The 115,343-nt window shown below is 32.2% G+C and carries 108 protein-coding genes (2 of these 108 cut by a window edge); 53 read left to right on the top strand and 55 right to left on the bottom strand.

The genetic code is table 11. The features are described from left to right. The 4 genes from IEW40_RS12945 to IEW40_RS12930 all read left to right on the top strand — a co-directional run. Window positions 1-4,576 carry the 3' portion of an ATP-binding protein gene (locus IEW40_RS12945; protein WP_188618526.1) on the top strand. It extends 1,244 nt beyond the left edge of the window, so the window shows 4,576 of its 5,820 coding nt (coding positions 1,245-5,820); its start codon lies beyond the left edge, outside the window; it ends in the stop codon at window positions 4,574-4,576. 773 nt (window positions 4,577-5,349) lie between these two features. Continuing rightward, complete coding sequence (locus IEW40_RS12940) at window positions 5,350-6,525, top strand: thioredoxin family protein (RefSeq protein ID WP_262891261.1); 1,176 nt, start codon at window positions 5,350-5,352, stop codon at window positions 6,523-6,525. A 1-nt stretch (window position 6,526) separates the two neighbouring features. Next, window positions 6,527-7,090 (top strand): DUF3575 domain-containing protein, encoded by a 564-nt coding sequence (locus IEW40_RS12935; RefSeq protein ID WP_188618524.1) that lies wholly within the window; start codon window positions 6,527-6,529, stop codon window positions 7,088-7,090. A 1-nt stretch (window position 7,091) separates the two neighbouring features. Continuing rightward, window positions 7,092-7,298: a hypothetical protein gene (locus tag IEW40_RS12930; RefSeq protein WP_188618523.1), complete on the top strand. Its 207-nt coding sequence runs from the start codon at window positions 7,092-7,094 to the stop codon at window positions 7,296-7,298. Between the two features lie 50 nt (window positions 7,299-7,348). Here the strand turns inward: IEW40_RS12930 and IEW40_RS12925 are convergent, their stop codons facing one another. After that, window positions 7,349-8,563 carry an exo-beta-N-acetylmuramidase NamZ family protein gene (locus tag IEW40_RS12925; RefSeq protein ID WP_188618522.1) on the bottom strand — a complete coding sequence of 405 codons (1,215 nt, stop codon included), beginning with the start codon at window positions 8,561-8,563 and terminating at the stop codon, window positions 7,349-7,351. Between the two features lie 4 nt (window positions 8,564-8,567). Between IEW40_RS12925 and IEW40_RS12920 the strand changes: the two genes are divergently transcribed. After that, the gene (locus IEW40_RS12920; RefSeq protein WP_188618521.1) at window positions 8,568-9,797 is read left to right on the top strand and encodes an ABC transporter permease; all 1,230 of its coding nucleotides are present in this window, start codon (window positions 8,568-8,570) and stop codon (window positions 9,795-9,797) included. A gap of 35 nt (window positions 9,798-9,832) precedes the next feature. On the opposite strand, the gene IEW40_RS12915 is transcribed toward IEW40_RS12920, so the two are convergent. The 10 genes from IEW40_RS12915 to IEW40_RS12870 form a co-directional block, all read right to left on the bottom strand. Beyond that, entirely contained in the window at window positions 9,833-10,447 is a 615-nt protein-coding gene (locus IEW40_RS12915) for a DUF2202 domain-containing protein (protein ID WP_188618520.1), read from the bottom strand. A gap of 92 nt (window positions 10,448-10,539) precedes the next feature. Next, the gene (locus IEW40_RS12910; protein WP_188618519.1) at window positions 10,540-11,202 is read right to left on the bottom strand and encodes a DUF2202 domain-containing protein; all 663 of its coding nucleotides are present in this window, start codon (window positions 11,200-11,202) and stop codon (window positions 10,540-10,542) included. A gap of 137 nt (window positions 11,203-11,339) precedes the next feature. Continuing rightward, window positions 11,340-11,933: a DUF2202 domain-containing protein gene (locus IEW40_RS12905; RefSeq protein ID WP_188618518.1), complete on the bottom strand. Its 594-nt coding sequence runs from the start codon at window positions 11,931-11,933 to the stop codon at window positions 11,340-11,342. Between the two features lie 4 nt (window positions 11,934-11,937). Then, window positions 11,938-13,239, bottom strand: coding sequence for a glycosyltransferase family protein (locus IEW40_RS12900; RefSeq protein WP_188618517.1), 1,302 nt, complete (start codon window positions 13,237-13,239; stop codon window positions 11,938-11,940). 391 nt (window positions 13,240-13,630) lie between these two features. Continuing rightward, entirely contained in the window at window positions 13,631-14,308 is a 678-nt protein-coding gene (locus IEW40_RS12895; protein WP_188618516.1) for an acyl carrier protein, read from the bottom strand. A 17-nt stretch (window positions 14,309-14,325) separates the two neighbouring features. Then, window positions 14,326-16,902: a YfhO family protein gene (locus tag IEW40_RS12890; protein ID WP_188618515.1), complete on the bottom strand. Its 2,577-nt coding sequence runs from the start codon at window positions 16,900-16,902 to the stop codon at window positions 14,326-14,328. Window positions 16,903-16,978: 76 nt separating this feature from the next. Then, window positions 16,979-17,212, bottom strand: a complete 234-nt coding sequence (locus IEW40_RS12885; protein WP_229663454.1) for a hypothetical protein — start codon at window positions 17,210-17,212, stop codon at window positions 16,979-16,981. Window positions 17,213-17,216: 4 nt separating this feature from the next. After that, window positions 17,217-18,269, bottom strand: a complete 1,053-nt coding sequence (locus tag IEW40_RS12880; protein ID WP_229663453.1) for a DUF6263 family protein — start codon at window positions 18,267-18,269, stop codon at window positions 17,217-17,219. Between the two features lie 368 nt (window positions 18,270-18,637). Beyond that, the gene (rlmB, locus tag IEW40_RS12875; RefSeq protein ID WP_262891262.1) at window positions 18,638-19,366 is read right to left on the bottom strand and encodes a 23S rRNA (guanosine(2251)-2'-O)-methyltransferase RlmB; all 729 of its coding nucleotides are present in this window, start codon (window positions 19,364-19,366) and stop codon (window positions 18,638-18,640) included. Window positions 19,367-19,648: 282 nt separating this feature from the next. Next, window positions 19,649-20,119: a DinB family protein gene (locus IEW40_RS12870; RefSeq protein ID WP_188618514.1), complete on the bottom strand. Its 471-nt coding sequence runs from the start codon at window positions 20,117-20,119 to the stop codon at window positions 19,649-19,651. A 276-nt stretch (window positions 20,120-20,395) separates the two neighbouring features. On the opposite strand from IEW40_RS12870, the gene IEW40_RS12865 reads away from it, so the two are divergent. The 12 genes from IEW40_RS12865 (at window position 20,396) to IEW40_RS12810 (ending at window position 30,581) form a co-directional block, all read left to right on the top strand. Next, entirely contained in the window at window positions 20,396-21,400 is a 1,005-nt protein-coding gene (locus tag IEW40_RS12865) for an AAA family ATPase (protein WP_188618513.1), read from the top strand. Window positions 21,401-21,436: 36 nt separating this feature from the next. Further along, on the top strand, window positions 21,437-22,039 hold the full coding sequence (locus IEW40_RS12860) for a hypothetical protein (RefSeq protein ID WP_188618512.1): 603 nt from the start codon (window positions 21,437-21,439) through the stop codon (window positions 22,037-22,039). Between the two features lie 56 nt (window positions 22,040-22,095). After that, window positions 22,096-22,290, top strand: a complete 195-nt coding sequence (locus tag IEW40_RS12855) for a hypothetical protein (RefSeq protein WP_188618511.1) — start codon at window positions 22,096-22,098, stop codon at window positions 22,288-22,290. Beyond that, entirely contained in the window at window positions 22,281-23,144 is an 864-nt protein-coding gene (locus IEW40_RS12850; protein ID WP_188618510.1) for a DUF58 domain-containing protein, read from the top strand. The genes IEW40_RS12855 and IEW40_RS12850 overlap by 10 nt, the downstream gene beginning before the upstream one ends. A 25-nt stretch (window positions 23,145-23,169) precedes the next feature. Further along, window positions 23,170-24,156 (top strand): virulence RhuM family protein/type II toxin-antitoxin system death-on-curing family toxin, encoded by a 987-nt coding sequence (locus tag IEW40_RS12845; protein ID WP_188618509.1) that lies wholly within the window; start codon window positions 23,170-23,172, stop codon window positions 24,154-24,156. A 9-nt stretch (window positions 24,157-24,165) separates the two neighbouring features. Then, window positions 24,166-25,077, top strand: a complete 912-nt coding sequence (locus tag IEW40_RS12840) for a BatD family protein (RefSeq protein ID WP_188618508.1) — start codon at window positions 24,166-24,168, stop codon at window positions 25,075-25,077. Between the two features lies 1 nt (window position 25,078). Continuing rightward, complete coding sequence (locus IEW40_RS12835) at window positions 25,079-26,062, top strand: VWA domain-containing protein (protein WP_188618507.1); 984 nt, start codon at window positions 25,079-25,081, stop codon at window positions 26,060-26,062. A gap of 11 nt (window positions 26,063-26,073) precedes the next feature. Then, window positions 26,074-27,081, top strand: coding sequence for a vWA domain-containing protein (locus IEW40_RS12830; RefSeq protein ID WP_188618506.1), 1,008 nt, complete (start codon window positions 26,074-26,076; stop codon window positions 27,079-27,081). A gap of 124 nt (window positions 27,082-27,205) precedes the next feature. After that, complete coding sequence (locus tag IEW40_RS12825) at window positions 27,206-27,982, top strand: tetratricopeptide repeat protein (protein ID WP_188618505.1); 777 nt, start codon at window positions 27,206-27,208, stop codon at window positions 27,980-27,982. Window positions 27,983-27,985: 3 nt separating this feature from the next. Then, window positions 27,986-29,710, top strand: coding sequence for a BatD family protein (locus tag IEW40_RS12820; protein ID WP_188618504.1), 1,725 nt, complete (start codon window positions 27,986-27,988; stop codon window positions 29,708-29,710). A 43-nt stretch (window positions 29,711-29,753) separates the two neighbouring features. After that, window positions 29,754-30,350, top strand: coding sequence for a MarC family protein (locus IEW40_RS12815; protein WP_373283810.1), 597 nt, complete (start codon window positions 29,754-29,756; stop codon window positions 30,348-30,350). Between the two features lie 36 nt (window positions 30,351-30,386). Continuing rightward, the gene (locus IEW40_RS12810; RefSeq protein ID WP_188618503.1) at window positions 30,387-30,581 is read left to right on the top strand and encodes a hypothetical protein; all 195 of its coding nucleotides are present in this window, start codon (window positions 30,387-30,389) and stop codon (window positions 30,579-30,581) included. Window positions 30,582-30,586: 5 nt separating this feature from the next. Here the strand turns inward: IEW40_RS12810 and IEW40_RS12805 are convergent, their stop codons facing one another. The 6 genes from IEW40_RS12805 to IEW40_RS12780 all read right to left on the bottom strand — a co-directional run bounded on the left by IEW40_RS12805 (window position 30,587) and on the right by IEW40_RS12780 (window position 35,484). Then, window positions 30,587-31,561, bottom strand: coding sequence for a chorismate-binding protein (locus tag IEW40_RS12805; RefSeq protein ID WP_188618502.1), 975 nt, complete (start codon window positions 31,559-31,561; stop codon window positions 30,587-30,589). Beyond that, on the bottom strand, window positions 31,561-31,986 hold the full coding sequence (locus tag IEW40_RS12800) for a PaaI family thioesterase (RefSeq protein ID WP_188618501.1): 426 nt from the start codon (window positions 31,984-31,986) through the stop codon (window positions 31,561-31,563). Before IEW40_RS12800 ends, IEW40_RS12805 begins: the two co-directional genes overlap by 1 nt. Before the next feature lie 56 nt (window positions 31,987-32,042). Beyond that, complete coding sequence (locus IEW40_RS12795) at window positions 32,043-32,609, bottom strand: 1-acyl-sn-glycerol-3-phosphate acyltransferase (protein ID WP_188618569.1); 567 nt, start codon at window positions 32,607-32,609, stop codon at window positions 32,043-32,045. A gap of 422 nt (window positions 32,610-33,031) precedes the next feature. Beyond that, complete coding sequence (locus IEW40_RS12790) at window positions 33,032-34,705, bottom strand: PspC domain-containing protein (protein WP_188618500.1); 1,674 nt, start codon at window positions 34,703-34,705, stop codon at window positions 33,032-33,034. Between the two features lie 10 nt (window positions 34,706-34,715). Continuing rightward, window positions 34,716-35,045 (bottom strand): PadR family transcriptional regulator, encoded by a 330-nt coding sequence (locus IEW40_RS12785; RefSeq protein WP_188618499.1) that lies wholly within the window; start codon window positions 35,043-35,045, stop codon window positions 34,716-34,718. 157 nt (window positions 35,046-35,202) lie between these two features. Then, the gene (locus tag IEW40_RS12780) at window positions 35,203-35,484 is read right to left on the bottom strand and encodes a PspC domain-containing protein (RefSeq protein ID WP_188618498.1); all 282 of its coding nucleotides are present in this window, start codon (window positions 35,482-35,484) and stop codon (window positions 35,203-35,205) included. A 223-nt stretch (window positions 35,485-35,707) separates the two neighbouring features. Between IEW40_RS12780 and IEW40_RS12775 the strand changes: the two genes are divergently transcribed. From IEW40_RS12775 to nifJ, 3 genes are all read left to right on the top strand, one after another. Next, the gene (locus IEW40_RS12775; protein ID WP_188618497.1) at window positions 35,708-37,345 is read left to right on the top strand and encodes an FAD-dependent oxidoreductase; all 1,638 of its coding nucleotides are present in this window, start codon (window positions 35,708-35,710) and stop codon (window positions 37,343-37,345) included. Between the two features lie 162 nt (window positions 37,346-37,507). Next, window positions 37,508-39,142 (top strand): NAD(P)-binding protein, encoded by a 1,635-nt coding sequence (locus IEW40_RS12770; protein ID WP_188618496.1) that lies wholly within the window; start codon window positions 37,508-37,510, stop codon window positions 39,140-39,142. A 184-nt stretch (window positions 39,143-39,326) separates the two neighbouring features. Further along, complete coding sequence (nifJ, locus tag IEW40_RS12765; RefSeq protein WP_188618495.1) at window positions 39,327-42,899, top strand: pyruvate:ferredoxin (flavodoxin) oxidoreductase; 3,573 nt, start codon at window positions 39,327-39,329, stop codon at window positions 42,897-42,899. A gap of 44 nt (window positions 42,900-42,943) precedes the next feature. Here nifJ and IEW40_RS12760 read toward each other — a convergent pair whose 3' ends face one another. The 5 genes from IEW40_RS12760 to IEW40_RS12740 all read right to left on the bottom strand — a co-directional run bounded on the left by IEW40_RS12760 (window position 42,944) and on the right by IEW40_RS12740 (window position 47,507). Continuing rightward, the gene (locus IEW40_RS12760) at window positions 42,944-43,702 is read right to left on the bottom strand and encodes a DUF6882 domain-containing protein (protein WP_229663452.1); all 759 of its coding nucleotides are present in this window, start codon (window positions 43,700-43,702) and stop codon (window positions 42,944-42,946) included. Window positions 43,703-43,781: 79 nt separating this feature from the next. Next, on the bottom strand, window positions 43,782-44,300 hold the full coding sequence (locus IEW40_RS12755; RefSeq protein ID WP_188618494.1) for a DsrE/DsrF/DrsH-like family protein: 519 nt from the start codon (window positions 44,298-44,300) through the stop codon (window positions 43,782-43,784). 160 nt (window positions 44,301-44,460) lie between these two features. Further along, entirely contained in the window at window positions 44,461-44,769 is a 309-nt protein-coding gene (locus tag IEW40_RS12750) for a TusE/DsrC/DsvC family sulfur relay protein (protein WP_188618493.1), read from the bottom strand. Between the two features lie 22 nt (window positions 44,770-44,791). Beyond that, complete coding sequence (gene sqr, locus IEW40_RS12745; protein WP_188618492.1) at window positions 44,792-46,039, bottom strand: type III sulfide quinone reductase, selenoprotein subtype; 1,248 nt, start codon at window positions 46,037-46,039, stop codon at window positions 44,792-44,794. Between the two features lie 268 nt (window positions 46,040-46,307). Then, window positions 46,308-47,507 carry an NAD(P)/FAD-dependent oxidoreductase gene (locus IEW40_RS12740; RefSeq protein ID WP_188618491.1) on the bottom strand — a complete coding sequence of 400 codons (1,200 nt, stop codon included), beginning with the start codon at window positions 47,505-47,507 and terminating at the stop codon, window positions 46,308-46,310. A gap of 225 nt (window positions 47,508-47,732) precedes the next feature. Between IEW40_RS12740 and IEW40_RS12735 the strand changes: the two genes are divergently transcribed. Then, entirely contained in the window at window positions 47,733-48,320 is a 588-nt protein-coding gene (locus tag IEW40_RS12735) for an HD domain-containing protein (RefSeq protein ID WP_188618490.1), read from the top strand. Between the two features lie 45 nt (window positions 48,321-48,365). Here the strand turns inward: IEW40_RS12735 and IEW40_RS12730 are convergent, their stop codons facing one another. Further along, on the bottom strand, window positions 48,366-50,516 hold the full coding sequence (locus IEW40_RS12730) for an endonuclease MutS2 (protein WP_188618489.1): 2,151 nt from the start codon (window positions 50,514-50,516) through the stop codon (window positions 48,366-48,368). Window positions 50,517-50,787: 271 nt separating this feature from the next. On the opposite strand from IEW40_RS12730, the gene IEW40_RS12725 reads away from it, so the two are divergent. Next, window positions 50,788-51,462 carry a hypothetical protein gene (locus tag IEW40_RS12725; RefSeq protein ID WP_188618488.1) on the top strand — a complete coding sequence of 225 codons (675 nt, stop codon included), beginning with the start codon at window positions 50,788-50,790 and terminating at the stop codon, window positions 51,460-51,462. 14 nt (window positions 51,463-51,476) lie between these two features. Next, window positions 51,477-52,154: a uracil-DNA glycosylase gene (locus IEW40_RS12720; protein WP_262891259.1), complete on the top strand. Its 678-nt coding sequence runs from the start codon at window positions 51,477-51,479 to the stop codon at window positions 52,152-52,154. A gap of 1 nt (window position 52,155) precedes the next feature. On the opposite strand, the gene IEW40_RS12715 is transcribed toward IEW40_RS12720, so the two are convergent. Together IEW40_RS12715 and IEW40_RS12710 are read right to left on the bottom strand one after the other, a co-directional pair. Beyond that, complete coding sequence (locus tag IEW40_RS12715; protein WP_188618487.1) at window positions 52,156-52,620, bottom strand: hypothetical protein; 465 nt, start codon at window positions 52,618-52,620, stop codon at window positions 52,156-52,158. A gap of 6 nt (window positions 52,621-52,626) precedes the next feature. Then, window positions 52,627-53,112 carry a DUF456 domain-containing protein gene (locus IEW40_RS12710; RefSeq protein WP_188618486.1) on the bottom strand — a complete coding sequence of 162 codons (486 nt, stop codon included), beginning with the start codon at window positions 53,110-53,112 and terminating at the stop codon, window positions 52,627-52,629. Between the two features lie 90 nt (window positions 53,113-53,202). Here IEW40_RS12710 and IEW40_RS12705 point away from each other — a divergent pair, with 90 nt between their 5' ends. From IEW40_RS12705 to purE, 11 genes are all read left to right on the top strand, one after another. Next, the gene (locus IEW40_RS12705) at window positions 53,203-54,444 is read left to right on the top strand and encodes a mechanosensitive ion channel family protein (protein WP_188618485.1); all 1,242 of its coding nucleotides are present in this window, start codon (window positions 53,203-53,205) and stop codon (window positions 54,442-54,444) included. A 54-nt stretch (window positions 54,445-54,498) separates the two neighbouring features. Then, window positions 54,499-55,218, top strand: coding sequence for a pyridoxine 5'-phosphate synthase (locus IEW40_RS12700; protein WP_188618484.1), 720 nt, complete (start codon window positions 54,499-54,501; stop codon window positions 55,216-55,218). Between the two features lie 146 nt (window positions 55,219-55,364). After that, entirely contained in the window at window positions 55,365-56,138 is a 774-nt protein-coding gene (locus IEW40_RS12695) for an alpha/beta fold hydrolase (RefSeq protein WP_188618483.1), read from the top strand. 74 nt (window positions 56,139-56,212) lie between these two features. After that, entirely contained in the window at window positions 56,213-57,226 is a 1,014-nt protein-coding gene (locus IEW40_RS12690; RefSeq protein WP_188618482.1) for an NAD-dependent epimerase/dehydratase family protein, read from the top strand. A gap of 88 nt (window positions 57,227-57,314) precedes the next feature. Continuing rightward, window positions 57,315-58,373, top strand: a complete 1,059-nt coding sequence (locus IEW40_RS12685; RefSeq protein ID WP_188618481.1) for a diphosphomevalonate decarboxylase — start codon at window positions 57,315-57,317, stop codon at window positions 58,371-58,373. 145 nt (window positions 58,374-58,518) lie between these two features. Continuing rightward, window positions 58,519-58,761: a hypothetical protein gene (locus IEW40_RS12680; RefSeq protein ID WP_188618480.1), complete on the top strand. Its 243-nt coding sequence runs from the start codon at window positions 58,519-58,521 to the stop codon at window positions 58,759-58,761. A 78-nt stretch (window positions 58,762-58,839) separates the two neighbouring features. After that, window positions 58,840-59,868 (top strand): LLM class flavin-dependent oxidoreductase, encoded by a 1,029-nt coding sequence (locus IEW40_RS12675; RefSeq protein WP_188618479.1) that lies wholly within the window; start codon window positions 58,840-58,842, stop codon window positions 59,866-59,868. A 10-nt stretch (window positions 59,869-59,878) separates the two neighbouring features. Continuing rightward, a complete protein-coding gene (gene gloA2 / locus IEW40_RS12670) occupies window positions 59,879-60,256 on the top strand; it encodes an SMU1112c/YaeR family gloxylase I-like metalloprotein (protein ID WP_188618478.1) in 378 nt (125 codons plus the stop codon). 40 nt (window positions 60,257-60,296) lie between these two features. Then, the gene (locus IEW40_RS12665; RefSeq protein ID WP_188618477.1) at window positions 60,297-60,731 is read left to right on the top strand and encodes a nuclear transport factor 2 family protein; all 435 of its coding nucleotides are present in this window, start codon (window positions 60,297-60,299) and stop codon (window positions 60,729-60,731) included. Window positions 60,732-60,823: 92 nt separating this feature from the next. Then, window positions 60,824-61,933 (top strand): 5-(carboxyamino)imidazole ribonucleotide synthase, encoded by a 1,110-nt coding sequence (locus tag IEW40_RS12660; protein ID WP_188618476.1) that lies wholly within the window; start codon window positions 60,824-60,826, stop codon window positions 61,931-61,933. Between the two features lie 115 nt (window positions 61,934-62,048). Beyond that, on the top strand, window positions 62,049-62,549 hold the full coding sequence (purE, locus tag IEW40_RS12655) for a 5-(carboxyamino)imidazole ribonucleotide mutase (RefSeq protein WP_188618475.1): 501 nt from the start codon (window positions 62,049-62,051) through the stop codon (window positions 62,547-62,549). A gap of 279 nt (window positions 62,550-62,828) precedes the next feature. On the opposite strand, the gene IEW40_RS12650 is transcribed toward purE, so the two are convergent. Then, entirely contained in the window at window positions 62,829-63,653 is an 825-nt protein-coding gene (locus IEW40_RS12650; RefSeq protein WP_188618474.1) for an alpha/beta hydrolase, read from the bottom strand. Window positions 63,654-63,948: 295 nt separating this feature from the next. On the opposite strand from IEW40_RS12650, the gene IEW40_RS12645 reads away from it, so the two are divergent. Further along, window positions 63,949-65,247, top strand: a complete 1,299-nt coding sequence (locus IEW40_RS12645; RefSeq protein WP_188618473.1) for an aminopeptidase P family protein — start codon at window positions 63,949-63,951, stop codon at window positions 65,245-65,247. 221 nt (window positions 65,248-65,468) lie between these two features. On the opposite strand, the gene IEW40_RS12640 is transcribed toward IEW40_RS12645, so the two are convergent. From IEW40_RS12640 to IEW40_RS12620, 5 genes are all read right to left on the bottom strand, one after another. After that, window positions 65,469-66,215: a hypothetical protein gene (locus IEW40_RS12640; protein ID WP_188618472.1), complete on the bottom strand. Its 747-nt coding sequence runs from the start codon at window positions 66,213-66,215 to the stop codon at window positions 65,469-65,471. A 1-nt stretch (window position 66,216) separates the two neighbouring features. After that, on the bottom strand, window positions 66,217-66,966 hold the full coding sequence (locus IEW40_RS12635; RefSeq protein WP_188618471.1) for a hypothetical protein: 750 nt from the start codon (window positions 66,964-66,966) through the stop codon (window positions 66,217-66,219). A 4-nt stretch (window positions 66,967-66,970) separates the two neighbouring features. Continuing rightward, window positions 66,971-67,723 carry a hypothetical protein gene (locus tag IEW40_RS12630; protein WP_188618470.1) on the bottom strand — a complete coding sequence of 251 codons (753 nt, stop codon included), beginning with the start codon at window positions 67,721-67,723 and terminating at the stop codon, window positions 66,971-66,973. A 104-nt stretch (window positions 67,724-67,827) separates the two neighbouring features. After that, window positions 67,828-68,463 (bottom strand): alpha/beta hydrolase, encoded by a 636-nt coding sequence (locus tag IEW40_RS12625; protein WP_188618469.1) that lies wholly within the window; start codon window positions 68,461-68,463, stop codon window positions 67,828-67,830. Between the two features lie 303 nt (window positions 68,464-68,766). Then, window positions 68,767-69,972 carry an aminotransferase class I/II-fold pyridoxal phosphate-dependent enzyme gene (locus tag IEW40_RS12620; RefSeq protein ID WP_188618468.1) on the bottom strand — a complete coding sequence of 402 codons (1,206 nt, stop codon included), beginning with the start codon at window positions 69,970-69,972 and terminating at the stop codon, window positions 68,767-68,769. A gap of 237 nt (window positions 69,973-70,209) precedes the next feature. Here IEW40_RS12620 and IEW40_RS12615 point away from each other — a divergent pair, with 237 nt between their 5' ends. After that, window positions 70,210-70,668 carry an Lrp/AsnC family transcriptional regulator gene (locus tag IEW40_RS12615; protein WP_188618467.1) on the top strand — a complete coding sequence of 153 codons (459 nt, stop codon included), beginning with the start codon at window positions 70,210-70,212 and terminating at the stop codon, window positions 70,666-70,668. Window positions 70,669-70,896: 228 nt separating this feature from the next. Here the strand turns inward: IEW40_RS12615 and IEW40_RS12610 are convergent, their stop codons facing one another. The 3 genes from IEW40_RS12610 to IEW40_RS12600 form a co-directional block, all read right to left on the bottom strand. Then, the gene (locus IEW40_RS12610) at window positions 70,897-71,631 is read right to left on the bottom strand and encodes a CPBP family intramembrane glutamic endopeptidase (RefSeq protein ID WP_188618466.1); all 735 of its coding nucleotides are present in this window, start codon (window positions 71,629-71,631) and stop codon (window positions 70,897-70,899) included. A gap of 8 nt (window positions 71,632-71,639) precedes the next feature. Further along, window positions 71,640-72,938 (bottom strand): tyrosine--tRNA ligase, encoded by a 1,299-nt coding sequence (gene tyrS, locus IEW40_RS12605; RefSeq protein WP_188618465.1) that lies wholly within the window; start codon window positions 72,936-72,938, stop codon window positions 71,640-71,642. Window positions 72,939-73,301: 363 nt separating this feature from the next. Beyond that, window positions 73,302-73,748: a hypothetical protein gene (locus tag IEW40_RS12600; protein ID WP_188618464.1), complete on the bottom strand. Its 447-nt coding sequence runs from the start codon at window positions 73,746-73,748 to the stop codon at window positions 73,302-73,304. Between the two features lie 124 nt (window positions 73,749-73,872). Between IEW40_RS12600 and IEW40_RS12595 the strand changes: the two genes are divergently transcribed. The 8 genes from IEW40_RS12595 (at window position 73,873) to IEW40_RS12560 (ending at window position 83,532) form a co-directional block, all read left to right on the top strand. Beyond that, complete coding sequence (locus tag IEW40_RS12595; protein ID WP_188618463.1) at window positions 73,873-74,421, top strand: RNA polymerase sigma factor; 549 nt, start codon at window positions 73,873-73,875, stop codon at window positions 74,419-74,421. 70 nt (window positions 74,422-74,491) lie between these two features. After that, window positions 74,492-75,358, top strand: coding sequence for a lipoyl synthase (gene lipA / locus IEW40_RS12590; RefSeq protein ID WP_188618462.1), 867 nt, complete (start codon window positions 74,492-74,494; stop codon window positions 75,356-75,358). A gap of 60 nt (window positions 75,359-75,418) precedes the next feature. Further along, on the top strand, window positions 75,419-76,675 hold the full coding sequence (locus tag IEW40_RS12585; RefSeq protein WP_188618461.1) for a CinA family nicotinamide mononucleotide deamidase-related protein: 1,257 nt from the start codon (window positions 75,419-75,421) through the stop codon (window positions 76,673-76,675). 62 nt (window positions 76,676-76,737) lie between these two features. Further along, window positions 76,738-77,400 carry a head GIN domain-containing protein gene (locus IEW40_RS12580; protein ID WP_188618460.1) on the top strand — a complete coding sequence of 221 codons (663 nt, stop codon included), beginning with the start codon at window positions 76,738-76,740 and terminating at the stop codon, window positions 77,398-77,400. A 63-nt stretch (window positions 77,401-77,463) separates the two neighbouring features. After that, on the top strand, window positions 77,464-78,048 hold the full coding sequence (locus tag IEW40_RS12575; protein ID WP_188618459.1) for a DUF2238 domain-containing protein: 585 nt from the start codon (window positions 77,464-77,466) through the stop codon (window positions 78,046-78,048). Between the two features lie 48 nt (window positions 78,049-78,096). Continuing rightward, complete coding sequence (locus IEW40_RS12570; protein ID WP_188618458.1) at window positions 78,097-80,118, top strand: M13 family metallopeptidase; 2,022 nt, start codon at window positions 78,097-78,099, stop codon at window positions 80,116-80,118. Window positions 80,119-80,407: 289 nt separating this feature from the next. After that, window positions 80,408-82,444 (top strand): M13 family metallopeptidase, encoded by a 2,037-nt coding sequence (locus IEW40_RS12565; RefSeq protein ID WP_188618457.1) that lies wholly within the window; start codon window positions 80,408-80,410, stop codon window positions 82,442-82,444. A gap of 254 nt (window positions 82,445-82,698) precedes the next feature. Then, window positions 82,699-83,532 (top strand): alpha/beta hydrolase family protein, encoded by an 834-nt coding sequence (locus IEW40_RS12560; protein ID WP_188618456.1) that lies wholly within the window; start codon window positions 82,699-82,701, stop codon window positions 83,530-83,532. Between the two features lie 7 nt (window positions 83,533-83,539). Here IEW40_RS12560 and IEW40_RS12555 read toward each other — a convergent pair whose 3' ends face one another. From IEW40_RS12555 to IEW40_RS12530, 6 genes are all read right to left on the bottom strand, one after another. Then, complete coding sequence (locus IEW40_RS12555; RefSeq protein ID WP_188618455.1) at window positions 83,540-84,142, bottom strand: hypothetical protein; 603 nt, start codon at window positions 84,140-84,142, stop codon at window positions 83,540-83,542. Between the two features lie 33 nt (window positions 84,143-84,175). After that, window positions 84,176-84,634: a hypothetical protein gene (locus IEW40_RS12550; RefSeq protein ID WP_188618454.1), complete on the bottom strand. Its 459-nt coding sequence runs from the start codon at window positions 84,632-84,634 to the stop codon at window positions 84,176-84,178. A gap of 59 nt (window positions 84,635-84,693) precedes the next feature. Then, the gene (locus IEW40_RS12545; RefSeq protein ID WP_188618453.1) at window positions 84,694-85,293 is read right to left on the bottom strand and encodes a Crp/Fnr family transcriptional regulator; all 600 of its coding nucleotides are present in this window, start codon (window positions 85,291-85,293) and stop codon (window positions 84,694-84,696) included. 49 nt (window positions 85,294-85,342) lie between these two features. Beyond that, window positions 85,343-86,626 carry an acetyl-CoA hydrolase/transferase family protein gene (locus IEW40_RS12540; RefSeq protein WP_188618566.1) on the bottom strand — a complete coding sequence of 428 codons (1,284 nt, stop codon included), beginning with the start codon at window positions 86,624-86,626 and terminating at the stop codon, window positions 85,343-85,345. 246 nt (window positions 86,627-86,872) lie between these two features. After that, window positions 86,873-87,301 carry a CBS domain-containing protein gene (locus IEW40_RS12535; protein WP_188618452.1) on the bottom strand — a complete coding sequence of 143 codons (429 nt, stop codon included), beginning with the start codon at window positions 87,299-87,301 and terminating at the stop codon, window positions 86,873-86,875. A 143-nt stretch (window positions 87,302-87,444) separates the two neighbouring features. Continuing rightward, window positions 87,445-88,056, bottom strand: coding sequence for an NUDIX hydrolase (locus IEW40_RS12530; protein WP_188618451.1), 612 nt, complete (start codon window positions 88,054-88,056; stop codon window positions 87,445-87,447). A 35-nt stretch (window positions 88,057-88,091) separates the two neighbouring features. Between IEW40_RS12530 and IEW40_RS12525 the strand changes: the two genes are divergently transcribed. Continuing rightward, window positions 88,092-88,481 carry an SRPBCC domain-containing protein gene (locus IEW40_RS12525; RefSeq protein ID WP_188618450.1) on the top strand — a complete coding sequence of 130 codons (390 nt, stop codon included), beginning with the start codon at window positions 88,092-88,094 and terminating at the stop codon, window positions 88,479-88,481. A gap of 78 nt (window positions 88,482-88,559) precedes the next feature. On the opposite strand, the gene IEW40_RS12520 is transcribed toward IEW40_RS12525, so the two are convergent. From IEW40_RS12520 to bamG, 3 genes are read right to left on the bottom strand one after another with little or no spacing between them, the layout of a single operon-like run. Next, the gene (locus IEW40_RS12520) at window positions 88,560-89,612 is read right to left on the bottom strand and encodes an anhydro-N-acetylmuramic acid kinase (RefSeq protein WP_188618449.1); all 1,053 of its coding nucleotides are present in this window, start codon (window positions 89,610-89,612) and stop codon (window positions 88,560-88,562) included. After that, window positions 89,609-90,202, bottom strand: a complete 594-nt coding sequence (lptC, locus tag IEW40_RS12515; RefSeq protein ID WP_188618448.1) for an LPS export ABC transporter periplasmic protein LptC — start codon at window positions 90,200-90,202, stop codon at window positions 89,609-89,611. Before lptC ends, IEW40_RS12520 begins: the two co-directional genes overlap by 4 nt. Beyond that, the gene (gene bamG, locus IEW40_RS12510; protein WP_188618447.1) at window positions 90,202-91,476 is read right to left on the bottom strand and encodes a BamG family beta-barrel-assembly machinery protein; all 1,275 of its coding nucleotides are present in this window, start codon (window positions 91,474-91,476) and stop codon (window positions 90,202-90,204) included. The genes lptC and bamG overlap by 1 nt, the downstream gene beginning before the upstream one ends. 166 nt (window positions 91,477-91,642) lie before the next feature. On the opposite strand from bamG, the gene IEW40_RS12505 reads away from it, so the two are divergent. Further along, on the top strand, window positions 91,643-92,761 hold the full coding sequence (locus IEW40_RS12505) for a DNA polymerase III subunit (protein WP_188618446.1): 1,119 nt from the start codon (window positions 91,643-91,645) through the stop codon (window positions 92,759-92,761). 31 nt (window positions 92,762-92,792) lie between these two features. Here the strand turns inward: IEW40_RS12505 and IEW40_RS12500 are convergent, their stop codons facing one another. Then, window positions 92,793-93,017: a hypothetical protein gene (locus IEW40_RS12500; RefSeq protein WP_229663451.1), complete on the bottom strand. Its 225-nt coding sequence runs from the start codon at window positions 93,015-93,017 to the stop codon at window positions 92,793-92,795. Between the two features lie 140 nt (window positions 93,018-93,157). Here IEW40_RS12500 and IEW40_RS12495 point away from each other — a divergent pair, with 140 nt between their 5' ends. From IEW40_RS12495 to IEW40_RS12480, 4 genes are all read left to right on the top strand, one after another. Beyond that, window positions 93,158-93,787: a TetR/AcrR family transcriptional regulator gene (locus IEW40_RS12495; protein WP_188618444.1), complete on the top strand. Its 630-nt coding sequence runs from the start codon at window positions 93,158-93,160 to the stop codon at window positions 93,785-93,787. Beyond that, a complete protein-coding gene (locus IEW40_RS12490) occupies window positions 93,771-95,075 on the top strand; it encodes a TolC family protein (RefSeq protein ID WP_188618443.1) in 1,305 nt (434 codons plus the stop codon). The genes IEW40_RS12495 and IEW40_RS12490 overlap by 17 nt, the downstream gene beginning before the upstream one ends. Window positions 95,076-95,161: 86 nt before the next feature. Further along, on the top strand, window positions 95,162-96,259 hold the full coding sequence (locus IEW40_RS12485) for an HlyD family secretion protein (RefSeq protein ID WP_188618442.1): 1,098 nt from the start codon (window positions 95,162-95,164) through the stop codon (window positions 96,257-96,259). A gap of 119 nt (window positions 96,260-96,378) precedes the next feature. After that, window positions 96,379-97,956, top strand: a complete 1,578-nt coding sequence (locus tag IEW40_RS12480; protein WP_188618441.1) for a DHA2 family efflux MFS transporter permease subunit — start codon at window positions 96,379-96,381, stop codon at window positions 97,954-97,956. Window positions 97,957-97,998: 42 nt separating this feature from the next. Here IEW40_RS12480 and IEW40_RS12475 read toward each other — a convergent pair whose 3' ends face one another. Beyond that, window positions 97,999-98,901, bottom strand: coding sequence for a CorA family divalent cation transporter (locus IEW40_RS12475; protein ID WP_188618440.1), 903 nt, complete (start codon window positions 98,899-98,901; stop codon window positions 97,999-98,001). 199 nt (window positions 98,902-99,100) lie between these two features. Between IEW40_RS12475 and IEW40_RS12470 the strand changes: the two genes are divergently transcribed. Next, on the top strand, window positions 99,101-100,123 hold the full coding sequence (locus tag IEW40_RS12470; RefSeq protein WP_188618439.1) for a 3-oxoacyl-ACP synthase III family protein: 1,023 nt from the start codon (window positions 99,101-99,103) through the stop codon (window positions 100,121-100,123). Between the two features lie 33 nt (window positions 100,124-100,156). On the opposite strand, the gene IEW40_RS12465 is transcribed toward IEW40_RS12470, so the two are convergent. The 3 genes from IEW40_RS12465 to IEW40_RS12455 are packed head-to-tail and all read right to left on the bottom strand — an operon-like array spanning window position 100,157 to window position 103,303. Then, window positions 100,157-100,927, bottom strand: coding sequence for a hypothetical protein (locus IEW40_RS12465; RefSeq protein WP_188618438.1), 771 nt, complete (start codon window positions 100,925-100,927; stop codon window positions 100,157-100,159). Continuing rightward, the gene (locus IEW40_RS12460; RefSeq protein WP_188618437.1) at window positions 100,911-101,411 is read right to left on the bottom strand and encodes a hypothetical protein; all 501 of its coding nucleotides are present in this window, start codon (window positions 101,409-101,411) and stop codon (window positions 100,911-100,913) included. Before IEW40_RS12460 ends, IEW40_RS12465 begins: the two co-directional genes overlap by 17 nt. After that, window positions 101,387-103,303 (bottom strand): hypothetical protein, encoded by a 1,917-nt coding sequence (locus IEW40_RS12455; RefSeq protein ID WP_188618436.1) that lies wholly within the window; start codon window positions 103,301-103,303, stop codon window positions 101,387-101,389. The genes IEW40_RS12460 and IEW40_RS12455 overlap by 25 nt, the downstream gene beginning before the upstream one ends. Before the next feature lie 363 nt (window positions 103,304-103,666). Here IEW40_RS12455 and IEW40_RS12450 point away from each other — a divergent pair, with 363 nt between their 5' ends. Both IEW40_RS12450 and ppdK read left to right on the top strand, forming a co-directional pair. After that, on the top strand, window positions 103,667-104,149 hold the full coding sequence (locus IEW40_RS12450; RefSeq protein ID WP_188618435.1) for a hypothetical protein: 483 nt from the start codon (window positions 103,667-103,669) through the stop codon (window positions 104,147-104,149). A gap of 550 nt (window positions 104,150-104,699) precedes the next feature. Next, complete coding sequence (ppdK, locus tag IEW40_RS12445; protein ID WP_188618434.1) at window positions 104,700-107,465, top strand: pyruvate, phosphate dikinase; 2,766 nt, start codon at window positions 104,700-104,702, stop codon at window positions 107,463-107,465. Between the two features lie 198 nt (window positions 107,466-107,663). On the opposite strand, the gene IEW40_RS12440 is transcribed toward ppdK, so the two are convergent. From IEW40_RS12440 to IEW40_RS12410, 7 genes are all read right to left on the bottom strand, one after another. Next, entirely contained in the window at window positions 107,664-108,845 is a 1,182-nt protein-coding gene (locus IEW40_RS12440; RefSeq protein WP_188618433.1) for a hypothetical protein, read from the bottom strand. Between the two features lie 86 nt (window positions 108,846-108,931). Beyond that, the gene (locus IEW40_RS12435) at window positions 108,932-109,771 is read right to left on the bottom strand and encodes a type 1 glutamine amidotransferase (RefSeq protein WP_188618432.1); all 840 of its coding nucleotides are present in this window, start codon (window positions 109,769-109,771) and stop codon (window positions 108,932-108,934) included. 41 nt (window positions 109,772-109,812) lie between these two features. Next, entirely contained in the window at window positions 109,813-110,922 is a 1,110-nt protein-coding gene (locus tag IEW40_RS12430) for a carboxylate-amine ligase (protein WP_188618431.1), read from the bottom strand. A gap of 138 nt (window positions 110,923-111,060) precedes the next feature. Then, window positions 111,061-112,008, bottom strand: a complete 948-nt coding sequence (locus IEW40_RS12425) for an ATP-grasp domain-containing protein (protein WP_188618565.1) — start codon at window positions 112,006-112,008, stop codon at window positions 111,061-111,063. Between the two features lie 68 nt (window positions 112,009-112,076). After that, entirely contained in the window at window positions 112,077-112,790 is a 714-nt protein-coding gene (locus IEW40_RS12420) for an alpha/beta hydrolase-fold protein (protein ID WP_188618430.1), read from the bottom strand. 114 nt (window positions 112,791-112,904) lie between these two features. Further along, window positions 112,905-114,110, bottom strand: coding sequence for an ATP-grasp domain-containing protein (locus tag IEW40_RS12415; protein ID WP_188618429.1), 1,206 nt, complete (start codon window positions 114,108-114,110; stop codon window positions 112,905-112,907). A gap of 79 nt (window positions 114,111-114,189) precedes the next feature. Then, on the bottom strand, window positions 114,190-115,343 hold the 3' portion of the coding sequence (locus IEW40_RS12410; RefSeq protein ID WP_188618428.1) for a leucyl aminopeptidase family protein. 262 nt of this gene lie beyond the right edge of the window; 1,154 of the gene's 1,416 nt are visible here — the last part of the coding sequence; its start codon lies off the right edge, out of view; the stop codon is at window positions 114,190-114,192.

Below are 115,343 nucleotides of genomic sequence, written 5' to 3'. Positions count from 1 at the left end.
TCAAGAATATGCTCCAAAAAATGAATGGATTGAAATTAAAGGATTAAATCGCCAAAGCATTAAATCCATAGTAAACAAGTCATTTCCTAAACAAGAGGAATCCTATGGAATTTATTATGAGAATATTATTTCAAAAATTCAAAAATTAACAGCTGGAAATCCGCTGCATTTAAGATATGTTCTTACTGAAATTAAGAACCGAAAAATGCACTTATCTTCCTATGATTTAGATAATATTTCTCCTTATGATGGTGAAATTGAGAAATATTATGAAACACTTTGGAGAAGACTGCCTGAAATTTCTAAAACCATTTCTTTTGCTCTTACAACGCTTGATTTCAAGTTACAGGAAGAGCAGTTGTTCTCATTAGTTTCAAATCTGGGTATAAAACCTCATAAAATCGCTGAAAGTTTTACGCAAATTCGTCATCTATTTAGATTAGATTTAAGAGGAATATCAGTATTTCATAATAGTTTTTTAGTATTTATCTTCAAGCAACCCGAATTGAGAATGCAGCAAATTAGTTTATATCGGGAGCTTGAAAAGTGGTTGAAAGAAGATAATCAGAAAGATCTCTGTTGGTCTGAACTTCCTAAAATTCAGTATTATTTAGGAAAACCTGAACTTTTATTATCAATTAATAATGAATGGATTACCGATCACTATTTAAAAGGGAAAAGCGAAAATATCATTGAAAACACTCTTTATATTGCATCTAAAGCTTCATTTGAGCTTAAATCCTTAGAGAAAGTAATTTATTTCTCAACTGTTTTAAATATTTTTAGAAATAGAGAGTACAATTTAGGAGAGACATTGGCAACAATGTGGGTGACATCATTCCGAATGACAACCGACTCTCCACTTGTATTTCCTGATTTTTCCGAATTGACCGGCTATCAGGTTAAGGAAATATTAATCGAACTATTCAGAAAAGGTAAGATTTCAGAAATACCCGATGATGCTATCAATCGTATTAATGACTTATTTCAAACCAATCACGAAAATTCAAATGATCTGGCGAAGTATTGGGTAGAAGTCCTATGTTATGCCGAGCCTGATGTTAAAAGAATTTTTAATTTTATCAAACAATTCAGAAAAGAAAACAATTCCTCATTTTTATTTGGATATTATATCAAAGTACTTCTGGAGATAAATTCTTCAGAACAAAAAATAAATAAAATAACATCTCTAAAGATTAATATCCAAGAAAAGAAGGAAATAGCTAAGAGTCTAATTTTTGATGACCTATCAGCAAAAACACCTAAATACAAAGAATTAATTTTGACGCTTTTAAAAGGAAATGAGATATTAAGAAATTTATATTGTAAATTATTTAATTTGGATTATAATTCAAATTTAGAGATTTTGCCTTTTGAATCATTTCCAAAAGAGGTAATGTACTTTTCCTACGAAGTACATCCAATTTCTAAAAAATTTGAACAAAACCTTATTTCTTCATTTCTTAATGAGAAAGTAAATTATATTTCAAATATTCCTACTGATAAAAATGAAGAGTGGTTAATACAATTTTACAATGCTGTTCTAAAAATAGGAGAGATCATTAGAATAAATTATGATTCTAAAAATTATCTAAGTATCAAATCATCACTTTTGCCATTAATTGAACTTCCAGAATTGAGTTTTTCAGAAAATCGAGATATTTATGATTACGAAAGGGAAACAATACCTAAAATAATTAATATTACACTTTGGCTTACAACTACTGTTAATCGGTTTGGCGGAATGCAATATGAACTTAACTACGATGATTTAGAATTTTTAACTGATTGGAAGGTTTACAATCGTAAATCTTTAAACGAAGTAATTAATTCCAAAATGATTTTCATTGAAAAAAATGATTTTAATTTCTTCATTCAAAATGAATCAAAAGGTATTTTAGAAAAAATTGTTCCTTTCAATGAAAAAGCACAAAGGCTATGTGAATTGGCAATTTTTGCATTAAATAATAGTGATACTGTCAATGCAAATATTCTAATTAAAGAAGCTGCAAAAAATATATTGGCATATGGAAATCATAAGGATATGCTTTTGTATCAAATTTTAGAAAGTATTGAAATTTGTGTAAAGTCAGGCTCAAAATTAGGTTCAAATTTTATTAAACAAGTTTTTCCATATATTTTTAATATTGAAGAGCTTACGGATGGAGATGAAACTAGGCATTTTATGGGGAGGTTATGTGGATTATTAACAATAATTGATCCTCAATTATTATACAATCAATACTTCCATTATATTGAAAAGCGTGAATATTATGATATTGAGAATAGTTTTAATGATATATTACATACATTAGATTATAAAGATCCTGTAGCAAAAGCAATAGCAGGAACGGCCATTGACCCACATTATGAAACTCTTGTTAAAGTGTCGAAAGAAAAGACAGATGTTATTCCCGTTTTATCTGAATTACAAAGGAGGTTTAATTATGATTTATCAACGGAAGTAAAGAAAGATGCGAAAAAGCCGGAAAAAGCCACAAAAACTGGTGCAGTTCTCCCTAACAAGATTAAAGAATATATAGAAAATGAAATAGGCTACAAAATTAGATTCGTAGATTATAACATTTCAGGCCTTTTACAGGATTGGTTTCAGTCACGATTGAGCAAAAATTTAAGTACTGAAGATAGTTTAATAGAAATAAAAAAAATAATCAATGATGATTATTCAAAAGTTTCGTCAGAATTACTAGATGAAATTTATCCTTTTGCGTATGAATATGATAAAGAATTTGCCTATGAGTGTATTACTTGGGCACATTCTAATGGCGGAGGATGGTCTGTTTTTTCTGGAAAGTTAGAAAAATCGCAGAGTAGATGGGAAAAAGTTAAAACCGATTTTTCCGACAGGATTAATGATTTCTATTTCAAGACCGTTTCTAATGTTGGACTTCATTACGGTTCAGATAAAGACTACAGTGTACCTATTCCAAACTCCACTCAATTCTTTGTTGATATAGATAATTTACCTGAAGCTGAAAGAGTTACACAGTATTATTTAGATATTCTACCCCAAATTTTTCCTAACGTAGAATTAAAAGTCCCTGATTACTTTATTTCACCAAGAGAAATTTCAAACTTTAATATTTTACTATCCAGATTTACCTGGATTAGCCCGATAGTTAGAGGATTGGCTGGAGAGCAAATTGCAAATCTTTTGATATTGGATAAAACAGGAGAATATCATCAGCTTTTTTTTAATTATTTGTTTGAGGAAGAATTAGAGAGCATAGTTTGTGAAGGATTATTAGTTTTGATAAAATCACTTGCAAAGTCACATTCTAAAACATACACAATTCTCACACAATCCGTTTTGGATAATTTATTATCAATAAGATGTATGGCTACGGATTTATTGTTGATGAAGATATCGAGTAAACTCAATTTAAACTTAAGGTTCTCAGAGGAGATGGTAGTTGCTATAAGTTCTGGAAAAACAGTACTGACAGAAGAAAAATTCAAAAAGCTGATTGGAAGAAACTTACCTTTGAAATATTTGGCTGATATTGATTTTCTTCAATCAAAAGCCACATATCAATTTAAAATATGGAAAGTATGGTGTAATATGTATGAAGATGAATGTGAAATCAGGGGCATAAATTATAATAGAAATACCGATGAAGATTTTAAAAATTCACAGTATAATTATATGACAGGCAGATCTACAATATTTACTGATATTCTTAAATCTACTTTTTTTAGATTGATTGATGCTGTTTATCAATTTGATTTAATCGCGGTTAGTGATATTTTGAGACTTACGATAATGAACCTACCTGTTGATTATTCATTATGGGATATTAATGTAATTGACAAGCCGAATTGGTTGCCAAAATTTTCAACAAATAAATTATTAAAAATAGAAAACACTCAGGAAATATATTCAAATCTATTTGAAATAGGCAAAGATTTTATACCAGTTTATTTTAATTATTCTTTCCCTTTGAAAAATAATCCTGATGAACGAAAGTTAAATTTCTATAATATTACAATAACTTTGTTTGGTTGTAATGAAAAATTTATTGACACAAATAGTGAAGAAGAAATTCAAGATAAACTTTCAGATGCTGGAATGTGGTATAATCCCACACTTATTCCATTTCAATATGGTTTATTGGATTGTGAATTAGAATTTCTTGGACCCAAAGAAACATCCTCAGAATTTGTTCCACTAATTTCTCCATTAGCAAGACAAACTAATAATATGTGGAATTACTTTAGAATGAAAGAAAATATTTTTCTTCTATCTAAAACTCTATCTGAAGAATTACATTTTGATATTTCCTCAAATCAAATTATTTATAAAAAAAATAATGAGGTTGTTGCATTTTTTGGTGATTTTCTTGAAGATTTTAAAGATACCAGACCTTTTGGTGAGCCAATAGGATATTGTACCTATTTAATGATAAAAAAATCATTTTTAAAAGAATTTAGTGAAAAAAGGAAATGTAAAGTTGGTATTTTAGCAAAACATACATCTATTAAGTTAAACAGCTTAGGGCGAGAAGATCGCTATGAAGAGAATGAAAAATTTGAAAAATTATTATTAGATTTTTGAAAACTTTTTATGAAAAAATTCTCATGAATGGTAGCTTTTTAATACATTTTTAAGGCTTGAGAAACTGTCTAATAGATTTTGTGGTATTTCTGAGTTCTAGTACATAAATAGAAGGAATAAGATTAGACTTGCCTATCAGCAAATAAATTATACAACCACAAGGCTAAAATATATGAATAAAAAGCGATTTAGTAATATTATGTGATAAAATATGTCTATCAATATTTTACACAAAAAACATTTTATATCTTTGCCATAGTGCAATGTAAAAGGGAAGCATCATTTTTACAATACTTTTTAATTTGTTGCACTTATGTTGTACTAATGAAATAAAAAAAGCCCCAAAACTATTTGTTTAAAGGCTCTTTAGGAAATTTATTTTAACTTTGTCAAGGTTTCAAATTACTACAGTCTAGCAATTTATTTTATTTTAATAGTGTTCAGACTTCAATCCTTTGCTCCTAAACTAGTAATCAAAATTTAATACTAAACCTTCAAATCATAATTAAAAAGAATACTTTTCTTAGAACTACTTAATTTTTGTATAATAATTAAAAATTCATTAATTTTGTCTATACGATTTGAGTAAAATTGCTTCATTTCAAAGGTGGAATATTCGGTTACCTGAAAATTATTAAAATCTGAAATCTCCTATTATAAGGGGTTTAAAGGAAAAGCATATATTCCTGGAGAAACCACAAAAAGCCCGATTTTTTCGGGCTTTTTTGTTTTTTGGCACTATTATTTTTATCTTCGTGGCTCAATTTCATCACATGCGTAATTTTTTTAAAATATTCTTTTTTTTGTTTTCAGTGAGTTTTTTCGCACAGGAAGGAATTCAATTTGAAAATGATACTTTTCAAAATATATTGGATAAAGCTAAAAAAGAAAATAAACTGGTTTTTCTAGATGCTTTCGCCTCATGGTGTGGCCCTTGTAAATTGTTAGAAAGAAATGTTTTTCCTCAGAAGGAAGTAGGGGAGTTTTATAACAAAAACTTCATCAATTCTAGGTTTGATATGGAAAAAGGAGAAGGAAAGGATATTGCCAGAAAGTATGGGGTGAATTCTTATCCTTCTTTTTTGTTTCTCAACGGGAATGGGGAAGTGGTCTTCAGAGGTAAGGGGTATATGGAAGTTTCTGGTTTTTTAGCCATGGGAAAAGATGTGCTTAATCCTGAAAATAAAATTGAAAAAAGAATTGAAAAATTCTATGCTGGAGAAAAAGACCCTGAATTTTTAATAAAGCTTATGAAAGATGTCTCAGGTAATGATTTTTCATTTGCTCAAAAAATTTCAGAAAGATATTTTCAGGTTAAAGAAAATGCTGAATTAACTAAAGAAGATGCGGCAATTCTTCTCTATTTTACAAAAAGTTCTGAAGATGGAAATTTTAAAATTTTTCAAAAGAAGAAATCAGAGTTAATGAAATTTGTTCCTGAAAACGTTTTGAATGATTTTGAAAGGCAATTAAAGCTTACCACAATCATTAAAAAAGCCGTGGATTATACGAATGAAAAAATTGATAATAACTATTTAATAACAGAAGCTACCAAGATTATAGGAGAAAAGGACGCCAAAATTCTTTCTGCTAGGTTAAGAAAAGATTTTTATTTGAGCAATAAAAACTATATAGAATACGAAAAAGCGTGCTTAGATTATTATGAAAAACCTGCAGATTTTAGTGCAGAAGAATTAAATCAAGTTTCATGGGATTTCTTTTTGTTTGTAAGTAATGCAGATTCTTTAAAAAAAGCGGTCGATTGGTCATTAGAGTCAATTAAAAAGCAAGAAGATAACATTAATACAGATACATTAGCGAGGCTTTATTACAAATTGAATGACTCTAAAAATGCTAAAATATGGGCGGAAAAATCTATAGAATTAGCTAAAAAAAGTAATGCAGAATATACTTCTACCGAGAATCTATTGAATAGTATAAAGCAGTAAAATGAATAAACTAAAAACATTTTTTTTAATCACATTCTTTTTATTTTTTGGTGATAAAATAAACGCTCAGACATATGCCAAAGTAAACATGCTTGGCTTACCATTAGGAATGTTAAATGCGGGTGTAGAAGCTAAAGTTTCAGATAATATTACTTTGCAACCAGAATTTTTTATTTCACCTTGGCGTTCTTTTTTGGGGAATAGATTACAGATTTACAATTTTAATTTAGAAGGCAGGTATTATTTTAAAGAAAGTTTTAATCACTTTTATATTGGTGGAAATGCAGGTATTGCAATTTTTGATATACAAAAATGGAATTATTTAAATTCTAATCAATATCAAAGAGGATATTCTTTACTCTTTGGTGTTACAGTTGGTTATCAATATCCTATTTCTGAAAAATTAAATATAGATATGTATCTAGGTGGTGCAACATCACAAGGGTTTTATCATGGTTATGATATTGTAAACGGACAAAGATATGAGCCTAAAAATCCTTGGAACAGAAGTGGAGAATTGATTCCTTATAAAGTAGGAGTTGCGTTGTCTTATAAAATAAATTAAAATGGAAATAAAAAGTTTTAAATTTTTGTTGCTACTCATCATCACATTTGTGATTGTATTTTTAATGAATTACATAGGGAATTCTAGACCAGATAAATTACAAACTGCAATAATGAACGGTGTAGCTGGTATGGTGGGAATCACTATCGGAATGTTTTTTTATAACCGAGGCAAGAATGATAAAAATCCGCCACAACATTTTGATTAAAAAACAAAAGCAACCAATTTTAGGTTGCTTTTTTTAGATGTCTTGCCTCATCAATCTTCATAAATTCTATACTTAGTTCTAATTTTCTCGAAGTTTTTAAGATCTTGTTTCCAAGAGTTTCTAATTTCTTGTTCAGATTTTCCAGCAATGATTTGTTTTCTCAATTCATCTGTTCCTGCCAAAGTATCGAACCAAAGGTTTTTTAGGAAAAATTCTTGAGATTTTTTATCAAAATTTTGATAAGCATTTATCATGAAACTGAGGTCTAATTGAGACTTAATTTCCGGGTAGTTTCTCAAGTCTTCACCGTAGCATAATTTGCCATTTAAAAAAGGGTCTTTTGCCCCAAAATTAGGTTTTGGAGTAAATTTGAATGTATAATTCTTTAACCAAGGACTTCCAAAAACCTGAAACGGAAAATCTGTTCCACGTCCTACGGAAACTTGCGTTCCTTCAAAAAAACAAAGGCTAGGATAGAGGTTGATGGATTGATTATTCGGTAGATTAGGAGATGGTTTTTCAGAAATAGGATATCTCTGTTTTTTATGATAATTTAGCATTGGGATAATGGTATATTTGGCTTTTAAACCATTCTTAAGCCACTTTTCACCGTTTACCATTTTCCCGTACTCGCCAATAGTTAATCCGTACACTACAGGTACCTTGTGCAATCCAACAAAACTTGTCCATTTTTCTTTTAAAACTGGCCCGTCAGTATATCCATCATGAGGATTTGGGCGGTCTAGAACGATAACTTCTATATTATTTTCAGCAGCAGCCTCCATTACGTAAGAAAGTGTAGAAATGTAGGTGTAAAACCTTACGCCAACATCTTGAATATCAAATAAAATTAAATCTACACCTTGTAATTGCTCGGCTTTTGGTTTCTTATTATCTCCGTATAAAGAAACAATGGGTAATCCAGTTTTGGTATCAATACCGTTTTTTACGTGTTCACCAGCATCTGCGTTTCCTCGGAAACCGTGCTCTGGTGCAAAAATCTCTTTAATTTTAATATTATTTTTCACCAAAAAATCTACCAAATGCGTTTTATCTGCCAATAAACTAGTTTGGTTGGCCACTACGGCAATATTTTTATTTTTTAATAATTTTAGGTAAAGTTCTGGTCTATCAGCAGCTGTTTTATAACAATTTTCTTCTTGATTTTTGATTTGTGCCAATATTTTTGAACATGTGAGGCACACAATTCCAAAAATAATTAGTTTAATAAGAAGTAAATTTTTAATTTTGAGACTTAAATTCATTGCATTGAAATTTCCTATATATTTTTCTAAAAAAATAGCTTTTTCCAAAGATAACAAAAATAATCTTTCTAAGGTGATTGTTTTCATCGGCAGATTATCCGTTGCATTAGGAATTATAGTTTCTCTCATCACTGTTTCTACTGGGCTGGGTTCTAAAAAAGCCATCGAGAGTAGATTGGCTAATTTTTCTGGTCATATTACTATAAAATCGACCCGAAGTAATTCTTCTTACAATACTTCTGTACTTAATAAAGAAGGCCTTAAGATTAATGAAATTAAGAGTTTAGAAGAGGTAGCAGGAGTACAATCCTATGCTACTGTTTCTGGAATTCTAAGGACGGAAGATAATTTTGATGGAGTGATTTTGAAAGGGGTTTCTAAAGATTTTGATGCTGAGAGATTTCAAGATTTTATGATTTCTGGAGAAATTCCGAAATTTACCGAAATAGGGTACAATAATCAGGTGATTTTGTCTCAAAAAATTGCGAATGATTTGCATCTGAAAACCAAAGATAGCATAGTGGCTATTTTTTCTAAAGAAGACCAAAAACCTATTTACAGAAAATTTGTAGTTTCAGGGATTTATAAAACCGATATCAAAATGATTGATGATTTATTTATCATTGGAGATATCAACCATGTTAGAAAAATTCAAGATATTTCAAAAGATGATGTTGGCGGAATAGATGTTTTTCTAAAAAAATCAGAAACTATTGATTCTGCATTTCCTAAAATTGAAAGGCTGATCGGTTTTAAAAATTTTGCTGAAAAAGCCACAGATAAATACCCACAGATTGTAGATTGGATTGGTCTTTTTGATACCAATATCGCTTTAATTATTACCATTCTTTTGGTAGTTGTGGTCATTAATATTATTATGGTTCTTTTAATATTAATAATTGAAAGAACAAATTCTATTGGGGTATTGAAAACATTGGGAGCTAACAATCAGCAGATTAGGGCTATTTTCATTAATTATACTTTGCTTATTATGGTGCCAGGATTAATCATCGGAAATGTTATAGGCGTAGGATTGTTGTTGATACAGAAATTTTTTGGGATTATTAAATTAAATCCCGAAAATTACTATGTAAGTACAGTGCCAGTAGACCTTAATCCTATTTATATTTTAGCAATTTCTTTAGGAATTTTATTGGTTTCTGCAGTGGCGCTTATTTTACCGAGTTATTTGATTTCTAAAATTTCTCCAGTTAAAGTGATTAAGTATGATTAAAAAAATCGGATGAAATGGCTTCCGATTTTAATAAATTATTTTCCGCAACTTTCATTAGAAGAATTGATGATTAAATCATACTCAGTCTGTGAGATAAACTGCGGTGAATATTCTTCTCCTAGGATTTCTAGGCTATTGGTAAACGTTCTCATATGATTTCTAGAGCCGCATGTAAGTTTACTATATACATTCAAAATGAGTGTGTTTTTAGTTTTTGCGCTTAGATTATTTAAATCTTTTATGTCTACATCTTCTATGGTAGAGCCTACTTTTAGGGCTTCTTTGTTGCTTATGCTCCCTTGGGTAATTAGTTGATTATAAAGTGTTTGTAGGTTGCTGTTTTCGAACTTTCCTTCAGGCAATTTTTGATAAGGAATATTATATTTTATCAACAGATTTTCTATTGCATTCATGTGTGATTGTTCGCTATTTTTGATATTGGCGAATTCTTGCAGATTCCATTTTTGATGTAAGAATAGGTAAGTGTCTCTTGCGAGTTTTTCTTCTTCGAACATAAAAGTAAGATCGTTTTTTTCCTCAGCAGTTATTGCAGGAAGATTTTGTAAATCCTCATTATCACTATTTCTAGAGCATTGGTTGATATTTATTAAAACGAGAGCAATAACTAGAGTTTTGATTAATTTTTTCATTTTTGTAAGGTTTGAAATTAAAATATATGTTGTTTTTCACACATTAATTTTTCAAAATTTGTTTTCGGTAAAGCAATTGTTATTTGGAAAGTTTAATTTTTAAAATTTCTATTTTTACCTCTTCTCATAGTAGCATTTTCATTTTTATTACAAGAAGAATTAAATGTTTTGCCACATTTTTCATGTTCATTATTGATAATCTTATTAAATTCTTGTTTAGAAATATATTGAACTTCATAGCTTGAGTTGTTCACACTCAATCCTCTGTTGAATGCTCTTAAATGATTTCTAGAGCCACATTCTAAAAAGTCATAAACATTCAAAATCTGCTGGTTTTCGGTTTCTTTTTTAAGCCTTTTTAAGTCAAAAATATCTACATCTTCTATGGTTGCGCCTACTTTTAGAGCTTCTATTTCAGAGATATTTCCTTTAGCAATCAAATCATTATATAATTTCTGAAGATTTTGGTTTTTAAATTTGCCTATTGGTAAAATTTCATAAAGAATTTTGTTTTGGTCTAGTAGAGTTTTTATTTTTTCCATGTGTATTTTTTCACTCTCTTTGATGTTCTCGAATTGTCTGGTTTCCCATTTTTCATACAATTGCGTATAAACATCGTGAGCTAGTTTTTCTTCTTCTAACATAAAAAGAAGAGATTCTTGTTCGCTATTAGGAAAATTAGATTTAGTGTAATTGGTGAAAATTACCAATCCTAGAAAAATGAAAATGATGATTTTTAAAGTTGAGTTTTTCATAACTTGTGAATTTTAAAATTAGATTTAAAAGCTTAGGTTAAGTTAAAATGAAAAACTTCATAAAAGTATAAAAATTGCGATAATCGATAAAAATTACCACAAATAAAAGGTTTATTACCAAATAATAGAAGGAATTCTTAATCGTATTTTAAGCCACAAGAATTTACCGCTCCGTTGACAATATTTTTAAATTGTTTACCTGAAAGAAATTGGTTTTTATAATCCCCATTTTTTTCTTTCAAGGCTCTGTAATAGACAAAAAGATGATTTCTAGTGCCGCATTCTATACCATTTGCCGCTTCTCTGATGGTAGATTTTCCGCTGTTTTTTCTTACCAAATAAATGTCATTAATGTTGAGTTCTTCAATTTTTAAAGCGGTTTTCAGAGCTGAAATTTCGTCAGTACCTTCAGAAATGAGTTGATTTTTAAGGTTTTCGGTTTCTACTACCGCATCATTTTCGAAAACAGAAATATTTTGTTTAGATAAAATTTCTTTCCAAATATCTATGTGTTTTTGTTTTCTTTTGGCAATATTCCCAAAAAGGTTGTTTTGATACTGTTGGTAAAAATTTTCATAAACCTCTTTCGCAATTTTCTCTTTTCCTATGAGTTGAGTAATGGAGGTGATTTCTTTCTCATTCAGAAGGTTAGAATTTCTTACCGATTTTGGTTGCATTAGAGAGCAAGAAATTAATAATAGTGAAAATAAAAAGGTGGTTAGAAATTTCATTAATTTATAATTGGTTTAACAAATCTACTAAATTTTTGGTCAAATTTTTTCTAGAAAATTGTTCTATGTTTTCGGCATTGTTTTCTATGTTTCCAGATTTCCAGTTTTGGTAAGAATTTAAAATAAATTGTTTCAAACTTTCTTTTTCATTATAGCCGAAATGTTTGCCAGCTTTTGTCTCTGAAAGAATTTTTTCTACATCTGCATCTTTTGGTCCGAAGGAAAGAATGGTTTTTCCTGTGGCTAGATATTCAAAAATTTTCCCTGGGATAATTCCTTTTGAAGACTCTTGTGGGAAATTGGTCATCAATAAAACCGAAGAATTTTGCATTTCTTCCAAAGCTTTATCATGTGTTTGATAACCTAAATTTAACAAGTGATTTCTTAATAGAGAACTATCTATTTTTTGCGAAATTTTGTCATCTAATCTTCCTACAAATTTCAATTCAAAATCTTTGGCAAAATCTTTATTTTCAGAAAGCAAATCATTCAAAGTTTCCCACAAAATTTCAGGATTTCGCAATTGCTCTAGAACTCCAATGTAACTTAAAGTGAATTTTCCTGACCTTCCAACTTCCGACTTCTGACTTCCGACTTCCAAATCAAATCCATTCGTAATACAGAAAGCATTCGCTCCTTTTTTCTTAAAATTTTCGGCATCTGTGTAGCTTGTTGCCAAGGTAATATCTGCGTTTAGGAAAACTTGTTCTTCTAAATTTCTATGTTTTTTATCGGCAAATTTTGTTAGTTTCAGATGTTTGTAATAGGAAATTTCCGTCCAAGGATCACGGAAATCTGCAATCCATTTTAAGTTGGGTATTTTCTTCTTCAATCCTAAACCAATTAAATGCAAAGAATGAGGTGGCCCAGTTGTTACCAAAACATCGTAATGATTCGCTTTTAGGTATTTTTCTAAAAACTCAACCGAAGGTTTTACCCAAAAAACTCGCGCATCGGGAATAAAGAAATTTCCTCTTACAAAAATCGAAAGTTTGGCTTTCCAAGATTGGTTGTCGCCGACGTCAAATTGCCCAGCTTTGAATTTTTTATTGTCCTTACCGAATTTTTCTGCCAATTGATAAGGTTCCCAAATTTTGGTTTTTATCATTTTCAAATTCTTTGGAACATCTTTTTGCAAAGTTTCATCTACAATAGGATAGCTCGGATTTTCTGGAATAAAAACTGTAGGTTCCCAACCGAATTCGGGCAAATATTTTACAAATTTCAACCAACGTTGTACGCCTGGTCCACCGGCTGGAGGCCAATAATAGGAAATGATGAGTATTTTTTTTGTTTCTGGCTTCATTTTTTTAAACCGCAAAATTATTTATTACTTCTAAAGAATGAATCTTAAAATAATTTGAAGAATAAATATATAATTAAAATGATAATGAAAGAAACAATTATTGACTGATTTGATCTTCCATTTTTAGTTTCATATTTTGTAAGATTTCTAGTGTGATAACTAACCTTGGTAAGTTCAAGAAAAAAACCTTTGTGAAATGGAAAATTAGGCAATGATAGTGCGTATAATTTTCCGTTTATGGTATACTTGTATATGTCATAAATGATGTTTCTATAATTGATAGAGTTTTCAAAAATTAACTCATCATTTTTTAAAAAATGATTAAACTGAACGTAGAAATTTTGAAATTCAATTTCATTTTTAAATCTAAATGTTTCTAAGTTTTCAATTTTCATAAAATTGTATTATATTGAAGTTTTGATTTTTCAATATCTAAAGAATCAGAAAATATTTCTTTAATGATTTCTTTTACTTCTGTTGGGTTATAGGTTTCAGAATTTCTTCTTGAATTTTTATAGTCTTTTTTTACCATAAGTTCTGATAATTCACCAATGGTAATAACGTAAAATTCTTTTCCAAAATCTTGAGCAATTTTTACACAAAAAATTCCAATTACAAATAATAGTAATCCTAATAAAAATTGATTAAAAAAATAATAAAAAGACAATATTATTAAAACTACAGAAATGAACGATAATGTAAAATCAGGTTTTAAAAAACTAGTTTCAGTTTTTAGTTTATCTTTTAAAAAAGTAACACTTTTAATTCTATTTTTTGAAGGAAATATATTATCCAATTGAGTTTTAGGAGTTATATTTCTAAAAGGAATATTAAAATCTTCAACTAAAATTTCCCTTAATTTATAAAAGGATTGTTGAGAAGTACAATCATTCATCTCAGTTCCTTGAATCTTATCTATAACCAAATTTTCAAATTCTCCATAAGTTTTCACTTTTTCAAAATCTTTTTCATCATCAAACTTTATGTTGAATGAATTTTCAATAGCAATAATAATTTCAACAGAATCAAGTCCATCAACTGAATCTAAAATTCCTTTCTCTTTTTTCATATTTCAGATTTTTTTGATTACGAATTTTGAAATTCCTGCGAAATTTCGGACAAGTCACGATTTGTCCCTACTGAATTTTTGTACAAAAAATAAACTCCAACCAAAGAAAGCAACACAAACAATCCAAATGCAATCATAGAAATTGTTTTTCCTTTGGCTATGACTTCTGGTTCGAAAAGCATTCTAATAGTATGATTTCCTGCTGGTACATACACTGCTCTCAATAGATAATCTGCCTTGATGTAAGGAACTTCTTTTTCGTCTAAAAACATCTTCCAACCTTTTGGATAATAAATTTCAGAGAAAACTGCCAATTGTGGTGTTTTAGATTGTGTTTTGAATTCTAATTCGTTGGCTTGATATTTCGTTAAATCTACAATAGCAGTAGAATCTGCTGCTAAAGTTTTTCCTTCAAAGTATTTCTTATCATCGATAGAAATTACTGCTGTTTTTTTAGAATCAATGCTACCAATTGCGTCTATTTCTTCGTTTGGTGTGTTTACAAATTTAATATCTGAAACCAACCAAGCATTACCGTTGGCTTTCGGGTTTATCTGTACTTGAGGTTGTTCTACGCTTCCGCCAATTACATATTTTGTGTTGAGTAAACTCAAAATATTAGGAATTTGAGCAGATTTTGTAGAATCTTCACTATAAAAATAATGATTGATAAGATCGTCGTATCTTCTCAGTTTTACAGCGTGATAACCGCCAACAGAAGCTTTGTAATATGAAGTGTTTGTTTCTCCGAAAGGACCTAGAATTTGGTTGAAAATTCTGTAATGGGTTTTGTCTTTGTCTGAAATCTCTTGCAAAACTTTGTTCATATTGGCTCTTGAAAGCAAATCATTCAGCTGAGGATTATCACCTGCTTTTCCAGATAAATAATCAGAATTTTCGGTTACGAACGGTGTTTGAGCAAAAGTTTTATCTACAAAATTATCATTATTTAAATAACGTTTATTTACCGTCCATAAATCGAATAAACTTACCAAACCTATGATGATTAAAGCAATATTTTGAGACAATTTTTTCTTAAGACTTAAAAATAAAACTCCAGAGGTAATCAGAACATAAATAAATGCTTTTATAGCGTCTATTCTTAGCATTCTAGCTCTTTCATCTTTAATAACAGTCATGATAAAATCTGGAATTTTTCCAGTTTCTGCAGAACTTTCAAACCCGAATAAACTTTTGGCAAAAAGGATGATGAGAAGTGTAATTCCTAAAATGCTTCCGCTAACGGATAATAATATTTTTTGTTTGTATTCTTCGGTTAGTTTTTCATCGTTGTAAAATCTATAAAGTCCAATAATTGCAATCAGAGGGAATAATAATTCTACTACAACTAAAATGGAAGATGGCGCTCTGAATTTATTGTAAAGCGGAACGTAGTTTATAAACAAGTCTGAAAGTGGTAAGAAATTGCTTCCCCAAGCTAAAAGAATGGTTAAAATAGAAGCTCCTAAAATCCAATAACGATATTTTTTCCAAGCGAAGAAAAATCCTAAAATTGCTAAAAAGACTACAATTGCACCTTGATAAGCAGGCCCAGAAGTTCCGGGTTGGTCTCCCCAATACATCGGGACACCATTTACTACTTGGTCAAAAACAGCTTGAATTTGCTCTTCATCATCGGTTTGACTTTCTAAAGATGCTCTTAGTTCTTTTTTGAAATCATCAGAAACTTCTTCGGTAGAGCTACCTCCTAATAATCTTGGAATAAATAAGTTAAGGGTTTCTAATTTTCCATAACTCCAGTTGAGGACTTCTTGTTTTTTCATTCCGTCATCATCCTTAGAATTGTGTTCAGATTTTAAGATTTGTTTTCCTCTTACAGTTTCTTTTACGTATTCTGAATTAGCCAAAAGTCTTTGTGAATTCATTCCAACACCTAAAATCATAGCTAAACCAAGGATTCCTGAAGAAATCAGAAAGTGTTTCCATTCTATTTTTCCTGTGGCAGCTCTCACCAATTCTGAAATAAATAAAAATGCTAGTGCTAAGAAGAGATAATACGTCATTTGTGGGTGATTGGCGCAAATTTGCAATCCCATAAAAAGCGACGTGACAATGAACCCGAGAATGTATTTTTTGCGAATATAAACCAATAAAATTCCTGCAAGAAGAGGCGCAAAATAAGTTAAAGTGGCCACTTTACCATTATGGCCAGCCGCTATGATGATATAAAAATACGTAGATAGCCCAAAAAATGTAGCACCTAACAGCGCGTATTTCCAATTTTTGGTAGCAACATAGCCCAGCAAGAAAAATCCTGCAAAAAGTAGAAAAATAAAATTAGCTGGTTTTGGTAAAAAATTGAATGCATCATCTATTTTTTTGATGACATCCCCACGAAATTGTGCTCCTGATTGGTAAGTAGGCATTCCTCCGAACATGGCATCACTCCAGTAAGTTTCTTTACCATTATTAGCTCTGTAATCTAGTAGTTCTTTAGCACCACCTTTGTATTGTACAATGTCGTGTTGTAGCAATTGTTTGCCAGAAATTACAGGATTATTGTAAACCAAGGCCAAAACCACAAAAATCGCCAATGAAATGACGATATATAGGATATTTTTATTTTTCAGCATATTTTGATTATTTTTTCTCGGAATAAATTCCGAGGTTATAATTTCGTTCGTTGCTCTGCAACTTCTAATTTTCTATTTATTTTTCTTCTTCTTTCACTTCTTCGTAATCTACCGTTTCTGCGTCCCAATTCACTTTTTCTTTGATGGATTTATTTTGAGAAGTAGTTCGAGGGTTCTGTTGGTTTTTAGGATTAAATTGAGGGAAGTTTTTATAAAAAGCATTGAAAAATATTCTCTTCAAGATATTCCAAACGAAGAAAATAATAATAGTTGCTAAAACAATTTCAATTAAATATTTGATAACAGACATTTTCTTAAAATTTATAACTTGGGTTGATTGAAACCAGAGAATTAGAGGTTTTGCTCAATGTTTGACTTTGTTTACCGTCAGAAAGACTTTCTTTTTCTGTAGTTTTCATATTCAGTTTAGAACCCAAGATCCAACCTGTATTAGTGTCTATTCTAATGGTTCCGTTTTGATTTCCTTCTAAGCTTACAGAGTGTGACATTCCGTTTTTAGATTCAGATTTTGCTTTTCTAGGGATTCCTCCTTTTACTGCGATTTCTGCAATTCCGTTTTCCACTTTTGTAAGGGTGTAAGTAGTAGAGATTTTAATGCTTCCGTCAGGAGTTAAATTTTCGGTTTCAGTCCAACTTTGTCCTATTTTTGCACCTTTTATTGGGAATATTGTAATGTTTTTTCCAAACTGTTCTTTCAATGATTTTTCATTAAAACTTTGTTTAAAACCATCCATGAAACTTTTAGTTTGTGAAGCATCTTTTATAATGCCGGAAGCTGCTTTATTTATTTTTTGATAAACCGGTTCAAAACCTGTAATAGAGGTTATTTTCCCTGTTTTATCCATTTTCATTTTCAGGCTGTTTCCTACCTGTGCTTTTTGGATTTCCCACATAAATTTTTGTTGTGAGTCTGCTGGTGCACTACCTTTAGTGTCAATGCTTTGGGTTTTTCCTTGTGAAGTAGCAGACATTTTTTTGCCGACTAAATTCATGGTCAGGTCGTAATTTCCTTTATCATCTACAGCATTTACAGTAAAAGTCATTTCATCTGTAGACTCATTGGTTCCGGTCATCGATTTATTTCCATCAGACATCGTTTGTGTATCTCTTTGGTAAGTGATAAATGGGTAGGTTTTGCCTTTTTCTAGTTTGAAACTGGCATAATAAACACCCAAAGAATCTTTTATGGCAGGGTTTTCCATTTTTACAGTTTCTTTTTCTTCTGCAGGCACTTCTACGGTGATGGTTTTTCCTGTTTTTGGGTCAACTTTAGTTACGGTTTGTGTTTCTTTTTTACAAGAAATTATTGCTATCGAAAGCAGCGCAATTGCTGTAATTTTTTTCATTATTTTAATTTAAATTTTATTGATTTTACGAGTAACGAAGCTATTTATTAATTAGAAGCACTCGTTTCTCAATTTTTTTCACTTTCAGTCCTGCTTTCCGTTACAATCTTTTTCTTTTCCATTTCCGAACGCGCCTCATGGCGCGTTCCTACACCAAAGAAAAAGGATTTCCACTGCAATCAGGGCTATAATTCACGTTTCAGTTCTTCACTTGAAGATTTTACAATATTTTTGTTTATAACATTCGGCTTCCCGAAATTCGGGACAAGCTCTACGGAGCCACCTAAAAATAGGAAATTTTAATTTTTACACCCATTGCATTCCTACGGAACGCCAAAATTTTTTTCTAATTCTCCAACTCTCCCATTCTACAATTTCCCCACTAATTTCTGTCTCACCGCTTCATAAAGAATCGCTCCACAAGCAACAGAAACGTTCAGAGATTGAGTTTTGCCGGTGATAGGTAATTTTATTTTTTCGTCTGCGTGGTGCATTACTTCTTTAGAAATTCCGGTTTCTTCATTTCCCATTACAATGGCGCAAGGTTCAGAAAAATCGGAATCATAAATCATTTTTTCTGCTTTTTCAGTTGCTGCGAAAACCGTAACGCCCGATTGTTGAAGAAAATCTACCACGTGAGCCAAATTATTTTCTTTACAAATTTTTACATTATACAAAGCTCCCGCCGAAGTTTTAATCGCATCAGAATTGATAGGAGCAGCACCTTTATCAGGAATTACAATCGCATCTATTCCTACACATTCTGCGGTTCTAGCAATTGCACCGAAATTTCTTACGTCTGTCAATCTGTCTAAAATCAACAAAAACGGAACTTTGCCTTCCTCAAAAATCTGTGGCAACAAATCCTCAATTTTATAAAACGAAATTTCCGAGATAAATGCTACAACACCTTGATGATTTTTTCTGGTAAAACGGTTCAGTTTTTCAATAGGAACTGTATTCGGACGAATATTGTGCTTTTTTAGTAATTTTTTCAGGTCAGCATAAATATCACCTTGTAAACCACCTTGTACAAAGATTTTGTCGATGGTTTTTCCTGCTTCTATTGCTTCCATCACAGGTCTTAACCCGAAGATGAAATCTTCTTTTTCGTTTCTAGGTTCGTTTTCCGAATTTCTATTGTCAAAACGTGGTTTTCTATCGAAATTTTTTGGTGCAAAATTTCTTTTTTCTCCCGAGTTATATTTTTTATTGAATTCTCCCAATCTTTTAATTTTTTAAATTTGAATTCTATTTGTGTCGTTCCTACGGAACTTCTTTTTTAATTATACTTAATTTGCGAAAAACCTTTTGCTCTTAAAAAGCAAAACCAGTCGCTTTTTCAACTTCTGACTTCTGACATCCGACTTCTGACTTTTTTAGAACATTTCTCCAGCCAAAGCTCTCTTTTGTGCCATTACATAACCGAAATGTAAACTTTCGTGCATGTTATTGAAGATAATGGCGTCTTGAATATTTTTCAAATCAATTCCGAAACTTGTAGAATAAGCGGTGTAGTCTGTAAAGAAATCATCATCATAATCTTTCATCAATATTTTAGAAGTTTCTATCAAAAGAAATCCTAAATCTTCAATTTCAGATTCAGAAACATTTAGGTTGGGTAAAGTTCCCTTTTTGTAGGTGTCAACCCAGTATTTATCTATTCTAAAAGCATTTCCGCTAAGGTAATAGCAAAGCAATTGCTGAGTGGCTACACAGTGTGCAATATTCCAGTAAATGTTATTGTTAAAACCATCAGGAATGGTCATTAAATCTTTATGAGGAGTGCCTTGCAATATTTTTAATAAGTTTTTTCTTACTGCTCTATGATTTTGAAAATGAGTATTCATCTGTATTTAAATTTTAATCTCCAAAAATACTGAAATTGTATGGAAGTTGGAAGATTTTGATAAATTATTCTTAAAGTTTTTATATGACTTTAAATTATTGAAATTCAGTGTTTTAATACTGTTGTTTTTTAGTGTTTTTAATGTTGTATTTTTATCTTCTAACCTCCAACTTCCGACTTCCAGCTATTTTTAACAAACTTTAACCAAAAATTGGTATTAATAGTGTTGTAAATTCCTTGAAAATAGTGAAATTTACAGTCTAATTTTTCTAAAATTATGCAAGAACTTAATCAAGCGGAAGATATTAAACAACTTACAGAAAAAGTAAAAGAACAAAATGTTTACTTTTCTTTATTGAAAAAGGAAATCAATAGAGCAATTATCGGGCAAGAATATATGGTTGACAGACTTTTGATAGGTTTATTAGGCAATGGTCATGTTTTATTGGAAGGAGTGCCAGGTTTGGCAAAAACTTTGGCGATAAAAACCCTTTCAGAAGCGGTTCACGGTGAGTTTTCTAGAATTCAGTTTACACCAGATTTATTGCCTGCAGACGTTATTGGCACGCAGATTTATAATGTGAAAGAAAACGATTTTTCCATTAAAAAAGGTCCTGTTTTTGCGAATTTTGTTTTGGCAGACGAAATTAATCGTGCGCCTGCAAAAGTGCAATCTGCATTGCTAGAAGTGATGCAAGAAAAACAAGTAACCATTGGTGATGAAACGATGAAATTGCCAACTCCTTTTTTGGTTTTGGCAACGCAAAATCCTATAGACCAAGAAGGTACTTATCTTTTACCTGAAGCACAAACCGATCGTTTTATGCTGAAATGTAAAATAGATTATCCAGAATTTGAAGATGAAAGACAAGTGATGAGAATGGTTTCTACTTCTGAAATTCCGCAGATTAAACCAGTGATTTCTTTGGAACAAATTGTAGAAGCTAAGAAAATCATCAATCAAATTTATCTTGACGAAAAGATTGAAAAATACATTCTCGATATGGTTTTTGCAACCAGATTTCCTGAAAAATATGGACTTTCTGAACTGAAAAATTACATCAGTTTCGGAGCTTCTCCAAGAGCTTCTATCAATTTAGCGATTGCTTCACGAGCATTTGCATTTTTGAAAGGAAGAGCTTTTGTAATTCCTGAAGATGTAAAAGCGATTGCAAAAGATGTTCTCCGCCACAGAATTGGTCTCAGTTTCGAAGCGGAAGCAGAAGATGTAGATGCAGACGCCATTGTAGATAAAATTTTGGGGAAAGTTTCTGCTCCGTAATTGAAAATTGATAATTGAAAGTTGAAAATTTATAAAATGTTCAAGAAAATAGTTTTTTTAGGTTTTGTTTTTTGTGTTTTTTATTTTGTGAATGCACAAAATGAAGGCTATCATAAAATTGCTAAAGCAGAAAGATTACTAAAGTCTAATAGGAAACTTGATAAGGCAATTGACCTTTTAGATGATGCAAAAGATGATGATTATGGTTTTTGTGGAAATGCTTATGCATCTGTAAACTGGAAAATTAATTTTTTACTTGCTCAAGTTTATTCTCAAAACAAGCAATATTCCATTGCATTAGAAAATATTGATAACATAAAAAATTGCAATTTTGGGGGTGATTGTTATAAGTCTGATTCTTTAAAATTGAAAATTTTAGTTGATTTATATGGGTTGGATAATCTTAAAAATGAATTGAAGAGGACAAAAAATTCTAAAAATTTTGTAAATATTAAAAATGATTCTGTTTCTAAAAAATGTTTGAACCTAGAAAAATTTAATTATCAATATTGCTTTGGATTAAATGATAGAAGAAGGTATTTTATAGAAGGTAAAGAATTTGTTGTGAATCCAGAACACCCATTAGATTTTTTGATTGAAACCAAATATTTTAAGGAATTAATAGGTAAGTTAGATTAAGATTTTTTGTTCCGTAGAAATGCAATGTCTGTAGAAAAAAATTAAGCACCGTAAAAATGTCAATCTTTAAAAAAGTAACAGAAAATAACGAACTTTATTTGTATATGAACGGAAAACTCATTTACAAAAAATGGTTATTGACTGGACAGTCAAAAATTTTTGATGTTATGGCTTATGATAAATTTACATTAAAATCAATAACAGAAGAATCTATTAAGAAAGAAAAAAATAACTCTAAAAAGTGCAAATAAAAGATATTGTAAAAAAAGTAAAACAGATAGAAATCCGTACTAGAAAAAGAACGGAGAATACTTTGATGGGGCAATATCACAGTGCTTTTAAAGGTCAAGGTATGACTTTTTCGGAGGTTCGTCCATATCAATTTGGCGATGATATCCGTAGAATTGATTGGAATAAAACCGCGCGTTTCAAAGAGCCTTACGTAAAAGTAATGGAAGAAGAACGTGAACTCACGATGATGATTTTGGTAGATATTTCCGCTTCTATGAATTATGGGACTAAAATTCAACTGAAACGAGAATTGGTGGCAGAAATTTCGGCGAGTTTAGGATTTTCGGCGGCAGGAAATAATGATAAAGTGGGACTGATTTTATTTGCAGATAAAGTATATAAAGTAATTCCACCACAAAAAGGAAGAAAACATATTTTAGCCATAATATCTACGATTTTGACGGCTGATTATGTAGAAACAGAAACTAATATAGATGCAGCTTTAGAATATATGATGCACGTTTTTAAGAAGAAATCTTTGGCGTTTTTGTTTTCGGATTTTGTAGATGATTTTGATGATAAATTATTGAAAATCGCTTCTAAAAAGCATCAATTGTTAGGTTTAAGGATTTTTGATGAAAAAGATAATGAAATTCCCGATGTTGGTTACGCTTTTTTCAGAGATGTAGAAACGGGTAAACAAATTTGGGTGAATACTTCTAACCAAAGATGGCGATACAATTATGCTGAAGCGCAGAAACAAAAAATAAGAGATATAAAAGAATCTTTTGAGAAAAGTTCTGCAAGTTTTGTAGAAGTGAAAGCAGAAGATGATTATACCAGAGTTTTGTATAATTATTTTCAGAAAAAGTAGATTTTTGCGGTAATTATTTTATTAAATGAACAAAGGCGAAATCATTATATACGAAACCAAAGATGGTGAAACTTCCATAGATGTAAGAATGGAAGAGGAAACTGTTTGGCTTACTTTAAATCAAATGTGTAATTTATTTGATAGGGACAAATCTGTTGTTTCAAGACACATCAGAAATATTTATAAAGAAGGAGAATTAGAATTAAATTCAACTGTTGCAAAAAATGCAACAGTTCAAAAAGAAGGTAATAGAGAGGTTTTAAGAGAAATTGAATACTACAATTTAGATGTCATAATTTCCGTAGGTTACAGAGTGAAATCTCAAAGAGGAACGCAATTTAGGATTTGGGCAAATTCAGTTCTCAAAAGATATTTAACACAAGGTTTTGCAATTAAAGAAAATGCTACACAAATTCAGTTGCAAAATTTGAGTTCAATGCTCGAGATTTTATCAAAATCTATTGAGAATAAATCTGTTTCAGTAGATGAAACACAAAATTTATTGAGAATAATCAAAGATTTTAGTTATGGTTTAGATACACTCGATAAATATGATAACCAAGTTTTAGAAGTCGAAAAAACTACTGATAAAGAAGATGAATTTAGAATAAATTATGAGAATGCTTCACAAGTTATTCAAGATTTGAAAAAGAAATTCAATGCAAGTCAATTATTTGGAAATGAGAAAGATAGTTCATTTAAAAGCTCTGTAAATACAATCTATCAAACTTTTGACGGAAAAGAACTCTATCCAAGTATTGAAGAAAAAGCGGCGATGTTCCTTTATTTGGTAGTGAAAAATCATTCTTTTTCTGACGGAAATAAAAGAATTGCAGCATTTTTATTTCTTTGGTTTTTAGAAAAAAATAAAATTTTATATAAAAAAAACGGACAAAAATTAATAGAAAATAATACGTTAGTTGCACTTACTTTAATGATTGCGGAAAGTAAATCTGAAGAAAAAGATATGATGCAAAAAGTAATAGTTAATCTTATTAATAAAAATAATTGATTGAATTAAATGAAGAAGATTTCAAAAAAAATAAAAATATTTTTCTTTTTCTTATTGAGTGTTTTGGCTTTTGGGCAGACACTTTCTTCTAATCTTTCTAAAGACAAAATTGCTTTAGGAGAAAAGGTTACGTTTAGAGTATCTGTAAATAATCTAAAGGGTAGAGATGTGATTTCGATGCCTAAAAATGAATTGTTGCCTTTTCATTTTGAAGAAACAAAAGATGATATTTCTAAAACTTTTGACAATTACAGCAGAACAATAGAGTTTCAAATTTTTGATGAGGGCAAATTTACAATTCCACCTCTAGAATTCTCTATTAATGGAGAGGTATTGAAAACTATTCCTTATGAAGTATCGGTTTATAATCCTGTAAATGCAGACGATCAACCTAATGATATTATGAATAATAAAGAAGTAGAACTTGGTTGGAAAGATTATTGGGAGACTTTTAAATGGCATTTCATGGGTGCATTAGTGGTTATTGCTCTACTTTTTGTGTTTTTAGGAATGTTTAAAAATGGAGTTTTTCGTAGAAATAGAAAGGAGGAATTTCCGATTCATAAAACATTACTTGAATTGAAAAATCTCGAAAAGAAAAGATATGCAGAAAATGGTAATTATAGATTGTTTTATGTAGAATTAATAGACATTACCAGAGCATTTCTCACTCAGCAATATCATATTCCTGCAGATGTTTTGTTGACAGATGATTTGATAGACTTGATGAAACATACCAATAAAATTTCTTCGGAAAACGAAAAAGTAGTAGAGGAAATATTTTTGAGAGGAGATTTGGTGAAATTTGCTAAAACTTTCCCAACCAAAGAATTGATGGAGAAAGATTTCAGAGAAATCTATGATTTTGTAGAACGCTCGACAGTAGATATAGAAGCAGAACATTTAAGAGAAGTCCATTAACATGAATTTTGAATTTCACAATCCTTATTTTTTAGCACTTTTTTTACTTTTCATTCCTTTGGTCATCAGAGATTTTGTGAAGAAAAAAAAGCAGGGAATTAATGTCCCTACTACAAAAAACATGATGGTTGCAGGCAATTTCAGTCTGGTTCAGAAATTCCTTACTATTAGCAAATATATCATACTTTCAGGTTTTATCTTAGCTATTTCTAGACCAAGAACTTTTACAATAATTGAAGACCGAGACGAAAAAAAAGGGGTAGATATATTTTTGGCGGTAGATATTTCGCCAAGTATGTTGGCAAAAGATTTAGAACCTGATAGAATTACAGCACTGAAAGGGATAGCTAAAGATTTTGTTAAGAAAAGAACATCAGACAGAATCGGTTTGGTAGAATATTGGGGAGAAGCTATTACTAAGGTTCCGCTCACTTCTGATCATCAAGTCATTTTAGACGAAATTAATGAAATTAACCCTAGTTTAGATTTGTCTGGAACTGCCATAGGTGAAGGGCTTTCTGTAGCAGTAAATCACCTTAAAAATAGCAAGTCTAAAAATAAAATCATAATTCTGATGACTGATGGTGTAAATACCGTACCCAATGCTATGCCTCCACAAATTGCTGGCGAATTAGCCAAAGGTTATGGCATTAAAGTTTATAATATAGGAATAGGAACTAATGGTTATGCACTTTTTCCGGTAATTGATGTTTTTGGAATTAGTTTTGAAGAACAAAAAGTAGAAATAGACGAAGCTACACTTTCTGAGATTGCCAATATTACGGGCGGTAAATATTACAGAGCCACGACTAACGAAAGCTTGAAGAATATTTATAATGAAATAGATTCACTAGAAAAATCAAAAATTAAAAGCGATAAAATATATAATTATGATGAATATTTCAGAGTTTTTCTTTGGATTTCTTTGTTGTTTTTATTGATTGATGCTGTAATGAGATGGAGATTTTTTAGAATTTTTAATTAAGTATAAAGAGCATGGAGTTTAGTTTAGGAAATTATTGGTATCTCTTTTTATTGCTACTTTTACCTGTAGTAGCAATTCTTATTTTTGATTTTAAGAAATGGAAAAAGCAAAGAAAGAATATCTTTGCAGAAAATAAATTTCACTCAGCACTTTATTCAAAAGATACTACTTTTTCAAAGATATTTCCTGCTTTGTATTTATTAGGTTTTTTATTTTTGATTTTGGCAATGGTAGATTTCTTGAGCGGAAAAGAAGAAATGAAGGTGCAACAAAAAGTAAATTCTGTAATTTTTGTTTTAGATGTTTCTAATTCTATGAATGCTGAGGATATAGAACCATCTAGATTGCAACAAGCTAAAAATATATTGAAGAATTGTTTGTTGCAAATGAAAGATGATAAAGTAGGAATTGTGGTTTTTGCAGGAGAAGCACAGTCTATCATGCCTATTACAACTGATTATACCGCAGCAGATACTTATATAGATGCTATAGAAACAAGTATTGTCAGAAGGCAAGGGACAGATTTTCTAAAAGCAATAGAAACAGCCACTGAAAAATTTAAAAATATTCCCAAAGGGTCTAGAAAAATAGTTTTGATTAGTGATGGTGAAGATAATGAAGGAAATGAAAAAAGTGCTATAAAAGAAGCAAATGACCAAGGAATTATTATCAATACCATAGGAATAGGCACAGAAGATGGTGCCCCAATTCCAATGTATATTTATGGTCAATTGATGGGGTATAAAACAGATGTCAGTGGTGAAACCGTTATTACCAAAAGACAAACGGAAGCCTTAATGGCCTTAGCTTATGATACAGGTGGTGAATATTTAGATGGCAATAATCTAATGGATTCTGTTTCAAAAACGGTAAACGCTTTACAAAATCAGAAAGGTAGCGCGCAGGCTATAATAAATACTCAATCAGCTGTACATTATTATCAATGGTTTTTGGGACTTTCTATGTTTTTATTTGTGCTTATTTTTCTCTTTAATCCAAAAAGAGATTTAAATGTTTAACATTAATCTTAAAGCTAAATTTTAATTGATAATATTTCTCAATTTGTAAATGTATTTTTTTATCATTAATTTAACATTTAATACTATCGTTCTTAACATTTAAAGCAATATTTTTGTACGACAGATGTTGAAAAAGTATATTACATATATTATGTTTCTTTTTCTTGGGGTATTGAGCGTGTACGCCCAAGAAACTTTTAACACCTTAATCTACAAAGGTAACCGTAGCTTCGACAAGAGAAAATATGACGAAGCCTCTTCTGTATTTATGGATGCCGTAAAACAAAAGAACAATGATTTCGGAGCTCATTACAATTTGGGAAATTCTCTCTATAAGAATAAAATGTACGACCAAGCAGCTGCAGAATACCAGAAAGCGCAGAAACTTACCAATAATCCAGACGAAAAAGCAGCTTCATTGTATAATTTAGGAAACACTTATCTGCAAAATGGCAATACAGAGCAAGCCGTAAATTCTTATAAAAATGCCTTGAAATATGATCCAAATAATAAAGCGATTCTAAAGAATTTGCAGATTGCCAAAAAGAAAAAAGACCAAAAAGAAAATAAGCAGCAGCAGAATAACCAAAATAACCAAGAACAAAAAAACCAAGATCAATCTAATAAAGAAGGAGATAATAAAGACCAAACTGATAAAAATAATACTTCTAAAAATCAAGAAAGTGGTAACCAAGGAAACCAAAAAAAAGGAATAGGTAACCAAGGGAAATTGCCCAATCAATCTGAAAAAAATAGTCCACAGAATCTGGAAAATAAAATTCCTAAAGATTTACAAAAATTAATCCTAGAAAGAAGTGCTAATCAGGAAAAGGAAACAGCTAGAAAGTTGCTTAACAAAAATGCTTATTCAATCCCCGAAAGCAATGAAAAAGATTGGTAACAGATGAAGAATTTACAATACATATTCTATCTTCTTTTTTCCGTAATTTCTTACGGACAAGTTACCCTTATGACAGATGTAAATGTGAAGGATGCTAAAATGAATGAACCTATAGTTCTTACCATAGTACAAGAAGTTGTGGGTGAAAATATGATTCAGCAAACTCCTTTGCAGTTGATGGACATGTCAAAATTCGATGTAGTAGGTAATGCTTCAGAACAAAACACATTTATCGACCAAAAAAGAGGAATAAGAGTTAATCAAATTGTTTACCAATTCTACTTAATGCCAAAAGTTTCAGGTAAGGTAAAGATAGGTTCAGCATTGCTTACCGTGAATGGGAAAATATATAAATCAGAACCATTTGATATTAATATAAAAGAAAATTTTAAAAATGTAGAGGCAGATTATCTAGCCAAAGATGTATTTTTAAATCTAGAAGTAGAAGACAAAACTGTCTATGAAAACCAACCTACAATAGCTGTTTTAAGAGCCTATAGTAAGAATTTTGATAATTTTAGGAAATTAGAAAATATAAAATTTTCGACTCAGGAAAATGCGGTTATAAGACCTATCAGTTACAAGAAATTAGATATTGAAACCGAGGAAGAAGGAGAATACTCTTCACAAGTGATTGCAACTTTTGTTATTTTTCCAGAAAAAGCAGGTAATGTAGAAATAGAGCCTGTCTCTGCTATGGTTAAAAATTCAGATTTGAATAAAATTGTATCTAATAAAGTAAAACTCAGTGTTAAAAATTTACCAGAAGGTTCGCCAGAAGGTTTTAAAAATGCCGTAGGTAATTTTGATGTAAGTATCCAAACTCTAAATAAGCTACAAAAAGTTGAAATAAATAAGCCAATCAATGTTTTAGTGAAAATTGCAGGACAAGGAAATCTAGACGTAGAAAAACTACCAAAACTTATAGAGTCTGCAGAGTATAGTTTTTTTAAACCTAAAATTACTACTAAATTAATGACCAATAAGAATGGAGTAAAAGGAGTAGTTGCGGCTAACTATATTTTAATTCCTAAAAAAGAAGGTCAAATTTCTATAGATTTAGAGCGTTTTTCTTTCTTTGATCCTATTCTGAAAAAATACATAGACTTAGGAATTAGAACCTTAAAATTAGATGTCTTAACCCCTGAACAAATTGCTGAGCAAAAGTCTACACTAGACGTTGTAGATGATTATACTAAAAATGTAATAGAAACAGTCCCGCTTCCTGTAGTGGAGAAGAAGAGTAACTCTATGAGTTATTCATTCAATTGGATTAATTTATTATTAAACTTAGCACTATTTTTGGGTGGTGCATTCATATTATATTATATTATTAATAAAAGAAGACAGAAAGCAGAATTGGCAGATCTACCATTGAAGCCTATTACAACAATAGCTGAGGAAGAAGAAAAATTAAAAAAAGAAATGAAATCTGATTTTTCTGTTCATTTTGAATATTTGAAAACTATAAAAAACAACAATGATTTTTCAGAATTCTTTAAAATTTATGAAGAACTACATCACGATGTAGAATTGTATGTTGAAAATAGGAATAAAGTAAATCTCAAAACTTTTTTACAAAATACCCAAGGAAGGCAATTTCTAGAGGAATTTAAAGACCTTCAAAGATTAATGTCGATAGAAAAGTACGCTCCAATACATGACCAAGAGCATATAGATGAGCTATATGATCGTATTATTAAGATTTATTCTGAAATTGTGAATTAATAAAAAATTATTCATATTTTTGCAGAATTAATAAAAAATAATTATGCTTGAAGCTTTTTCTATAAAAGAAACAATGACCAGTTTTATGGTTTTATTTGCGGTAATAGACATTCTAGGTTCAGTGCCTATTATTGTAAGCCTTAGAAAACAATTCGGACACATAGATTCTGAAAGGGCTTCTATAGTATCTGGTGGATTGATGATTGTGTTTCTTTTCTTAGGAGATAAAATGCTGAAATTTATTGGGATAGATGTCAACTCATTTGCCATAGCAGGGGCGTTAGTTATTTTTATTATCGCATTAGAAATGATTTTGGGAATAGAAATTCACAAAGTTGAAAATGTAAAAGCAGCATCTATTGTTCCTATTGCTTTTCCTTTGGTTGCAGGTGCAGGAACCCTGACTACTACACTCTCACTAAGAGCAGAGTTTCATGTAGTGAATATTATTTTAGGGATTTTACTTAATACTATATTAGTATATATCGTTTTGAAATCTGCTAATTTCATTGAAGAAAAAATAGGTGATGCGTCTCTAATGATTCTAAAAAAAGTTTTCGGAATTATTCTTTTAGCTATTTCTATTAAATTATTTACTGCTAATTTTGCCCAGTTATTTTCTAATTATGTTCATTTTTAAAAGCATTAAAATTTTAAATCTCAAAAAGTATTCATTATGACAACCTTTTATAAAGTTTTTTTAGTATTATTCATTCTATTTATTGCCATTAATATATATGCTGTAGATTGGAATCTGGGGATTTTACATCAAGAAAATAATAAGTTTTTATTTTCTATAGTAGCCGCAATTGTAGGCCTTTTGGTTACTTTTGTAATGAATACATGGAGAAAATTATCTGAGAAAAAGTAAAATTTCTAATTATAGATAAGATGATTTAGAATGGCCTGAGATTTAAGTTCTGTTTCTTGCCATTCCTTTTCTAGATTACTCTTTGTGGTGATACCTCCTCCAGCAAATGCTATGATACAATTGTTGAAGATTTTGGCACACCTTAAATTTACGAAATAATAGATGTCTTCTTCAGTTTCTATTTTTATATATCCTGCATAGAACTCTCTGTTGTAATTTTCTATCTCCATGATTTTTTGTTTACAGAAATTTTTAGGTATACCACAAACGGCAGGAGTAGGGTGCAGTTCTTTGATTAGATTTTCTAGATTTTCTATTTCTAACTCTGCTGAGAAATCGGTTCTTAAGTGTTTTATATTTCCGCTGGTATGTGTGTAGGTTTCAGAAACTTTTACTTCACTAGAAAACCGCTTTAGTTTGTCTAAAATATAATCACTTACAGGTTTTTGCTCTTCTATTTCTTTGTCACTCCATTCTTCGTTAAGGGGTAAAGTTCCAGCCAAACTCATAGTGAAAAAATTTCCCGATTTTTTATTGAATTTTCCTAAAATTTCAGGGGTAGCTCCCATCCAAATTTCATCATCGGTAATCAAGAGATAAGAGAGTGTGTTGTTATATTTTTCACAAATATTCTTAAATGAAGCTTCAAGGTTTAAATTAGATATTTCTTTTTTTATAGGCCTAGAAATCACCAATTTGGCGAGAGAGTTTTCTCTGATTGTTTCTATGGCTTTTTCTAATTCTTGAAGGTAATTTTCGTGATTTGGGAAATTTTCTAGGCCTTTAGACTCAGGTAATGAGAGAGTTTCTTTAAAAAAAAATTCAAAATCATTTGCATCTAAAGTTTCTAAACTTTGTGTTTTAATTTCTAGCTTTTTGTCCCCTAAAAAACTAGTAAATTCTACTAAATTTTCACCAGAATTTTGAAGATTTGCAGAAATGAAATTTTCTGCAAAGGGTAATCTGCAAATGAATTTCATTACTTTTCTATGGTATGATTAATAACCATGTTTGTCATGGTACAATGGCAAATAAGACTGGCTTTTTCGTCTTTTATTTCAATTTCTAAAAAATGTAAGGTCTGACCTTTTCTTTTGATTTTTGCAGTTCCAGTTACTATTCCTTCAGTTTTACTTTTTAGATGGTTGGCATTAATAGAAGTACCTATAGCAGCCTTACCATCAGGAATAACTAAAATGTTTGATAAGCAAGAACCTAAACTTTCAGCAAAAGCAATACTAGCACCACCATGTAACATTTTCAATGGTTGATGTACTCTTGAGTTCACAGGCATTGTTCCTACCAGATAATCGTCTCCTAACTCTGTGAAAACGATTTTTAGAGTTTCCATTAGAGTGTCTTTGTTCCATTGATTAAGTAAAGTCAATTTTTCTGTGTTTGTCATAATCAATTAAAAATTCAAAAATTAAGATTCTAAAATTAATCTGCAGTTTCTAAATTCTAATAAATCTTAGGATTCCATTTTTCAGGATATTTGGCAGATATTTTTTTATAATACTCTTCTAATTCTTGCATAATGCTTTCGAAACTTCTTGTTTCTAATTCTTCTACTGAAATTTTCTTACCAAGATACATTGTTTTGTGTTTGAAATCACCTGCTGCTAAGACAATTGGGACTTTGGCTTCCATTGCCATATTATAAAAACCTTTTCTCCATTTTGGCACCCAACTTCTGGTTCCTTCAGGAGTGATAACTAGAGAAAAATCATCTTTCTTAAATTCATCAACCACAAATTTCACTAAATTATTTCTCTGCGAACGATCAATGCCTATTCCACCAAGTCCTTTGATGATAAATCCGTACCAAGCCTTGGTGTGTGCATCTTTTATTATCACTTTTAGCTTTTTGTCAAGAACCCAATAGGCAAGATTTCCTAAGATATATTCTTCATTCGCCGTATGTGGTGCTACTACTAATATACAACGGTCTAAATTGCTCGCAGGGCCTTCTAAAACAATTTTCCAACCCCAAACCCAAAGAACAAATTTTGCAATGATTTTTTTGATAAACTTCATATTTTTTCTGATTTATAAACAAAAACAAGTAACCTTACAAAAGGCTACTTGCAAATATAATTAATATTGTTTAATACTCTTTTAAAAAAGATTGCTTATGAAATCCATTACTTTGATAACGATTTCTATTACTAATTGTATCATGGCTTATATTGTGTTTTTAATTATTCTTTATTTTGTTGCTAAATTATCAACTTAAATTCAGAAACTAGTTATCTTAAATGTTAAATTTTTCTAAAATTATAATTAATTTTATCTATTAATTATTATGTTAAAAAGAATAAAATCAGTTCATTTAAGATTTTTGATTAAAAAAATAAAAATTTGTTTTGTGTTTTTAGCTATCTTTTTCTAATTAAAGGCTACCGAATTTAGAAAATTCATCTGCCTTCGGCAGCCATTCTAAACTAGAACTATTTATTTGTTTTAATCTTAATTTTAGAACCATTTTCGTCTATGGATATGTCTAGATTTTTAAGGTCTTTAATATCATTAAATTGATTATGGTTTTTCAGGTCTCTTTTAATAATGCTGTCAGCTGTTGATTTTGGATACTTTTTTCCGTTGATAATTACGCTATCTGCATCATTAGAATTGTATTCTATAGAAGTACCGTTGATATTAATTTTACCATTTTCTATGTTTACTTCGCTATCATTATCGTCATTGTTATCTTTTTCATTATCGCCATACGTATTTACTTTATCTTTAGGGTCTAGAACAACTATTTTATTTGGAACCACCAATTCATAGTCTATCCTATAATCTCTAAATCTTTGTGTATATGGATAACTAATGAAATTCGGTAAGAAAATTTTGTTTCCCTGTACTTCTACAGGTGCCGCCATATTAAGAGGTTGGTTATAGCCATCTGCAGATTTTTTGATGATGAGATATGGGGTTTTTACATCATCTCTTCTGGTGATTTTTACATCTGGATAATCTTCATCAAAAACTGTTTTTTTGTCAGAAAAAATATCATCATTATATGCGGTAAAATTAGCAGGGATAGCTACTTGTTTTTGGTCAAGGATAATGGTATCAGAAGTTGTATTGATTGCAATTTCTTCCGTTTCTTCTTTGTTGCCTTGATAAATCATTTTATTTTTTGCAAAGTTTACTCCGAAGAAAGTAGCCAATCCTAACCAAAGTAGTGTAAGTACTCCAATTACGTATCCGAAGTTTCTCAATCTGGTTTTTGGTGAGAATAGTTTGATACTGATTAATGTAAAAATAATGGCAGGAATTAATATCGTTAGTATTGAAATCACGATAAGAATAGTACTCATTCCGCCTTCATCAAAAAAGTAATTGAACATGGTTGCGCCTGGAAATGATGGATTGCCAAACAAACCGAATAAAGCAAAAGTTCCGATGATAAAACCGAATGCCATCAGTGCAAAAATTCCACCGAAAACTACTCTTAAGAACGTTGCAAAACCGTTTCCAGCATCTGCTACATAATGTTTGTTTTCTTGGTAAAGTTGCCCAACTCTTTGTGTAGATTCATTGGCAAATTGTACAATTTTGTTAGATTCATTTTTTAAATTGTCAAAATTGGCAGGTTTGCCTTTCATTTTTAAGAAATCACTTGCAGAATTAGCTACCGGAATTACCAACCAAAGAATAGGGTAGAGTAATAATCCAAAACCTTTTGCAAAGATTAAGATGATGAAAATAAGTCTTACCCAAACTTTGTCTATCCCGAAGTAGTGGCCTAATCCGCCAGATACACCTCCTAAGATTTTTCCTTCAGGATCACGGAATAGTTGTTTCTGACCAGAGAAAGCTCTTGGTCTTTCTGTTTTTTCAGAGTAGTAAGCTTGCTCTTGTTCTTCTATTACTTCTGGTTTACCTATTTGTGCAATAACTTTTTCTACATCTTCATCATTTACCACTTCTCTTTTGTCCATGGTTTCTCTTAGAATTTCTACAATTCTAATTTCTATATCGTGCATTACTTCATCTGCTTCGGCAGCGTCTAGTGAACTGCGTAGTGCGCTGAGGTAGTCACTCAGTTTTATATAAGCGTGTTCTTCTATTACAAAAGAAAAACCGGCTAGTCCTATTGATAATGTCTTGTTCATAGTTTAGTTTTTAAGAATTTTTGGTGATTTGATTTACGGATTCTGTGAGTTCATTCCAAGTATTTAATAATTCTGAAAGAAAAGTTTTACCTTTTTCGGTGATTTGATAATACTTTCTGGGTGGTCCACTGGTAGATTCTTCCCATCGATAGGCTAAGAATTCTCCGTTTTTTAATCGAGTAAGCAGAGGATATAGTGTTCCTTCTACTACATCTAGTTTTCCTTTTTTAAGTTCATCTATCAAGTCAGAAACGTACATTTCTTTATTGTTGATAAGACTTAAAATACAGAACTCTAGAATTCCTTTTCGCATTTGCGCTTTGGTGTTTTCGGTGTTCATTTGTCTTAATATTTTAAATTTGGTTAAGAGTTTGATTAATTAATCTTCAGTTTTTAGAATTTTTTTCGCGTCCGAAAAATCTATTCTTTATTTTATATTACAAAGATATGTATAATTTTTAGTATTATGCAATACAAAGTAGTAAAATAAAATTTTTTTATTGTTTTGTAGATTCAGAATGATAGATAATCGTACCTTTTGGAATGATTAACCATAAGATGAAGTAGGCCATAACGACCATAAAGGTTGAAATTCCAGCAGAAAATATTCCAAAGAATGCTAGGAAAAACCAAACCACTCTTATTAAGGAGGTATCTAAACCGAAATATCTTCCTAATCCTGCGCATACTCCAGCTATTCTTCTGTTGTCGGCATCACGAAACAATCTCGTTCTACAACCAGTGTAATATTGATGTCCGTTGTCTTGATAAGTTTTCATATTGTTTATTTTTAAAATTTGTTATACAAAGATATGTAATAAATTTAGTATTATGCAATACAAAGTACCATAAAAATTTAAAATTTTAATTAAAGTGTTGATTATCAATGATAAAAATTTCAATCAACTCTTTTATGAAATATATCATCTTTATAATGTAACATCTGTTACTGTGTATTTTTATAAACTAGGGTAATTTTGTCCCATTAAAAAAAGATACCAAATGAAGATATTAATTGTAGGAGGAGTAGCTGGCGGAGCTACAGCAGCAACCAGATTAAGAAGACTTTCTGAAGAAAATGAAGTCATTATTTTTGAAAAAGGACAATATGTAAGTTTTGCCAATTGTGGTTTGCCTTATCATATTAGTGGGACTATTGATAAGAGAGATGCTCTTTTATTGCAAACTCCAGAATCATTAAAAGAAAGATATAATCTAGACGTAAGGGTTTTTACAGAAGTGATGTCCATTTATACAGATGAGAAGAAAGTTTCTGTTAAGAATCTTAAAACTGGCGAAATCTATATGGAAAGTTATGACAAACTTTTACTTTCACCAGGTGCAGAACCTATAAAACCACCTTTTGAAGGAATAAATTCTGAAAAAATCTACACCCTCAGAAATATTCCTGATATGGATAAAATTGTAGCGAAAACTAAAAATGCACAAAATTTTGTAGTTGTAGGTGGTGGTTTCATTGGTCTAGAAGTAGCTGAAAACTTGATAGAAGCAGGTAAAAATGTAAAATTGGTAGAATTAGGGAATCAAGTAATGGCACCAGTAGATTTTGATATTGCTAGTTTTGTTCACGAAAAAGCTAAACAAAAAAATCTAGAACTTTTATTAAATGTAGGCGTAGAAAAATTCAATGATAAAGGCGAAGCCATCGAAGTTTTCCTCAACAACGGAACTTCACTAGAAACCGATGCCGTAATTTTGGCTATCGGTGTAAAACCTGAAACCAAATTGGCAGTAGAAGCAGGTTTAGAAATTGGCGAAACTCGTGGGATTTTGGTTAATGAATTCATGCAAACTTCTAATCCAGATATTTACGCAGTTGGCGACGCAATAGAAGTGGCTCATTACATCAATAATAAAAAAGTATTGATTCCTTTAGCTTGGCCAGCCAACAGACAAGGCAGAATTGTAGCAGATAATATGGTTCTTGGTAATCAATATAAATATACAGGAAGTCTTGGTTCATCAATTTTGAAATTTTTTGAACTTTCTGTAGCTTCTACAGGACTGAATGAAAAGACTTTAAAACGTTTCGGAGTTCCTTATAAAACGGCTATTGTAACCAGAGGACACCATGCAGGTTATTATCCTGGAGCAAAAAATATGGTGTTGAAACTAATTTTTGACGAAAACGGAAAAATCTTCGGTGCTCAAGCAGTTGGTGAAGCAGGAGTTGACAAAAGAATCGATGTTATCGCAACGGCCATCAAAGGAAATCTCACGGTTTATGATTTACCTGAAATAGAGATAACTTATGCTCCGCCTTATAATTCTGCTAAAGACCCTGTAAACATCGCAGGTTATGCTGCAGAAAATATCTTGAAAGGTGATTTAGAAATGGTAAATTATGATGAGTTTTGGGATTTTGTGAAAGAAAACAATGCCGTAATTCTAGACGTGAGAACTTCTAAAGAATTTTCAGGAGGCGCAATTGAAGGGGCGGTAAATATCAATGTAGATGATTTGCGAGAAAATCTAGAAAATCTTGATAAAAATAAGGTGTATGCCATCTATTGCCAAGTAGGTTTACGAGGTTATTTAGCCAATAGAATTATGAAAAATAATGGTTTTAAAGCAGTGAACCTAAACGGTGGATATAATCTTTGGTCAAAAGTAAATTAATCATAGTTTTAATTTTATTATATTTAAAAAGCAGTTTGATGACTCAAACTGCTTTTTTTAGTATTATTCTAAATAAAAATTAATAAAATATGATATAAATAGGATTCTTTAGTCTTATTTATTATGCATTAATTAATAAATTTGTTTTTAAATTTTTTTGAAATGAATTTTATAAAGACAGATTTAACCAAATTGGCCAATTTAGGTCATAGCAAGGGAACTGGCTCTGTGAGGAAAAGTAGACCAGAATACGTGCACTTTTTTCCTCCTTGTAACAGTGCTTGTCCAGCTGGCGAAAACATTCAAGAATGGCTTTCTCTAGCTCAAGATGGTAAAACAGAAGACGCATGGAGAAAACTCACCGAGCAAAATCCATTGCCTGCAATTCACGGTAGGGTTTGTTATCATCCTTGCGAAAGTTCTTGCAACAGAAAAGATTTGGATTCTTCTGTAAGTATTCATGCTGTAGAAAGATTTCTTGGTGACGAAGCACTAAAAAATGATTGGCAATACACGCCAGTTACTTTTTCAAGTGGAAAGAAAATTATGATTGTTGGGGCGGGCCCATCTGGACTTTCCGCAGCATATCACCTCAGAAAATTAGGTCACGAAGTCACAATTTTCGAAGCAGGACCTGTAGCTGGTGGAATGATGAATTTCGGGATTCCTGCGTACAGAATGCCTAGAAACATTCTTCAGGCTGAAATCAAAAAAATTGAAAATTTCGGTGTCAAAATTATTCTTAATTATAAAGTAGAAGACATTCTCAAAGAAAAAGAAAATGGTGGTTTCGATGCGGTTTTTGTAGCCATCGGAGCGCATTTAGCCAAAAAAGTAAATATTCCTGCTCAAGAAGCTAGTAAAATCCTAGATGCGGTTTCTTTCTTAAAAGATGCTGATGAAAACAGCGATAATAAGCCACTTCTCGGTAGAAGAGTCGCTATTTATGGTGGAGGAAATACCGCTATGGATGCAGCCAGAACTGCCAAAAGATTAGGAGCAGATGAAGCCATGATTATCTACAGAAGAGACCGTGAACATATGCCTGCTCATGAATTTGAAGCAGACGAAGCATTAAGTGAAGGCGTAAAAATCCATTGGTTGAGTTCAATTAAAAATATGGAAACGTCTTCTATCACTGTAGAAAAAATGCAAGTTGTTGACGGAAAAGCCGTTCCTACTGGCGAGTATGAAACTTTGGAAGCGGATTCATTAATTCTAGCTCTCGGACAAGAAGCAGATACCGATTTCTTAAAACATATTGAAGGAATCACTTTCAAAGAAGATGGAACAACCGTTGAGGTAAATCCATCAATGATGACCGGTTATCCCGGAATTTTCGCCGGCGGAGATATGGTTCCAAGTGAAAGAACGGTAACGATTGCTACAGGTCATGGTAAAAAAGCCGCCAGAAATATTGATGCTTGGCTCAGAAATTCTACTTACGAAAAACCGGCCAACAATCCATTGGTTACCATCGAAAAACTTCAAATATGGTTCAAAACTAATGCCGAAAAGAAAGCTCAGCAACATTTAGAAATTGAAAAAGCAGTAGAAACTTTTGACGAAATTGTAGCAGGTTACACCACAGAAGAAGCGGTTTATGAAGCACAACGTTGTCTTTCTTGCGGAAATTGTTTCGAGTGCGATAGTTGTTACGGAGCGTGTCCAGAAGGTGCAATTTCAAAAAATGGAAAAGGAGAAGGTTACACCATCAATTATGATTTGTGTACCGGTTGTGGCGTTTGCGCAGAACAATGTCCTTGTCACGCTTTAGATATGGTTTTAGAACATTAAAGAAATCTAAATTTTTAAAATTATTTGGGCAGCTTTTCCGCCTTCCGCTCCCAATCTTTTTTTTCCAGCGCTTTTTCCAGCGCCAAAAAAAGGATTTCCGCTCAAGTCGGGCTGCAAGCAAACGTTATCAAAACCTGGAAAAGGTTAGAATAAAATATCATTCATCAATCATCATTTATCAATTATGAATAAAAATCCAATCATAGCAACCATCGACGGCAACGAAGCTGCGGCTTACATCGCGTACCGAGTAAACGAAGTTTGCGCCATTTATCCTATCACTCCTTCTTCCACAATGGCAGAATTGGCAGACGAATGGGCTTCTAAAGGAATTAAAAATATCTGGGGAAATGTTCCCGAAATTATAGAAATGCAAAGTGAAGGCGGTGCAGCAGGTACTGTTCACGGTTCACTTCAAGCTGGTGCATTAACCACAACTTTCACGGCTTCACAAGGTTTAATGTTGATGCTTCCTAATATGTACAAAATTGCGGGCGAACTTACAAGTGCAGTTTTTCACGTGGCAGCACGTTCTTTGGCAGCGCAAGCTTTGTCGATTTTTGGTGACCATCAAGATGTAATGGCGGCCAGAACTACAGGTTTTGCGATGCTTTCTTCTGCAAGTGTTCAAGAAGCGCATGATATGGCGCTCATTGCCCAAGCTACTACTTTGAGAGCGAGAATTCCTTTTATTCATTTCTTTGACGGTTTCAGGACTTCTCACGAAGTGAATAAAATTAATCTTTTAAATGATGACCAAATTCGTGCAATGATTGATGATGAATTGGTGATTGCACACAGAAATAGAAGTTTAAATCCTGATAAACCTTTCGTAAGAGGAACTGCTCAGAATCCTGATGTTTATTTCCAAGGAAGAGAAACTTCTAATCCTTTTTATGCTAAAATTCCTACCATTTTAAAGGAAGAAATGCAGAAATTCTCTGAAATTTCAGGAAGAAATTATGCTCCTGTAACCTATTACGGGCATCCTGAAGCTCAAAATATCATCGTAATTATGGGTTCTGGATTAGAAACCGTAATTCCAACTTCAAAATTTCTCAATGAAAATGGAGAGAAAACGGGTGTTCTTAAAATTTCATTATTCAGACCTTTCCCAAGTGAAGATTTTATTTCGGTTTTACCAAAATCAGTGAAAAAAATCGCTGTTTTAGACAGAACTAAAGAACCAGGAAGTAATGGTGAACCGATGTATCAAGATGTTTTGGTTTGTCTTACAGAAGCGCTTACCAATGGAACTTTAGATAAAATGCCTAAAATTATTGGTGGTAGATACGGACTTTCGTCTAAAGAATTTACACCAGCAATGGTGAAAGCAGTTTACGATAATTTGAAATCTGAAAATTCTAAAAACCATTTTACAGTCGGGATTATAGATGATGTAAGTTTTACCAGTATTGATATAGATTATAATTTTAAATTAGATGATTCTGGATGGAACCAAGCTCTATTTTTCGGTTTGGGAGCTGATGGAACGGTTGGTGCGAATAAAAATTCCATTAAAATTATTGGCGAAAACACCGAGCTTTCTGCACAAGGTTATTTCGTTTATGATTCTAAAAAATCTGGAGCGAAAACCGTTTCTCACCTTCGTTTTGGGCACGAACCGATTGAAGCGCCGTATTTAATTTCAAAAGCAGATTTTATCGCTTGTCATTTCTTCAAATTTTTAGAAAATGAAGATATGCTCAGTTTTGCAAAAGATGGAGCTAAATTTTTATTGAATTCACCTTATTCTAAAGACGAAGTTTGGGATCAATTACCACACCGAGTTCAAGAACAATTAATTGAAAAAAATATTAGATTTTTTGTGATTGATGCCAATGAAGTTGCCGAAAAAACAGGAATGCGAGGTAGAATTAATACCATTATGCAAACTTGTTTCTTTGAACTTTCTGGAGTTTTGCCAGAGGAAGAAGCTATTAAGCAAATCAAAAAAGCAATTGAAAAAACGTACATCAAAAAAGGACAAGCTATAGTTGATAAAAACTTTGAAGCTGTTGATCAAACCTTAGCCAATTTATTTGAAGTTAATATTCCAGATGCAGTAACCGCCGAAAAAGGAGAGGAGCAAACCATCGACGAAAATGCACCAGATTTTGTAAAAAATATTACCTACAAAATGATGATTGGCAAAGGTGATGAATTGCCTGTAAGTGCCATTCCTGCTGATGGAACTTATCCTAATGGAACAACTAAATGGGAAAAACGAAATATTTCTGAAAAAGTAGCCCATTGGAACGCAGATATTTGCATACAGTGCGGAAATTGTAGTTTTGTTTGTCCTCATTCTGTGATTCGTTCTAAATTTTATCACAAAGATTTATTAACAGAAGTTCCTGAAGGTTTCCAATCTGCACCAATTAATGCAAGAGGTTTCCCTGAAACTAAGTTCACACTTCAGGTTTACGAAGAAGATTGTACTGGTTGTAAATTGTGTTACGAAGCTTGCCCTGTAATTGATCAGGAAAACGAAGAATTGCGTGCGATTAACATTTTACCAAAAAATCCAGATCTTAAAAAACAGAGAAAAGTGATTTCTTATTTCGAGAAATTGCCAATTCACGAGAAAAATATGGTGAATTATTCCACAGTTCACGGTGTACAATTCTTAGAGCCAATGTTCGAGTTTTCTGGAGCTTGTGCTGGTTGTGGAGAAACCCCTTATATTAAAGTTCTCACTCAACTTTTTGGTGATAGATTAATGGTTGCTAATGCAACTGGTTGTTCATCTATTTTTGGAGGAAATTTACCTACCACACCTTGGAGTTCTAATTCTAAAGGAAAAGGCCCAGCTTGGAGCAATTCTCTCTTCGAAGATAATGCAGAATTTGGATTAGGAATGAGACTTTCTGCGGATAAACAATTGCAATTAGCACATTTCTACGCCGAAAAAATGAAACCAGAATTGGGTGAAGATTTTATCAATGAAATTCTAAATGCACCTCAAAAATTAGAAAGTCAAATCATCAAACAAAGAGAAAGAGTAGAAATTCTAAAAAATAGATTGCAAAATTCTGAAAATCCAGATGCGAAACATCTCTATTCTTTGGCAGACCAATTGGTGCATCGTGCAGTTTGGCTGATTGGTGGTGATGGTTGGGCTTATGATATCGGAAGTGGAGGCTTAGACCACGCACTTTCTACAGGTAGAAATATCAATGTTTTGGTTTTGGATACTGAGGTTTATAGTAATACAGGTGGACAAAGTTCTAAAGCAACGCCAACCGCTGCTTCTGCGAAATTTGCAACTGCAGGAAAACGTGTTGGCAAAAAAGATTTGGCGATGCAAGCCATTTCTTACGGAAATGTTTACGTAGCAACTGTTGCGATGGGTGCCAATCCTCAACAAACATTATTGGCAATGCGTGAAGCGGAAGCTTATGATGGGCCTTCATTAATTCTAGCATACAGTCATTGTATTGCACACGGAATTGATATGGAAAAAGGTTTAAATCAACAAAAAATGGCAGTTTCTAGTGGTTATTGGCCATTGATTAGATTCAATCCGGTGTTGAGAAAAAACAATAAAAATCCGTTTATTTTAGATTCAATTCGTCCGACAATTCCGTTTGAGGAATATGCGTACAACGAATTGCGTTACCGAGTTCTAAAACAAACGCAACCACAAGATGCTGAACATTTAATGAAATTAGCTCAGGAGATTGTGGATTTAAGATGGAAAACGTACGAAGATATGGCTTCACTTGGAGCTGAAAACTTCCAACCGACTTTTTAAATTGAAAGTTGAAAATGAAAACCTCCCGAATTTGGGAGGTTTTTCTAATTTGTAGTATTAAATTTCTTCAATTCAAAATAACATTTTTCACAGACAAGTTTAATTTTTGCGAATTTTTCGGATTCTTCATTCCAACCATCATATTTTTTTCTGACTTCTTCACATTCATTGCACCATGCTTGAAAATCATCATCATCTTCTAAATCCATACCTTCAAAAGTCTCAAAGGCTTCTACAAATCCTTTTGTTTTTTTTAAATCTAAATGCTGGCAAACAAAAGCTGGTTTTGAAACCCCATGATTATTACAGTCAATTTTTTTTTGTTTAAATTTTTTGATTTCATTTGAATTTTTAGAGTCTAAAACATTAATAAGGAGCATGTATTTTTCAAGGTTTTCAGAATTAGCTTTATAGACACCAATTCCACCTGGAGTTTTTAATCCAATTGCTAAAAAATCCCATCCGTCATATTCATCACTTGGAAAAGTACCTTGTGTGAGTTTACTGTATTTATTTTCAATTCCAAAATGTCTAATTTTTAAAGTTTGCTCTTTACTTTTTTCAATAGAAGAATCATTAAACCAGCTCCACATCCAATTTTTGGATTTTAAAGAATAAGTTCCGATTGTAATATATTTGAAAAAAATTTCGTCTTCGCTAGAATTATAAAATCTCAAAATTTCTGTCTCACCGTCAAAAAACCAATTTTCATAAGAATCAATTTTAAAAATTTCCTTAAATTTATTTTGAATAGAAATTAAATTTTGAATTTCAGAATTTGCGAATTTTTCGTAATTAATCATTCTTTTATTTTGATTTTCAAATTTACAAAAAATCCCCACCAATTTCTCGATGAGGATTTGTCAATACAAAAGCTTTATTTTATATAAAAATAATTTGTGTAGCGTCTCCAGCGGCTCTTGTGTAGAAATCTCCTACGGTTAAGATGCCTTCTACTTCTGGGGTTAAATCTTCTTCTTTTAAATCAAACATTTCAAAAGCGAGTTTACATACCCAAAGTCTGCAACCAGAAGCGGATAAAATTTCTAGAAATTCATCAATTGGCGGAATGTCTAGTTTTTCCATTTTAGATTTCATCATTTTGGTAGCGAGAGCTTCCATTCCTGGTAAACCTCCTAACATGGTAGGCATGTGCATGGCAGGATTTCCTACTGTGGCTACATTTATATTTTTTAATCGGCTTTTAATTACAGCATCTAGCCCGAAGAAAGTAAAGAAAATTTCTGACTCCATTCCTTCCATTCTTGCGCCGTTGGCAAGGATAAAACCTGCGTATACACTTTCTAAAGTTCCTTTAGAAATAATCACCATTACTTTTTCTATAGGTTTCAGTGTTTTATCTAAATCTTCTAATGGGTTTTTTAATAATGTGGTTTCCATATATTTAGTTTGTAAGTTCAATGCAAAGGCTCAAATTATTTTATTATTCTTATTCGAAGGCGCAAGCGAAACAATTTTTTACATTTTTTGCGGTGTCAATTTTGCGACTTAAAAGTGATTTTATTTTAAAATATATTTTTGTCTTTGCGTTTAAAAAATTTTAGATACAAGATTTTGGTTTTGGGATTCCGGCTAATCTACTAGAGATTTTTAGTGGTCCTTTTGGGAATAGTTCATAGAATTCTTTAATATCCACTACACCAGATTTACCTACACCTCTTATGGTGAGTGCTACATCTTTTTTCTGTTGGTCTCTTAAATATTCTAAAACTTCGAAATGACGAGCTCCTAAATTTAGGCCATCTTCTTTTGCCATTTCAGTTGCAACTTCGTGGTTCCATTGGTTCATATCGGTCAAGTAACCTTCATTATTTAGTGTTACGGCATGACCAGCATAGGTTTTTTCCATTTTATTATTTATTTGTGGGTTTTTATACGGTGATATCATCTAATTGTTTTCCTGCTTTACTCATTTTTGGGGTTACGAAAGGGATTTTTCTTGCAGGGAGTAGCATATTCCAATACACCCATCGGAAAGCCATTTTTCCGAAATGATTGAAAGCGCTTTCTTCTAATAAATTCAGTGGGCCAATGCCAGCAAAAGGGAATTTTCCTTTTACGGGTTCTACGTCATAATTAAAATCAATTAATAAAGCTTTTCCTTTTCCGGTTTCTATGAAGCAGTTGGCATGTCCATCAAAATCAGGTTTTAGAGGTTTACCTTCTATATATTTTAAGATGTTTTCAGTTAAAATTTCTGCTTGGAAGTGGGCTACAGAACCTGCTTTAGATGCAGGTACGTTGGTTGCATCTCCAATTACAAAGATATTTTCTTTTACTTTACTTTGAAGCGTGTGTTTGTCTGTAGGAACAAAATTAAGGTCATCACCAAATCCAGAACGAAGAATGCAATCATCTCCCATATTGGTAGGTACAGTTACTAAGAGGTCAAAATCTACTTCTTCTCCACCGTAATCAAACATTTTTCCGTTTTCTCCTTCTATGTGTTCTACAGCAAAATCAGGAACAATTTTTATGTTTTTTTCTTGCAGAAGATAATTAAGTGTTTCTGTAGTTTTTGGTTTAGTAAAAGCACCAGAAAGTGGAGTTACATAAGAAATTTCTACTTTGTCTCTTATTCCTCTTTTGGTAAAGAAGTCGTCTGCTAAAAATGCAAATTCTAGAGGTGCAACTGGGCATTTTATAGGCATTTCTGTAATGTGAACTACTAGTTTTCCGCCAGGCCAAGTTTCTAGTTTTTTTGCAAGAGCGCAACTTCCTTCGAAGGTGTAAAAATCGAAAATATTTTTATACCAGGTGTCACCTTTCATTCCAGGTATTTCTTCAGGAGCTGTTTTGCAGCCTGTAGCTATAATCAGAATATCATATTTTATTGTGTTTCCGTTTTTTAACAAGACAGAATCTGTTTCGTTATCAATCTTGTTTATTTCTTCTTTTACCAATTTTACTCCTTTAGGAATGAATTCATCGATTGTTTTTTTTACGTCTTCAGGTTGATAAGTTCCAAATGGAATAAACAAAAATCCCGGTTGATAGTAGTGAGATTTGAACTGATCTACAATGGTAATTTGCCATTGACTCTTTGGAAGTGCTTTTATGAGGTGATTTGCCATCATAGTGCCTGCAGTTCCAGCGCCTAGTATTACTAGATTTTTCATTGTTTTTTATTTTTTATGTAACAAAAGTTACATAATGGTTGTTATTTTATAGTAAAATTACGCTCAAAAATGGTAATAATTTAAAATAATGATATGATATTTGTTATATTTTTTAAAAATAATTCTATTTTTTTATAAATATTATAATTGAAAATCTCCATTTTATTGATAAAAATTACCATAAATATGGTTTAAAAAAAAGCCTACTCGAACTGAGTAGGCTTTACTTAAACAAAATTGGATTATAAATTTGCTATAGGATTTATATTTATGGTAAGAATGAGTACCCCTTTTTAAGTTTCCATAGGAAGTACTTTTCAAGAATAATTTTATTAATATCAAACAGTACATTTGGAAGCATAATGGCAAATTTTCTTGGTTTGAATAATGTATCACTGAAGATGATAACTTCTTTTTTACCAGCATCCATTATACAAAGTCCTGTGATTTTTCCCCATGGTTTTTCAACCAATTTGGTTTTTCCTTTGATGGTTCTTATGATGTTTTCTGCTACTATTTTTCCGGTTTCATCACTTGGGTATCCCGTTTTAGGAATAGTGAAAGGAATATCTGTACCAGAGAATGGCGCTTGTACATTAACTGCTAAACCAGCTCCCCAGATATTTTTAATTTTTTCGTGTCTATAGTTGTCTAAAATCGGGATGAAATTATTAGGAGGAGTCTCTAGTTTAGGTGAATTAGCTACAAAATCTACTCCGATAAATGGAGGCATCAACATAGTGAAATTAGATTTTATTTCTTGACCATTAGAAAGAACAATTCTATCTTCCAAGGCTTCTTTCACACCTACATTAGTAACATATTTGATATTAAACATATCCATGAATTTCTTTAGCATAGCTTCTCCTAGTGGCATTCCGTCTATTCCAAAGTGACCAAGATATGGCTCAGGAGTAATCCAATATAAATCTACTTTTTTACGAATGTTTTCCTCTCTTAGCCATTTTTCAACATTGAATAAAAATTCATAAGCAGCACCCATACAGCCAGCATTTTGTGTAGCACCAATTACTATAGGCCCTGGATTTCTTTTAAATTCTTCTAATTTTTCTCTGGTATGCATTGCTCCCGGAGGCGTTCCTATGTAACAAGTGTTTTCTTTTACACCTGGTGCAATGTCAAAATTTACTTTTGGTCCTGTAGCGATAATCAAATGGTCATATTCATAAACACCTTTTTCGCAATATACTTTATTTTCGTCTGGTTCTACTTTTATAGCGGTGTCAAGGACAAATTTCACTCCTTTTTTCTCTAAAACAGGTCTTCTAGGAACGATAATTTCGTTTACCTCTCTTCTTTTTATAGGGACCCAAATTAATGATGGGATATAAACAAAGTTTTCATTTCGGTCAATTAAAGTTACTTCTACTTGGTCCTTTAATTTTCTTTTAAGTTCTAAAGCGGCTGTTGCTCCAGCAAAATTACCACCAACTACTAAGATTTTCATATTCTTATTATTTATTAATTATAGTTAAAAATTATTTTTTAAAATTTTATAATTGATTTTGATGGTACAAAATTAAGAATGTCAAAATCGGATAAATGTAACTTTTATTACACAGAGGTTATGATATTTGTCAATATTCATATTTTTCAGATAAAAGTTACCATTCTTTTATATTTCATTTTCGTAAGTGTGATGTACATTTTAGAATATTTCTAAATTTGCAAAATGATTTTAGAGAAAGAAATAGATTTTATCCTCGCGATAGATGCACTTAAAAACGTAAACCGAAGAAATTTTAATTATGACAACTCGAGAAGAGAAAATACGGCAGAACATAGTTGGCAAGTTGTAGTTTTTGCACAAATTCTCTATCCTTATGCCAGAAATAGTGAAAAAATAGATTTAGGAAAAGTCATAAAAATGCTTTCTATTCATGATGTGGTAGAAATAGATGCTGGCGATACTTTCTTTTATGACGAAAAAGCCAACGAAGGTAAATTTGAAAGAGAACTAGCTTCAGCAAAGAGAATTTTCGGGATTTTAAATGAGCCGTTGCAATCAGAATTTCTCAATCTTTGGTTAGAATTTGAAGCAGGAGAAACGGAAGATGCCATTTTTGCCAATGCAGTGGATAGAATGATTCCTTTTACTTTAAATTGTTTTAATAATGGACAAAGTTGGACCGAAGCCAATGTAACCTTCGAGAAAGTAAAACAACTTCTTCGTCCTAAAATAGAACGGGCATCTCAAGACATGGCAGATACATTTGATGTTTTGATAAAGAAAGCTTTTGATGAAGGGAAGTTGATTTAAGATTTATTGTATTGCTAAAAACCAAATTTATTCGCATCTCAAATTTTATATCCTTTCCAATTCATCTTGTGAAATCTGCGTCTTAAAAAGTCCATAGTTTACGGTTACTTTTCCGTTTTTGTGAATGGTTTCTATGGTGCCAACTGACGTAGAACCTGCAATTCTTACTCGTTGACCAACTTTCATCCAAACTGCACGTTCTTTCTTGGTTTTTTCTTCCAATTTTTGGTTGGTTTCCGCAATCTGAACTTGTATGTTTTCTTTTTTGAGTTGTTGCTCTACTTTTCGTTTGGTGACTTTCAATTTCTCGGATTCAGTTTTATCAGAACCCAGTTTTCGGAATTTCTCTTGCTCCAAAATCTTTACAAAATCTTTTACGATGTCTTTTCTAGATTTTCCTTTCAAATAACCATCAATAAAGGTTTCTATCTTATTCCCGAACTGTAATTTTCGGTGCTCTTCTTCGTATAATTTCTGGAAATTATAGAGCTTTTGTTGAAGCTGTTCGTTTAGTTTTTGCAAGTTTTCTCGCTTATCTTCTACGGATTCTTTTTGTTCGGCAAGATTGGTTTTCAGTTTTTCAACTTCAAATTTTTCTTGTTGAAGTTTCACAATGGTTTTATCTAAATTCACCACATCTTTTTCCACTTTTGCGCGAGCATTTTTAATGATAAACCTAGGGATTCTATTCTTTTCTGCCACTTCAAAAGTAAAAGAACTTCCAGCTTGTCCAACCTCCAATTTATACAAAGGTTCGAGTGAATATTCATCAAAAAGCATTGCTGCGTTCGTAGCATTTGGCAATTGTTCTACCACCAATTTGATGTTGGTGTAATGCGTGGTGATAATGGCAAAAGATTTTTTTTCATAGAAAAATTCTAGAAAACTTTCTGCTAAAGCACCACCTAATTCTGGATCAGAACCTGTACCAAATTCATCAATTAAAAGCAAGGTATTATCATCTGCTTCTCTGATGATTCCCGACATTTTTTTGAGTCGAGAACTGTATGTAGAAAGGTGATTTTCAATGGATTGATTGTCACCAATATCCGTTCTTATTTTTTTGAAAAAGAACATTTCAGATTTCGGGTGAACTGGCACTAAAATCCCGCTCTGAATCATCAATTGAAGTAAACCAACCGTTTTCAGCGTGATGGATTTTCCACCAGCATTTGGCCCAGAAATACACAAAATTCGGTTGTGTTCCGTCAATGTCAAAGTTTGTGGATAAATTTCCTTTTTTTCTTCTTTATTTCTGAGCAAAAGCAAAGGGTGAAAAGCATTCACCAACCTCATCGTTTTATGACGATTGATTTTTGGCAAAATTCCGCCCACTTTTTCTGCAAATTTGGCTTTGGCTCTCGTGATATCTAAATCGAAAATATAATGTTGATATTCTTCTAATTCAGGAGCGAAAATGGCAATTTCTGCGGTGAGTTTTCGCAAAATTTTATCAATTTCTTTCTTTTCTTCTTCTTCTGCTTCACGAAGTTTGAATTGATGCTTCGAGACACTTTCTGGTTGAATATACGTAATAGAACCCGTTTTAGAAACGCCTAAAACTCTACCGGGAACTCGTTTTTTGAAGCCAGATTTTACAGCGAGAACTCTTTGGTCGTCAATTACCGTTTCTTTAATTTCATCTAAAAAATCGGTGGAAGAAAGGTGAGAAAGCGTTTTGCTAAAATTCTCTTGAATGTGTTTTTTAGCGTGCTGAATTTCGGTTCTTAACGTTTTTAAAACTGGAGAAGCTTCGGATTTTACTTCGCCAAAACGATTAAAAACTTTGTCGATTTTGTCAATAATTTCTTTTTTAAATTCCAATTTCTGAACTTCTTCCAACAAAATAGGGAAGGTTTCAGCGAAAGTAGGGAAGAATTTCTGCAATTTCCCGATTTGTTCGGTAAGGTTTTTAATCTTGATAAAAGCAGCGTTTTCTAACCTGAAATTTTCGATTTGCATCACCTTCAGTTCTGCTTCTATATCTTCGTATTCACTAAACGGAATGGCGTTTGAACTCTCGAAACTGGTGAGAAATTCCGAAGTTTTTTTCAAAGAAATTTCGGCTTCATCTATTTTCAATAATTTCAGATGAAGGATTTTGTCTGCCACTTTTGGCGAAAACGCATAAGGAGAAATTTCCGCGAGTAATTTCGGGAATTCTAATTCTTGTAAATTTTCTTTGGTTACTTGCACGGTGCAAAGATAATGTAAAGTCGTTGAATTGTAAAGTTGTAAAATTATTCTGATGTTTTTTGTAAATTTGAGGAAATGATATTATGAACTTGTTGGGTATTTAGCTCACATTAATTTTCAATTAGTTCAGACTTTTGTTTAAGAAGAAAGATTGAGGTGATGAATTATCGGAAAAGAATTAATTAGTGATAACTTTTTCATACACTATCCATACTTCATCTATACTTGAACTATACATGAACCATATAGAGGTAATATGAAAAAACTAATAATGATTTTAACATTTTTGAGTTTGGTTTCTTGTAAAAAAGATGTTCTAAAAACTGAAATAAAAAAAGAAAAAGTACCAGAAACAGAAGTTTGGGTAAGTAAAAATCAAAAATTTTTAGACCAATTTAAAACTGTAGATTTTGATACGCTTAAAGTATATTCTGGAGAAGAAATTTATAATGAAAAATTCGAATTTTTTGGTAAAAAAATTGATAGTTCAGATGTGAAATTATTTCCTGAACAATATAATGCTTTTGATAATGGCAAAATAGAAACGTATGCCGTTTATAAGTTCAATATAGATGAAAATAATTTAGGTTTAATTGCTAGAACTCCCTCAGAGTATTGGCCAACATCTTTAAAGCTTTTTGTTTACAATAAAAGTCAAGAAAGAATTATAGATTTTATAGAAATTGCTGAAAGTTGGGGAGATGCAGGTGATGTTCTCACCAAAAAATCTTGGATTTATAAAGCTAAAAATAATCAACTAAATTGCTTTCTTTGGAGGTATTATGCGCACGATGATAGTATGGATGAAGATAATGAAACACCAAGTTTTATGGAAAATCATTATTTTCTTTTACAATTCTATAATGGAAAATTTGATACCATTAGTAAAAACAATAAGCAATTAGAAAAACAATTTTCTAAAATTATTAAGAAAGAAAGTTTGTAGTTTTTTGCAAAAAAATGCAACTTTACAACTCAGCAACTTTACAACAAATCATGACTTGGACAGAAATCCTTACCCCGATAAAAAATACAGAATATTTCCAGAATCTTTGGGAAAAAGTAAAAGAAGAGTATAAAACATCGAAATGCTTCCCACCGAAAAATCAGATTTTCAGAGCAATTGAACTCACGGCTTTTGAAGATGTAGAAGTGGTAATTATCGGTCAAGATCCGTATCATAATGATTTTCAGGCGAATGGTTTGTGTTTTTCGGTTTCTGATTTGGTAAAAGCTCCGCCTTCTCTCAAAAATATTTTTACCGAACTTAAAGACGATTTAGGAATTGAAAAAAACAGTAACGAATTAGATTCTTGGGCAAGACAAGGTGTTTTATTGTTGAATGCTACTTTAACTGTTCGTGCGCATGAACCCAATTCTCACAAAGATTTGGGTTGGGAAAAATTTACAGATTTCATCATCAAAGAAATTTCTGAAAAAAAAGAAAATGTAGTTTTTGTTTTGTGGGGTGCTTTTGCTCAAAAAAAAGCTTCCCTGATTGATGAGACGAAGCATTTTATTATTCAATCTGCGCATCCTTCTCCGTTTTCGGTTTACAGAGGTTTCTATGGAAGCAGACCGTTTTCTAAAATTAATGATTACCTGAAATTAAAGGGCAAAAAGCCTATAGATTGGTAAGTTATTCGATTTTTAAATCAATTACATATTTTCCTTTTAATTTTTCGAAACCGATTTGTGTAGAATTAGAAGGATAAATATGGGTAAGTGTGAATTTTTTGCCTTGAAAAACGAAGGAATTTTTATTGTCTTGAGTGGAAACGGTAAATTTTCTAGGTCTAGAATGCAAACTCATGACTTCTACTTCTACCGTAGCAAAACCAGCGGTGACACAACGCGCATTCATGGGACATCTGCTATCTTCTATGGTTTTAACAAAAGTAATATTTAACTTATTTTCTTCCGAAAAAATATTTTGTTTTTCTACCAATCTCACCGTTCCGTTTTCTGGTTTTTCGGTAGGGTAGGTGCTGTTTACGGTTTCTGAACTGGTGGTTGGCATTTTCGAATCATTAGTTTTATTTTGTGAAGCACATTGAATGAAGATAAGCGAAGAAATTGCCAATAACAATATTTTAGATTTCATAATTTTTTATTTTGTAAATATATCTATTAAAACGACCAAAAACATTGCCAAACCAACTAGAAAATTAAATCCAGTACCGTAAATAAATCCTATGAAAGCACCTTTGGTTGCATTGAAGGCTTTTTTCTTATCTGCTCTATCGTGTATAAGTTCTCCTAAAAAAACACCGAGAAGCATCCCGATAATAAAACCTATTGGTGGGAAAAACAATCCGATGATGGTGCCCAAAAATCCACCGATTTTACCATGTCTACTTCCACCGTATTTGGCGGTAGTTTTTATCGGAATAACATAGTTTAGGATTAAAGAAACTAGTGTTAAAATAGCAAATAATAGCACGTATATGATAGAAAATTCTGGGTTTCCGAGGAATTTATACAATAAAACTCCAGCAAAACTAAGCAATAATCCGGGTAAGATTGGGAGGATAGTACCTGCAATTCCTACAACAATGAGAATGATGGAAATTAATGTAAAAGTTAATTGCTCCATTGATGAATTTTTTTAAATATTTGGTATAAAATTAATAAATAAACACAATTGCCAATCATATTTTTTATTTTTGTAGAAAATTAAAGCAAAATGGGATTTTTCAAAACTTGGAGTTATAAGATAAGTGAATTTGTCAATCAATACATCACAGATGATTTGAATTTACCCTTTACCATAGGTGCCAAACTCCTATTTTTGGTTCTTACTTTTTTGGTGGTAGACATTATTTCTGTCTTCTTTTGGAAATATTTTTCTAGAATTTTGGTCAAAATTTTAGGAGGTAAATCCATTTTAAAAGAAATCTACAAACAGAAAACATGGCGTTCTATTGCTCATTTTTTCTCTTTACTGTTTTGTTTTTTTATTTATGAAGATATATTTGGGCCTAGACATCCTAGAACCAATCTCTATACTGAAAGAATGATTATTTTTGGCCAAGTCATTGTTTTTGCCGTTTTAGTCTATCGATTGATCAAAGCTGTAGAAATTTATTACGAACAAAACCAAGACCGCTACAGAATTACTGCTATAAAAGCCATTTCAGAGTCATTAAGGATTTTCGGAATTGTGATTTTTACGCTCATTGGGATTTTTGTGATTTTTGGCATTGGTTTGCAAACCGTCATTGGAGTTTTGGGAGCCGTTACTGCCGTCGTTCTTTTGGTTTTCAGGGATACTATTTTAGGATTTGTAACGGGAATTCACGTTTCTACCTCTAAAAACCTAAAAATTGGCGATTGGATTGGGATTCCTAAATACAATATAGAAGGTAATATAATGGATATCAATCTATTAACTACTAAAATTCAAAATTTCGATAAGACTTTTTCTACCATTCCTACTTATGATTTAATGAGTACAGAAATTAGAAATCATCAAATTATGTACGAAGGTAGCAGCCGAAGAATCAAACGTTCTATTTATTTCAATATCAAGTCTTTTACCTTTGTAGACGAAGAGTTTTACAATAAAGTGAAAGACATCAACCTTATTTCTGAATATCTCGACCGAAAATTAAAAGAAATCGCAGAATCTAAAAAGGGAATTCCGCATTCTGAACGGTTGATTAATGGTCAACAATTGACCAATATCGGACTATTTAGAAATTATGTACTCAATTTTTTAAAAAATAACCCTAAAATAGACCAAGACGAAATTATTTTGGTGAGACAGTTAGAAATTACGCCTCAAGGTTTGCCTTTAGAAATCTATTGTTTTGCCAACAAAGCAGAATTGGTAGACTACGAAAGAATTCAGGCAGATATTTTCGACCATATTCTCACCGCTGCCAAAGAATTTGACTTAGAAGTAATGCAAGTCGCAAAATTATAAAAGGCCAATAAAGGCAGTTGTCAAAAATCATTTATCAATTATCATTCATCAATTATGACTAAATTATCCGTAAACATCAATAAAATTGCGACCATCAGAAATGCAAGAGGCGCAGAAACTCCTAGTGTAACCGAAGCCGCTATTAAAATCCAGGAATTTGGCGGACAAGGAATTACCATTCATCCAAGACCAGACGAAAGACATATCACCAGAAAAGACGTCTATGATTTGAAACCTTTGGTTTATACCGAATTTAACATCGAAGGAAATCCGCATCGTCCGTTTATTGATATGGTTTTAGAAGTAAAGCCAGAACAAGTGACGTTGGTTCCAGATGCAGATGACGCCATTACTTCTAATGCAGGTTGGGATTGTGAGAAAAATCTAGATTTTTTAAAATCGGTGATTGCAGAATTTAAAAATGCAGGCATTAGAACTTCTATTTTTCTTGACCCAAATCCAGAAATGGTGAAATTTGCGGCAGAAACAGGTACAGATAGAATTGAATTGTACACCGAAGCATACGCCAGACATTACGAAACCGATAAAGAAGCAGCCATAAAACCCTATTACGAAACCGCTCTAGAAGCTACAAAATACGGTTTAGGAATTAATGCAGGACACGATTTGAGTTTAGATAATCTTAAATATTTCGCCGACAATATTCCGAATTTATTGGAAGTTTCTATAGGTCATGCTCTCATTTCTGAAGCATTGTATTTGGGTTTGGAAAATACTGTTCAAGCTTATTTGAAGAGATTGGCGAAGTGGTAGTTGAATTGAAAATTTTGCTTTAATTCATAAAAAAAATCAGTAGAAACGGACTTTAGTCCATTATCAAAAAATTAAAATTCTATTTCGCTTTAGCCGAAATTTTTAAAAATAATATCTATTTATTCAGCAAAATCTGCGAGAAAAAAATGAACATACTACACTCAAAAATATACGGACATGAAAAAACAGTAACTCCACTTCTCGTTTTCCACGGACTTTTCGGAATGCTTGATAATTGGGGAAGTTTCGGAAAAGAATTCGGAGAATTGTTCCCAACTCATTTAATTGACTTGAGAAATCACGGGAAAAGTTTCCATTCAGAAGAGATGAATCATCAAGTTTTGGCAGAAGATATTCTCCATTATATGAATTTTCACGGCATCGAAAAAGCCCATCTTCTCGGGCATTCTCTTGGCGGAAAAGCAGTGATGACTTTCGCCATTTCTTATCCTGAAAAAGTAGAAAAACTCATCGTGGCAGATATTGCGCCAAAAGCATATCCTCCTCATCATCAAGGAATTATAAAAGCGCTTCAATCTGTAAATTTTGAGGAAGTAAATTCTAGGCAAGACGTGGAAAATGTTTTAAGCCAATATATTCCAGAGAAATTTGTAATTCAGTTTTTAACCAAAAATTTGTTTTGGACTGAAGATAAAAAACTCAATTGGAGATTTAATCTAAAAACTTTGGCAGAAAAATATGCTGAATTTGTTTCTAATGCTATAAAATTTGGGAAATTTGAAGGTGAAACATTGTTTATTGCAGGTGAACAATCGAATTATATTCTTCCACAAGATGAATTATTAATTCGTCAACAATTCCCTAAATATCAATTGGTTACCATAGGAAATGCAGGACATTGGGTACAAGCACAAAATCCGAAAGATTTTAATCAAGCAGTGAAGGATTTTTTAATTTGAAAATTCAAGTTTTTAAACTCTAAAAATTAACCGTATTTTTGTAAAAATCATTTATCAATCATCAATTATCATTCATGATTTTAGTTACAGGCGCTACAGGAATTCTCGGGAGAGTTATCGTTTTAGAATTATTAAAACGTGGTAAAACTGTTCGCGCAGCCAAAAGAAAATCTAGCAATTTAGAAGAAGTAAAAAAATCATTTGGTTTTTATACCGAAAATCCTGACGAATTTTTTAACAAAATTGAATGGATAAACGTAGATTTTGAAGATATTTATTCACTTCAAAAGGCATTGGTTGGTGTAGAAGAGGTATATCATTGTGCGGCGAAAGTCAGTTTTCATCCGAAAGATAAAAGAAAAATGTACCAAACAAATATTAATGGTACCAAACAATTGTTGTACGCCTCGGAAAATTCTTCGGTGAAGAAATTTCTTTTTGTGAGTTCTATTGCAGTTCTTGATGGTTTTAATGAAAATGGAGAATTAGACGAAAGTTCAGATTTTAATCCAAAAGTAGATCATTCTTCGTATGCTATTTCTAAACATTTTTCTGAAATGGAAGTTTGGCGCTCTTCTGCGGAAGGTTTAAAGGTTGCGATTGTAAATCCTGGTCTTATCATCGGAAGTGGAAATTGGAACGAAAGCAGCGGAACTTTGTTCAAAGAATTGGGAGAAAATGCCTTCACTTTTTCTGGCGGAACTTCTTATGTTGACGTAAGAGATGTCGCCAAAATTTCGGTAGAATTGATGGAAAATAATATTTTCGGAGAAAGATTTATTTTAATTTCTGAAAATAAAAAGTATGAAGCAATTGCGAATTTCATCAAACAAAAATTAGGAAAACCAGCCACCAAAATTGTTCCGAATGGTTTGTTAAAAGTAGGTGTTTTCTTAAATTCAATTTTAGGTTGGCTTATTTCTCCGCTGAAAATGGCGAATAAAGTCAATGTACAATCGGTAACAGAATTCAATAAAATATCCAATAAAAAAATCAAAGAAAAGCTCAATTACGAATTTATTTCAGTGGAAGAAAGTTTAGCTTTTCATTTAGAAAATTATTTAAAGAGAAAGGAAGTAGGGAGTTAGAAGCTGGAAGTTTGAAAATCTTTGATTTTCTTGCGCCTTAAAAAAATACATTATTTAAAAATTAATTTGCGTCATTGCGTTAATAATTATGGGAAATCAATTTTTAGGAAATCAAAATTTCAATATATCTAATCAAACAGTTACGGCAATTTGTCCAAGCAATATTGCACTCATCAAATATTGGGGAAAATACGCCAATCAAATTCCTGCAAATCCTAGTATTTCTTATACTTTGAATCATTGCAACACTCAAACTTCGATAGAGTTTTTGGCAAATGAACCGTTTTCTGTTCAGACTTTTTTGGCAGGAAATGAAGAAGTGAAATTCGCTGAGAAAATTGAAAAATATTTCAAAAACATAGAGCAATATTTACCTTGGATTTTGAAAGGAAAATACATCATCAAAACCGAAAATACCTTTCCGCACAGTTCAGGAATTGCCAGTTCTGCTTCTGGTTTTGGAGCGATTGCAAGTTGCTTGATGGAATTGGACAAAACATTCAGTTCTGAGATAAGAGATGCGAGTTTCGAGATTAAAAAAGCTTCGTTTTTGGCGAGATTAGGTTCTGGAAGTGCTTGCAGAAGTTTATACAACGGACTTGTAGTTTGGGGAAAAACCGATGAAGTAGAAGGAAGTTCAGATTTATTTGCTGTAAAATATCCAGATTCTGAAATTCACCCGATTTTTAAAAATTTCAATGATTGGGTTTTGCTCATCCATGAAGGTCAAAAAACGGTGAGTTCTACTGTTGGTCATGGTTTAATGAACACTAATCCTTATGCAGAAAGACGTTTCCAAGAAGCGAGAGAGAATTTTGTTCCTTTAAAACAAATTTTGAAAACTGGTGATTTACAGAATTTTATAAAATTGGTAGAACACGAAGCATTAACGCTTCACGCAATGATGATGATGAGCGAACCTGCTTTTATTTTAATGAAAACAGGAACTTTGGAAGTCATCAATAAACTTTGGAAATTCCGTGAAGAAACAGGTCATCCGTTGTTTTTCACACTTGATGCAGGTGCCAATGTTCACTTGCTTTTTCCAGAAAACGTAAGTTCTGAAACGATCAAAAATTTCATAGAAACGGAGTTGTTACAACACACACAAAAAGGTGGAGTAGTAAAAGATGTGATGAGGTTTTAAAGTTGGAAGTTGGAAGTTGGAAGTCGGAAGTTTTTAAAGAAATCTTAATTTCTAAATGAAAAATAGCCCACTTTTATTTGTTTTAATTTTTATACTTATTTTAAGTTTAATTTTTTCTCTTGCTTCATGGTCAGAATTTTATGAAGTGGGAATCTTAAAAAATGTAGAAAATTATCCTTTTGGAGCAGAAGGTCCTGTTGCAGGATTGTGGCAATATGAAAGTGCAGAAAATTATACTGTTTATAATTTAGTTTTGGGAATTTTATGGACATTAGTTTCTGTTTTGAGTTTAATTTCTATTATTAATAAGAATCTAAAATATTCAATATCATTGATAATATTTGTTTTTATAGTTTATGTTTTTGGAAGAATTCTTGAAAATTTATAGACTATAAAAATTCATTTCTTACCTTACATCAATTCACTAGCTTCTCAGAATTTGTAATTTTGAATAAAATTTTAGAAAATGAATAAATTCGAGATAGGAGTGGGGATGTTTGGAGATTTAGCTTTCGATAAAGAAATAGGGAGATTTGCCAATCCTCAACAAAAATTGCAAGAAATCTTAGCCGAAATAAAACTGGCTGATGAATTAGGAATAGATGTTTTTGCTTTGGGCGAACATCATCGTCCAGATTACGTGGTTTCTTCGCCAGAAATGGTGCTTTCTGCAGCAGCTTCTATTACTAAAAATATTAAATTAATGAGTGCTGTTACGGTGCTGAGTTCGGCAGAACCAGTGAAAGTCTATCAAGATTTTTCTACTCTGGATTTAATTTCTGGCGGAAGAGCCGAAATTGGTGTTGGTAGAGGAAGTTTTATAGAATCTTTTCCGCTTTTTGGCTATAATTTGAATGATTATAACGAACTTTTTGAGGAAAAATTAGATTTATTACTCAAAATAAATACTCAAGAAAATGTTTCTTGGAAAGGCAATCTAAGAGCTCCAATGGAAAATCAAACGGTTTATCCAAGAGCTACAAACAATGGAAAATTGCCTGTTTGGATTGCTGTTGGTGGAACTCCAGAATCTGTTCTTAGAGCTGCTAGATTAGGTTTGCCATTAATCGTGGCGATTATTGGTGGTTTGCCAAGACAGTTTAAGCCATTAATAGATTTTTATAAACAAGAATATTTGAAAAACGGACACAATCCTGAAGAAATGCAAATTGGTATTCATTCTCATACTTTGGTGAGCGAAGATCCAAAAGTAATTGATGAATATTTTGAAAATTATGCAGCTCAAATGAACAGAATAGGTAGTTCTAGAGGTTGGGCGCCTTATACCAAAATGCAATATGAAGGTGGTAGAAGTAAAGAAGGAGCTTTGTTTATTGGTAATTCTGATGAAGTTGCAGAAAAAATAAATACTGTGAAAGAAATGTTTGGCCTAACTAGATACATTGCTCATATGGATGTAGGTGCACCAAGTCACGAGGTGATGATGAAAAGTATAGAATTATTCGGGACTAAAGTTTCAGAAAAAGTAAAATAAATTTAAAAAAATGAAAATCCATCATATTGCCATTATTTGTTCAAATTACGAAGTTTCTAAAAAGTTTTATACCGAAATTTTAGAACTAAACATTATCCGTGAAGTTTACAGAGACGAAAGGCAATCTTACAAACTAGATTTAGCGATTGGTGATGATTATGTCATTGAATTGTTTTCTTTTCCCAATCCTCCAAAAAGACCTTCAAGGCCAGAAAGTTGTGGCTTGAGACATTTGGCTTTTTCGGTAGAAAATGTAGAAGTAAAAAGAGCAGAATTATTGCAAAAAGGAATAGATTGTGAAGAAATTAGATTAGATGAATTCACTGATAAAAAGTTCTTTTTTACGGCAGATCCAGATGATTTACCTTTAGAATTTTATGAAATGTAACTTTTAGATTTCAAATCATACTCATTGATAAATTCTTAAGATGAAACCATTTATATTTCTATTGATTTCCAGTTTTTCTTTTGCTCAAAATTCAGTAGAAAAAGAAGTCGTAAAACCTATCGAAAATCTTTTTCAAGCGATGAAATCTGCGGATTCTATTGGGGTGAAAAACGCTTTTTCTAGCTCGGCAATTATGCAGACTTTTGGCAAAAATAATGAAATAAGAACCGAAAAAGTAGAAGGTTTTGCCAAACAAGTTGGTGGTTCTAAAGTAGGAGATTTAGATGAAAGATTTACCATTTCTAAAGTTTTGGTTGATGGAAATATGGCTTCGGTTTGGGTACCTTACCAGTTTTATTATAAAGGGAATTATTCGCATTGTGGCGTTAATAGTTTTCAATTGGCAAAATTGAATAACGAATGGAAAATACAATACATTATTGATACCAGACGAAAAGACAATTGTATAAAGTAAAATCGGGCGAAAGTTCGATTTTTTTATTTTCAAGATAAATTGCCAACTGCAAAACTTATTTATATTTTTGCAACGAAATAAATCAATAAAAAATGAAAATCGGTATTCTTGGTGGTGGACAACTCGGCAGAATGTTTATTCAAAATGCATTAAATTATGACGACGAATTCTGTGTGCTAGATCCACAAAAAGATTGTTCTTGTGCTCATATTTCGCATTTTACATTGGGAAGTTTTAATAATTATGATGATGTTTTGGCTTTTGGTCAAGATAAAGATGTCATTTCAATAGAAATAGAACATGTAAATGTAGATGCACTTTTTGAATTGGAAAAATTGGGCAAAAAAGTCATTCCAAGTGCAGAAATCATTAAAACGATTCAACAAAAAATTCTTCAAAAAGAATTTTATAAAAAACATAACATTCCAAGTCCAGATTTTGAAATTTTCGACGGAACTTCTGAAGAAATAAAAATCGATTTTCCTTTTGTTCAAAAACTCAATACAGGCGGTTACGACGGAAAAGGCGTGCAAATCATTAGAAATGCTGAAGATTTAAAAAATCTTTGGGTACAAGATTCCGTCTTAGAAAATTTGGTGGAAATAGACAAAGAACTTTCCATCATTATCGCCAAAAACGAAAATGGCGAAACCAAAACTTTCCCTGTTACCGAAATGGTTGCTGATGAAAAACTAAATTTGTTAGATTTTAATATTTGTCCAGCCGAAATTTCTTCAACTGTTCAATCTCAAATTGATGAAATTGCAGAAAAATTCATCAATGCGGCCAATTCTGCGGGACTTTTCGCTATTGAATTATTCCTTGATAAAAACGGAAAAGTTTGGGTGAATGAAACAGCACCAAGATTGCACAATTCTGGTCATCAAACCCAAGAAGGAAATGCCAATTCTCAGTTTGAACAGTTTTTCAGAGTTTTGAAAAATGTACCTTTGGCAGATACAGATGCTTTTGGATTTTCGGGAATGTTGAATTTAGTTGGCGAAGAAAATTACACCGGAAAAGTAAAATACGAAGGTTTAGAAGATGTTTTAAAACTGCCAAAAACCTACGTTCACCTCTACGGAAAAACCGAAACCAAACCAGGTAGAAAAATGGGACATATCAATGTTCTTGCTAATTCTAGAGAAGAACTTTTAGAAAAACTCAATCATATAAAAACTTTGGTGAAAGTGATTTCTTAAGTGGGAGAATTGTAGAATGGGAGAGTTGTAGAAATTGATTCTTCGTTTTTTGAAATTTTCTGAAATCATTCATTTCTTAAAAATTTCATAACTTTAAACCTGAAATAAAAGACTTATGGTATCAATCATTATGGGCAGTCAAAGCGATTTGCCAATTATGCAACAAGCAGCAGATTTTTTAAAGTCACTCGAAATTCCGTATGAACTTACCGTAGTTTCGGCGCACAGAACGCCAGAACGAATGTTTGATTATGCCAAATCTGCCAAAAACCGTGGCGTAAAAGTGATTATTGCAGGTGCGGGAGGAGCTGCGCATTTACCAGGAATGGTGGCCAGTTGCACCACTTTGCCCGTGATTGGCGTACCAATTTTGAGCAGTAATTCCATAGATGGTTGGGATTCTGTTTTGTCTATTTTGCAAATGCCTTCTGGGATTCCTGTGGCAACCGTTGCACTGAACGGCGCTACCAATGCAGGGATTTTAGCCGCAAAAATTCTAGGAAGTTCAGACGAAGAAATTTCTACAAAATTAGAAAATTACCAAAATTCTTTGAAAGAAAAAGTTCTAGGAACGATTGAGGAAATTAAAAAAACGCACCCGAATTCTTTTGATTAGAAGCAACACGTTTTAGCTTCTTTTCACTTTCAGTCCTGCTTTCCGTTGCAATCTTTTTCGGTGGCTTCGGCTTCGCTCAGCCTCCAAAAAAGGATTTCCACTGCAATCAGGGCTAATTTCACTTTTATTTTTAGAAGATTTACTCATAAACTTTGTCATTCCATAGGAATCTAAATTATAAATCTCACAAAATCTTTGTAGAGGTTCCTACGGAATGACAAAATGCTGTTAAAAAAATCTGCTAAAATCTGTGTAATTCTGTGTTTTCTGTGAGAAAAATCAATCCAGCCACAAAACCGCCCCTTCAAATTCTCTTCGCCAATACATTTCGTTGTGTTTTCCGTCTTCGTCTATTTTTAGGAAAATATTTTGGGATTTTACATTCTTAGACTTTAAATTTTCAATGACGCGATTGGTTTGTTCTTCCATATCTTCATCTTCGTGTTTTCCTTGTATAAAGTAATATTTTTGGTGTTTTAGATTTACTTTTGAACTTGAAATAAATGCATTCAATTCTTTTGAATTGAACCAAAAAGCGGAAGAAAATGCCAAAACTTTCCCGAAAGTTTCAGGATATTTCACGGCAGCATAAACAGAAATTAAACTTCCGAGAGAACTTCCGCCAATTGTGGTAAATTTACGTTGAGGTTTTGTTCTGTAGTTTTTATCAATATATGGTTTTAAAGTTTCAACAATAAATTTCACGTAATTATCTCCATTTCCGCCTCCATATTTTGCATTTTTGTATGGTGAAAGTTCTTCTATTCTTTTTTCTCCACCGTTGTCAATTCCTACAACAATCATAGATTTTCCTGTTTTTTCGAAGATTTTATTCAGCGTTTCGTCAACTTGCCATTCTCCTGCATAAGAAGTAGCATCGTCAAAAAGGTTTTGTGCATCTTGTAGATACATGACTTCGTATTTTTTGTTTGAGGTTTCGTAATTTTTTGGCAAATAAATCCAAATTCTGCGGGTTGTTTTGAGTTGCGGAATTTCAAATTTTTCTGAAATTATTTTTACGTTTTCTGTGGCGGTGTGTTCTCTTTCTTGAGCTAAAGAAAATAAAGCGCAGAAAAAGAGTAGAAGTGCAAATGATTTTTTCATAAGATAAAGTTAAGTAATTTTTTGGTTGGCGCGAGCGAAGCGAGCGTCGATTTTTTTCAAAGTTGAGAACCCTTCTTTGACGGGGTAATTTAGAAAAGTGAAAAGAAAAACGGCACATCTAATTTAGCCCTGATGGAGCGATTTGTCTGAGCTCTCCCGAAAAATGGAGTGGTAAAGTATTGGCTTTTCGGGAAGCGAGTAGCGACAGCAGGACTGGAAGTGAAAAGAAGCAAAAACCTGTGCTTCTAAAAAAATAAAAATCACTAACTTTACCATTCAATCAAATTTCTATAAAATGACAACTAAATACGAACAAATTTCGAGTTCACTTTTTGTAAAAAATCGTAAAAAATTCACTGAAAAAATGCAGTCAAAATCTTTGGCGATTTTTAATTCTAATGATATTTACCCTGTAAGTTCAGATTCTACGATGCCTTTTGCTCAGCATAGAGATATTTTTTATTTGAGTGGAGTAGATCAGGAAGAAAGTATTCTTTTGATTTTTCCAGATGCATACAAAGAAGAGCATAGAGAGATTCTTTTTTTGAGAGAAACCAATGAGCATATCGCTATTTGGGAAGGAGAAAAACTGACCAAAGAAAAAGCAACCGAAGTTTCTGGTGTAAAATCGGTTTTTTGGTTGTCTGATTTTGATAGAATTTTCTATAATTTGATGAATGAAGCAGAAAATATTTATCTCAATAGAAATGAACATTACAGAGCTGTTTTAGAGGTTCAGACACGAGAAGACAGATTTATAGAAAGAGTAAAAAGAGAGTTTCCTTTGCATAAAATTCTAAGAAGCAATCCTATTCTTCAGCATTTGAGAAGTGTGAAAGAACCTGAGGAAATTGCCTTGATGCAAATTGCGTGTAATATTACTGAAAAAGGAATCAGAAGGTTGTTAAGTTTCATAAAACCAGGGGTTTGGGAATATGAAATTGAGGCAGAACTCATCCACGAATTTATAAAAAACAGAAGCAAAGGTTTTGCATATACGCCTATTATTGCAAGTGGTAATAATGCGAATGTTCTCCATTATATCGCCAATAATATGCAGTGTAAAGATGGTGATTTAATTTTGCTAGATGTAGGTGCAGAATATGCTAATTATTCTAGTGATTTAACCAGAACCATCCCTGTAAATGGAAAATTTACCGAAAGACAAAAGCAAATTTACAATGCGGTTTTGGATATGAAAAACTTTGCGACTTCGCTTTTAGTTCCGGGTAATAATTGGTATGATTACCACAAAGAATGTGGTGATTTTTACACTTCTAAATTTTTGGAATTAGGACTTTTGGATAAAGCAGATGTTCAGAATGAAGATAAAAATTGGCCTGCTTACAAGAAATATATGATGCATGGAACCTCTCATCATATGGGATTAGATACACACGATTACGGAATTCTTTCGGATAAATTTGTTGAAAATATGGTTTTCACTGTAGAGCCCGGAATTTATCTTCCAGCAGAAGGTTTTGGTATTAGAATAGAAGATGATATGGTTATACAAAATTCTGGGCCAGCATTTAACCTAATGAAAAACATTCCAATAGAAGTGGAAGAAATAGAAGAGCTAATGAATGCATAATCAATTTAGTTCTTATAAAAAAGCGAAATCCCTACTCGATCAATCGAAGTAGGGATTTCTTTTTCTTCATTTGTGTTTTTCTTTATAAATGAATACAAAAATCAAGCCATAAAATGTTAAATTCACTATTTTTCATAAAATAATTTTAAGAATTTTATTTAATTTAACATAATTTAGAATGGAAATGATATTAAGGCTTGATTTTGTATTAGTTATCTTTTTTAAGAGATTCTTCTGATAGCGATTTGCGTTACTGGGCCTTCTCCAGTAGAGCCAGAACTTAGTTTTTTGATTGTAATGGTTCCGCTGCTGGTTTTTGCTCTCACGGAGTAGGTTTTGTTGGCTTCTAATTTTACTGAGGTGTAAATGGTGTATGATTGCATTCTTTCTGCAGTATAATTAGGGTCGGTAATTATTGCTGAATAATAATCATTAGTAGAAGTAATCCATTTTCCGGCGGCATCATCCCAAATTCCAAAGACAGGATTGTTGTTTGTTGTATTGTTTACTTGTAGATTAAAAAAGACAGAGTAATAACCGGTATTGTCTACTTTGAAGGTTCCGTTTTGAAATCCAAAAAGTCCAATTTCTTGTAAATTGTCAAGGATTTCTACGTTTAGATTGCTAATAACGGAAGGAGTAGAAGATGTAAAACTTTGGTCATTGCTCATTTGAACCTCAAATTCTGGTGCTACAATTACATTATTTCCATCAGACATTAATGTCCCAGTTTGTATAGGAACAGTAGGGAAGACTTTGTCTTTGTTGGTGGTTTTAAGAACTCCGGCATCTGCCCAAACCAATAGGTCGTTGCTGTTGTATGGTTGTGGTGTAGAGAGATTTCTAGCTCTCATTGTGCCGTTGATATCTATAGTTGATGTTGGTGAAGTGGTATTAATTCCAAGATTTGTTTGAGCTTTTGTTTGAATAGAAAGAAAAGCAATGATTATATATAATGATGTTTTCATGTTATTTTACTCTGATGATTCTAATGATGGAAGGTGAATTTTGAGTGGTGATAAGATTGGTGTTTCCTAAAACTGTAAATGTATTAGTTGTAGAGCCAGAAACTCCTGCAATAAATCTTATGGAATAATTGGTTCCAGCGGTCATGTTGATTGCGGTGAGGAGTTTAGATGTTCTTAGCTTGTTGGTTGTATTGATTGACATATCGGTGTCATTGATTCTGGCTACCCATTTGTTGGTAGAGTCGTTCCAGATGCCAATTACGTTATTGGCAGAGTGATTTGATGTATTGCTAGATGTTGTTTGAAAAGACAATATAATCATGTAAACTCCAGAGATAGGGCAGTTAAATACACCATTAGAATAAGCGTTGTAATTGTCTACCAATTCTTTGTTTAAGGTGTTGAGTACTTTCGGTGTTCCGGTTCCGTCTGTGGTTTGGTTTGCGGTAGATTGTACCACTACTTCTGGTGCAATGTCTAGTTTGCTATTGATTACAGACATTACTGTTCCTACTTTTGAAACTTGAGGTAAATTCAAATCACTGAATTTTACTGTTTTTAGTTTATTGTTGCTGTCGGCAAGTACGAAATTATCATAAATGCTGAATGAACTTGAAGTTTCTAGGCTTCTTACTCTTATGTCTCCATTTACATCTAATGCAGCGGTTGGGTTTTGGTTGTTGATGCCAATGTATTGAGCTTTAACTGCAAAAAAAATTGCAATTAAAACTAATGTTAAAAATTTTTTCATGGTTTTATTTTAATCTTCTTAAGGTAACAGATGAAACTAGGCCGTTTCCTGAGGAGTCGGTAGCTTCTTTTTTAATGGTAAATGATTCGGATGAGTTTGCTGTTCTTGCGGCAAAGGCATAGTTTGTTCCTTTTTTTAAATCGACGCCACTGTAAATGAAATAATTTTGTGTTTTGCTTCCGGTGCTTCCATTAGATGCGGTGAAGCTGTCGTTTACGCCACAAATCCAAGTGTTGTTGGTAAGGTCTCGTACTCCTATAAAAGGGTTGGTAAGTGTTGTGTTTGCGCTTATTTGTACGCTGATAACAATGACATAAGTTCCATCTGCATTCACCTGAAAAGAACCATTGTTATAAAGTGCCATATTGTCAAAAGCCTCAGTGTTCATGTTGGTGATAACTTGAGGGGTGGTAGAATTAATCGTCTGGTCGGCAGACATATCAATATTGAATTCTTGGGCTACTACATATTCTGTACCTGTAGATATTATGGTTCCAGTGTTTTCGGTTACTAGAGGGGAGATTTTGTTTTTTGGGATAGATTTCAATGTTCCATCTGTGGTTGCCATTACTACAAGTCCTGTAGAGGAAAGGTTAGAGTAGTTTGTGGTTAATTTGCTTCCTTTTACATCACCGTTTATATCTAGTGTTTGTGTAGGGTTTTCTGTGTTTATTCCTACATTTCCGTTATAAGTTTGGGCGTTTCCCAATGTAGTAATAAACGGAAATAGTAGAAAAAAAATAGTTTTTTTCTTCATCAAATGTGTTTTGCTTTTACGTATCAATAATCGCGCCAAAGTACATTTGAAAATGTTAAAATTTTGCCTTTTTATAAGGTTTTAGGTGTAAATTTTCCCCTTTTTTATTTATTTTCGAAGAATTTGATTAAATCTATATAGTTTTTTTGGTTCAAGCTATGTCCTGTCATATACTCTCTAAAACTAAAAAAAGCACCCAATTCATACAAAAAATCAGCAGCTTTTCTTCCCCATTCTAAAGGGATTACAGCATCTTCGTTACCGTGCGAAATAAAAAATCTAAGGTGTTGAATTTGTTTCTTGCCTTTTATGTTTTTTAAGATTTTAGGTTCAGGGTAAGCACTCAAACAAGCCACTTTGTTGAAATATTCAGGGTAAGTAAGCGTCATGGCATAGGTGAGAACTCCACCTTGAGAAAACCCCATAATGTTCACCTTCGTCTCTAGGTTGTAGTGATGTTTCAGGTTGTCAATAGACCTCATAATTTGCTTCATAGAATCTACCGCTTGTTCTACGTCTATAAATTTTTCAGCATCGTTGAAATCAATATTATACCAAGAAAATCCCTCATATTCACTATTATTTGGCGCTCTAAAGCTTACAATAATCCAATCTTCAGGCAAATCATGTCGGAAACTGAATAAATCTTCCTCATTACTTCCGTATCCATGTAGCATCACCAACATTTGAGTTTGTGGTGTAATATTTTCGGGTTCTCTTACAATAAATTTTAAATCCATAGTGCAAAGATAATTTTTATATTTTTGATAAGAAGCAAGACATAAAATTCTATTTTTCACTCTCAGTCCAGCTTTCCATTACAATCTTTTATTGCGAGCAAATCCAAAGCAATCCCAAGTTTTTTGCTCGCAATAAAAGGATTTTCATTTCAATCTGGGCTATAAAGTTGCTCCTGCTTCTTTTCACTTCACCAATTGTTTGCCAAATAAAAAAAACTGACACGAAGTCAGTTTTATAAATTTTAAAATTTTATTTTATAAATACAACATTGCGTTCCTAGGGAACGAAAAATTATCAAATCATCACATCAAAACCCCAACTTTCACCATGCATTCTCTCATTTTTTGATAAGTTCTTTCAATGTCATGGTCAAGTCCAATAGAGAATCTGATTAATCCGTCAGAAAGTCCCATTTCTTTTCTTTCATCTTCAGGAATTTCAGAAGAGGTAGAACTTCCACTACAAGAGAACAAGGTTTTGTAAAAACCTAAACTTACCGCCAAATAACCAAGATTCTCTTTTTGCATCAGTTCCATTAATTCATTCGCTTTTTCTACACTTCCTACATCTACAGTTAATAAACCGCCAAAGCCATATTCTTCGTGCATCATAGATTTCATTAGTTCGTGGTTTTTGTGAGATTTCAGACCGGGATATTTCACTTTTAAACCATCGTTTTCGAATTTTTCTGCTAAAAACATTGCATTTTCGCTGTGTTTTTTCATTCTTATGTGCAGTGTCCTTAGGTTTTTAAGAATACTTGCAGAGCGCAAACTGTCCATTGTTGGTCCTAGAAGCATACAAGCCCCATTATTTACATTTTTGGTGGCATCAACAAATTCTTGTGAAGCGCAATAAACACCACCTACCGTATCACTACTTCCGTTGATAAATTTCGTTAAACTATGAATTACCACATCTGCACCTAGCATAATTGGGGAAACCGAAAGTGGAGAAAAAGTATTGTCAACAATTAATTTCAAATTGTGTTTTTTACAGATTTCAGCCAACTTTCTTAAATCAGCAATTTCTAAAAGAGGATTACTTACCGCTTCACAATAAATAACTTTGGTGTTAGGCTTTATCGCATTTTCTACTTTTTCTACATCGGTAATATCCACAAAACTGGTTTCAATATTAAAAGGAGGAAGAAAATTTTTCATAAAAGCATAAGTTCCTCCATAGATGGTTCTGGCAGAAACAATATGATCTCCACTTTTGCAGATTTGGAGCAAAGTAGAGGTAATTGCACCCATTCCAGAAGCGGTTACATTGGCAGTTTCTGTGCCTTCCATTTTAGCAAGAGCTTGCGCCAAATACAAATTCATTGGGGATGAATGTCTAGAGTACAAGTAACAACCTTCTGCATTGCCTTCAAATGTATCAAACATCGTTTTAGCAGAAAGAAAAGTATAAGTAGAACTGTCTGAAATTGAAGGATTTACACCGCCGAATTCTCCGAAATATTGTAAGTCTTGGATTGCATTTGCTGCATTGAAATTTTCCATAATTTTTGATTTAAAAAGTTTTTGCGAGGAATGAAATAACGAAGCAATCCGTTGAAGTTATTTTAAATGTAGAACAGTTTGCTTTATTTTGTTCGCAATGATGTAAATTTCTATTTTTTCCAACTATTTTACAATAATTATTTTAAAATTTAGAAAATAAATCTAAAATATTTTAAATTTACCGAAAATTTATAGTTTAAAATTGTAATTCATTAACTTTTACCAAAAAATAAATCTATGGAACTCGATAAAACCGACAAAAAATTACTCTATTTATTACAAGAAGACAGCAAACAAACCACCAAAGAATTGGCAAATAAACTAGATTTGTCTGTAACTGCGGTTTATGAACGCATTAAAAAATTAGAAAAACAAGGTGTCATTTCTAAATACGTTGCCTTAATTGACAAGCAAAAAGTGGAGAAAAATTTCATTGTTCTTTGTCATGTAAAACTCATTCAACATAAGAAAGAATATGTGGTGAATTTTGAAAAAGAAGTGATGAATTTACCCGAAGTTACCGAATGTTTTCACATAAGTGGTGATTATGATTACATCTTGAAAATTTGTGTAAAAAATATGGAAGAATACCGAAATTTTATGGTGACAAAATTGACTACTTTACAACACATCGGTTCTACACACAGTTCTTTTATGATTGCTGAAGTGAAAAATACTACTACGATTATTTTATAATTCTACCCTCTAGTGCAATATCAAAATTTTTTCAGATTATTCATTAACTGTAAAAAACGCAAAGGCACAATTAAAATTTTCATTGCAACTATTTTTAAGGCGCAAGAAATCAAGGATTTTCAATTTTAACAGAGTTAAAACTTCGCGCCTTAAAAGCGTAATTATTTAACAGTGAATCATTTGCGCCTTTGCGTTTAATTTTTTATATAATACACTAGAGGTATAATTCTAGTTTGTTTTGTGTAGTTTTGAATACTTTATTATAAGAATTACAAATAGAAATAACCAGGTAATTGCTAGAATCCAGATTGGTTCATTATTTTTGCTCAGAGTTATTGTATTAATAAAGCTATTGTTGCATTCAAATGCTATATTGGCTCCCCAGTGTATTCCAAAAGTCAACCAAAGGGATTTGGTAATTATTATTGATATGGCTAATGCTAAACCTAGGAAAAACAAGTAGGATAATACTGAAATTCCTTCGTTTAATCTCCAAATATGATTTAAAACATAGATTATACTGGATATTAAAATCCAAATCGATGGCTTTAGAAATTTTAGATGAGCGTACAAATATCCTCTTGTAAGTATATCTTCTGCCAAAGAAGGTACGAATGTCATAAGTAATATCATAGGTAATTTTTGAATGATAACTACTAATGATTCGTAACTTAATATTTTTTCATAGCCTAAATAATAGGAAGTAAAAACTGAAAATCCGAAAAATAATAAACCAATAATTATTCCGAAGGAAACTTTTTTCAGCCAGCCTTTTTCAAAACCTAAACCGTAGCTTTTATATCCATCAAGTTGCTGAACCTTTACTACAAAATAAGCTAAAATAAGAAAGCCTATTTTGAAAACAGCCATTATCCAAAAACTTTGAAAAAATTCTGGAAAATGGTAAACAAAAAATAATAAAGCAAATCCTAATATAAAGGAGGTAATTTTAAAATTTTTCATTTTAGATTTTAATCTACTGCTTTTACGATAAAATATTGTTTCTTTCCTTTTTGAAGCAACAAAAATTTACCATCAATTAAATCTTTTTCAGTTGCTATGAAATCGTCTTTTACTTTTTCTTTGTTTACAGAAATTGAGTTCCCTTGCAGTTCGCGTTTTGCTTCACCTTTAGATTTTAGGAAGCCCGATTTTTCTGATAATAAGTCAACGATGTTGCTACCCAAAACTTCAGATTTTGAAACTTCCGCTTGTGGAACTCCGTCAAAAATTTGTAAGAATAATTCTTCGTCTAGACTTACCAAATCTTCGGCAGTACTTCTCCCAAAAAGAATTTCAGAAGCTTTCAAAGCTTTTTCGTATTCTTCTTTTCCGTGAACCCAAACTGTAACTTCTTCGGCTAATTTTTTCTGTAATTTTCTTTCGTGTGGTGCAGTTTTATGTTCTTCAATTAATGCTTCTATTTCTTCTTTTGGTAAAAATGTGTAGAATTTGATGAATCTTTCAGCATCTACATCTGTTGCATTCAACCAAAATTGATAAAATTTATACGGTGAAGTTCTTTTGGCATCTAACCAATAGTTTTCACCAGCTTCAGATTTCCCGAATTTAGAACCATCAGCTTTTGTAATCAACGGAACGGTTAAAGCAAAGGCTTCACCTTGCGCTTTTCTACGGATTAATTCTGTACCTGTGGTAATGTTTCCCCATTGGTCAGAACCACCCATTTGTAGTTTTACACCGTTATTTTGATATAAATGTAAGAAATCATAACCTTGTAATAATTGGTAAGTAAATTCTGTAAAACTCATTCCATCTACACCAGCTTCGCCAGAAAAACGTTTTTTTACAGAATCTTTTGCCATCATATAGTTTACAGTAAGGTGTTTCCCAATGTCTCGCACGAAATCTAAAAACGTAAACGTCTTCATCCAATCGTAATTGTTCACCAATTCTGCTTTATTGGGTTCGTTTCCTTCAAAATTTAGAAATCTCGAAAGTTGTCCTTTTATGCAGTCTACATAATGATTAAGCGTAGCTTCGTCTAGTAAATTTCTTTCCGAAGATTTACCAGAAGGGTCACCAATCATACCCGTTGCACCACCAACTAGAGCAATCGGTTTATGGCCATGCTGTTGATAATGCGCCAAAACTTTTATCGGAATTAAACTCCCGATGTGAAGAGAGTCTGCGGTAGGGTCAAAACCAATGTAAGCAGTCGTCATTTCCTTATTCAGTTGTTCATCAGTTCCGGGCATCATATCAGCGTACAAACCGCGCCATTTTAGTTCTTCAATAAAAGCGTTCATTTTCTTAAAAATTTTGAATGGCAAAGATAAGAAATTTGCAGGAAGTAGGAAGCTGGAAGCTGGAAGTTTTTCAGAAGCAGACGTTTCTGTATTTTTTCACTTTCAGGCACGCTTTACGCACTCGCAATTTTTATTTTTCCGCTACCAATTCCGAACGCGCCAAAGGCGCGTTCCTACAAAATAAAAATGTGCTCAAACAATGCTTCAATCGTGGCTAAAATTCACGGGCAGTTTTTCTTTTCACTTTTCTAAACTACCCCGTCAAAATTTTCGTAGAAAATTTTGCCACCCCTTCAAAGAAGGGGAATCCTTTACGTTCTTAACTTTGAAAACAATTGCCGCTCGCTTCGCTCGTGCCAAATATTATATCTCAGAAATTTTATCAGTAACAACTTTCCACTTATTATTAACTTTTGCTAATGCTAAATTTCCATCAACACCTTCAATTTCATATGAAAAAGAAATATTGATTTTTTGATTGTTAATATAAAATGATTTAATTTTTAAATAATCTTTAAAACTCCTTGAATTATCTTTTTTATTAGTAATTATCACAGGTTTGTTTCGATATAGTAGTTTAATTTCAGGTTTAATATTTAATTCTTCAGAGTAAATTTTCACTTGTCTGTTATGAAAGTATTGATTTAGATTTTTATGATTTAAAATTTCAATTAAAATCATTTTATAATCATATTCAGTGAGTTGGTATTCAGAGTTTTGATTCAGTTCTTTATTGTTTGTAGAATTATAATGTTTTTCTTCAAGATTATTAAATAGAAATAAGGTTGCTATTATAAAAATTATTTTCATAGTTTGTTTTTCACAAATTTACAAAAATCAATTATTTATAATCAATTTTAATAGATAAAACCTAATTTGCCCATTTTGAATTTGAAATTTAGAATCTCTAATTTTCCTTATCTTTGCCACTGCAATGGAAAAACCAGAACTTCTACAACTCATCTTTTTGGCCAAAGAAAAAAATCAGAAAGCGCAGACTAAACTGATTAATCAATTTTGGACAGACGTTTTTTCTTTTGTGATGAAAAAAGTACATGACGAAAACGCAGCAGATGAATTGACGGTTTCGGTTTTTTCTAAAGTTTTGGCGAAATTAGATTTGTATGATGAGAATTTTCAGTTCAAAACGTGGGTTCTCACCATTGCACAAAACTCAATTATTGATTATTGGCGAAAGAAAAGCAGAGATGTAGAAGACGAAACCGAAAATCTAGACGAAGTAAAAAACCAGTTTGAGAAATCACCCGAAGAAATTATGATTTCTGAACAAGAAGAGAAAAAGATTTTTGATACCGTTGCAAAAATGGATGCTGGTTATCAAAAAATTATTCAATTACGGTTTTTTGAAGAGAAAAGCATCAAGGAAATCGCCGAAGAATTAGGACTTTCCGTTGCCAATACCAAAGTAAGAATTATGAGAGCCAAAAAAGTTTTGGCAGAATTGTTAAACGAAAACGAGTAAAATCTCTCGCTGATTGAGCAGATGAAATCAGCCGAATCAGCTTAATCTGCGAGAAAAATTTTAGATATTTATGGAAAATCAAATTCAAGATACCACCACCAATAAACCAAAATGGATTCGTGTAAAACTTCCTACAGGCAAAAATTACAGAGAACTCAGAACGTTGGTTGATAAATATAAACTGAATACCATTTGTCAAAGTGGTTCTTGCCCGAATATGGGAGAATGTTGGGGAGAAGGAACAGCCACTTTTATGATTTTAGGAAATATTTGTACCAGAAGTTGCGGATTTTGTGGTGTAAAAACAGGGAAACCTCTTGATGTAAATTGGGACGAACCCGAAAAAGTAGCCCGTTCTATCAAATTAATGAAAATAAAACACGCTGTTTTAACTTCTGTTGACCGAGATGATTTGAAAGATATGGGTTCTATCATTTGGGCAGAGACGGTGAATGCAGTCAGAAGAATTTCTCCGGGAACTACGATGGAAACGCTGATTCCAGATTTTCAAGGAATTCACAAACATATCGATAGATTGGTAGAAGCAGCACCAGAAGTAATTTCTCACAACATGGAAACCGTAAAAAGATTGACTAGAGAAGTGAGAATTCAAGCGAAATACGAACGCAGTTTAGATGTTCTAAAATATTTAAAAGAAGCTGGACAAAACCGTACCAAAACAGGAATTATGCTCGGTTTGGGCGAAACCAAAGAAGAAGTTTTAGAAACGATTCAAGATGTTAGAAATGCCAATGTAGATGTGATTACGATTGGGCAATATCTTCAACCGACTAAAAATCATCTTCCTGTAAAGCGTTTTGTAGAGTTGGAAGAGTTCGAAGAATATAGAATTTTTGCGGAACAGTTAGGTTTCCGTCACGTAGAAAGTTCACCTTTGGTGCGTTCTTCTTATCATGCAGAAAAACATATTCATTAATTGAGTTACGAGGTTCGAGATACGAGTTTGTAATCTTGCGCCTCGCATCTCGCATCTTTTATGAAAAAAGCAGTTCTAATCACCATCGGAGACGAAATTCTTTCGGGAAATACCATCGATACCAATTCTAATTTTATCGCTACTCAACTCAAAAATATTGGTTTCAAAGTGGTGCAAATTTTCACGATTTCAGATGAAATTGAAACCATCAAAAAAACCTTGAAATCTGCTTTTGAAATAGGAGATTTGGTGATTACAACTGGCGGACTTGGCCCTACAAAAGACGATAAAACCAAAAAAGCTTTTGCTGAATTTTTTAACGACACTTTGGTTTCAGATGCCGAAACTTTGGAACATTTGAGGCAATTGCTCATCAAAAGAAATAGAGAACATTTGTTTGACATCAATCTTCTACAAGCTGATATTCTATCAAAATCTAAAGTTTTCCAAAACCATAACGGAACTGCTCCGAGTCTCATGGTAGAAGAAAACGGCAAAATCGCGATTTGTTTGCCTGGTGTTCCTTACGAAGTAAAACCTTTGATTAAAAACCAGATTATTCCGTTTCTTCAAGAAAAATTTGAACAAAATTTCATCGTTTCGAGAATTATTTCTGTGGTAAATTTCCCAGAAAGTTTGCTTTCAGAAACCATTGAAAGTTGGGAATTGGCTTTGCCTGAAAACATTTCGCTTTCATATCTTCCGATTGCCAATCGTGTGAAATTGAGATTGACTGCCCTTGGGAAAAATGAAGAAATTCTAAACCAAGAACTTGACGGAGAAATTTCAAAATTAAGGCCATTAATTCAAAATCATATAATTTCTGAAAGTGGAGATTCCATCGAAGAAATTCTGCGCGATTTATTAATTTCTAAAAAACTCACGATTTCTACTGCTGAAAGTTGTACTGGTGGCGAATTGTCTCGTCTCATAACTTCGGTTTCGGGAAGTTCATACTATTTTTTAGGTGGAATTTGCACGTATCAAACGCAGAAAAAAACCGAAATTTTGGGAGTTTCAGAAAAATTAGTTCAAGAAAAAACAGTGGTTTCAGAAGAAGTAGCACAAGCGATGAGTTTGGGTGGTCAAAAATTATTCAAAACTGATATTTCTCTTTCAACAACGGGAGTTGCAGGGCCGAATTCTGATGAATTTGAGAGCGAAGTAGGAACGGTTTTTTATTCCATAAGAGTTCAGAATTTTGAAAAAACCTTCAAATTGTATCTTCCTCATTTAGAGCGAAAAGATTTTATGAATTTCGTTTCGATGAAGGTTTTGCAGGATTTGATAGAAATTTTGATTAGAGAAAAAATATAAAAAAATTGACTTTAAGTGTAATAAAAGCCAGTTGAAAGTTGTTTTGATATAAAAGGTATATTATGAAAAAAATAATTTTTGGCTTCTTTGTCGTTTTATCTCAGGTAGTCTATTCTCAAACTTCTAAAAATTTTGGTGATTTCAGTTCTGTAAAAGCGTATGATAGAATTAATGTGAAGTTAGTAAAATCTTCGGAAAATAGAGTAGAAATTGAAGGAGATGATTCTGATGTAGAAATTGTCAATAAAAATGGTGAACTGAAAATAAGAATGATTCCTACGATGATTATGCAAGGTGATAAAGTTTCTGTAACTGTATTTTATGAAAAACTGAACGATATACAAGCTAGTCAAGGTTCTAAAATTACCTCAGAAGACGCTATTGAGAGCGGTATTTTAAATATTACTTCTAACGAAGGTTCTATTTTAAATCTGAAAATTGAAGCAGATGTACTGAATGCCAAAACCAATTCTGGAGGTATCATTAATATTTCTGGAACTGCAAAAACACAAGATGTCTTGGTGAATTCTGGTGCTAATTTTAACGGTAGAAATCTAAAATCTGAAGTAACTTCTGTAACCACCAATGCAGGTGGAAATGCTGAGGTTTATGCTTCTAAAACCGTAACTGCTACCAATAGAGCAGGCGGAAATATCAATGTTTATGGTTCACCAAAAGATAGGAATACCAAAAATATGTTGGGCGGTAAAATCTATTTTAGATAAATTAAGTCATTTAAAATCAAGGCATTTGTCTTGATTTTTTTATTTTTAAGGAAATTTCTCAAGATGAAAAATTTAAAATTCCTCCTTTTGTTTCTCACTTTTTTAGCATTAATTGTTTCTTACATTGGTGCAAAAGAACCTTTTACGTGGTGGCTAGAAGTGCTGCCTGTTTTTGTTGCTATTTTGGCTTTAGCCATTTTTAGAAAATTTGAATTCACCAATTTCGTTTATGTGGTTATTTTTCTACATTTTTTAGTTTTGATTATTGGCGGACATTACACTTATGCAGATGTTCCGTTTTTTGAAGATTGGGGAGAACGAAATAATTATGATAAAGTAGGGCATTTTATGCAAGGTTTTTCTCCTGCTCTTATTGTGAGAGAAATTTTGATTAGAAAAAATGTAGTCAATGGAAAAGGTTGGTTATTTTTTTTAGTTCTTTGTTTTGTGATGTTTGTGAGCTCTACGTATGAATTGATAGAATGGTGGGTTTCTGTATTTTCTGGCGAAGCTGGTGATAGTTTTTTGGGAACCCAAGGGTATATTTGGGATACACAAACTGATATGTTGATGGCATTAATTGGTGGAGTAGTGGCACAATTGTTTTTTGGAAGAATTCTTGATGCAAAAATAGAACAGTTAGCGTAACAAATTTTAATAAACTCCGACTAAACAAGTTATTAAACTCAATTATTTATGAAAAATATTTTCAAAATTGCTGTAGTAGCTTTAATTGGCTTTTCGGCAAGTTCTTTTGCTCAAGACAAAGGCTTAGAGCTGCAGTATATGGATACCAGTATTCGTCCGCAAGATGACTTCTATAACTACGTAAACGGAAGTTGGATGAAAACCGCACAAATTCCGTCTGATAAATCTACTTGGGGAAGTTTCAATAAACTAGCCGAAGATACAGACAACAATTCTATGAGCATTCTCAATTCACTCTTAAAAGAAAAATTCGAGGCTGGAACTGAAGGCAAAAAAATCCAAGATTTGTATGCTACTTATATGAATATGGAAAAACGCAATGCTGACGGCATTGCTCCAATTAAAGCAGATTTGGCTAAAATAGATGCCATAAAAACAGTAGCAGATTTACAAAAATATTTAGTTGAAGCTACACCCAACGGAGAAAATCCTTTTTACAGTTGGTGGGTAGATGCAGATATGAAAAATAGTAAAATGAATGCTATTTATCTAGGAGATGCCAGTCTAGGTTTAGGAAGAGATTATTACCAAAAAGTAAACGAAAAAAACACAGAAACATTAGCAGAATATACCAAATATGTAGCATCTATGTTACAAGTTTTGGGTTATAAAAATGCTGATGCAGTATCTAAAAATATTGTGAATTTCGAAAAATCTATTGCTCAAAACTATTTTACCAATGAACAGAGCAGAGATTCTAATTTATTCTACAATCCAAAAACTGCTGCAGAACTTAAAACTCTTTCTAAAAATGTAGATTTAGTAGGTTATTTGGCTAAACTAGGGGTAAAATATGACAAAGTAATTGTAGGTGAAATAAACTATTACAAAAATCTAGATAAATTCATCAATCAGGCCAATCTTCCTTTGATTAAGGATTACATGAAATTCCATTTGCTTTCTGGTAGCGCAAGCTATTTGAGCAAAGATCTAGATGTAAAAAGATTCGAGTTTTACGGTAAATATTTAAGAGGCCAACAAGAACAAAGAGCCCTAAACAAAAGAGCTTTTGAATTGATTGATGGTTCTTTAGGTGAGGCTTTTGGTAAATTGTATGTAGAGAAGTTTTTCCCTGCTTCTGCTAAATCTCAAATGGTAGAATTGATAGATTATCTAAAGAAAAGTTTTGCCCAACATATTAATAATTTAGCTTGGATGTCTAATACCACCAAAGAAAAAGCACTGAACAAATTAAATAAATTTACCGTTAAAGTAGCCTATCCAGACCAATGGAAAGACTATTCTAAACTTACTATTCTTTCAGAAAAAGATGGAGGTACGCTTTATAAAAATTTACAAAACATCACGGCTTGGCAATACCAAAAAAGTGTAGAAAAAATAGGAAAACCTGTAGATAAAGCAGAATGGGGAATGACTCCACAGACTGTAAACGCTTATTACAATCCACTAAATAACGAAATTGTATTCCCTGCAGCTATTTTGCAACCGCCATTCTTTAATCCAAATGCGGATGCAGCCGTTAATTTCGGAGGAATTGGTGCTGTAATAGGTCACGAAATCACCCACGGTTTTGATGATTCTGGTGCACAGTTTGATGCAGACGGAAACCTTACCGATTGGTGGACTCCAGAAGACAAAGCCAGCTTCGAAAAAGCTACAAAATCTCTTGCCGCTCAATATGATAAATACGAACCAGTAAAAGGAACTTTCGTAAACGGAACCTTTACCAACGGAGAAAATATTGCAGATTTAGGAGGGGTAAACATCGCTTATGATGCATTACAAATGTACCTTAAAGACAAAGGAAACCCAGGTGTAATCAATGGATTTACCCAAGATCAAAGATTTTTCTTAAGTTGGGCAACCGTTTGGAGAACCAAACAAACCGAAAAAGCTGCCGTAAGCCAAGTAAAAGTTGACCCACATTCTCCAGGATATTTCAGAGCATTCGGACCATTGGTAAATACCGAAGCTTGGTACAAAGCTTTTGATGTAAAAGAAGGAGACAAATTGTACAAAAAACCAGAAGAAAGAATTAAAATCTGGTAACACCCCGTCTTTTTTCTTCGGAAAAAGCCACCCCTCTGAAAGAGGGGAATTAAATTGATAGCGATTTTTTTAGGAGCTTAATCCTGCTGTCGCTACTCGCTTTTTTCTGCGGCGGCGAAGCCTCCGTAGAAAAAGAGCTCAAACATACCGCTCCATCAGGGCTAGAATACCAACCACCGATTTTTTTCGGTGGTTTTTTTTATCTATTGAAACAATCTATTATTTTTTTCTACTCATTAACATAATACTTAGTATTTTTAAATTTGATATTCTAAAAAATTATTTGGTTATGAAGAAAATACCTTTTTTAATTTTAACTACAGCAGCAGTGCTGTCTTTTAATTCTTATTCTGCACAGAAAAAAGCAGAAGGAAACGGAATTAACCTTCATCTAATGGATACTAGTGTACGTCCGCAAGATGATTTCTTTAATTATGTGAACGGAAACTGGGTAAAAACCGCAGTTATTCCTGCGGATAAAGGTTCTTGGGGAAGTTTCAATGAACTTCGTGAGAAAACAGACGAAAACTCTTTGGCTATTCTTAAAAATATTTTGACAGAGAAATATGCTAAAGGTTCAGAAGGGCAAAAGATTCAGGATTTATATGCTACTTACATCGATTGGAACAAAAGAAATGCAGAAGGTATAGAGCCTATAAAAGGTGATTTGGCAAAAATAGACGCTATTAAAAATCTTGCAGATTTTCAGAATTACATCAACCAAGCTACCTTAACTGGTGATAATCCTTTGTACGCTTGGAGAGTTGGTTCTGACCTGAAATCATCTAATGACAATGCTATTTATTTAGGTGGACCTAGCTTAGGAATAGGTAAAGACTACTACCAAAAAGAGAACGAAGCCAATACCAAAACCATTGCAGAATACACCAAATATGTATCTAAGGTTTTAGCGATTTTAGGCTATCAAAATCCAGATGAAACAGCTGCTAAAATTGTAGATTTAGAAAAGAGATTTGCCAAAACTTTATTAACCAACGAAGAAGGCAGAGACGCTAATAAAAGATACAACCCAAAATCTGTAGTAGAACTTTCGGGTTTGGTAAAAAATGTAAACCTACCAGAATATTTACAAAAAGTAGGCGTAAATACAGATAGAGTAATTTTAGGTGACCTAAAATATTATCAGGCTTTAGATGGTTTTATCAATCAAGAAAACTTACCATTGCTGAAAGATTATATGAAATACAACATGCTTTCTGGCAATGCAGGTTCTCTAGACAAAAGATTAGATGATCTAAGATTTGATTTCTACGGAAAATACCTGCAAGGAACTCTAGAACAGCGTTCTATGGACAAAAGAGGGCTAGAAGTGGTAAACCGAGTTTTAGGAGAAGCTTTCGGTAAATTATATGTAGAAAAATATTTCCCGGCAGAAGCTAAGGCAGAAATGGTAACTTTGGTAGATTATCTTAAAAAAGCTTACCATCAGCACATCAGCAATCTTTCTTGGATGAGTGCAGATACCAAAGCCAAAGCGCTAGAAAAATTAAGCAAGTTCAAGGTGAAAATTGCTTATCCAGACCAGTGGGAAGATTATTCTAAATTAACACTTCTGTCACCAGCAGAAGGTGGTACTTATTATAAAAACACCCAGAATATCACCGCTTGGAATTACCAAAAAAATCTAGAAAAAATTGGTAAAAAAGTCGATAAAACAAAATGGGGGATGACCCCACAAACCGTAAATGCTTATTACAGTTCGTCTAACAACGAAATCGTTTTCCCTGCGGCAATTCTTCAACCTCCGTTCTTTGATTTCAAAGCAGATCCGGCTGTTAATTTTGGTGGAATTGGTGCGGTAATAGGTCACGAAATTTCTCACGGTTTTGATGATGGTGGTTCTAGATTCGATGGAGATGGTAACCTAAACAATTGGTGGACTAAAGAAGACAGAGAAAAATTCGAAGCACTTACCAAAAGATTAGGCGAACAATACAGTAAATATGAGCCTGTAAAAGGAACTTTCGTTAATGGAACTTTCACCATGGGAGAAAATATCGCAGATTTAGGTGGAGTAAACATCGCTTTTGATGCTCTTAAAATGTATCTGAAAGACAAAGGAACTCCTAAAAAAATAGACGGTTTCACCCAAGAACAAAGATTTTTTATGAGTTGGGCTACCGTTTGGAGAACCAAATCTACCGAAAAATACCTCATTAATCAGGTGAAAACAGACTCTCACTCTCCAGGAATGTACAGAGCTGTTGGTCCGCTAGAAAATACAGACACATGGTATGATGCTTTCAAAGTAAAAGAAGGAGACAAGCATTACAAAACACCAGAACAAAGAATCAAAATTTGGTAAGAACCCAAAAAAGAGGAAATTAAAATGGTAGCGATTTTTTTAGGAGCTATTTCCTGCTGTCGCTACTCGCTTCCCGAAAATCCTTGCAAAAGCCAATGCTTTTTCGGGAGAGCTCAAACATACCGCTCCATCAGGGCTAGAAGACAACCACCGAATTTTCGGTGGTTTTTGTTTCTCAATTGTTTGTAACAAATCTCATAAACTACATACCTATTGATTAAAACTACTAATTGTGAAAAAATCATTATCAACCAATGAAATTTACCATTCAAAAAAATATTATTTTAGAAAATCCTAAAACCAAAGCGTTTCTAGCTGATACTTTTATTCCTGAGAATAGGGAGAAATTACCTTTGGTGATTTTTTGTCACGGTTATAAAGGCTATAAAGATTGGGGAGCGTGGAATTTGATGGCACAAAAATTTGCAGAAAATGGATTTTTCTTTGTGAAATTTAATTTTTCTCACAACGGAACTACTTTAGAAAAACCCTCGGATTTTGCAGATTTAGAAAGTTTCGGTGAAAATAATTATTCTAAGGAACTTAGTGATTTAGAATTTGTGCTTAATTATTTTTCTCAAGATAATAGAGTAGATATAGAAAATGTCACATTAATAGGTCATTCTAGAGGTGGTGGAATTGCCATTATTAAAGCTAATGAAAATATCAAAATTAAAAATTTGATCACTTTAGCAAGTGTAGATTCTCTTGATCGTCTCCCGAAAGGTGAAGATTTCATCAATTGGAAAAGAGAAGGCGTTTATTTCAGTAATAATGCCAGAACCCGACAATTAATGCCACATTATTTTCAGTTTTTTGAAGATTTTGAGAAAAACAAAAGTCGTTTTAATGTTGAAAACTCTATCAAGAATTTTTCTGGACGAAGTCTAATCATCCACGGAAAATTAGATGAAGCGGTACATTATTTCTCCGCAGAAAACCTCCATTCTTGGGCAAAAAATTCTACCATAAAACTAATTGAAGGAGCTAATCATACCTTTGGAGCTAAAGAACCTTGGGCAGAGAATAAATTACCAGAATTTTTAGAAATTGTAGTGAATGAGTCTATTAATTTTATAAAGAATTAGATTTAAACTAACTTTTTATAATGGCATTTTTCTTAATGTCTTTCAGTATTTTTCTTAGATTTTTTTTAGATAGACTTTCAGAAGAATAATGAAAGCTAGGACCTTTTGTTTGTTTATCTCTTGTTTGTGAAGAGTACACTTTTTGATAGTAAATTCTCTTCTCTTTTTTTATGTCGTAGATTTCTATGATTGCAAAAGCTTCATTACTTGCATATTCTATTTGTTCTGTAGTTTCTAAAGGCGCTAAATTGTCTCTAACTTTTTTGGTGTAGATATTTACCAAAAAATTAAAATCAGTAGCGTTTTTAAGTTGTTGAATGTCTTCAGATTCAGGACTAAAAGGGATTTTATTATTAATTAAATTTTCTGATTTTGCTTTTGAAAGAGTATAGGCATTTTCGTTACTCAATTTTTTGAACACACTTAGAGTTTCATCACCTAATGCTTCTCTGTCATTAGAATTAAGATCAGTATAAATATTGTTGATAAGCCATTTTTCTGTTTTATTAAAAACTAAACTTTTGCTGTATCCATTATAATCCCTTTTTGCATTGACAAAACAGCTTTGCATTAAAGCTGCTGTAAGCAAAATCAATAGAAAATTCTTCATTTAATTTGATTGAAAATAGATGAATCTTAATTGTTATTTAGAGAGAGTTGTATCTAGCCAGATTTCGTTATTACTAATGTTGACTAAGCAGAGATTGCCGTCTCTTTTTTGTAAAACAAAATTAAAAGTGTATGGTAAATCTATGCTTTTACCTTCTAATTTGTCAGCTCTTACAGAGACATAATATTCTTTTTTGATGACGTCGCCAGTATAGATTTTAGAGGTTTTAGCATCTGTTAATTTATCATCTGTAAGTTCTATTAGGGTGATTTTGTTGTCATTAGAGAAATCTAAGATGTTTTTGTAAACCACTTTATTCACGTTTTTAATGAGCGCAAATTTTTTGCCTGTAAGGTCTATTGTGAGTAATGATTTATCAATTTTTCTGTTTTTTTCTATTTTATCTAGCCTTTCTACGATTTTGTCTAGACGCTGCGCATGAGCATCTATAATACAAAATAGCAAAATGGCTAATGCGATTATCTTTTTCATTTTACCTACATTTTACCTGAGCCAAATTACAAAAAAATATGCATCAAAGAATGAAAATCTTAGCATTCTAGACTTTTTTTACAACGGCAGTAGGTTTCTGGAGTAATTTGTAAATAAGAAGCGATTACCTTATCTGTTAGTCTAGGTTCTAATTCTTGGTATTCCTTCAAAAATATTTCTGTTTTTTCTTTCGGAGAGTAAGATGTTAGAAATTCTAATCTTTTTAAATGAAAGTTTTCAAAATCCTCTAAAGTTTTGGTGTATATTTTTAGGGCAACTTCAGATTCTTTGGTTAGCGTTCGGAAATCATCTGAACTTATCGCCAAAAGCACCCCTTTTTCTAAAGCTTGTATAGTTGCTACAGAGGATTTTTTCTCTAAAAAGCTTAACAGAACCGTACAAAACTGATTTTCTTTTCTGATGAGTCTTGTAAATTCGGTTCCATTACCATTGAGATGAAAAGTTCTCAAAATCCCTTGAACTACAAAATACATATGATTGCAAACTTCGCCTGCGTTTAGTAATATTTCATTTTTTTCTACATTTTTCACCTTGAAATATTTTTTGATTTTTTCTTGGTCTTCTGTGGAAATTTCGAAATGTTTTTTGGCAAATTCTATTAAGATTTCTTGTTCTTTCATGGTTTTGAATTTCATCATTAAAAGTATTAAAAAAATCCCGAAAAATTAATTTCAGGATTTCTATTTTTTAATGATAATGCGCTTTGAATCTTTCGTAGCAAAATTTATCTAGCATTTCTCTGTCATCAGGATGAGCAATTTCTATTAAGGCAAGAGCTCTTTGCCTCATGTTTTTACCATAGAGATAGGCTACTCCATATTCTGTTACTACGTAATGAATATGACCTCTGGTTGTGACTACACCAGCTCCTTGTTTTAGATAAGGCACAATTCTAGGAACTCCTTTTTTTGTTCTAGAGGTAAGTGCAATGATTGGTTTTCCGCCTTCAGATAGTGCAGCTCCTCTTATGAAATCCATCTGACCGCCAATGCCGGAAAATTGATAAGTTCCTATAGAATCTGCACAGACTTGTCCGGTTAAATCTACTTCTATGGCAGAATTGATGGCGATAAGATTTTTATTTTGAGCAATAATTATAGGGTTGTTTACATAAGAAACATCCATAAACGCAAAAGAAGGATTGTTGTCTATATAGTCATACAATTTTTTAGTCCCGAAAGAAAAAGCAGTAATGGTCTTATTGTTATTAATGCCTTTGAATTTATTGTTGATGATATCTTTGGCAATTAAATCGACAGCACCGTCTGAAATCATTTCGGTATGTATTCCTAGATTTTTGTGATTATGTAGTGAGCTAAGAACCGCATCAGGAATGGTTCCTACGCCCATTTGTAATGTAGATTGATCATCTATAAGGCCAGCAATGTATTGTCCGATTTTGGTTTCGTCTTCTGTTACTTTAGCACTATAATCTATGGTAAGAAGGTCGGTTTCGTGTAGAACCATTTTGGTGATTCTTTCTACATGTATCATAGAATCTCCAAAAGTTCTGGGCATTTTAGGGTTTACCTGTGCAATGACCATTTTGGCGTTATCTACTGCACTTCTGGCTACATCTATAGAAGTTCCTAGTGAGCAATAACCGTGCTGATCTGGTGGCGAAACTTGTACAATGGCAACATCTAGCGGAAGGATATTTTTCTTAAAAAGCAAAGGAATTTCACTTAAAAAAACTGGCACATAATCTCCTCTATCACTGTTTACGGCTTCTCTTACAGGGGTAGAAACAAAAAGAGAATTGATATAAAAACTATCTTTGTATTGAGGTTTTGCAATTTCTATTTCACCTTGCACTGTTATAGAAACTATTTCTACATCTCTTAATCTACCAGATTGTTTCGCCAATTCTGTAATCAGGTAATTGGGAGTACAGGCACTGCCGTGTAGAAAAACTCTGTCGTTACTTTTTATGATTGATAAAGCTTCTTCTGCAGAAACATAATTGTACATCATGTGAATGTTTTTTGGTTAACTTTTCTATTTTTACTTGTTTACAAAAATACATTAATTAAAATGATTTTTAAAATGAGATTTGTCAATTTATAGGTGTGTATTTTACTAATTTTAATTAATATTGATTGTTTATGGTTTTATATAATGAAAAATAGGCGTTATTTTTTTTGATTTTGATAATTATTATTCTGCTAAAACCTATAAAAAAGTAAACCTCCAAAACAATTGAAGGTTCATAATTATTTAATTAGAAATGTAGTTAGTGAGATTTTCTATAACTTCTTTTTGGTGCAATAGAATTTCGTCTAAAATATCTTTCATAGAAATCAATCCTACCAATTTATCGTTTTCTAATACGGGGATGTATCTGATGTTTAACTGAGACATAATTTCCATACATTTTTCTATTCTATCAGCTTCTGAAAATTTAGGAAGGTCTGTTCTCATAATTTCTTTTACCAAAACATCTTTAGATTTTCGGTCTTGCAAAACAATTTGTCTGGCGTAATTTCTTTCGGTAATTATTCCCAAATATTGGTCACCGTTCATTACAATTATAGAACCTATGTTTTTTTCTGCCATCATTTTTAGTGCATTAAAAACAGTTTCATTGGCATCTATAGTAGCCAGATTCCTAGATTTTCTATCAAGGATGTGCTTTATTGTTCTCATATTCAAGAGGTTTTAGTGTTTAGATAAAATTATAAAATAATTCAATTCATCCAAATATTTATTTAATTTTTTTTTAAAACAAAAAACTTCATCCAAGAATAGATGAAGTTTTGTCTTTATATTTTATATTAAAATCCTCTTTTTTAAAAGTCTAAAGTTTCTTTCAAAATTAATTTGATGTTCTGAAAAGTATTGGGGAAAACATCATTTTCTATTTCTAATATCGTTTTCCAATCCACTTTAGTTATGCCTTCTTCTATTTGTGGTTTAGGGGTTTCTATTCCTGTGTAATTCATTTTAAACCAATGAGTTGTTTTGAGTATTTTAAGCTCTTTGCCGTCTCTTTTTTCTTTGTAAATATGGTAGGTAGTATTTATGAATTTTTCTATTTCTAGTTCTTTTAGAGCTGTTTCTTCTTCTACTTCTCTTAGTGCTGCTTCGTTTAGTTTTTCGTTGGGTTCTAATTTACCTTTTGGTAAATCCCATCTCCCCAAACGGTAAATGAAGAGAATTTTTTTTTCTTTGTTTAGTACAATTCCACCTGCAGCTTCAATCACTTTAAAAAGTGAAGAAAATTCTTGCCAGATTTCTGTAGGGTTTTCTCCATACACATTTATTTCTGGTGTAGAGGTGTTTTCTAGCAAATCTAAAGCAATTTCAAGGCTGGTAAGTCCATCATATACTATGTTCTTCTCAACAGTTGTTGGAGAATTATTGATGCTTAATTTTTTTTCGTTGACAAAAACTTTATACATTTGTAGGACAATTAATTTTTACAAAAATATAAAAAATGAATTTAGAAGGAAGAAAAATAATGGTAAATAAATCTTCGAAAGAACTTTTTGAAATGCTTAAAAAGCCAGAAGACTATAAAAACCTTATGCCAGATAGTTTGACTAGTTTTGAGCACAGAGAAGATGGTTTTAAATTCGGGCTAAAAGGGATGCCAGAAGTAGCTCTTAAAATAGCAGAATTAGAAGAAGATAAGAAAGTAGTTTTGAAATCAGCTAGCTCTTCATTAGATTTTTCTCTTACCGGAAATATCAATCCTATCAGTGAGGACAAAACCGAAGTTCAGTTGCTTTTTGATGGTAATTTTAATCCTTTTATCAAAATGATGGTAGAAAAACCACTGCAAAATTTCATCAATGCTTTGACAGATAAGATTGAGCAACTATAAAATGTATAAAGTACAAAGTAAGAAGTAAAAAAATATAAAGTAAAAACTATAAGTTTCGGGTATTTTCCGAAACTTTTTTTATGCTATAATTCCTGAACTATGGTTTTCTGAACTTCCTGTAGCAGAAGCGAGTACATTAATTTCGTTATTCAGTCTTAGTACACCCATTAAAGCAAAAATAAGGGCTTCTTTGTAATCAATAATTGATTTTTCTGGAATGATGATTTCGGTGGAAGTTTTGGATTTTATTTTTTCAATTAAATAAGTATGATAGGCTCCACCGCCAGTAATCAATACATTTTTAAGTTGGAATTGATTGAGGGTATTGGCGATTTGTATAGCACTATGTTCTGTAAAAGTGGCTAATAAATCTTCGGTACTTTGCTTGGTAAGTTTACTTGTTACGTTTTCTAAAACCCATTCTATTCCTAGAGATTTCGGAAAAGATTGTTGGTAGAAACTCAAATTATTTAATTGATTCAGCAATTCAGAATCTATTTTTCCGAGTCTAGCAATTTTGCCATCTTCGTCATAATTCATTCCTATTTTTTGAGCCAAACTATTCAAAACAATGTTGACTGGGCAAATGTCAAAAGCAATTCTTTGGTTATTTATTTTCAGTGAAATATTAGAAAATCCTCCTAGGTTAAGGCAAGCATCAAATTGGTGAAAAAGCAATTCATCACCAATGGGTACTAGCGGAGCTCCATTGCCACCCATTAAAACGTCTTGTACACGGAAATCATAGATTACAGGGGCTTTAGTCAGCCATTTTATGGCTCTCCCGTCGCCAATTTGTAATGTGAATTTTTTCTTTGGTTGATGAAAAACAGTATGCCCGTGAGACGCAATTAAATCTAGATTTTTTATTTGGTATTTTGTAATAAATTCATTTACTTTTTCGCCTAAGTAAAAACCATAATTGCTATGAAGTTCAGTTATTTCCTCCGCAGAAATATGGATGGCGTTTTTTAGTTCTTCTTCCCAGGTTTTAGGGTATGGTATTGTTTCGGCATGTAAAATTTCGAAGGACCAATGGTTGTTTTTTTCAAATTTTGCATAGCAAATGTCTAAACCATCTAGGCTGGTTCCAGACATTAAACCAATTGCAAAATAGGAATTTTTCGTCATTTTTTTACCTCGGGCATTTTCTTTACATTGAAATCTCCAGAATTGTTATAAAAAACATATTCAGAGAAGTCGTCTTTTGCTTTCATTCCGTTGGCTGCTACAAAAATAGAACCGTCTTTGTCTGTTATAAAAACGGTATCTTTGGTGTACATTTTACGGTTGGCTTTGTCCCAGTAGATAGATTGCATTACAAAAGTTTGCCCTTCGTTGTTAATTACTTTTACGTTTCCTTTGGCTTCGTAAAATTGTTTTTTTTCTATGATTTTAGCATATTTAGCCCAAAGCTTACCAGGTACTTTTGGTTTTTTAGAGTCGTAAAATTCTAGATAAAGCCCCTTTCTTACTTCTACATATGGGGTGTCTATAAATTCATATTCTTCTAGCAGTGGTGCTTTAAATCTTACTTTTACCATGCCAGAATCTCTTTTGGTAATATTAGCATTGTAGATAATTCTAGAAGGAAAGTTTTTTTTCTTGTTTTGGTCAGCCTTGGTAAGGTCTTCCTCGCAAGAGGTCAAAGAAAAAAATATAGCCAAACCTAATAAGGCGACTATATTTTTGTAAATTTTATTTGTCTTACTTTTAAACATTAGAAGTATTCATTTTTTCTGAACCATTTGTCAGAGAAATTAATTCCGATTTTAAAATTAACAAAATTTTGTTGAATTAAATTATTTTGTAATGTTCCTTTTCTGCCTAATTCTATGCCTAAATCTACACCACTCATATTCACTACATTAGATTTTTGGAATGGCAGAGTAGCTCCTAGAGTAATTCCATATTGATTGATATCTTTTCCGTTGAGGTTTAGATTTCCTTTTTCATAAAATACACCATATCTATATACTACTCTATTAAGATAGTTTCTAAAATCATTGTAATTTGGCAAATACCAACCTCCTGCTGAAAATCTGTAAGAATCCTCATAAACAAAAGGGGTTCCTAGAAAATTTGTAGTACTTCCTTTTTTATAATCTAGCTGGGTAGAAACAAACCATTTAGCATCATGACCATAGCCAATACCTAATGATGCCTCTACAGGAATTAGGTTTTTATCTTTACTGGTTTTTTTCTGCAATTCTGTGTAATTGTCTTTTTGGTCTCCAGCGTAGTAATAGGTGCTGTTTACAAAAGTTGTTTCTAAGTCTCCTGTTGTACCAAAAGTATAAGTAGCTCCTAAGGTTAGTTTTCTATCATTTTTAAGTTTCTTTTGGTAGGTAGAACCTAATGTAAAATTGAAACTCTTGATTTTTGTGGACGTATCAAACCCATTGATTAATATAGCATTAGAATAGGCTAATTCTTCTATGTCTGATAAAGTTCCGAAGTAAAAATTACTTCTAAGTCCTATTGCAAAACTAGGTGAGATATTATATCCGAAAGCGGCTTGTATTGTGCTAAGTGTACCTTCTCCGTGGAAATGATTTCCTTTAAAAGTTCCGTCTGGTAATTCTTGTTTGGTAAGAATATCATATCTTTTAGAGCTATAAGGTTGATAGCCAAAACCAAATTTTAATTTTTTAGAAATCGGAAAAGCTATCGAAATATTAGATAAATAAGATGAATGTTTAGTCACATCCATATTATTGTAATCTGTCTTGAAGAACTGATTTTCATTGTTTGCTTGAACTCTCAAAGAGGTAAGTTCTAGATTGGCATTAGCTGCAGGGTTTTTAAAATTAAAGCTATTGTTGAAATCCCAAATATAGGCAGTGTTTATTCCTCCCATGGCACTGGTTTCTACAGAATTATCGTACTTTACTTCTCCTATTCCAAATGTTGCGTATGGTGAATTTCCGATGCTTTGAGCTTTTAATCCGAATCCTAGTGCTATAAAAGGTAAAAGAAAAAATCTTTTTCTCATTATGTATAAATATTAATGCGCAAATATCTTAATTATTAATGAAACGTGAAAGTGATTTTTCTATTAAAAAGCGTTAAATGTCGATTAAAAAAGCTTAAATATCTATTAAATTACTTTTTAAACATCTTTTTTTGAACTTTTATTTCTAAACCGTATCTTTGAAATTATGAATTGGGAAGATATTGTAGGTCAAAAAAAAATAATAGCAACTCTGAAAGACGCTATCAATAATGAACGTGTAAGCCATGCTCAACTTTTTATAGGTGAGGAAGGCTATGGCGTTTTACCATTGGCATTAGCTTATGCAAAAGAAATCTTGAAAAGAGAAAACGAAAATGCTTCCCAAAAGGTAGAGCATCTCAATCATCTTGATTTACATTTTAGTTTCCCTGTTTTTACAGAAAAAAACAATTCTCTCAGCCAAAGACTTTTTGAGGATTTTAGGAAAATGATTTTAGAAAATCCATATGCTTCCATTAATGATTGGAATGAAATTTTAGACGCTCAAAACAAGCAATTCCTTATTTCTGCTGATGAAGTAGACGCATTGAATCAAAAATTTGCATTAAAAAGTTTTGAAGGAGGAACTAAAATACTCATTATTTGGAGAGTAGATAAGATGAATGTAACGGCAGCCAATAAATTTTTAAAATTCTTAGAAGAGCCGCCTAAAAAGACCATTATTCTTCTTTTAGCTGAAAAAATTGATACTATTTTACCTACCATTTTGTCTAGATGTCAAGCTGTAGAAGTTCCTAGAATAGATGATGATAGTTTATCTGTAACCATCCAAAATAAATTTGAAATTTCTGACGAAAAATTACGCGAAGTCATTCACCAGTCACAAGGGAATTACAATACGGCATTGCAAATGTTGAGCTCTAATGAAACTTCAGATGAATTCGAAAGTCTTTTTATAGATTGGGTAAGAAACGCTTTCATGGCCAAAAAGAAACCAGAAGTTCTCAAAAATATCGTTTTTTGGGGAAGAAACATTTCTTCTTGGAACAGAGAAAAGCAGAAGAGTTTTCTAGATTTTTGTTCAGAAATGTTCAGATTGGCTTTGCTTCAAAATTATGATGCCAATAATTTGGTTTATAAAAAAATAAATAAAAACGGATTCAATTGGGAAGCTTTTGCCAATTTTATTCACGGAGCAAATATTGTAGATATTTTAGAAGAAATTTCTACGGCAGATCTTCATCTTTATAGAAACGCCAATGCCAAAATAGTCTGGACAGATTTAGGCATAAAACTCACAAGATATATCCACAGAAGCGCATAAAAAAACACCGAAATTTCGGTGTTTTTAGTTTTTAAGCTGCTTTTTTAGTGGCGCAACAAGCTTTTTTGTTTTTGCTATTGCAGGCTTTCTTGTCTTTGTCAGCACAAGCTTTTTTATCTTTATCAGCACAAGTTTTCTTGTTTTTTGTAGTGCATTCTTTTTTTGCTTTGTCTGAGCAACAAGATTTTTTAGCAGTTTCCTGAGCAAAACTTAGTGAAAAGGCAGAGATTGCAACAGCAATAATTAAATTTCTCATTTTAATTAATTTAAGTTTTTCAAAGGTAACAAAATTAACCAATAGACAAAACATATTATTATTGATAGTTGCAATATATCAATCAATCGTTTGATTGATTTAAATATATGTTTAATTTTGCCCTATAAAAAAACAAGACATTGGAACATTCTACAAATCAAAAAATTCTTTTTACTGCTGAGAAACTCTTTGCAGAAAAAGGCTTTGATGCCACTTCTACTAGAGATATTGCTAAAAGTGCTGGGGTAAATGTATCTATGATTTCTTATTATTTCGGTTCAAAAGAAAAGCTTTTCGAAGAAATTTTTAAAGTAAGAATGAAAGAAGGACAGTCTTATGCCACAGAAATTTTAGAAAATAAAGAGATTAATGAATGGGAAAAACTTATCAGAATAATAGAAAATTATATCAAAAGAGTAAAAACATTACCAGAGTTTTATACCATCTTACAATCTGTGCATACTACAGAAAGTGTAGGAAATGAGCAGATTCTTAGTTTTCTGAGAACGTCTAAAATTGGTTATATTAAGATATATCAGAGAATTTTGGAAGAAGGTTTTGAAAATGGTGTTTTTACCAAAAAGCCTGATTTGTTTTTTCTACATTCCGTAATCATAGGTACTGTTTTTTATTCTAAACAAGGTATGAATTTATACCAAGAACTATCTGGAAATCATACAGATGAGTTTTATGAAAATCATTATAAAGAACTTACAATTAACTTAACATTACTATTAAAAGACCTTTTAGGTTATGAACAAAAAAATTAGAAACATTTTTGGGATTTTACTTTTTTCTATTGGTTTTTCCCAAATAACGGCGCAGGAAACGAGAACTATTTCTCTGAATGAAGCGGTAGAAATCGGCATTAATAACAGTAAAAATCTAAAGTTAGATGCTGCAAAAATAGAAGAAACTGTCGCACAATTGGTGGAGGCTAAAAACAACCAACTTCCAAGTTTAAAATTAGGAGCATCTTATTTGCATCTTTTTAGCCCCAATGTAGATCTCAAAACGGGTAATTCTGCAGCTTCTAATATTAAGGTAAACAATGTAATTTATGGTTCTGCTAATCTTACTTATCCCATTTTTGCAGGGGGTAGAATTAAATATGGCATTCAATCTGCTGAGTATTTAATTGAAGCCTCTAAACTGAATGCAGAGAATGATAAAATCGCAATTGCTTTTATTATTTCTCAGGCATATAACAATCTTTTCAAAGCATCGCAAACCATCAAAGTTTTAGAAGAAAATTTATTGGCTTCCAAAAAAAGAGATGAAACATTCTTAAAACTAGAAAATAATGGTTTGATGGCAAGAAATGACAGATTGAAAGCTCAGTTGCAAACATCTAACATAGAGCTTCAACTTTTAGATGCGCATAATAACTATAATATCGCTAATATTAACATGAATTTGCTATTGGGGTTACCAGAAAATACCGTTCTTAAAATTGATGAAAACTACATCAATGAACTACCTGATAACCAACCCAGCAGCTATTACCTTAGCCAAGCTTTTCAAAACAGAAAAGATTTACAAGCAATAGATTATCAAAGAAAAGCAGCTTCAATAGGTTCTAAAGCTGCGAAAGCAGAAAATTTGCCTACCATAGCACTTACAGGTGGTTATTTTGCTGCAGATGTGCCTGGTTTACTTACAGTTACCAATGCTGTAAATGTAGGAGTGGGTGTACAGTATAATTTGGATAATCTTTGGAAAAAGAATTCATCTTTATTGAAAGCACAAGCGCGCGAAAAGCAATTAGAAGTCAATAATGAGCTGCTAAACGACCAAATTAAACTCGAAATTAATAAAGATTTCCAAAACTCGGTTTTAGCAAAAAAGAAGATAGAGGTGTACGAAAGAGCGCTAGAACAAGCTGAAGAAAATGACAGAATCACTAAAAATAAATACGACAATGGTCTGTCTAACATCACAGATTTATTAGATGCAAACGCCGCTTTGATAGGTGCTAAAGTCAATGTGATTAATGCAAAAGCAGATGCTACTTTAGCCAACAAAAAATTGTTACAATCTTCAGGAATTTTAAAATAATTAAATTAAAAACATAAAGAACATAAAGATACAAATAAAATCTTTTTTTCTTTTAAATAAACTCAAAAAAACAACATCGATATAAAATGGAAAATACAACTATAAATCAGCCAAAAAAGAAAAAAAGTCCAATTTTCGGGATTATTTTAGGAATTCTAATCATTGCGGGAGCCATTTATGGTTTTAAAAAATGGTCTTACAGTAATTCTCACGAAGAGACTGATGATGCTCAGATTGCTTCTAACGTAAGTCCTGTAATTTCGAAAATTTCGGGTTACGTGGCAGAGGTTAAAGTAAAAGACAATCAGTTTGTAAAAAAAGGGGATACTTTAATTATTTTAGAAAACAAAGACCAATTAATTCTTTTACAACAAGCTGAAGCTGCTCTAGGAACAGCCAAAAGCAATCTAAATACCGCAAAAGCAGGAGCTGCTGCAGCCAACAAAAGCATTAATACTTCTAATGCAGCTGTAGGAACTGCCAATGCGCAAATAGAAGCAGCAAAAGTGAACGTTTGGAAAACCACACAAGATTTAAAACGTTATGAAAATTTAGTGAAAGACCATTCTATCACACAACAACAATATGAGCAAGTTCTCGCTGCTAAACAAGCTGCAGATAAGCAATTACAAGTTTTAGTGGAACAAAAAAATCAAGCTTCACAACAAACAGGTTATGTATCTTCTCAATCTGAAGCTACTTCTGAACAAATAGGTGTTGCGGGTGCCATAATTAAACAAAGAGAAGTGGACGTACAAAATGCTAGACTTAATCTTTCTTACACCATAATTACCGCTAAACAAGATGGTTACGTTTCTAAAGTGCCTGTGCAAGTTGGACAGTTTTTACAAGCAGGTGCACAATTGTTCAGTATTATTTTGAATAATGAAAAATGGGTGGTGGCTAATTTTAAAGAAACTCAACTTAATAAAATGGTTGAAGGTCAAAAAGTAGAAATTAAAATAGATGCTTTTCCTGATGAAAAATTAATAGGTACAGTAAGTTCTATTGCTCCAGCTACAGGTTCTACATTTTCTATTCTTCCTCCGGATAATGCTAGTGGAAATTTTGTGAAAGTAGTACAAAGGGTACCCGTGAAAATCACCTTTAATAATTTGAAGCCAGAAATCGCAAATAAGCTAAGAGCAGGGATGAATGTTTTGGTAGATGTGGAAGTGAAATAGAGTGGGAGAGTTGTAGAGTGGGAGAGTTGTAGAGTGATTGAGAAATGGAGAGTGAATTTTGAAATTTAAACTACATCAAACAAATTGAACCATTTTAAATAAATTGAACTAAATTTTTTATGCAAGATTCATTAGTAGAATATGGCGCCAGACGTGTGATTATTACTATCACCGCTATTCTCTGTGCTTTGCTAGAGATAGTAGATACCACTATCGTAAACGTAGCGCTTAACGAAATGAAAGGAAACTTGGGAGCTACGCTCTCAGAAGTAGGTTGGGTAATTACTGCGTATGCTATTGGTAACGTAATTATTGTACCAATGACGAGCTGGCTCTCACAACAATTTGGAAGACGAAATTATTTCGCGGCTTCTATCATCATATTTACTGTTTTTTCTTTTTTGTGTGGTAATGCTACCAATATTTGGGAGTTGGTCTTTTTTAGATTAATGCAAGGAATAGGTGGTGGTGCACTTTTGGTAACTTCACAGACCATTATTACAGAATCTTACCCAATCGAAAAGAGAAGTATGGCGCAAGCAATTTATGGTTTAGGGGTGATTATTGGTCCTACTCTTGGTCCACCATTAGGCGGATATATTGTAGATAATTACAGTTGGCCTTTTATTTTTTACATTAATATACCAATTGGCATTGTAGCTACTTTGCTTACATTACAATTTGTGAGAAGTCCTAAATACGCAGATAAAAAATCTGCAAGTGAAGTAGATTGGCTAGGTATTTTCTTATTGGCAATTACGGTTGGTTCTTTACAATATATCTTAGAAAAAGGTCATGAAGATGATTGGTTCGAAAGTAAAGTGATTACCACATTAGCGTTAACGTCATTTTTTGGTTTAATATTTTTTATTTGGAGAGAACTTACCTGTGAACACCCAATTGTAGAATTGAGGGTTCTTAAAAATGGTAATCTGAGAATAGGAACAGTGATGTCATTTATTTTAGGATTTGGTTTGTATGGTTCTACCTTTATAGTTCCACTTTATACGCAGAGTGTATTAGGATGGACGGCGCTACAGTCGGGTGCTTTAATGATACCTGCTGCTCTTACTACGGCATTTATGATGCCTATTATAGCTAAGTTAATAAATAGAGGCGTAAAACAACAACTACTAGTTGCTTTAGGTTTTTTTATATTTTTCATTTACAGTTTTTGGGGCTATAAAATTTTAACACCAGATACAGGAAAAGATGCCTTTTTTTGGATGCTCATTATGAGAGGAGCCGGGCTTGGTTTACTATTTATACCTATCACTTCACTATCGCTAAGTACGCTCAAAGGGCCACAGATTGGTCAAGGAGCAGCATTTACAGGGATGATGAGACAATTGGGAGGTTCTTTTGGTGTGGCTGCTATTACTACATTTATATCAAACAAATCAATGTTTTACAGAAGTGATTTAGTTTCGAAATTAGATAGTAATAGTTTGATGGTTCAGCAGAGATTAGCTTCCCTAAAAGCAGGTTTTATGGCAAAAGGAATGACTCCAGATCAAGCACTGAGTGCCGCTTATAAAGTTTTAGATTTTTCGGTGTCTAAGCAATCTGCCGTACTTTCTTATATGGATGTATTTTTATATCTAGGTCTTATTTTCTTGTTTTGTATACCATTTATTTTGTTGGTAAAAGAGAGAAAAGGCGGTGAAACTATAGATTTAAGTGAAGCTATGCACTAAAATATTACAAAAAAAAGACGTCACTTTGATGTCTTTTTTTGTTTACCATTTTTTTCTTCGGAAATAGATGAAAGTAACTATTACTATAAGCAGCATTACCCCTAGTGTAGTGAAGTAAGCATATGGTTCTTTTAGTTCTGGCATATATTCAAAATTCATCCCATACAAACCAGCAATAAAAGTAATAGGTAAGAAGTAGACAGAATAAATGGCCAACATTTTCATTACTTGATTGGCTTTTTGGTCAGATAATGCGATAAACATATTAATAAGGTTTCCTGTTTGTAAATTCAGATGGTCATAATCACTCAAGGCATCTTTATAACTGTCTTTCAGGTCTTTGATTTCTACAGCTTCTAGTGGCAGTTTGTCAAAAGAATTCACCCATTCAGAGGAAAGATTTAGTACTTTTTGGTTCAAACCTATTTTTCTTTTGAATTTGTATAATCGTTTAATCTGGGTAGAGCTAGAAACATTTTTTAGGAAGATTTCGTTTTCCATTCTTTCCATTTGTTCTAGTAAGATAAGGTTTTCTTCTTCGTAAGATTTAAAAATATTTTGTGCCAATTCTAGTGCTACTTTATAAGGATTTGGGTTGCTTATTTTATCTTCTTTCAAATTTTTTAAAAGGTTTTTCATAGCATCACTTTCTATTCTGTGAACTGTTAAAATCAAATCATCTTTCAGAAAAATCCCCAATTTGGTGCTTACATCGCTTATGGTATTCAGGTTAAGTCTTTCGGTATTGGTATTAATTCTTGTTAAAAGAAATTTTAAATCTCCTAAATCTTCAAACTTTGGAAGGTGATTTGGGTCTATACAGTCTTCTAACAAGAGGTGATTAATCTTGTATTCATCAGAAATACTTTTTATCTCTTGTATTTGTAAGTCCAAAACATCTATCCATTTGAATTTTTCTGTTTCGAAAATAAGACTTGCTGGCATATTAATATTAAATTTTATCAAAAGTAAAGTAAAAACTACAAATTAAAAAGCACTCCCAATCATTTTTTTTGAATTAAAAAGTTATACAGAGTTTCGTATTTGTCGATATTACAAAGAATTATGATTAAACGCATGAGGATTATATTATTATGTTTCAAATAAAATCTTATTTTTGTACCCTCAAAATTTTAAAAACTTTATGATTAGGAGTGTAATAAAAGGGTATGGTTACTATGTGCCAGAAAATGTAGTAACTAATGACGATCTTTCTAAATTGATGACTACCAATGATGAATGGATTACAGAGAGAACAGGAATCAAAGAACGTCGTCATAGAAAAAATAGAATTGACAGCGAAGAAACTACTGCAGTTTACGCTAAAAGAGCATCCGAAAAAGCTTTAGAAAAAGCAGGTCTTACTGCTAAAGATATAGATTTTATCGTTTTTGCTACATTAAGTCCAGACTACTATTTCCCAGGAAGTGGGGTGCTATTACAAGATTTATTAGGGTGTGATACCATTGGCGCTTTAGATGTAAGAAACCAATGTTCAGGTTTTGTGTATTCTTTGAGTGTGGCAGATGCTTTTATAAAAGCAGGTACTTACAAAAATATTTTGGTAGTAGGAGCAGAAATTCACTCTTTTGGGTTAGATTTTTCTGATGAAGGCAGAGGTGTTTCTGTAATTTTTGGTGATGGAGCGGGTGCAGTTATCTTATCAGCTACTGAAGACGAAAACGAAGAAGGAATTTTAGCCATCAATCTACATTCTGAAGGAAAATACGCTGAAGAACTTGCCGTGAAATTTGGTGGAACTAAATACGGTTGGTCAGACAGATTGCTTACTGAGCCAGAAGCTATTTCTAGAGATATGCTTTATCCGCTAATGAACGGAAACTTTGTTTTCAAACATGCTGTGACCAGATTCCCTGAAAGTTTAATGGAAGCATTAAATAAAGCAGGTAAAAAGCCAGAAGATTTAGATATGTTTATTCCACATCAGGCTAATCTAAGGATTTCTCAGTTTGTACAACAAAAAATGGGATTACCAGACGAAAAAGTTTTCAATAATATTCAAAAATATGGTAACACCACCGCAGCCTCTATTCCAATTGCGCTTTGCGAAGCGCTAGACGAAGGAAAAGTGAAAAAAGGAGACTTGGTTTGCCTTACTGCTTTTGGTAGTGGTTTCACTTGGGGAAGTGTGCTTTTTAGGTATTAAAAAAAGCTCTGCAATTTTGCAGAGCTTTATTTTTTACATTTTAACTATTTCTTTTAGAGAATATTTTCTAATACTTCCTTCTATAAAATTATTAGACTCATTAATTTCTAAGGGATAGAAGTTTTCTAAAATTTCTTTAACTTTTAAAACAGGATGATATAAAGTTTTTATATCTTTTGTTACCCACATTTCAAGTTTTACTTCAATATATTCTTCAGGTATATTAAACTCTGGAAACTCTGGGTCGTTTACAGCTTCTTCAATTTCTGTATAAGTTGCAATAGCTTTATAACAATTAATTCCGAGTATTTTTCTCTTTTGATTTTTCTCTTCTTTTATACTTAAGTTTTTAATTTTTTTGAAAATATACTGAAATTCAATTTCCCCGTCACTTGGGTAATGATAATATTCTTTTCCTTTTTGATAATCTAAAAATATTGGATGAGTTAAAGTCTTTACATTTTCTTTAGTTTCCCATCGTTTTAAGACTCTGTTGTCCATATATTCAAAGTAATAAATTATTTCGTATTCTTCTACGCTTTTTTTTGAAATTGTATTATCAATACTATCAAAACTTTTTCTTAATTCATCCTTTGTTTTGTCTAATCCAAACATTTCGCTTACTTTACTCATCATTGAAACAAAGTTTTCGGTGTTTTTTTTAGAACTTGTAATATATAATTCTAAATCAGTAATAGAATCTTTTTGTTTAAATGAGATTTGTTTTAAATTTATTTGTGCAGAAAGATTGTAAAAAACGAAAGCTAGTACTATAAAATATATATATTTACTTTTTTGTTTCATTTGATTTTTTTAAAAATAATCTGAATTCATAATTGCTGTATTTTTTCATATTTAAACGGTAAAAAAATAAAGTATCCTTTTTTGATAATAAGAATCCTTGTAAATCAAAGAACGCTTTTTTGGGAAAAACAATATGTATTTTATCTTTTTTATCTATATTTTTTGAAATTTTTCCTTTGTAATTATCAATTTTAGTCATTTTATCAAAATAAAAATGGTTAAATATAAAAGATGAATCAGATTTAATTTCTAATTTTATTGTATCACCCTTTTTAAGACTAAATGTTTTATAATTAGGATAATCAGTATCATTTGAACTTGGCACAAAATAATATTTCCCTTTAGCCTCTGATAAGCTTAAATATTTTGTATCACTATCAAAGATATTATTTTCTTCAATTTTTTTTTTATCAGAACAATTCACAAGTGTTGCAATAGCAACACTTGTGAAAATAATTTTTAAAAATTTATTGTTTCTGTCCATGTAAATATATTTGTTATTGTTCCACCTAAATGAATTCCAGTTCCAACATCTTTGTTGTCAATTATACCTTGATGACTTCCATTTTCCCCCTTAATAAATCTAGTTGCAGATTCCCAACCTAAATCATTATTGATTGTAAATTGAATTACTGCAGTATTACCAGATTTAGAAATGACTTTTGCAGTAATAGGAAAAGAACCAAGCATCTGTATACCAATATTAACATTTGCTAATGTAGAATAAAATGCATTTACATCATATTTGAAATATCCGTTTGTAGTTTGTCCCACGCCAACAATACCATTGGCTAATTTATATTGTATATTTAATAGCGAACCTGATGAATTTCCTTTAGGAAAATTCTTTACTGCATTTGTTGTTGGATTGTAAATATTACTGCCATTCACAACATTTGATGTATTTGTAAAATTAATAATATTATTAGAAAAATGCCCAGGAGTAAGTTCAAAAAACCAAATATTAAATAAATCTGCCCAGCTCATAGAATTTGGATTAAAGTTTACTAATGGAGCTACAGCATTCATACGAATAGGATCCACAATGTATTGATTAGCTTTTGCAATTTTTGAAGGATTATTTCCTGCATATATATATGAAGGCTCAACTAAGTATTTTCTAGCATATCCCGCAGTAGTATAGATTCCCTTAGAAATCATATCTTTAATTTTTTGTTTTAAATTTTCCAAATTAGGCCAATTAATACTTAAATTATCAGTTGTATTATTGTTTTCGTTAATTAAAAACTCTGTAAATACGTTTGCAGAAGAGTTTAATATAGACATTTCCTCAGAATTATTAGGGTCAAAGTCTAAAAAAAATATAATTTCCAGATCTTCTGGATGCTGAGCAAAGTAATTGCTTACGTTTGGGCTAGAATTTTTGAAAGTATCGTACCAATTTAACCACTTCTGAAACTGCTCTTTCGTAATATTAGGATTTTGAAGGATAAAATTAGTAGAGAATAACGCAAAATCTAGATTATAATTTACCAAATAATTATCTACTATAAAATCTTTCATCTCATAAGAAAGAGTAGAAAAACCACTAATCTGCGAAAGTATATTTACCAAATCCTGATCCGTAGGCACTCCGTTGTATGGGAATGTATTATAACTACCTCCGCCTAATGCACCTCCATTACTGTCTGTTCCTCCCGTACTTCCTGTATCACCTGTACTTCCTGTACTACCACCAGAGCCATCTCCAGTACCACCAGGGCCACCACCGTCACAAATATTTCTTATGGTTAAAATATCAACAGGTTTAGTAGCTCCTCCATAACATTTTGGTACATGCACGCATATAAATTCTGGTTCCCCTGTTTCCCAAGTAATTTCATAGCAACCTACAATATCTGTTTGTATTCTGGCAGAGATATTTAATTTTTTTATATCAAATACTCTAACTTTAGATTTTAAATCTACCTGTTTTCCAGCTATATAATTTAATTTTTCTTCAGGTGTTAAATTATATTGCAGTAAAACACCAGAATAAGTGCCATCAGAATTTTTCTTGAGGACAAGGTTTTCAATTTTAGAATTTGGATAATTTCTTTCTATCGGGAAAGTATAGGTTTTATTATTTTCTGTTTCTATAGATAATACATTTTCTGTTTTAATGATAGCTCCTTCCAATACAGAATCTTGTATGGTTCTGGAAGATTTTTTAAGCTTATTTTTAAATTTATTTATTTCTGCTACTATTTCGGTATTATCTAGTATTTTATTGTCTTTAATAAGAGATACTTTGTATTTCTGAGAAGAATTATCTTTAGAACTATCAATTGCGGTTTCATTTCTACACGCTTGTAATAAAAAAAGGGAGAATAAAAACAGAAAAATTGTTCTTATTAGGTTTGTTTGTTTTGTCATTGGTTTGTTGTTAAATGGTTAATAAGACTTTTTTAATTTGTAAAAATCCTCCGGATGATTTTTACACATCAAAAATATGCTAAACCAAATAAAAAACTCAATTTTTCAACCGTTATTTTATGAAAATTAACCGGTGTTTTATGAAAAAATATGATTTTGATAGGTATTGTTTAACATAATTATGGCTTTGGATGATTTTTTCATAATTTGAGAATATATTTTTTTGTTTTCATTGCTTTTTTATTATTTTTGAAAAAGGGATTTTGAATCACAATTTTTTAACTTTTAAATGTAAAGCTTATTGTTTTTTATTTTCCTCGTAAAACTATTAACCGCAGAAAACCTTAAATTAAATATTTTATTATGTCAATTACCAATTTAAACAACACGCATCTTACTGTTGCGCAAGTAACAGATGCACAAAATGCACTTAATCAGTTAGAAACAGCATTACAAATTATTAATGTAAACCTAAGTGCAGAAGACCGCCAGAAGTACGGGAGCATCAATGAACAAAACAAACTTTTTGTAAATAAAATCTATGATTTTTACAAAAGTCAGCCTTCACTATCATCATCAGATATAGATTGGGAAGAGTTTGAAAATGATTTCAACAGCAGAAAAAATCTAGAAGCATTGATATTAAGACTAGACAGCTTATCTACTAAGCTTAAAAATGCAAAAACACTTCATGATTATGACAACTATCAAGCTGCTCTTACAGATTATGCATACACCAATTACAAAGCGGGAACTGCATCGCCAGGTTTTGAAACCAAACTGAACGAAACCAAGCAATTCTTTAGCAAAACCTCTAAAACAACAGATGTACCGCCAACAGAATAGCAAAAAACATAAAAATATCCTGCAAAAACCATTGCAGGATATTTTTTTACCCCTCCTAATATGTTTTTTACTCCTTCGGACGTGTTTTTTACTTATCTCAACCTTCAAAATACTAATCCAGATACGTTCAAGACTATTCCAGATAGGTTCTGAAGTATTCAGTTGGGGTTGTTTAACCTAAAATTTGGGGTTCTGAACCCCAAAATCAGGGTCTAAGACCGTGAATTATAGGTTAAGAAACGTATAATTTCTATTAAAGAACCGCAAAATATAGGTTAGAGACCTCAAAAGAGGAGTTCAGAACCATAAAATATGATTTCGAGACCGCATCGGTAGGGTTTAGAGCATATCATAGTGATTATTTCATACTTAATTATCTTTATTAGATATTATTTAAAAATAAAATCAAAAACTTTTGATGCTTTTTTTTATAAAATTTTTATGATATTTGTCAAAATTGATAAATGTCAGTAATGTATTACCCAATATATTGTACAGACCTTTGTATTTTTGCTCATCGAAAATTGATAAAAGACTAAAAAAATATATTATGGCTACAACAACAAAAAATGTTAAGTATGTTTATTCATTCGGAGGCGGAAAAGCAGATGGAAATGAATCTATGAAAAATTTGCTTGGTGGTAAAGGTGCCAACCTAGCAGAAATGGCAGGTCACAAAGACCTAAAACTTCCTGTTCCTCCAGGATTTACTATTACTACTGAAGTTTGTACTTATTACTATGCAAACAAAAGACAATATCCTACAACTTTAGAAAAACAAATTAAGGATGCGCTAGCTCAGGTTGAAAAACTAATGGGCAAAAAATTCGGAGATGTTAAAAATCCTTTGTTAATGTCTGTACGTTCTGGTGCTAGAAAATCTATGCCAGGGATGATGGATACAGTATTAAACATTGGTCTTAATGACGAAACCATCCAAGGTCTAATCGCTGAAAGCGGTGACGAAAGATTTGCTTATGATGCTTACAGAAGATTGGTGATGATGTATGCAGATGTGGTAATAGAAAAAGCAGGTGGTATGGAACCAGCCAAAGGCATCGGTATCCGTAAAATCATGGACGAAAGATTAGAAGAAACTAAAAAAGAAAAAGGAGTAGAATTAGATACTGAATTATCAGCTGACGACCTTAAAAAATTAGTAAAAGAATTCAAAGCATTAACTAAAAAACACCTAAAACAAGAGTTTCCTGAAAATCCTTGGGAACAATTAATGGGTGGTGTAGGTGCTGTATTCGCTTCTTGGAATGGTAAACGTGCTATTGAATACAGAAGAATCGAAAATATTCCAGATGAGTGGGGTACTGCAGTAAACGTACAAGCTATGGTTTTCGGTAACATGGGAGAAGATTCTTGTACTGGTGTTGCTTTCACTAGAAACCCTGGTAACGGAGAAAACAAATTCTACGGAGAGTATTTAGTAAACGCTCAAGGTGAAGACGTGGTAGCGGGTATCAGAACTCCAGCTCCTATCAATCAATATTCTAAAAATGACCAAAGTAAACACATGGTTGCTTTAGAAAAATTGATGCCTGTTCAGTACAAAGAATTAGATGATATCCAACAAAGATTAGAAAAACACTACAAAGACATGCAAGATATAGAATTTACCATCGAGAAAGGTAAACTATATATGCTACAATGTAGAGTTGGTAAGAGAAATGGGGTGTCTGCTGTGAAAATGGCTGCTGATATGTACAAAGAAGGCCAAATAGATGCAGAAACTGCAATCATGAGAGTTAACCCTAATCAATTGGTAGAATTATTATTACCAATGTTCGACCCAGATATTGAAAAAACTCATAAAGTAATTGCTAAAGGTTTACCAGCTGGTCCTGGTGGTGCTGTTGGTAGAGTGGTATTTTCTTCAGAAGATGCTGTAGAATGGGCTTCTAAAGGAGAAAAAGTAATCTTGGTAAGAGAAGAAACTTCACCAGAAGATGTAGATGGTATGCACAAGTCTGAGGCGATTCTTACAACAAAAGGGGGTATGACTTCTCACGCTGCGCTAGTTGCTAGAGGTTGGGGTAAATGTTGTATCGTTGGTTGTAACGAAATAGAAATCCACGGAAATGATAAATATTTTGTAACCAAAGGAGGCAAAAAAGTAAAAGAAGGAGATTGGGTTTCTCTAAACGGTAGTAAAGGTACAGTTTATGAAGGTTCTCTTCCATTAATTGATGTTGATTTAAATAAAAATCAAGCATACAAACAATTAATGACCTTGGTAGATAAATACAAAACAATGGGCGTAAGAACTAATGCAGATACACCTAAAGATGCTCAACAAGCTACTTATTTCGGTGCAGAAGGTATCGGATTATTCAGAACAGAACACATGTTCTATGGTGAAGGTAGTGATAAACCATTATTCTTACTAAGAAAAATGATTATGAGCGACACCGAAAAAGAAAGAAAAGTTGCCCTTAATGAGCTATTTACTTTCGTGAAAAGAGACATCAAGGCCACTCTAGAAGTAATGAAAGGTAACGCAGTAACCATCAGATTACTAGACCCACCTTTACACGAATTCGTACCTCACGATAAAGCAAAATTACAAGAGCTTTCTAAAGAATTGGGTGTTAGCATGAGCATCTTAAACAGAAGAATTCTTGCGTTACACGAAAACAACCCAATGCTTGGTCACAGAGGTGTACGTTTAGGTATTTCTTATCCAGAAATTACAGAAATGCAAGTGAGAGCCATCTTCGAAGCAGCAGCTGAATTACAAATAGATGGTAAAAAAGCATTCCCAGAAATTATGATTCCGGTAACTTGTGGTAGACACGAACTTTCTCACCAAAAAGCCATCGTAGATAGAGTTTATGATGAGACTTTAGAGAAATTAAAAGTGAAAAAAATCCCTTATATGTTCGGAACTATGATAGAAATCCCAAGAGCAGCGCTTAAAGCAGATTCTATGGCTATGGTAGCAGATTTCTTCAGTTTCGGTACTAATGACTTAACTCAAATGTCATTTGGTTTCTCTAGAGATGATATCGGTGGATTCTTACCAAAATATTTAGATTTAAAACTTCTTGCTGGTGACCCATTCGTATCTATCGACCAATCTGGTGTAGGAGAATTGATTAAAATAGGAGTAGAAAGAGGTAGAAAAACAAAACCAAACTTAAAAGTAGGTATTTGTGGTGAACACGGTGGTGATGCAGATTCAGTAAAATTCTGTCATTCTATCGGTATGAACTATGTAAGTTGTTCTCCGTTCCGTGTGCCAATTGCTAGATTAGCTGCTGCACAAGCTGCTATTGAAGACAAAAAATATGTAAAAACTACATAACATTTTTTTGGTTAGCGAAGCCGCCCTCAAATTTTTGAGGGCGGCTTTTTTTGTTTTTGAAGTTCTTTAAACGATTGTTTTTTTATAAGCCACGAAGTAGCGAAATCTCTCTCTAAATGTAACAGTGTTTTAGAAAAAAGCTCCCAAAAAGGAGCTATATCAAATTGTAAATCTAAAATAGTAATTTGTAAATCCAAGTTATTTTTCAAAAAAAGCAATAGAACTTCCAATCCAAATGGCATCTTTTTTATTGAAATTCACATTCACCATTTCAGCTTTTGTCATTCTTACGAGATTATCCATCAATTGTGGGTTTTCGGCATCTTCTTTCCAAAGATAAAGCATCCTGATTTCTGCTTTCGAAAACTCTCCATTAATATCTTCAAAAAGTGGAGCATATTGCACTTTTCTCTGTAAAATATAGTTTTCTTTGTCTTCTATTTCTGCTAAAATTTCGGGGGTAGGATAGAGGTTTACCCCACTTCCTGCGAAAGAAAATAGAGGTTTCAAAACGAAATTTTCTAGGTTTTCTGTCTCTGGAAAATCTGCTAAAAAATAACTTTTTGGTACAAATTCGTGGTTCAGTTTTGGTAGAATAAACTTGGAAATCTTGAAAAACCAATTTGGGTGTGTAATCCATTTTACGTCTAGTTCATCGGTAAATTGGAATTCAGTTTTTAGATTAGGATGTTGTTCTAGCTCATCAAAAATTACTCGGTTGTAAATTCTTTTGATTTCGATAAGGTTTCCGTCTTTTTCGTAGAATAATTTTTTGACTTGTTTCTTAATTTTGGTAATGCAAACGGTTTTTATGCCAAGGTATTTTTCGGTAAGATAAAAATCTATTTTTGTTTTTTGTTCTTCTGGGAAAATTTCTAGAAGAATTACATTTTCAGGACTTTCTTCGCCCACAATTACCTCTTTCAAAAACTGAATATATTCTGGTTTGGGGATGCTATTTCTAAGTTCTTGTAAAAAAGGATAAATCTCCGAAATAGCACCTTCAAATTCTTCTTGATAAGCATAAAGTGTAGGAAAAGCTTGTAATTCAATTAATTGCGGAACTACTTCTCCGTTTTCATTTTTACAAATTCCAAAATCTATGGCAAGAAAATGAGGTTTTTCTGTATCATTAGGTACAAAAAGATGCTTTGGAATTGCTTTTTGTAATTCTTCATTACTGAAAGTTTTAACCTGAGAAATGATAGAATCACAAGCATCCGTTAATTTATTTTTAAAATCTTTTGACAAGAAAATAGGACTTTCAGATTGTCTGAAACCATTGGTTGTTCCGCTGCTTTTTTCTAAAGTTTCTATCAGTTTTTGATATTTTTCTTGAGAAAACTCTTCGTTAAACTGTTTTCTATATTTCGAAATCATAGTGTTTTTGTTTTTTTGTTTTCACCTTAAAAGTTTTGAGTGTAATTTATTAATATTCAAAATATTATAAGGCTAAAAAGGAAATTTTAACAAACTAAAATTTCACTTTTTTTTTGAACTTGTTCTGCGGCATTTTGTAAAAATCTTGGCAATATCTGAGCTTGAGTAAGTACAATTTTATCCTCATCATTTATTCTATCTAGCGTTTCGTGGTATTTTTCTAAGCCGTAGTTTTCTATCATTGCTTCTTTGTTGGCTTCATCTTTTAGATTTTCCATCATTCCGAGAGGATCTGCTTCTGGATGGAATTGAGTCCCGAAAATTTCATCAGAAAATCTAATCGCCATAATGGCTCTTTCTAAATGAGCAACGTGTGGACGAAACTTCTCTATCGCTACCAATTTTGCACCCAAATTATAGATAGATTCATAGTTTGGTTCTATTAATTGATAAGCTCTAGAATCTACAGCAAAAAACGGGTCTGGTAGATTTTGGAATAAAAATTCTTCGTCTCCTTCATCTGTTTTGTGAATGGGCATAATTCCGAAAGAATATGACCTTCTTTTGCAAACATTGCCAATTTCCCAGTGAATGCTTGCCAATTGGAAGCTATGACAGATAAGAAATAAGAATTTTTTTTGTTCATTTTTTTTATTGAAAGCTAGAATTTCATCTAAAAAATTTGAAAATTTTTCTTCCCAATCAAGGCCTTCTTTGTGCGGAGTTCCTGGTCCACCAGATGAAATAAAAATATCAAAATCTGATACATTTGGCATTTCGTTTTTATAACGAACATCGAAATATTCAATTTTCACCTCAAACTCAGAATTTTTTTGAAATGCTGCTGAAATTTCACGGATATTCCTCATTCCTTGATTAGGATGATTGTTGTTCATATCTAGCAATGCCAATTTTATCTCTGTCATTTTTTTGAATTTTTGCAAAAGTAAATAAAACAAATTGATTCTTAAAATAGACCATATTCTGTTTCGGCAATCATATAGTCTACCACTTTTTTCAGGTCACCAGTTTCTTTATAAACATTAAGTTTTCTATCTGCACCTGTACCCATTTTTACAATTTCGCGGGCATATTCTACCTCTTTTCGGCAATCCAAATCATCTACCACATCATCTATGAATTCTAATAATTCTTCTAATAGAGCGTTGTAAGGAACGGTTATTTCTTTTCCGAAGTCTATTAAATCCGCATCTATTCCCATTTTAGAAGCTCTCCATTTGTTTTCTGCAATTAGAATTCTTCTATAACTTCTAAAACTTATATTCTGCTGATGAAGTTTGTAAATTTTAGCAACAATACATTGCATAAGAGCAGCTAGGCAGAGTGTTTCTTCTAATCTAAGTGGCATATCACAGATTCTAAATTCTATAGTTGGATAAATGGGATGTACCCTTAGATCCCACCATATTTTTTTAGCATTATCAATGGTTCCTGTTTTTACAAGAATATTTACATATTGTTCAAAATCTGCCCAACAATTAAAATAACTTGGAATGCCTGTTCTAGGAAATTTTGCAAATACTTTTTGTCGATAAGATTTAAATCCGGTGTTTCTGCCTTCCCAAAATGGTGAACAAGTAGAAAGAGCATAAATATGAGGTAAAAAATACCTTGCAATATTTTGGATTTTAATGCCTTCTTCTCTGTTAGGAACTCCAACGTGAACATGCAAACCGAAAATAAGATTAGAACGAGCTACATCTCCCATATCATTTACAATGATGTCGTAACGATCTTTCGTGGTGATATTTTGAAGTTTCCAATCAGAAAAAGGGTGAGTTCCGCCGCCAGAAACTCTCAAGTTATGAGATTTTGCCAACTCTACTAAATGTCTTCTTAGAGAGTACATTTCTTCTCTGGCTTGTTTTATGTTTTGGCAAATGCTGGTTTCCATTTCTACTACAGACTCATGCATTTCGTTTTTGAGTTTTTCGTGAAGTGTAGCATGGCTGCCTTCAATAATTTTAGAAACGTGAGAAACCAAATCTCTGCTTTCTATATCTATTATTTGATATTCTTCTTCTATACCAATTGTAAATTTGTGTTTTTCTTCCATATATTTTTGTGTTTTGAAAATTTTTTTCTGATGGTTTGAAACTGTTTTAAGGTTTGAAATTGTTTTAAGGTTTGAAATTGTTTGAAATTTGTAACTAAATCAAACAATTCAAACTACATCAAACCACCTCGAACTCAATTAAAATTTCCCTTTTACAAAATTTCCCCAATCAATATTTTGAGCACCATCTTTGTGTTCTTTTGCTTTTTCGATGGCGTATTTTGCTGCGTTTTCTACAATCCAATCAAAATTGGCTTGTCCTACAGAATTTATGTCTGCATCTGGAGCTGGATTACAAAAATCAATCGCATAAGGAATTCCGTCTTTTACAGCAAATTCTACAGTATTGAAATCATAACCAAGTGCTTCATTCATTTTTATCGTGTAATCGTGAATGGTTTTTAAGATGTTTTCTAGTTGTTCTCCAGAATATTTCGATTCTGTTACATATCTTAAATGGTGCGGATTTCTAGGTTCATAAGGCATAATGTGAACGTATTTTCTGCCTAAACAATACACTCTGTAATAATCTTCAAAAACGATTTCCTCTTGAAGCATCATTACCAATTGTTCTGTTTCTGCGTGTTTTGCAAATAAATCATCTGGATTTTCTACTCTATAAACGCTTTTCCAACCGCCTCCTGCAAATGGTTTCATATAAGCAGGAAAGCCTATTTCTGAGAAAATTTTCTCCCAATTAATCACTTGTAAATTTCTGAAAGACTTTTCTGTAGTATCATCTGGTCTTTCGTAAGATGGCAAAAGATAAGTTTTAGGAACAGGAATGCCTATTTTTGTCATCAAGCAATTGTTGAAGAATTTTTCGTCTGCACTCCACCAAAAAGGATTGTTGATGACGTAAGTTCCGTTAAGCGCTGCGTTTTTGAGATAAGCTCTGTAAAAAGGCACATCTTGCGAAATTCTGTCGATAATTACGGCATAACCATAATCTTCGCCTTGGTTTAGTTCATTTATTTGTACAGCTTCAGCTACTACTTCGCCGTTTCCTAGCTGGTTTACTCTGTCTATAAATGCCCACGGAAATGTATCTTCCATTCCGAATAAAATTCCTACTTTTTTCATAATATGTTTTTAATTTTTTTAAAATCGTTGATTTATTAAGTTGTTAAATCTTTTTGTTAATTACTCATTGCTTATGAAAAGAATGTTCCCATAAATCTAGGGAAAACCATTCTCCAAAGTGGCCAATCGTGTTTTATCCATTTTTGTTCGTCATACCAATGATTGATTCCTTTTGCGCCTAATATTTTAGACATTCTGATGTTTTTGTCTAAGCAAATATCTTCATCAGAAGTACTCAAAACAATGTGCATATGATTGTATTTCCAGCCTTCATCATTTGGTAAAAATTCTTCTGGACAATTGAAATAAACCAACATATCTTGGTGATAGTCAACTAAACTTCTGCAAGAAAAAGCACCAGAAAGTGCAAATAAATGAGATACTACATCAGGAAATCTAAACGCAAAATTAGCAGCGTGGAAACCTCCAAAACTTGCTCCTGCAACGGCAACTCTATGGCAACTGTGCATTTTTTGGATAAAAGGAACAAATTCTTGAATCAAAAACTGAACGTATTGTTCATAAAGCCAAATTCTCTGTTGAGGATTTTGCCAATTAGCATATAAATTTTCGTTGTCAAAAGTTTCTACATTGTACAATTTAATTTTCCCAGAATCTACCAAAAATGAAATACTGTCATTCAACCCGAAATCGTGATTTTGGGTGTATTGTCCTTTAGAAGTAGGGAACATTATCACAGGATAACCATAAGTTCCCGTAACTTCTATTTTTACGTCTCTGTTTAAAATATGCGAATAATATTTGTGATGTTCTATGTGCGACATATATATGGTTTAAAATTGTTTGAATTGTTTGAATTGTTTGAATTTGTTTGAGGGTTTGGAGTTTACAACTAAATCGAACTTTCAAACAAATTCAAACTACATCGAACCTTTTATTTACGTGGTTGGTTTATCTTTTGGAGGCATAATACTCAAATGTTTTTCTACAATAATTTTGGCAGCATTTTCTAGAAGTTCATTTAATCTTTCTTTTTCTCCAGATTTATAAACCAAACCTACGTGATAATCAATCGGTAACGTTTTTACCAATTCTTCGGTGGTAAAATCTTGTAAATCAGGATGTAAATCTTTAGCTAAAGAAATGATTAAACCTGCATAAAAACCGGTTGGTTCTGCAATTTTATAAGGTTCGTTATTAATGAGAGCGTTTTCTATTTTTGCCCATTCTCTCCAAATGTTAATTCCAGTAGAAGCTTCTACCATATCAGGAATGTGAGCGCCACCAACTCTAGACGAAGTTTCTAGAAAATAGTATTTTCCGTCTTCTTTTCCGCGAATAAATTCGGTGTGAGTAGCTCCATTTACCAACCCAAATTTCTCTAAAACTTGAGCATTAATTTTCTCTAATGCCTTGAATTCATCAGAATAAGCACCTAAAGTTTTGGTACGAAAAACACCACCTTCGTGCGAAACTTCCATAGGTGTATTAAGGTATTGTGAACAAGAAGTAAATACAATTTCCTTTTTGTAAACCAAAGAATCTACGTGGAAAACATCTCCAGGTTTGAAGGTTTCTAGTAAAAATTTATAACGTTCTTCGCCTAGATTATTTACAATTTCCCAAAGTTGTTCCGTAGAATGAATTTTCTTAATTCCACTAGCTGAAGCTTCTGAACGAGGTTTTAAAACCCAAGGTGCAGGGTGATTTTGTGTAAATTCGTGTAGAATTTCATCATTAAAAATTGCGGTAAAAGCAGGGATGTTAATGCCGGAATCTTTCGCCATTTGTCTCATTGCCAACTTATCACGGAAATATCTGTGCGTGGTTTGTCCCATTCCTGGAATTCTGAACGTCTCACGAATCATCGCTGCTTTTTCTACATCGAAATCATCTAAAGCCACCACAGAATCGATTTTATTATTTTTCATTAAATATTGAAAACCTTGAACCAAATGATCCAAATTCCAAGTAAAAGGTTCTGTTTCTGGCATATAATAAACCTCGTCTATTGCGTGCCAAGGCCAATTTTTTTCTTTTAAATTTTCTGAAGTGATGAGAATGACTTTAATGCCGAGTTTCTTACACTCGTCCATAAAATCATATCCTTTATAATAACTTGAAATGCATACAAATGTGTTCATATTTTATTTTTGTTTGATATGGTTTGATATGGTTTGATGTTGTTTGAAATGTTTGATATTGTTTGATTTCTTCCATCTTCTAACTTCCAACTTCCAATGTTTCTAAAAATTCTGTTAATAATTCTACTCCGTAACCAGTTGCAGCTTTTTCTTTGGCATAAGAAACATTCCCAAAAGCTACTCCAGCAATGTCTAGATGTGCCCAACTTGGGTGATTTTCTATAAATTGTTCTAAAAATTTAGCTGCTACAATACAATCTCCGAAAGGTTTCATCGAAATATTTTTATAATCTGCCACATCAGAAGAGATTTCGTCTTTCCAAATGTCCCAAAGTGGTAGATTCCAAAGCCTTTGATTGGTTTTATCACCCGCATTTTCTAGAGCATTTTTTAAATTTTTATCATTGCTGAAAAGCGCTCCGCAAGTATAACCGAACATTCTTACCGAACTTCCTGTAAGTGTGGCTAAATCTAGTAAAACATCTGTTTTATAATTTTTAGACAAGTACGAAAGTCCGTCTGCAAGCGTCATTCTACCTTCTGCATCGGTGTCTAGAACTTCTATGGTTTTTCCATTGTAGGCTTTAATTACATCGCTGGGTAAATACGCATTGTTGGCAACCGCATTGTCCGTAATGGGTAAAATAGCGATAATATTTGCAGGCGTTTTTCTTTCCGCTGCGGTAATTAATGCTCCGATTACAGCAGTTGCACCTCCCATATCAGATTTCATATAATGCAGATTGGCAGAAGGTTTTATGGAAATTCCTCCTGTGTCGAAAAGCACACATTTTCCTACCAAACCTACAGTTTTTGCGTTTTCAATTCCGCAGTTGTATTCTAAAATGGTGAAAGCTGCTTCTTGGCTACTTCCTTGATTTACAGATAGAAACGCACCTAAACCCAGTTCTTCGCATTTTTTTCTATCAAAACAAGAGTATTTTAAGCTATATTTTTCTGAAATATTCTTTAAGAATTCTGAAATATGCAGAACTTTTTTGTAATTGGCAGGTTTATTAAGCCAATCCATCGCCGCGAATTGTCCGTTGCAAAGAGATAATGTGTTTTTAGAGATATTTTCTGTAAAATTATCAAATTCTAATGAAAAATCATCATTAAAAAAGAGATGATTTTGAGAAAAAGGATATTCATACGTTCCTAAAAATAAACCTTTTACAATGCTTTCTTTTTCTAAATTGTCTGCTAAAAGTAGCGTAGGAGTTGCAGAGATTT

The sequence above is a fragment of the Cloacibacterium rupense genome (genome assembly GCF_014645495.1).
Lineage (GTDB): Bacteria > Bacteroidota > Bacteroidia > Flavobacteriales > Weeksellaceae > Cloacibacterium > Cloacibacterium rupense.
This window is presented reverse-complemented; position numbering and strand designations above follow the sequence as displayed.

Bases quoted from the DNA above. Each gene is read 5' to 3' on its own strand.
- IEW40_RS12940 (WP_262891261.1), top strand. From the start codon at position 5,350: ATGCGTAATTTTTTTAAAATATTCTTTTTTTTGTTTTCAGTGAGTTTT.
- IEW40_RS12935 (WP_188618524.1), top strand. From the start codon at position 6,527: ATGAATAAACTAAAAACATTTTTTTTAATCACATTCTTTTTATTTTTT.
- IEW40_RS12930 (WP_188618523.1), top strand. From the start codon at position 7,092: ATGGAAATAAAAAGTTTTAAATTTTTGTTGCTACTCATCATCACATTT.
- IEW40_RS12925 (WP_188618522.1), bottom strand. From the start codon at position 8,563: ATGAATTTAAGTCTCAAAATTAAAAATTTACTTCTTATTAAACTAATT.
- IEW40_RS12915 (WP_188618520.1), bottom strand. From the start codon at position 10,447: ATGAAAAAATTAATCAAAACTCTAGTTATTGCTCTCGTTTTAATAAAT.
- IEW40_RS12910 (WP_188618519.1), bottom strand. From the start codon at position 11,202: ATGAAAAACTCAACTTTAAAAATCATCATTTTCATTTTTCTAGGATTG.
- IEW40_RS12905 (WP_188618518.1), bottom strand. From the start codon at position 11,933: ATGAAATTTCTAACCACCTTTTTATTTTCACTATTATTAATTTCTTGC.
- IEW40_RS12900 (WP_188618517.1), bottom strand. From the start codon at position 13,239: ATGAAGCCAGAAACAAAAAAAATACTCATCATTTCCTATTATTGGCCT.
- IEW40_RS12895 (WP_188618516.1), bottom strand. From the start codon at position 14,308: ATGAAAAAAGAGAAAGGAATTTTAGATTCAGTTGATGGACTTGATTCT.
- IEW40_RS12890 (WP_188618515.1), bottom strand. From the start codon at position 16,902: ATGCTGAAAAATAAAAATATCCTATATATCGTCATTTCATTGGCGATT.
- IEW40_RS12885 (WP_229663454.1), bottom strand. From the start codon at position 17,212: ATGTCTGTTATCAAATATTTAATTGAAATTGTTTTAGCAACTATTATT.
- IEW40_RS12880 (WP_229663453.1), bottom strand. From the start codon at position 18,269: ATGAAAAAAATTACAGCAATTGCGCTGCTTTCGATAGCAATAATTTCT.
- IEW40_RS12870 (WP_188618514.1), bottom strand. From the start codon at position 20,119: ATGAATACTCATTTTCAAAATCATAGAGCAGTAAGAAAAAACTTATTA.
- IEW40_RS12865 (WP_188618513.1), top strand. From the start codon at position 20,396: ATGCAAGAACTTAATCAAGCGGAAGATATTAAACAACTTACAGAAAAA.
- IEW40_RS12860 (WP_188618512.1), top strand. From the start codon at position 21,437: ATGTTCAAGAAAATAGTTTTTTTAGGTTTTGTTTTTTGTGTTTTTTAT.
- IEW40_RS12855 (WP_188618511.1), top strand. From the start codon at position 22,096: ATGTCAATCTTTAAAAAAGTAACAGAAAATAACGAACTTTATTTGTAT.
- IEW40_RS12845 (WP_188618509.1), top strand. From the start codon at position 23,170: ATGAACAAAGGCGAAATCATTATATACGAAACCAAAGATGGTGAAACT.
- IEW40_RS12840 (WP_188618508.1), top strand. From the start codon at position 24,166: ATGAAGAAGATTTCAAAAAAAATAAAAATATTTTTCTTTTTCTTATTG.
- IEW40_RS12835 (WP_188618507.1), top strand. From the start codon at position 25,079: ATGAATTTTGAATTTCACAATCCTTATTTTTTAGCACTTTTTTTACTT.
- IEW40_RS12830 (WP_188618506.1), top strand. From the start codon at position 26,074: ATGGAGTTTAGTTTAGGAAATTATTGGTATCTCTTTTTATTGCTACTT.
- IEW40_RS12825 (WP_188618505.1), top strand. From the start codon at position 27,206: ATGTTGAAAAAGTATATTACATATATTATGTTTCTTTTTCTTGGGGTA.
- IEW40_RS12820 (WP_188618504.1), top strand. From the start codon at position 27,986: ATGAAGAATTTACAATACATATTCTATCTTCTTTTTTCCGTAATTTCT.
- IEW40_RS12815 (WP_373283810.1), top strand. From the start codon at position 29,754: ATGCTTGAAGCTTTTTCTATAAAAGAAACAATGACCAGTTTTATGGTT.
- IEW40_RS12810 (WP_188618503.1), top strand. From the start codon at position 30,387: ATGACAACCTTTTATAAAGTTTTTTTAGTATTATTCATTCTATTTATT.
- IEW40_RS12805 (WP_188618502.1), bottom strand. From the start codon at position 31,561: ATGAAATTCATTTGCAGATTACCCTTTGCAGAAAATTTCATTTCTGCA.
- IEW40_RS12800 (WP_188618501.1), bottom strand. From the start codon at position 31,986: ATGACAAACACAGAAAAATTGACTTTACTTAATCAATGGAACAAAGAC.
- IEW40_RS12790 (WP_188618500.1), bottom strand. From the start codon at position 34,705: ATGAACAAGACATTATCAATAGGACTAGCCGGTTTTTCTTTTGTAATA.
- IEW40_RS12785 (WP_188618499.1), bottom strand. From the start codon at position 35,045: ATGAACACCGAAAACACCAAAGCGCAAATGCGAAAAGGAATTCTAGAG.
- IEW40_RS12780 (WP_188618498.1), bottom strand. From the start codon at position 35,484: ATGAAAACTTATCAAGACAACGGACATCAATATTACACTGGTTGTAGA.
- IEW40_RS12775 (WP_188618497.1), top strand. From the start codon at position 35,708: ATGAAGATATTAATTGTAGGAGGAGTAGCTGGCGGAGCTACAGCAGCA.
- IEW40_RS12770 (WP_188618496.1), top strand. From the start codon at position 37,508: ATGAATTTTATAAAGACAGATTTAACCAAATTGGCCAATTTAGGTCAT.
- nifJ (WP_188618495.1), top strand. From the start codon at position 39,327: ATGAATAAAAATCCAATCATAGCAACCATCGACGGCAACGAAGCTGCG.
- IEW40_RS12760 (WP_229663452.1), bottom strand. From the start codon at position 43,702: ATGATTAATTACGAAAAATTCGCAAATTCTGAAATTCAAAATTTAATT.
- IEW40_RS12755 (WP_188618494.1), bottom strand. From the start codon at position 44,300: ATGGAAACCACATTATTAAAAAACCCATTAGAAGATTTAGATAAAACA.
- IEW40_RS12750 (WP_188618493.1), bottom strand. From the start codon at position 44,769: ATGGAAAAAACCTATGCTGGTCATGCCGTAACACTAAATAATGAAGGT.
- sqr (WP_188618492.1), bottom strand. From the start codon at position 46,039: ATGAAAAATCTAGTAATACTAGGCGCTGGAACTGCAGGCACTATGATG.
- IEW40_RS12740 (WP_188618491.1), bottom strand. From the start codon at position 47,507: ATGAAAATCTTAGTAGTTGGTGGTAATTTTGCTGGAGCAACAGCCGCT.
- IEW40_RS12735 (WP_188618490.1), top strand. From the start codon at position 47,733: ATGATTTTAGAGAAAGAAATAGATTTTATCCTCGCGATAGATGCACTT.
- IEW40_RS12725 (WP_188618488.1), top strand. From the start codon at position 50,788: ATGATTTTAACATTTTTGAGTTTGGTTTCTTGTAAAAAAGATGTTCTA.
- IEW40_RS12720 (WP_262891259.1), top strand. From the start codon at position 51,477: ATGCAACTTTACAACTCAGCAACTTTACAACAAATCATGACTTGGACA.
- IEW40_RS12715 (WP_188618487.1), bottom strand. From the start codon at position 52,620: ATGAAATCTAAAATATTGTTATTGGCAATTTCTTCGCTTATCTTCATT.
- IEW40_RS12710 (WP_188618486.1), bottom strand. From the start codon at position 53,112: ATGGAGCAATTAACTTTTACATTAATTTCCATCATTCTCATTGTTGTA.
- IEW40_RS12705 (WP_188618485.1), top strand. From the start codon at position 53,203: ATGGGATTTTTCAAAACTTGGAGTTATAAGATAAGTGAATTTGTCAAT.
- IEW40_RS12700 (WP_188618484.1), top strand. From the start codon at position 54,499: ATGACTAAATTATCCGTAAACATCAATAAAATTGCGACCATCAGAAAT.
- IEW40_RS12695 (WP_188618483.1), top strand. From the start codon at position 55,365: ATGAACATACTACACTCAAAAATATACGGACATGAAAAAACAGTAACT.
- IEW40_RS12690 (WP_188618482.1), top strand. From the start codon at position 56,213: ATGATTTTAGTTACAGGCGCTACAGGAATTCTCGGGAGAGTTATCGTT.
- IEW40_RS12685 (WP_188618481.1), top strand. From the start codon at position 57,315: ATGGGAAATCAATTTTTAGGAAATCAAAATTTCAATATATCTAATCAA.
- IEW40_RS12675 (WP_188618479.1), top strand. From the start codon at position 58,840: ATGAATAAATTCGAGATAGGAGTGGGGATGTTTGGAGATTTAGCTTTC.
- gloA2 (WP_188618478.1), top strand. From the start codon at position 59,879: ATGAAAATCCATCATATTGCCATTATTTGTTCAAATTACGAAGTTTCT.
- IEW40_RS12665 (WP_188618477.1), top strand. From the start codon at position 60,297: ATGAAACCATTTATATTTCTATTGATTTCCAGTTTTTCTTTTGCTCAA.
- IEW40_RS12660 (WP_188618476.1), top strand. From the start codon at position 60,824: ATGAAAATCGGTATTCTTGGTGGTGGACAACTCGGCAGAATGTTTATT.
- purE (WP_188618475.1), top strand. From the start codon at position 62,049: ATGGTATCAATCATTATGGGCAGTCAAAGCGATTTGCCAATTATGCAA.
- IEW40_RS12650 (WP_188618474.1), bottom strand. From the start codon at position 63,653: ATGAAAAAATCATTTGCACTTCTACTCTTTTTCTGCGCTTTATTTTCT.
- IEW40_RS12645 (WP_188618473.1), top strand. From the start codon at position 63,949: ATGACAACTAAATACGAACAAATTTCGAGTTCACTTTTTGTAAAAAAT.
- IEW40_RS12640 (WP_188618472.1), bottom strand. From the start codon at position 66,215: ATGAAAACATCATTATATATAATCATTGCTTTTCTTTCTATTCAAACA.
- IEW40_RS12635 (WP_188618471.1), bottom strand. From the start codon at position 66,966: ATGAAAAAATTTTTAACATTAGTTTTAATTGCAATTTTTTTTGCAGTT.
- IEW40_RS12630 (WP_188618470.1), bottom strand. From the start codon at position 67,723: ATGAAGAAAAAAACTATTTTTTTTCTACTATTTCCGTTTATTACTACA.
- IEW40_RS12625 (WP_188618469.1), bottom strand. From the start codon at position 68,463: ATGGATTTAAAATTTATTGTAAGAGAACCCGAAAATATTACACCACAA.
- IEW40_RS12620 (WP_188618468.1), bottom strand. From the start codon at position 69,972: ATGGAAAATTTCAATGCAGCAAATGCAATCCAAGACTTACAATATTTC.
- IEW40_RS12615 (WP_188618467.1), top strand. From the start codon at position 70,210: ATGGAACTCGATAAAACCGACAAAAAATTACTCTATTTATTACAAGAA.
- IEW40_RS12610 (WP_188618466.1), bottom strand. From the start codon at position 71,631: ATGAAAAATTTTAAAATTACCTCCTTTATATTAGGATTTGCTTTATTA.
- tyrS (WP_188618465.1), bottom strand. From the start codon at position 72,938: ATGAACGCTTTTATTGAAGAACTAAAATGGCGCGGTTTGTACGCTGAT.
- IEW40_RS12600 (WP_188618464.1), bottom strand. From the start codon at position 73,748: ATGAAAATAATTTTTATAATAGCAACCTTATTTCTATTTAATAATCTT.
- IEW40_RS12595 (WP_188618463.1), top strand. From the start codon at position 73,873: ATGGAAAAACCAGAACTTCTACAACTCATCTTTTTGGCCAAAGAAAAA.
- lipA (WP_188618462.1), top strand. From the start codon at position 74,492: ATGGAAAATCAAATTCAAGATACCACCACCAATAAACCAAAATGGATT.
- IEW40_RS12585 (WP_188618461.1), top strand. From the start codon at position 75,419: ATGAAAAAAGCAGTTCTAATCACCATCGGAGACGAAATTCTTTCGGGA.
- IEW40_RS12580 (WP_188618460.1), top strand. From the start codon at position 76,738: ATGAAAAAAATAATTTTTGGCTTCTTTGTCGTTTTATCTCAGGTAGTC.
- IEW40_RS12575 (WP_188618459.1), top strand. From the start codon at position 77,464: ATGAAAAATTTAAAATTCCTCCTTTTGTTTCTCACTTTTTTAGCATTA.
- IEW40_RS12570 (WP_188618458.1), top strand. From the start codon at position 78,097: ATGAAAAATATTTTCAAAATTGCTGTAGTAGCTTTAATTGGCTTTTCG.
- IEW40_RS12565 (WP_188618457.1), top strand. From the start codon at position 80,408: ATGAAGAAAATACCTTTTTTAATTTTAACTACAGCAGCAGTGCTGTCT.
- IEW40_RS12560 (WP_188618456.1), top strand. From the start codon at position 82,699: ATGAAATTTACCATTCAAAAAAATATTATTTTAGAAAATCCTAAAACC.
- IEW40_RS12555 (WP_188618455.1), bottom strand. From the start codon at position 84,142: ATGAAGAATTTTCTATTGATTTTGCTTACAGCAGCTTTAATGCAAAGC.
- IEW40_RS12550 (WP_188618454.1), bottom strand. From the start codon at position 84,634: ATGAAAAAGATAATCGCATTAGCCATTTTGCTATTTTGTATTATAGAT.
- IEW40_RS12545 (WP_188618453.1), bottom strand. From the start codon at position 85,293: ATGATGAAATTCAAAACCATGAAAGAACAAGAAATCTTAATAGAATTT.
- IEW40_RS12540 (WP_188618566.1), bottom strand. From the start codon at position 86,626: ATGTACAATTATGTTTCTGCAGAAGAAGCTTTATCAATCATAAAAAGT.
- IEW40_RS12535 (WP_188618452.1), bottom strand. From the start codon at position 87,301: ATGAGAACAATAAAGCACATCCTTGATAGAAAATCTAGGAATCTGGCT.
- IEW40_RS12530 (WP_188618451.1), bottom strand. From the start codon at position 88,056: ATGTATAAAGTTTTTGTCAACGAAAAAAAATTAAGCATCAATAATTCT.
- IEW40_RS12525 (WP_188618450.1), top strand. From the start codon at position 88,092: ATGAATTTAGAAGGAAGAAAAATAATGGTAAATAAATCTTCGAAAGAA.
- IEW40_RS12520 (WP_188618449.1), bottom strand. From the start codon at position 89,612: ATGACGAAAAATTCCTATTTTGCAATTGGTTTAATGTCTGGAACCAGC.
- lptC (WP_188618448.1), bottom strand. From the start codon at position 90,202: ATGTTTAAAAGTAAGACAAATAAAATTTACAAAAATATAGTCGCCTTA.
- bamG (WP_188618447.1), bottom strand. From the start codon at position 91,476: ATGAGAAAAAGATTTTTTCTTTTACCTTTTATAGCACTAGGATTCGGA.
- IEW40_RS12505 (WP_188618446.1), top strand. From the start codon at position 91,643: ATGAATTGGGAAGATATTGTAGGTCAAAAAAAAATAATAGCAACTCTG.
- IEW40_RS12500 (WP_229663451.1), bottom strand. From the start codon at position 93,017: ATGAGAAATTTAATTATTGCTGTTGCAATCTCTGCCTTTTCACTAAGT.
- IEW40_RS12490 (WP_188618443.1), top strand. From the start codon at position 93,771: ATGAACAAAAAAATTAGAAACATTTTTGGGATTTTACTTTTTTCTATT.
- IEW40_RS12485 (WP_188618442.1), top strand. From the start codon at position 95,162: ATGGAAAATACAACTATAAATCAGCCAAAAAAGAAAAAAAGTCCAATT.
- IEW40_RS12480 (WP_188618441.1), top strand. From the start codon at position 96,379: ATGCAAGATTCATTAGTAGAATATGGCGCCAGACGTGTGATTATTACT.
- IEW40_RS12475 (WP_188618440.1), bottom strand. From the start codon at position 98,901: ATGCCAGCAAGTCTTATTTTCGAAACAGAAAAATTCAAATGGATAGAT.
- IEW40_RS12470 (WP_188618439.1), top strand. From the start codon at position 99,101: ATGATTAGGAGTGTAATAAAAGGGTATGGTTACTATGTGCCAGAAAAT.
- IEW40_RS12465 (WP_188618438.1), bottom strand. From the start codon at position 100,927: ATGAAACAAAAAAGTAAATATATATATTTTATAGTACTAGCTTTCGTT.
- IEW40_RS12460 (WP_188618437.1), bottom strand. From the start codon at position 101,411: ATGGACAGAAACAATAAATTTTTAAAAATTATTTTCACAAGTGTTGCT.
- IEW40_RS12455 (WP_188618436.1), bottom strand. From the start codon at position 103,303: ATGACAAAACAAACAAACCTAATAAGAACAATTTTTCTGTTTTTATTC.
- IEW40_RS12450 (WP_188618435.1), top strand. From the start codon at position 103,667: ATGTCAATTACCAATTTAAACAACACGCATCTTACTGTTGCGCAAGTA.
- ppdK (WP_188618434.1), top strand. From the start codon at position 104,700: ATGGCTACAACAACAAAAAATGTTAAGTATGTTTATTCATTCGGAGGC.
- IEW40_RS12440 (WP_188618433.1), bottom strand. From the start codon at position 108,845: ATGATTTCGAAATATAGAAAACAGTTTAACGAAGAGTTTTCTCAAGAA.
- IEW40_RS12435 (WP_188618432.1), bottom strand. From the start codon at position 109,771: ATGACAGAGATAAAATTGGCATTGCTAGATATGAACAACAATCATCCT.
- IEW40_RS12430 (WP_188618431.1), bottom strand. From the start codon at position 110,922: ATGGAAGAAAAACACAAATTTACAATTGGTATAGAAGAAGAATATCAA.
- IEW40_RS12420 (WP_188618430.1), bottom strand. From the start codon at position 112,790: ATGTCGCACATAGAACATCACAAATATTATTCGCATATTTTAAACAGA.
- IEW40_RS12415 (WP_188618429.1), bottom strand. From the start codon at position 114,110: ATGAACACATTTGTATGCATTTCAAGTTATTATAAAGGATATGATTTT.